The sequence below is a fragment of the Streptomyces sp. MAR4 CNX-425 genome (genome assembly GCF_048656465.1).
Classification (GTDB): domain Bacteria; phylum Actinomycetota; class Actinomycetes; order Streptomycetales; family Streptomycetaceae; genus Streptomyces.
The window spans coordinates 910,224-1,020,753 of sequence record NZ_JBMDLF010000002.1 but is presented as its reverse complement, the minus strand read 5'-3'; the positions used below and the strand labels follow the sequence as shown (position 1 = coordinate 1,020,753).

The 110,530-nt window shown below is 75.2% G+C and carries 94 protein-coding genes (1 of these 94 running past the window's edge); 53 read left to right on the top strand and 41 right to left on the bottom strand.

Going from position 1 to position 110,530, the window contains the following annotated elements; genetic code table 11:
- Window positions 1-60: 60 nt before the first annotated feature.
- Both ACHZ99_RS09610 and ACHZ99_RS09605 read right to left on the bottom strand, forming a co-directional pair.
- Window positions 61-444: an SAV_915 family protein gene (locus ACHZ99_RS09610; RefSeq protein WP_420303986.1), complete on the bottom strand. Its 384-nt coding sequence runs from the start codon at window positions 442-444 to the stop codon at window positions 61-63.
- A gap of 176 nt (window positions 445-620) precedes the next feature.
- Window positions 621-1,790 carry a methyltransferase gene (locus ACHZ99_RS09605; protein ID WP_420303985.1) on the bottom strand — a complete coding sequence of 390 codons (1,170 nt, stop codon included), beginning with the start codon at window positions 1,788-1,790 and terminating at the stop codon, window positions 621-623.
- Window positions 1,791-1,978: 188 nt separating this feature from the next.
- Between ACHZ99_RS09605 and ACHZ99_RS09600 the strand changes: the two genes are divergently transcribed.
- Entirely contained in the window at window positions 1,979-2,329 is a 351-nt protein-coding gene (locus ACHZ99_RS09600) for a VOC family protein (protein ID WP_420303984.1), read from the top strand.
- Between the two features lie 19 nt (window positions 2,330-2,348).
- Here ACHZ99_RS09600 and ACHZ99_RS09595 read toward each other — a convergent pair whose 3' ends face one another.
- Complete coding sequence (locus tag ACHZ99_RS09595) at window positions 2,349-3,200, bottom strand: response regulator transcription factor (protein ID WP_420303983.1); 852 nt, start codon at window positions 3,198-3,200, stop codon at window positions 2,349-2,351.
- Window positions 3,201-3,330: 130 nt separating this feature from the next.
- Here ACHZ99_RS09595 and ACHZ99_RS09590 point away from each other — a divergent pair, with 130 nt between their 5' ends.
- The 3 genes from ACHZ99_RS09590 to ACHZ99_RS09580 are packed head-to-tail and all read left to right on the top strand — an operon-like array spanning window position 3,331 to window position 7,389.
- Window positions 3,331-5,004 carry an AMP-binding protein gene (locus ACHZ99_RS09590; protein ID WP_420303982.1) on the top strand — a complete coding sequence of 558 codons (1,674 nt, stop codon included), beginning with the start codon at window positions 3,331-3,333 and terminating at the stop codon, window positions 5,002-5,004.
- Window positions 5,001-6,617 carry an AMP-binding protein gene (locus ACHZ99_RS09585; protein WP_420303981.1) on the top strand — a complete coding sequence of 539 codons (1,617 nt, stop codon included), beginning with the start codon at window positions 5,001-5,003 and terminating at the stop codon, window positions 6,615-6,617. Before ACHZ99_RS09590 ends, ACHZ99_RS09585 begins: the two co-directional genes overlap by 4 nt.
- A gap of 28 nt (window positions 6,618-6,645) precedes the next feature.
- The gene (locus ACHZ99_RS09580) at window positions 6,646-7,389 is read left to right on the top strand and encodes an MBL fold metallo-hydrolase (protein ID WP_420303980.1); all 744 of its coding nucleotides are present in this window, start codon (window positions 6,646-6,648) and stop codon (window positions 7,387-7,389) included.
- Between the two features lie 9 nt (window positions 7,390-7,398).
- On the opposite strand, the gene ACHZ99_RS09575 is transcribed toward ACHZ99_RS09580, so the two are convergent.
- The 4 genes from ACHZ99_RS09575 to ACHZ99_RS09560 form a co-directional block, all read right to left on the bottom strand.
- Window positions 7,399-8,403: an MsnO8 family LLM class oxidoreductase gene (locus tag ACHZ99_RS09575; RefSeq protein ID WP_420303979.1), complete on the bottom strand. Its 1,005-nt coding sequence runs from the start codon at window positions 8,401-8,403 to the stop codon at window positions 7,399-7,401.
- 24 nt (window positions 8,404-8,427) lie between these two features.
- Entirely contained in the window at window positions 8,428-9,147 is a 720-nt protein-coding gene (locus ACHZ99_RS09570) for a response regulator transcription factor (RefSeq protein WP_420303978.1), read from the bottom strand.
- Window positions 9,148-9,357: 210 nt separating this feature from the next.
- Window positions 9,358-10,899, bottom strand: coding sequence for a sensor histidine kinase (locus ACHZ99_RS09565; protein ID WP_420303977.1), 1,542 nt, complete (start codon window positions 10,897-10,899; stop codon window positions 9,358-9,360).
- A gap of 120 nt (window positions 10,900-11,019) precedes the next feature.
- Window positions 11,020-11,811: a hypothetical protein gene (locus ACHZ99_RS09560; RefSeq protein WP_420303976.1), complete on the bottom strand. Its 792-nt coding sequence runs from the start codon at window positions 11,809-11,811 to the stop codon at window positions 11,020-11,022.
- Window positions 11,812-11,958: 147 nt separating this feature from the next.
- Here ACHZ99_RS09560 and gcl point away from each other — a divergent pair, with 147 nt between their 5' ends.
- Window positions 11,959-13,746: a glyoxylate carboligase gene (gcl, locus tag ACHZ99_RS09555; RefSeq protein WP_420303975.1), complete on the top strand. Its 1,788-nt coding sequence runs from the start codon at window positions 11,959-11,961 to the stop codon at window positions 13,744-13,746.
- 108 nt (window positions 13,747-13,854) lie between these two features.
- On the opposite strand, the gene ACHZ99_RS09550 is transcribed toward gcl, so the two are convergent.
- Window positions 13,855-14,778 carry a 2-hydroxy-3-oxopropionate reductase gene (locus tag ACHZ99_RS09550; protein WP_420303974.1) on the bottom strand — a complete coding sequence of 308 codons (924 nt, stop codon included), beginning with the start codon at window positions 14,776-14,778 and terminating at the stop codon, window positions 13,855-13,857.
- A complete protein-coding gene (locus ACHZ99_RS09545) occupies window positions 14,775-15,635 on the bottom strand; it encodes a TIM barrel protein (RefSeq protein ID WP_420303973.1) in 861 nt (286 codons plus the stop codon). The genes ACHZ99_RS09550 and ACHZ99_RS09545 overlap by 4 nt, the downstream gene beginning before the upstream one ends.
- Window positions 15,636-15,819: 184 nt before the next feature.
- Here ACHZ99_RS09545 and ACHZ99_RS09540 point away from each other — a divergent pair, with 184 nt between their 5' ends.
- From ACHZ99_RS09540 to ACHZ99_RS09530, 3 genes are all read left to right on the top strand, one after another.
- Complete coding sequence (locus ACHZ99_RS09540; protein WP_420303972.1) at window positions 15,820-17,052, top strand: sensor histidine kinase; 1,233 nt, start codon at window positions 15,820-15,822, stop codon at window positions 17,050-17,052.
- A gap of 104 nt (window positions 17,053-17,156) precedes the next feature.
- The gene (locus tag ACHZ99_RS09535; protein WP_420303971.1) at window positions 17,157-18,104 is read left to right on the top strand and encodes a sensor histidine kinase; all 948 of its coding nucleotides are present in this window, start codon (window positions 17,157-17,159) and stop codon (window positions 18,102-18,104) included.
- Window positions 18,101-18,766 carry a response regulator gene (locus ACHZ99_RS09530; protein ID WP_420303970.1) on the top strand — a complete coding sequence of 222 codons (666 nt, stop codon included), beginning with the start codon at window positions 18,101-18,103 and terminating at the stop codon, window positions 18,764-18,766. Before ACHZ99_RS09535 ends, ACHZ99_RS09530 begins: the two co-directional genes overlap by 4 nt.
- Window positions 18,767-18,912: 146 nt before the next feature.
- On the opposite strand, the gene ACHZ99_RS09525 is transcribed toward ACHZ99_RS09530, so the two are convergent.
- Both ACHZ99_RS09525 and ACHZ99_RS09520 read right to left on the bottom strand, forming a co-directional pair.
- Complete coding sequence (locus tag ACHZ99_RS09525) at window positions 18,913-19,581, bottom strand: response regulator (protein WP_420303969.1); 669 nt, start codon at window positions 19,579-19,581, stop codon at window positions 18,913-18,915.
- Between the two features lie 404 nt (window positions 19,582-19,985).
- Window positions 19,986-21,107 (bottom strand): FAD-dependent monooxygenase, encoded by a 1,122-nt coding sequence (locus tag ACHZ99_RS09520; RefSeq protein WP_420303968.1) that lies wholly within the window; start codon window positions 21,105-21,107, stop codon window positions 19,986-19,988.
- A gap of 122 nt (window positions 21,108-21,229) precedes the next feature.
- Between ACHZ99_RS09520 and ACHZ99_RS09515 the strand changes: the two genes are divergently transcribed.
- The 6 genes from ACHZ99_RS09515 to ACHZ99_RS09490 are packed head-to-tail and all read left to right on the top strand — an operon-like array spanning window position 21,230 to window position 25,185.
- Entirely contained in the window at window positions 21,230-21,502 is a 273-nt protein-coding gene (locus ACHZ99_RS09515) for a hypothetical protein (RefSeq protein ID WP_420303967.1), read from the top strand.
- Entirely contained in the window at window positions 21,499-21,891 is a 393-nt protein-coding gene (locus tag ACHZ99_RS09510) for a helix-turn-helix domain-containing protein (RefSeq protein WP_420303966.1), read from the top strand. The genes ACHZ99_RS09515 and ACHZ99_RS09510 overlap by 4 nt, the downstream gene beginning before the upstream one ends.
- A 55-nt stretch (window positions 21,892-21,946) precedes the next feature.
- Window positions 21,947-22,477 carry a 2-oxo-4-hydroxy-4-carboxy-5-ureidoimidazoline decarboxylase gene (uraD, locus tag ACHZ99_RS09505; RefSeq protein ID WP_420303965.1) on the top strand — a complete coding sequence of 177 codons (531 nt, stop codon included), beginning with the start codon at window positions 21,947-21,949 and terminating at the stop codon, window positions 22,475-22,477.
- Window positions 22,474-22,833 (top strand): hydroxyisourate hydrolase, encoded by a 360-nt coding sequence (uraH, locus tag ACHZ99_RS09500; RefSeq protein ID WP_420303964.1) that lies wholly within the window; start codon window positions 22,474-22,476, stop codon window positions 22,831-22,833. Before uraD ends, uraH begins: the two co-directional genes overlap by 4 nt.
- Window positions 22,834-22,836: 3 nt before the next feature.
- A complete protein-coding gene (gene pucL, locus ACHZ99_RS09495; RefSeq protein WP_420303963.1) occupies window positions 22,837-23,766 on the top strand; it encodes a factor-independent urate hydroxylase in 930 nt (309 codons plus the stop codon).
- A 42-nt stretch (window positions 23,767-23,808) separates the two neighbouring features.
- On the top strand, window positions 23,809-25,185 hold the full coding sequence (locus tag ACHZ99_RS09490) for an 8-oxoguanine deaminase (RefSeq protein WP_420303962.1): 1,377 nt from the start codon (window positions 23,809-23,811) through the stop codon (window positions 25,183-25,185).
- A 72-nt stretch (window positions 25,186-25,257) separates the two neighbouring features.
- Here the strand turns inward: ACHZ99_RS09490 and ACHZ99_RS09485 are convergent, their stop codons facing one another.
- The 3 genes from ACHZ99_RS09485 to ACHZ99_RS09475 form a co-directional block, all read right to left on the bottom strand.
- The gene (locus ACHZ99_RS09485) at window positions 25,258-26,031 is read right to left on the bottom strand and encodes an SIS domain-containing protein (protein WP_420303961.1); all 774 of its coding nucleotides are present in this window, start codon (window positions 26,029-26,031) and stop codon (window positions 25,258-25,260) included.
- Between the two features lie 70 nt (window positions 26,032-26,101).
- On the bottom strand, window positions 26,102-27,703 hold the full coding sequence (aceB, locus tag ACHZ99_RS09480; RefSeq protein WP_420303960.1) for a malate synthase A: 1,602 nt from the start codon (window positions 27,701-27,703) through the stop codon (window positions 26,102-26,104).
- Window positions 27,704-27,866: 163 nt separating this feature from the next.
- Window positions 27,867-28,514, bottom strand: a complete 648-nt coding sequence (locus tag ACHZ99_RS09475; protein ID WP_420303959.1) for a nucleotidyltransferase family protein — start codon at window positions 28,512-28,514, stop codon at window positions 27,867-27,869.
- Between the two features lie 123 nt (window positions 28,515-28,637).
- Between ACHZ99_RS09475 and ACHZ99_RS09470 the strand changes: the two genes are divergently transcribed.
- The gene (locus ACHZ99_RS09470) at window positions 28,638-29,072 is read left to right on the top strand and encodes a DUF5955 family protein (RefSeq protein ID WP_420303958.1); all 435 of its coding nucleotides are present in this window, start codon (window positions 28,638-28,640) and stop codon (window positions 29,070-29,072) included.
- A gap of 11 nt (window positions 29,073-29,083) precedes the next feature.
- Here ACHZ99_RS09470 and ACHZ99_RS09465 read toward each other — a convergent pair whose 3' ends face one another.
- Window positions 29,084-29,860 (bottom strand): IclR family transcriptional regulator, encoded by a 777-nt coding sequence (locus tag ACHZ99_RS09465; RefSeq protein ID WP_420303957.1) that lies wholly within the window; start codon window positions 29,858-29,860, stop codon window positions 29,084-29,086.
- Window positions 29,861-30,055: 195 nt separating this feature from the next.
- On the opposite strand from ACHZ99_RS09465, the gene allB reads away from it, so the two are divergent.
- On the top strand, window positions 30,056-31,420 hold the full coding sequence (allB, locus tag ACHZ99_RS09460) for an allantoinase AllB (protein WP_420303956.1): 1,365 nt from the start codon (window positions 30,056-30,058) through the stop codon (window positions 31,418-31,420).
- The gene (gene alc / locus ACHZ99_RS09455) at window positions 31,417-32,502 is read left to right on the top strand and encodes an allantoicase (protein WP_420303955.1); all 1,086 of its coding nucleotides are present in this window, start codon (window positions 31,417-31,419) and stop codon (window positions 32,500-32,502) included. Before allB ends, alc begins: the two co-directional genes overlap by 4 nt.
- Before the next feature lie 209 nt (window positions 32,503-32,711).
- Here the strand turns inward: alc and ACHZ99_RS09450 are convergent, their stop codons facing one another.
- A complete protein-coding gene (locus ACHZ99_RS09450; RefSeq protein WP_420303954.1) occupies window positions 32,712-35,438 on the bottom strand; it encodes a beta-N-acetylglucosaminidase domain-containing protein in 2,727 nt (908 codons plus the stop codon).
- Window positions 35,439-35,677: 239 nt separating this feature from the next.
- Here ACHZ99_RS09450 and ACHZ99_RS09445 point away from each other — a divergent pair, with 239 nt between their 5' ends.
- Window positions 35,678-36,649 (top strand): sugar kinase, encoded by a 972-nt coding sequence (locus ACHZ99_RS09445; protein WP_420303953.1) that lies wholly within the window; start codon window positions 35,678-35,680, stop codon window positions 36,647-36,649.
- Window positions 36,650-36,715: 66 nt separating this feature from the next.
- Window positions 36,716-37,336 (top strand): bifunctional 4-hydroxy-2-oxoglutarate aldolase/2-dehydro-3-deoxy-phosphogluconate aldolase, encoded by a 621-nt coding sequence (locus ACHZ99_RS09440; RefSeq protein ID WP_420303952.1) that lies wholly within the window; start codon window positions 36,716-36,718, stop codon window positions 37,334-37,336.
- 90 nt (window positions 37,337-37,426) lie between these two features.
- On the opposite strand, the gene ACHZ99_RS09435 is transcribed toward ACHZ99_RS09440, so the two are convergent.
- On the bottom strand, window positions 37,427-38,434 hold the full coding sequence (locus ACHZ99_RS09435) for a Gfo/Idh/MocA family protein (RefSeq protein ID WP_420303951.1): 1,008 nt from the start codon (window positions 38,432-38,434) through the stop codon (window positions 37,427-37,429).
- Between the two features lie 95 nt (window positions 38,435-38,529).
- Between ACHZ99_RS09435 and ACHZ99_RS09430 the strand changes: the two genes are divergently transcribed.
- From ACHZ99_RS09430 to ACHZ99_RS09400, 7 genes are all read left to right on the top strand, one after another.
- Complete coding sequence (locus ACHZ99_RS09430) at window positions 38,530-39,297, top strand: GntR family transcriptional regulator (protein ID WP_420303950.1); 768 nt, start codon at window positions 38,530-38,532, stop codon at window positions 39,295-39,297.
- 177 nt (window positions 39,298-39,474) lie between these two features.
- Window positions 39,475-40,470 carry a sugar ABC transporter substrate-binding protein gene (locus tag ACHZ99_RS09425; protein ID WP_420303949.1) on the top strand — a complete coding sequence of 332 codons (996 nt, stop codon included), beginning with the start codon at window positions 39,475-39,477 and terminating at the stop codon, window positions 40,468-40,470.
- 94 nt (window positions 40,471-40,564) lie between these two features.
- Complete coding sequence (locus tag ACHZ99_RS09420) at window positions 40,565-41,611, top strand: ABC transporter permease (protein WP_420303948.1); 1,047 nt, start codon at window positions 40,565-40,567, stop codon at window positions 41,609-41,611.
- Window positions 41,608-42,435 carry an ATP-binding cassette domain-containing protein gene (locus ACHZ99_RS09415; RefSeq protein ID WP_420303947.1) on the top strand — a complete coding sequence of 276 codons (828 nt, stop codon included), beginning with the start codon at window positions 41,608-41,610 and terminating at the stop codon, window positions 42,433-42,435. Before ACHZ99_RS09420 ends, ACHZ99_RS09415 begins: the two co-directional genes overlap by 4 nt.
- A 213-nt stretch (window positions 42,436-42,648) precedes the next feature.
- Window positions 42,649-43,770 carry an ROK family glucokinase gene (locus ACHZ99_RS09410; RefSeq protein ID WP_420303946.1) on the top strand — a complete coding sequence of 374 codons (1,122 nt, stop codon included), beginning with the start codon at window positions 42,649-42,651 and terminating at the stop codon, window positions 43,768-43,770.
- Between the two features lie 65 nt (window positions 43,771-43,835).
- Window positions 43,836-44,378: a hypothetical protein gene (locus ACHZ99_RS09405; protein ID WP_420303945.1), complete on the top strand. Its 543-nt coding sequence runs from the start codon at window positions 43,836-43,838 to the stop codon at window positions 44,376-44,378.
- A gap of 21 nt (window positions 44,379-44,399) precedes the next feature.
- Window positions 44,400-45,044 carry an MBL fold metallo-hydrolase gene (locus ACHZ99_RS09400; protein WP_420303944.1) on the top strand — a complete coding sequence of 215 codons (645 nt, stop codon included), beginning with the start codon at window positions 44,400-44,402 and terminating at the stop codon, window positions 45,042-45,044.
- 90 nt (window positions 45,045-45,134) lie between these two features.
- Here the strand turns inward: ACHZ99_RS09400 and ACHZ99_RS09395 are convergent, their stop codons facing one another.
- Complete coding sequence (locus ACHZ99_RS09395) at window positions 45,135-46,292, bottom strand: ScyD/ScyE family protein (protein ID WP_420303943.1); 1,158 nt, start codon at window positions 46,290-46,292, stop codon at window positions 45,135-45,137.
- 179 nt (window positions 46,293-46,471) lie between these two features.
- Between ACHZ99_RS09395 and ACHZ99_RS09390 the strand changes: the two genes are divergently transcribed.
- Complete coding sequence (locus ACHZ99_RS09390; protein ID WP_420304035.1) at window positions 46,472-47,263, top strand: exodeoxyribonuclease III; 792 nt, start codon at window positions 46,472-46,474, stop codon at window positions 47,261-47,263.
- Window positions 47,264-47,416: 153 nt separating this feature from the next.
- Complete coding sequence (locus ACHZ99_RS09385; protein ID WP_420303942.1) at window positions 47,417-47,863, top strand: DUF6278 family protein; 447 nt, start codon at window positions 47,417-47,419, stop codon at window positions 47,861-47,863.
- 59 nt (window positions 47,864-47,922) lie between these two features.
- Here ACHZ99_RS09385 and ACHZ99_RS09380 read toward each other — a convergent pair whose 3' ends face one another.
- Complete coding sequence (locus ACHZ99_RS09380) at window positions 47,923-48,666, bottom strand: GntR family transcriptional regulator (protein ID WP_420303941.1); 744 nt, start codon at window positions 48,664-48,666, stop codon at window positions 47,923-47,925.
- 102 nt (window positions 48,667-48,768) lie between these two features.
- A complete protein-coding gene (locus ACHZ99_RS09375; RefSeq protein ID WP_420303940.1) occupies window positions 48,769-49,512 on the bottom strand; it encodes a hypothetical protein in 744 nt (247 codons plus the stop codon).
- A 229-nt stretch (window positions 49,513-49,741) separates the two neighbouring features.
- On the opposite strand from ACHZ99_RS09375, the gene ACHZ99_RS09370 reads away from it, so the two are divergent.
- From ACHZ99_RS09370 to ACHZ99_RS09360, 3 genes are all read left to right on the top strand, one after another.
- Window positions 49,742-50,584 carry a nitrilase-related carbon-nitrogen hydrolase gene (locus ACHZ99_RS09370; protein ID WP_420303939.1) on the top strand — a complete coding sequence of 281 codons (843 nt, stop codon included), beginning with the start codon at window positions 49,742-49,744 and terminating at the stop codon, window positions 50,582-50,584.
- A 56-nt stretch (window positions 50,585-50,640) separates the two neighbouring features.
- Window positions 50,641-51,882 (top strand): aspartate aminotransferase family protein, encoded by a 1,242-nt coding sequence (locus ACHZ99_RS09365; RefSeq protein WP_420304034.1) that lies wholly within the window; start codon window positions 50,641-50,643, stop codon window positions 51,880-51,882.
- Window positions 51,883-52,130: 248 nt separating this feature from the next.
- Window positions 52,131-52,706, top strand: coding sequence for a LuxR C-terminal-related transcriptional regulator (locus tag ACHZ99_RS09360; RefSeq protein ID WP_420303938.1), 576 nt, complete (start codon window positions 52,131-52,133; stop codon window positions 52,704-52,706).
- Between the two features lie 82 nt (window positions 52,707-52,788).
- Here the strand turns inward: ACHZ99_RS09360 and ACHZ99_RS09355 are convergent, their stop codons facing one another.
- From ACHZ99_RS09355 to lanKC, 4 genes are all read right to left on the bottom strand, one after another.
- Window positions 52,789-54,726, bottom strand: a complete 1,938-nt coding sequence (locus tag ACHZ99_RS09355; protein ID WP_420303937.1) for an ATP-binding cassette domain-containing protein — start codon at window positions 54,724-54,726, stop codon at window positions 52,789-52,791.
- Entirely contained in the window at window positions 54,719-56,536 is a 1,818-nt protein-coding gene (locus ACHZ99_RS09350; protein ID WP_420303936.1) for an ATP-binding cassette domain-containing protein, read from the bottom strand. The genes ACHZ99_RS09355 and ACHZ99_RS09350 overlap by 8 nt, the downstream gene beginning before the upstream one ends.
- Before the next feature lie 113 nt (window positions 56,537-56,649).
- Window positions 56,650-56,766 (bottom strand): SapB/AmfS family lanthipeptide, encoded by a 117-nt coding sequence (locus ACHZ99_RS09345; protein WP_420303935.1) that lies wholly within the window; start codon window positions 56,764-56,766, stop codon window positions 56,650-56,652.
- 22 nt (window positions 56,767-56,788) lie between these two features.
- Window positions 56,789-59,524, bottom strand: a complete 2,736-nt coding sequence (lanKC, locus tag ACHZ99_RS09340; RefSeq protein ID WP_420303934.1) for a class III lanthionine synthetase LanKC — start codon at window positions 59,522-59,524, stop codon at window positions 56,789-56,791.
- Window positions 59,525-59,802: 278 nt separating this feature from the next.
- Here lanKC and hydA point away from each other — a divergent pair, with 278 nt between their 5' ends.
- The 3 genes from hydA to ACHZ99_RS09325 are packed head-to-tail and all read left to right on the top strand — an operon-like array spanning window position 59,803 to window position 63,827.
- Window positions 59,803-61,203 carry a dihydropyrimidinase gene (gene hydA / locus ACHZ99_RS09335; RefSeq protein ID WP_420303933.1) on the top strand — a complete coding sequence of 467 codons (1,401 nt, stop codon included), beginning with the start codon at window positions 59,803-59,805 and terminating at the stop codon, window positions 61,201-61,203.
- Between the two features lie 25 nt (window positions 61,204-61,228).
- Entirely contained in the window at window positions 61,229-62,248 is a 1,020-nt protein-coding gene (locus tag ACHZ99_RS09330) for a TIGR03842 family LLM class F420-dependent oxidoreductase (protein WP_420303932.1), read from the top strand.
- Window positions 62,249-62,258: 10 nt separating this feature from the next.
- Window positions 62,259-63,827 carry an NCS1 family nucleobase:cation symporter-1 gene (locus tag ACHZ99_RS09325; protein ID WP_420303931.1) on the top strand — a complete coding sequence of 523 codons (1,569 nt, stop codon included), beginning with the start codon at window positions 62,259-62,261 and terminating at the stop codon, window positions 63,825-63,827.
- Here ACHZ99_RS09325 and ACHZ99_RS09320 read toward each other — a convergent pair.
- The 4 genes from ACHZ99_RS09320 to ACHZ99_RS09305 all read right to left on the bottom strand — a co-directional run bounded on the left by ACHZ99_RS09320 (window position 63,790) and on the right by ACHZ99_RS09305 (window position 69,932).
- Window positions 63,790-64,533: an SIR2 family NAD-dependent protein deacylase gene (locus tag ACHZ99_RS09320; protein WP_420303930.1), complete on the bottom strand. Its 744-nt coding sequence runs from the start codon at window positions 64,531-64,533 to the stop codon at window positions 63,790-63,792. The genes ACHZ99_RS09325 and ACHZ99_RS09320 overlap by 38 nt on opposite strands.
- A 126-nt stretch (window positions 64,534-64,659) precedes the next feature.
- Window positions 64,660-65,028 (bottom strand): hypothetical protein, encoded by a 369-nt coding sequence (locus ACHZ99_RS09315; RefSeq protein WP_420303929.1) that lies wholly within the window; start codon window positions 65,026-65,028, stop codon window positions 64,660-64,662.
- A gap of 301 nt (window positions 65,029-65,329) precedes the next feature.
- Complete coding sequence (locus tag ACHZ99_RS09310; protein WP_420303928.1) at window positions 65,330-65,677, bottom strand: MerR family transcriptional regulator; 348 nt, start codon at window positions 65,675-65,677, stop codon at window positions 65,330-65,332.
- Window positions 65,678-66,248: 571 nt separating this feature from the next.
- Window positions 66,249-69,932: a chondroitinase-B domain-containing protein gene (locus ACHZ99_RS09305; RefSeq protein WP_420303927.1), complete on the bottom strand. Its 3,684-nt coding sequence runs from the start codon at window positions 69,930-69,932 to the stop codon at window positions 66,249-66,251.
- 294 nt (window positions 69,933-70,226) lie between these two features.
- Here ACHZ99_RS09305 and ACHZ99_RS09300 point away from each other — a divergent pair, with 294 nt between their 5' ends.
- The 5 genes from ACHZ99_RS09300 (at window position 70,227) to ACHZ99_RS09280 (ending at window position 75,977) form a co-directional block, all read left to right on the top strand.
- Window positions 70,227-71,087 (top strand): inositol monophosphatase family protein, encoded by an 861-nt coding sequence (locus ACHZ99_RS09300; protein WP_420303926.1) that lies wholly within the window; start codon window positions 70,227-70,229, stop codon window positions 71,085-71,087.
- A gap of 46 nt (window positions 71,088-71,133) precedes the next feature.
- Window positions 71,134-72,549, top strand: a complete 1,416-nt coding sequence (locus ACHZ99_RS09295) for a phytoene desaturase family protein (protein ID WP_420303925.1) — start codon at window positions 71,134-71,136, stop codon at window positions 72,547-72,549.
- Between the two features lie 144 nt (window positions 72,550-72,693).
- On the top strand, window positions 72,694-74,193 hold the full coding sequence (locus tag ACHZ99_RS09290; RefSeq protein WP_420303924.1) for an AlkA N-terminal domain-containing protein: 1,500 nt from the start codon (window positions 72,694-72,696) through the stop codon (window positions 74,191-74,193).
- A gap of 5 nt (window positions 74,194-74,198) precedes the next feature.
- Window positions 74,199-74,684, top strand: coding sequence for a methylated-DNA--[protein]-cysteine S-methyltransferase (locus ACHZ99_RS09285; protein WP_420303923.1), 486 nt, complete (start codon window positions 74,199-74,201; stop codon window positions 74,682-74,684).
- Between the two features lie 165 nt (window positions 74,685-74,849).
- Window positions 74,850-75,977 (top strand): glycerate kinase, encoded by a 1,128-nt coding sequence (locus ACHZ99_RS09280; protein WP_420304033.1) that lies wholly within the window; start codon window positions 74,850-74,852, stop codon window positions 75,975-75,977.
- A 38-nt stretch (window positions 75,978-76,015) separates the two neighbouring features.
- Here the strand turns inward: ACHZ99_RS09280 and ACHZ99_RS09275 are convergent, their stop codons facing one another.
- Window positions 76,016-77,209, bottom strand: coding sequence for a PucR family transcriptional regulator (locus tag ACHZ99_RS09275; RefSeq protein ID WP_420303922.1), 1,194 nt, complete (start codon window positions 77,207-77,209; stop codon window positions 76,016-76,018).
- A 143-nt stretch (window positions 77,210-77,352) separates the two neighbouring features.
- Here ACHZ99_RS09275 and ACHZ99_RS09270 point away from each other — a divergent pair, with 143 nt between their 5' ends.
- The 5 genes from ACHZ99_RS09270 to ACHZ99_RS09250 all read left to right on the top strand — a co-directional run bounded on the left by ACHZ99_RS09270 (window position 77,353) and on the right by ACHZ99_RS09250 (window position 82,410).
- Window positions 77,353-78,219, top strand: coding sequence for an ABC transporter ATP-binding protein (locus ACHZ99_RS09270; RefSeq protein WP_420303921.1), 867 nt, complete (start codon window positions 77,353-77,355; stop codon window positions 78,217-78,219).
- Window positions 78,220-78,326: 107 nt separating this feature from the next.
- On the top strand, window positions 78,327-79,124 hold the full coding sequence (locus ACHZ99_RS09265; RefSeq protein ID WP_420304032.1) for an ABC transporter ATP-binding protein: 798 nt from the start codon (window positions 78,327-78,329) through the stop codon (window positions 79,122-79,124).
- Window positions 79,121-80,011, top strand: a complete 891-nt coding sequence (locus ACHZ99_RS09260; RefSeq protein ID WP_420303920.1) for a branched-chain amino acid ABC transporter permease — start codon at window positions 79,121-79,123, stop codon at window positions 80,009-80,011. The genes ACHZ99_RS09265 and ACHZ99_RS09260 overlap by 4 nt, the downstream gene beginning before the upstream one ends.
- The gene (locus tag ACHZ99_RS09255) at window positions 80,004-81,134 is read left to right on the top strand and encodes a branched-chain amino acid ABC transporter permease (RefSeq protein ID WP_420303919.1); all 1,131 of its coding nucleotides are present in this window, start codon (window positions 80,004-80,006) and stop codon (window positions 81,132-81,134) included. Before ACHZ99_RS09260 ends, ACHZ99_RS09255 begins: the two co-directional genes overlap by 8 nt.
- Window positions 81,088-82,410, top strand: a complete 1,323-nt coding sequence (locus ACHZ99_RS09250) for an ABC transporter substrate-binding protein (protein WP_420303918.1) — start codon at window positions 81,088-81,090, stop codon at window positions 82,408-82,410. The genes ACHZ99_RS09255 and ACHZ99_RS09250 overlap by 47 nt, the downstream gene beginning before the upstream one ends.
- 81 nt (window positions 82,411-82,491) lie before the next feature.
- On the opposite strand, the gene ACHZ99_RS09245 is transcribed toward ACHZ99_RS09250, so the two are convergent.
- Complete coding sequence (locus ACHZ99_RS09245; protein ID WP_420303917.1) at window positions 82,492-83,451, bottom strand: LysR family transcriptional regulator; 960 nt, start codon at window positions 83,449-83,451, stop codon at window positions 82,492-82,494.
- 132 nt (window positions 83,452-83,583) lie between these two features.
- Here ACHZ99_RS09245 and ACHZ99_RS09240 point away from each other — a divergent pair, with 132 nt between their 5' ends.
- Window positions 83,584-85,572, top strand: a complete 1,989-nt coding sequence (locus tag ACHZ99_RS09240; RefSeq protein WP_420303916.1) for a M4 family metallopeptidase — start codon at window positions 83,584-83,586, stop codon at window positions 85,570-85,572.
- Window positions 85,573-85,702: 130 nt separating this feature from the next.
- On the opposite strand, the gene pssA is transcribed toward ACHZ99_RS09240, so the two are convergent.
- The 9 genes from pssA to ACHZ99_RS09195 form a co-directional block, all read right to left on the bottom strand.
- A complete protein-coding gene (pssA, locus tag ACHZ99_RS09235) occupies window positions 85,703-86,548 on the bottom strand; it encodes a CDP-diacylglycerol--serine O-phosphatidyltransferase (RefSeq protein WP_420303915.1) in 846 nt (281 codons plus the stop codon).
- Window positions 86,535-87,188 (bottom strand): phosphatidylserine decarboxylase, encoded by a 654-nt coding sequence (locus ACHZ99_RS09230; RefSeq protein ID WP_420303914.1) that lies wholly within the window; start codon window positions 87,186-87,188, stop codon window positions 86,535-86,537. Before ACHZ99_RS09230 ends, pssA begins: the two co-directional genes overlap by 14 nt.
- Before the next feature lie 165 nt (window positions 87,189-87,353).
- Window positions 87,354-88,568: an acyl-CoA dehydrogenase family protein gene (locus tag ACHZ99_RS09225; protein WP_420303913.1), complete on the bottom strand. Its 1,215-nt coding sequence runs from the start codon at window positions 88,566-88,568 to the stop codon at window positions 87,354-87,356.
- Window positions 88,568-89,083, bottom strand: coding sequence for a MaoC family dehydratase (locus ACHZ99_RS09220; protein WP_420303912.1), 516 nt, complete (start codon window positions 89,081-89,083; stop codon window positions 88,568-88,570). The genes ACHZ99_RS09225 and ACHZ99_RS09220 overlap by 1 nt, the downstream gene beginning before the upstream one ends.
- Window position 89,084: 1 nt before the next feature.
- A complete protein-coding gene (locus ACHZ99_RS09215) occupies window positions 89,085-90,056 on the bottom strand; it encodes an HpcH/HpaI aldolase/citrate lyase family protein (protein WP_420303911.1) in 972 nt (323 codons plus the stop codon).
- A 187-nt stretch (window positions 90,057-90,243) separates the two neighbouring features.
- Window positions 90,244-92,259 (bottom strand): protein meaA, encoded by a 2,016-nt coding sequence (locus ACHZ99_RS09210; RefSeq protein ID WP_420303910.1) that lies wholly within the window; start codon window positions 92,257-92,259, stop codon window positions 90,244-90,246.
- Complete coding sequence (gene ccrA / locus ACHZ99_RS09205; protein WP_420303909.1) at window positions 92,259-93,680, bottom strand: crotonyl-CoA carboxylase/reductase; 1,422 nt, start codon at window positions 93,678-93,680, stop codon at window positions 92,259-92,261. The genes ACHZ99_RS09210 and ccrA overlap by 1 nt, the downstream gene beginning before the upstream one ends.
- Before the next feature lie 373 nt (window positions 93,681-94,053).
- Window positions 94,054-94,866: a TetR family transcriptional regulator gene (locus ACHZ99_RS09200; protein ID WP_420303908.1), complete on the bottom strand. Its 813-nt coding sequence runs from the start codon at window positions 94,864-94,866 to the stop codon at window positions 94,054-94,056.
- Between the two features lie 82 nt (window positions 94,867-94,948).
- A complete protein-coding gene (locus ACHZ99_RS09195) occupies window positions 94,949-96,811 on the bottom strand; it encodes a 3-hydroxyacyl-CoA dehydrogenase family protein (protein ID WP_420303907.1) in 1,863 nt (620 codons plus the stop codon).
- Window positions 96,812-97,269: 458 nt separating this feature from the next.
- Here ACHZ99_RS09195 and ACHZ99_RS09190 point away from each other — a divergent pair, with 458 nt between their 5' ends.
- A complete protein-coding gene (locus tag ACHZ99_RS09190; protein ID WP_420303906.1) occupies window positions 97,270-97,881 on the top strand; it encodes a HEAT repeat domain-containing protein in 612 nt (203 codons plus the stop codon).
- A gap of 104 nt (window positions 97,882-97,985) precedes the next feature.
- On the opposite strand, the gene ACHZ99_RS09185 is transcribed toward ACHZ99_RS09190, so the two are convergent.
- A complete protein-coding gene (locus tag ACHZ99_RS09185) occupies window positions 97,986-99,038 on the bottom strand; it encodes an Rv2578c family radical SAM protein (protein WP_420303905.1) in 1,053 nt (350 codons plus the stop codon).
- Window positions 99,039-99,361: 323 nt separating this feature from the next.
- Here ACHZ99_RS09185 and ACHZ99_RS09180 point away from each other — a divergent pair, with 323 nt between their 5' ends.
- The 5 genes from ACHZ99_RS09180 to ACHZ99_RS09160 all read left to right on the top strand — a co-directional run bounded on the left by ACHZ99_RS09180 (window position 99,362) and on the right by ACHZ99_RS09160 (window position 107,920).
- Window positions 99,362-101,884 carry an MFS transporter gene (locus ACHZ99_RS09180; protein ID WP_420304031.1) on the top strand — a complete coding sequence of 841 codons (2,523 nt, stop codon included), beginning with the start codon at window positions 99,362-99,364 and terminating at the stop codon, window positions 101,882-101,884.
- A gap of 145 nt (window positions 101,885-102,029) precedes the next feature.
- A complete protein-coding gene (locus tag ACHZ99_RS09175) occupies window positions 102,030-102,863 on the top strand; it encodes a M55 family metallopeptidase (RefSeq protein ID WP_420303904.1) in 834 nt (277 codons plus the stop codon).
- Window positions 102,856-104,235 carry a M20/M25/M40 family metallo-hydrolase gene (locus ACHZ99_RS09170; protein WP_420303903.1) on the top strand — a complete coding sequence of 460 codons (1,380 nt, stop codon included), beginning with the start codon at window positions 102,856-102,858 and terminating at the stop codon, window positions 104,233-104,235. Before ACHZ99_RS09175 ends, ACHZ99_RS09170 begins: the two co-directional genes overlap by 8 nt.
- A 104-nt stretch (window positions 104,236-104,339) precedes the next feature.
- The gene (locus tag ACHZ99_RS09165; protein ID WP_420303902.1) at window positions 104,340-107,357 is read left to right on the top strand and encodes a prolyl oligopeptidase family serine peptidase; all 3,018 of its coding nucleotides are present in this window, start codon (window positions 104,340-104,342) and stop codon (window positions 107,355-107,357) included.
- Between the two features lie 50 nt (window positions 107,358-107,407).
- Window positions 107,408-107,920: a DinB family protein gene (locus ACHZ99_RS09160; protein ID WP_420304030.1), complete on the top strand. Its 513-nt coding sequence runs from the start codon at window positions 107,408-107,410 to the stop codon at window positions 107,918-107,920.
- Here the strand turns inward: ACHZ99_RS09160 and ACHZ99_RS09155 are convergent.
- Entirely contained in the window at window positions 107,907-108,785 is an 879-nt protein-coding gene (locus tag ACHZ99_RS09155) for a LysR family transcriptional regulator (RefSeq protein ID WP_420303901.1), read from the bottom strand. The two genes, ACHZ99_RS09160 and ACHZ99_RS09155, sit on opposite strands and share 14 nt — an antisense overlap.
- Window positions 108,786-108,858: 73 nt before the next feature.
- Between ACHZ99_RS09155 and ACHZ99_RS09150 the strand changes: the two genes are divergently transcribed.
- Both ACHZ99_RS09150 and ACHZ99_RS09145 read left to right on the top strand, forming a co-directional pair.
- On the top strand, window positions 108,859-110,388 hold the full coding sequence (locus ACHZ99_RS09150; protein ID WP_420303900.1) for a pyridoxal phosphate-dependent decarboxylase family protein: 1,530 nt from the start codon (window positions 108,859-108,861) through the stop codon (window positions 110,386-110,388).
- Window positions 110,389-110,398: 10 nt separating this feature from the next.
- Window positions 110,399-110,530, top strand: the 5' portion of a protein-coding gene (locus ACHZ99_RS09145; protein ID WP_420303899.1) for an endonuclease domain-containing protein. 399 nt of this gene lie beyond the right edge of the window; the window shows 132 of its 531 coding nt (coding positions 1-132); the start codon lies at window positions 110,399-110,401; its stop codon lies off the right edge, out of view.

Here is a 110,530-nt window from a genome sequence, read left to right as displayed (position 1 = left end):
CCCACCATCCCGCATCACCGCAGGTCAAGACACAAACCACTGCTGGAGTACTAGCGGGGCTCAGCGCGCCGCCGGCTCCCGCGCCGTCGGCGCCGCCGGCGGCGTCCGCCGCCGCGGTGGCGGCGGCTCGCCCTCCGCCTGCGGCTCCGGCGCCTCCGCCGCGGGGGCGTACGGCCGGCGGGCGGTCAGCAGCGGGTCCACCGTGATCCGGTCGGCGCCCAGCGGCGCGGTCAGCGCGCGCAGCGCCGGCTCCCCGAGGCGTACCCACTCCTGCTCCGGCCCCAGCGCGCGGCGCAGCGCCGCCTCACTGGTGAACGCCACCGCCGTCCGGGTGCCCAGCGGGGTACGGAACATCCGCAGCCGCATACCCCGGGTGCCGTCGAGCACGGGGACGTACAGCCGGGGCCGGCGTTGCGGGGCGGGGGTGTGTCCGGAGGAGTCCACATGACGACGGTACGGGGCTCCGCCCCGGCCGGCACCCGGATTCCGGCATGCGAGACGGCGCCGCCGGACCCGCCGCGGAGAACGCCTGGTTGGCGCCATCCAGGCACGGGATCGCGAGGTACGGGCCGTCCACATGCCGGACGCCGGGGGTGCGGCCTCCGGGCTGACGGCGCCGCTCAGCCCGCCGCCGTCAGCCGCCACAGCGACGTCACCTCCGCCGCCCGCGCCGCGTGCAGCGGGTCCGACGGGTCCGTCGCCCGGCGGTGCCGGGGCCGGGTGTCGTGCCGGGCGGCGACCCGCAGGCCGCCCGCCTCGATCGCCGCCAGCAGCTCCGCGCGCTCGCGCAGTCCCAGGTGCTCGGCCAGGTCGGACAGGATGAGCCACCCCTCGCCGCCCGGTTCCAGATGCGCGCCGAGGCCCGCGAGGAAGCCGCGGAGCATGCCGCCGCCCGGGTCGTACACGGCGCGCTCCAGCGCGGCGGTCGGCTTCGCGGGCAGCCAGGGCGGGTTGCAGACGACCAGCGGCGCGCGCCCCGGCGGGAACAGGTCCCCGGCCGCCACCTCGACCTGCTCGCCCAGGCCCAGCCGTTCGACGTTGTCGCGGGCGCACGCCAGCGCGCGCGGGTCGGTGTCGACGGCGACGACCCGCTCCACCCCGCGCCGCGCCAGCACCGCGGCGAGCACGCCGGTGCCGGTGCCCACGTCGAACGCCAGCGACTTCGACGGCAGCGGCGCCTCGGCGACGAGGTCCACGTACTCGCCGCGCACCGGCGAGAACACCCCGTAGTGCGGGTGCACGCGGGCGCCCAGCGCGGGTACCTCCACGCCCTTGCGGCGCCACTCGTGCGCCCCCACCGCGCCGAGCAGCTCGCGCAGCGCCACCGCGCCGGGCTCGGCCACCGGCCCGTACGCCCCGGCCACCGCGTCGGCGACGTCGGGCGCCCGGCGCAGCGGCACGGCCGCCCCCCGCGGGCCGGGCGCGAGCGGCACCAGCAGCATGCCGAGGAGGCGCGCCCGGTGGCCCCGGGCCTGCCGGTGCCGGTGGAAGGCGTCCGCCGGGCCGGACTCCCGGCCGCCCGCCGGTGCGGCCGGGCGCCGGCCGCGGCGGGCCGAGCGGCGGTCGATGCGGCGGCCCAGCGCGGCGAGGAGCTGGCGCCCGCCGTGGTAGTCGCCCTGCCAGAGGACGGCCGTGCCCTCGCACACCAGCCGGTACGCGATGTCGGCGCACATCTTGTCGTCCGCGGCGACCACCCGCGGCGGCGGCGGGGTGTCGCCCGCGGTGGTGTACCAGCGGGCGGTTCGCGCGCGCCCGTCCGCGGTCCAGTTCAGCCGGGGATGTTCGACCACGACCCCATTTTCCCGCCCGGCCGCCGCGGCGTCGCCCCCGGGGCCGCCTGTGCTGCCGTGCGCCCCCGACGCGCGCGGGCCGCCGTCCCCGCGCGGAGGTGCGCGGTGTGCCGGGCGTGTGCGCCCCCGCCGCCCCGGGGTGCGCCGCCTGCCCGGCGCTGTCGGCGGCGGCCGGTAGCCTCCGCGGCATGGGCATCAGAAGGGTCGTACCCGACATCAAGGCCGAGTCGTTCGAGGCCAGCCGCGAGTTCTACGGGCGGCTGGGCTTCGAGGAGGTGATGAACCTGGGCTGGGTGATGGCCCTGGCCGCACCCGACAACCCCACCGCGCAGCTGATCTTCATGGACCGGGACGCCTCCGCGCCGGTGGAGCCGGACATGAGCATCGAGGTCGGTGACGTCGACGCGGCGCACGCGGCGATGCGCGCCGCGGGCGCGGACATCGTGCACCCGCTGACCGACGAGGAGTGGGGCGTGCGGCGGTTCTTCGTCCGCGACCCCGACGGGAAGGTGGTCAACGTCGTCGGGCACCTCCGCTGACGTACCGCGGCGCGCGGGGCTACGGCAGCAGTCCCGCCCGGCGCGCGGCGGTCACCGCCTCCAGCCGGGTGTGCGTCCCGAGCTTGCGCATCGCGGAGCGCAGGTAGCTCTTGACCGTCTCCGGCCGCAGCCCCAGCCGCTCGCCCGTGGCCGCGTTCGTCGCGCCCGTCGCCACGCACGCCAGCACGTCCAGCTCGCGCGGTGCCAGCACCGTGCGCTCCGGCCCGGCGGCCGGCGGGGTCACCGTGACGGCCGCCGACGCCAGCCGGTCGCAGAGCGACAGCAGTTCCGCGCGCAGCTCCTCGTCCGCTATCCGCGGCGCCAGCGTCCGCAGGTCCCGGTGGGCCGTGCGGACGTTCTCCCAGGCCGCCGGGTCCGCCGCCCGCTGCGCGGTGGGCGTGGCGACGGCGAGCAGCCGGCGGGCCTCGTCCCGTACGGCGAGGGTCTGCTCCAGGTGCCGGGCCGTCTCCACCGCGGCGGTCAGCGACCGGTCGCCCAGCGGCAGCGAGTCGCGCAGGGCCCCGTAGAGCACGGCGCGCACCCGGCCGCGCACCACCACGGGCACCGCCAGCACCGAGCGCAGCCCCTCGGCGCCCACCGGGCCGTCGTACTCGTGGCTGATGGCGCGGGACGAGGTGTAGTCGGTGACGGCGCAGGGGCGGGAGAAGGCGATGGCCTTGCCGCCCAGGCCGTTGCCCGTGGTCACCCCCAGGCCCTGCAGGGACAGCGTCACCGTCCCGCTCAGCTCGCTGATCCGCAGCTTCCGGCCGCCGTCCGTGAGCAGCCCGCCGAAGGCGACGGGGACTCCGCCGCCCCGGCGCAGCCGGGCCAGCGCGCCGCGCACCTCCGCTGCGTCCGCGGTCTCCGGCATCTCGCTCGCTCCCTGGTGCTGACGGGGATCACCGGCGGGGCCGGTGTCAGGGCACCCCCGTACGGGGGTAGTGAGGCGTACGTCACTCGCAGCACGATGCTAGCGAGCCGCCGCCGTACGAGGAGGACATGTGACGGCACCGAATCCGACCGCGGACTTCCGGTCCGCCCGGGACTTCCTGCTGCGGCACCGGGAGGACTACGCCGCCGCCCGCGCCGGCTTCTCCTGGCCCAGGCCGGAGCGCTTCAACTGGGCGCTCGACTGGTTCGACGCCGTCGCCGAGGGAAACGACCGCACGGCCCTCCACATCGTGGAGGAGGACGGCCGGGAGACGCGGCTGACATTCACTCAAATGAGGGAGCGCTCGAACCGGGTCGCGAACTGGTTGCGCGCCCAGGGCGTGCGCGCCGGCGACCGGATCGTCGTCATGCTCGGCAACCAGGCCGAGCTGTGGGAGACCGCGCTCGCCGCCATGAAGCTGCGCGCCGTCGTCATCCCCGCCACGCCCCTCCTCGGCCCGGCCGACCTCGCCGACCGGATCGGCCGCGGCCGGGCCCGCCACGTCCTCGTACGCGCCGCCGACGAGGCCAAGTTCGCCGACGTGCCCGGCGACTACACCCGCATCTCCGCCGGCGGCAGCTCCGCGGGCTGGCTGCCGTACGAGGACGCCTACGGCGCCTCCGCCGTCTTCGTCCCGGACGGCCCGACCGCCGCCGGCGACACCCTCATGCTCTACTTCACCTCCGGCACCACCGCGCGCCCGAAACTCGTCGAGCACACCCATGTCTCGTACCCGGTCGGCCACCTGGCGACGATGTACTGGATCGGCATCCGCCCCGGCGACGTGCACCTGAACATCTCCTCGCCCGGCTGGGCCAAGCACGCCTGGTCCAACCTCTTCGCGCCCTGGAACGCGGAGGCGACCGTCTTCCTGTACAACTACGCCCGCTTCGACGCCGCCTCCCTGCTGGCCGCCATGGACCGCGCCGGCGTGACAACTTTCTGCGCCCCGCCCACCGTCTGGCGCATGCTCGTCCAGTCCGACCTGAGTACCCTGGCCCGCCCGCCGCGCGAGGCCGTCGCCGCAGGTGAGCCCCTCAACCCGGAGGTCATCGAGGCCGTCCGCCGGGCCTGGAACCTGACCATCCGCGACGGCTTCGGCCAGACCGAGACCGCCGTGCAGATCGCCAACCCCCCGGGGCAGCGCGTCAAGCTGGGCTCCATGGGCCGTCCCACTCCCGGATACGACGTCGTGCTCCTGGACCCCGTCAGCGGCGAACCCGCCGACGAGGGCGAGATCTGCCTCGACCTGACCGCGCGCCCCGTGGGCCTGATGACGGGCTACGAGGGCGACGCGCAGCGCACCGCCGAGGCCATGGCCGGCGGCTACTACCGCACCGGCGACATCGCCGCCCGCGACGCCGAGGGCTACCTCACGTACATCGGCCGCAGCGACGACGTCTTCAAGGCCAGCGACTACAAGATCAGCCCCTTCGAGCTGGAGAGCGCGCTGCTGGAGCACGAGGCCGTCGCCGAGGCCGCCGTGGTGCCCGCGCCCGATCCGCTGCGGCTGGCCGTGCCCAAGGCGTACGTCGTGCTCGCCGCCGGCTGGGAGCCGGGCCCCGCCGCGGCGAAGGAGATCTTCGCGCACTCCCGCGCCGTGCTCGCCCCGTACCAGCGCGTCCGGCGGCTGGAGTTCGCCGACCTGCCCAAGACCGTCTCCGGCAAGATCCGCCGCGTGCAGCTGCGCGAGGCGACCGCCGCCGGATCCGCCGACGAGTACCGCGAGGAGGACCACACGTGACCGCAGAGCCGTCCTACGCCGGGGGCACCGGCACCACCGCGCTGCTGGGGGACACCATCGGCGCCAACCTGGACCGGGCCATCGCCGCCCACCCCGACCGCGAGGCCCTCGTCGACGTGGCGTCCGGCCGGCGCTGGACGTACGCGGAGTTCGGCGCCGCCGTCGACGAGGTGGCGCGCGGGCTGCTCGCCCGCGGCGTCGCCAAGGGCGAGCGCGTCGGCATCTGGGCGGTCAACTGCCCGGAGTGGGTGCTCGTGCAGTACGCCTCGGCCCGCATCGGCGCGGTGATGGTCACCATCAACCCCGCCAACCGGGTGCACGAGCTGGAGTACGTGCTCAACCAGTCCGGCATCTCGCTGCTGGTCGCCTCGCTGGCGCACCGGACCACCGACTACCGGCGGATGGTCGAGCAGGTGCGCGGCAGCTGCCCGGCCCTGCGCAACGTCTTCTACATCGGCGACGCCGGCTGGGGCCGGCTCATCGAGGCCGGCCGCAAGGTGCCCGCGGAGCGGGTCCGCGAGCGCGAGGCGATGCTCTCCTGCGACGACCCGGTCAACATCCAGTACACCTCCGGCACCACCGGCTTCGCCAAGGGCGCGACCCTGTCGCACCACAGCATCCTCAACAACGGCTTCTTCGTCGGCGAGACGCTGAACTACACCGAGCGGGACCGCATCTGCATCCCCGTCCCCTTCTACCACTGCTTCGGCATGGTCATGGGCAACCTCGCGGCCACCAGCCACGGCGCCTGCATGGTCGTCCCCGGCCCCTCCTTCGACGCCGCCGCCACCCTCGCGGCCGTCGAGCAGGAGCGCTGCACCTCGCTGTACGGGGTGCCGACGATGTTCGTCGCCGAGCTGGGCCTGCCGGACTTCGCGCTCTACGACCTGACGTCGCTGCGCACCGGGATCATGGCCGGCTCGCCGTGCCCGGTGGAGGTGATGAAGCGGGTCGTGAACGAGATGCACATGGCGGAGGTGACCATCTGCTACGGCATGACCGAGACCTCCCCCGTCTCCATCCAGACCCGCCCCGACGACGACCTGGAGCGCCGCACCGCCACCGTCGGCCGCGTCCTGCCGCACGTCGAGGTCAAGGTCGTCGACCCGGTCACCGGCGTCACCGCGCCCCGCGGCACCGCCGGCGAGCTGTGCACCCGCGGCTACAGCGTCATGCAGGGCTACTGGGAGCAGCCCGAGCGCACCGCCGAGGTGATCGACGCCGGCCGCTGGATGCACACCGGCGACCTGGCGCGGATGCGCGAGGACGGCTGCGTGGAGATCGTCGGCCGGATCAAGGACATGATCATAAGGGGCGGGGAGAACGTCTACCCGCGCGAGATCGAGGAGTTCCTGCACACCCACCCCAAGATCGCCGACGTGCAGGTGGTGGGCGTGCCGGACGAGAAGTACGGCGAGGAGATCCTCGCCTGCGTGATCCTCAGCGACCCGGGACACGCGCTGTCCCGGCGCGAGCTGGCGCACTACTGCGAGAACCGGCTCGCCCACTACAAGATCCCCCGGCATCTGCGGATCGTGGAGGAGTTCCCGATGACGGTCAGCGGAAAGGTGCGGAAGGTCGAGCTGCGGGAGCAGTTCAGTGCCGCGGAATAGCGGCGGCCAGCGGGTCCTTGGCACCACCATGACGATCTTGCACTACGTCGGCGGGCCCACCGCGCTGCTCCGGCTCGGCGGGGTCCGGCTGCTGACGGACCCGACCTTCGACCCGCCCGGCGCGTACCCGGCCGGCGACGGGCGGCTGGTGAAGACCGCGGGCCCGGCGCTCACCCCGGCCGAACTCGGCCCGGTCGACGCGGTGCTGCTCTCCCACGACCAGCACCCCGACCACCTCGACCGGGCCGGGCGCGAGTGCGCCGCCGCCGCGCCGCTGGTGCTGTCCACGGCGTCGGCCGCGGAGCGGCTGGGCGGGCCGGTGCGGGCGCTGCCGGCGTGGGAGTCGTACACCGTCGGCGGCGGGGGGCGGGTCCGCGTCACCGCCGTGCCCGCGCGGCCCGGGCCGCCCGGCGGCGAGGTCACCGGCTTCGTCCTCACCGGCGAGGACCTGCCCACGGTCTACGTCAGCGGCGACAACGCCTCGCTCGACGTGGTCCGTACGATCGCCGCCCGGCTCGGCCCGGTGGACGTCGCCGTGCTCTTCGCCGGCGCCGCGCGGCTCCCGCTGCCCGGCGCCGCGCACGCCACCCTGACCAGCGAGCACGCCGCCGCGGCGGCGGCCGTGCTGGGGGCGCACGACGTGGTGCCACTGCACTTCGAGCACTGGGGGCACGTCACCCAGGGCGCCGGTTCGCTGGTCGCCGCGTTCGAGGCGGCGGGCCTCGGCCACCGGCTGCGGCTGCCGCGGCCGGGGGAGGCGGTGGAGCTGTAGGACGGGCCGTCAGCGCCGGGCGGGCGCCGGGATCTTCAGCTCCGCCAGCCGCCGGAAGGACTCCAGCCGGGCGTCCTCGTCGGGGGTGTGCAGGGAGACCAGGAGCTCGTCGGCGCCGCTCGCCGCGACCAGTTCCCCGAGGGCCCCGGCGACCTGCGCGCCGGTGCCGGACACCTGCGACTGCCGGGCCTCGTCGAGGTAGCGCGCCTCGCGTTCGGTGAGCGTACGGGCCCGTATCGCCGCCGCCTCCGCCAGCGGCGGGAACTCCCCGCGGGTGCGCGACCACACCGTCGCCCACGCCTCCGGCAGCAGCAGGTCGGCGGCCCCGGCCGGCGAGTCGGCGACGGCGGCGGCGAGCGCCACGATCACGTGCGGCGCCGCCTCCTGCGCCGAGGGCGTGAACGCCGCGCGGTAGCGCTCGACGGCCCGCAGCATCTTCTCCGGCCGCCGGCCCGCGCCGATCACCAGCGGCAGCCCGTGTGCGGCGGCGATGTCGGCGCCGCCGTCGACGGCCAGCACGTACGCCGGGATCCGCAGCCCCTCCGCCGGTACGGCGTGCACCCCCGGATACGCCGGCTGCGCCCCCTCGAACCAGCGCAGCAGCTCCGCCAGCGCCGCCCCGAAGTCCGCCGCCTCGGCCGTGCCGTGGCCGAGCGCGCGGCGGATGCCGTCGGTGAACCCCAGCGAGCGGCCGAGCCCCATGTCGATCCGGTCCGGGAACAGCGAGCCCAGCACCCCGAACTGCTCGGCGACCACCAGCGGCCGGTGGTTGGGCAGCATCACGCCCCCGGTGCCCACCCGGATCCGGGACGTCGCGGCGGCGACGGCCGCGGCCAGCACGGTCGGCGCGGAGCCGGCGACGCCGGGAACGCTGTGGTGCTCGGAGACCCAGAACCGGTGGTAGCCGAACTCCTCGGCCTCCCGCGCGAAGCGGACGGTGCGGCGCAGGGCGGCGGCCGGGTCCTGGCCGTCGTGCCGCAGGGACCGGTCGAGCACGGAGAGCGGGATGTCCATGATCCGTACAACACCGCGGACGGCTCAGGATTCCCCGGACGCCTCGCCGGCGTCGTGGACCAGCAGGGCGATCTGCACGCGGTTGTTGAGGTCCAGCTTGGTGAGGATGCGCGAGACGTGCGTCTTCACGGTGGGCACGCTCATGTACAGCTCGGCGGCGATCTCGGCGTTGGACCGCCCGCGGCCGACGGCCACGGCCACCTCCCGCTCGCGCTCGCCGAGCGCGGCGAGCCGGCGGCGGGCCCGGTCCGCGGCCCGCCCGGGGCCGTCCGGCCCGCCGCCGGGGCCGGAGACCTGGGCGATGAGCTGCCGGATGACCGCGGGCGACAGGGCGGGTTCGCCGGCGGCGACCTTGCGGACGGCCTCGACGATCTCCGCGGGCGGGGTGTCCTTGAGGACGAACCCGGCGGCGCCGGCGCGCAGGGCGCGCAGCACGTGCTCGTCGGTGTGGAACGTCGTCAGCACGAGCACCTCCGGCGGGTCGGGGCGCCGGCGCAGCGCCTCGGTCGCGGCGAGGCCGTCGAGCCGCGGCATGCGGATGTCCATGAGCACGACGTCGGGCGCGTGCGCGGCGACGAGCGCCGGCACCTCGCCGCCGTCGGCGGCCTCGCCGACGACGGCGACGTCGGGGGCCCCGCCGAGCATGAGGCGCAGCCCGGCGCGGACGAGGGGGTCGTCGTCGACGAGAAGGACGGTGACGCGGTCCGCGGGGTCGGCGGTGCGGTCGGAGGTCGGGTCGGACACGCGGCAACCCTAGCCGGGCGGGGCCGGGGGATGGTGCGAGCAGGGGGGAGCCGGGCGGGCAGGTGGAAGCCGCCGCCGTCCGGGCCGCGCCGCTTTCGGGTAGCCCGGTGCACCCTTGCCCTGCGCCGGGGATGAGGCCGCCGCAGCCGCTGCCCCGGCCGCCCGGCGGCTTCGCCGCGGGAGCGGGTGCGCGCGGGGCGCTGACGGGGCCTACTCCGTACCGGGCGGGCGGCCGCAGGGGAGCCAGGCGCGCAGGTGGAAGCCGTCGGCGTCGGCCCCGTGTGTCAGCCATCCGCCGGCCAGCGCGGCGCGTTCGGTGAGACCGATGAGCCCCTGCCCTGCGCCGGGGATGCGTCCCGCGGCGCCGTTGACCGGCCCCGGCTCGGCCTCGCGCACCGGATGACCGGCTTCAACCGGACGGCCGCAGACCGCGCCCACCCCTGGTCCGCCGGCCCCGGTCACGGGGCGGCCGCCGGCGGACGCAACCGGGCCGGTCTCGCGGACCGGGTGCCCGGAACCCGCGGTCCGGCCGCCGGCCGCGCCCGGCCCCGGCCCCCTGGCCTCCGGGACCGTACGGCCGTCCCCGGACGGACCCCGGTCGTGCCCGTCCGCCGGGTGACCGCCCGCCGCGGGCCGGCCGCCCTTCGCACCCGGTCGCCGCGCCGGGTCGCCGCCCGGCAGCGGGTTGCGCACCGACACCGTCAGCCCCGCCTCCGGGCTGCTCGTCAGCGCCACGGCGACCTCCGCGCCCGGCGCGTGTTTGCGCGCGTTCGTCAGGCCCTCCTGCACGATCCGGTACGCCGTACGCCCCGTTGCCGCCGGCACCGCCTCCGGCGCCGCGACGTCCTCGGCGTACGCGATCCGCATCCCCGCCTCTCCCGCCTCCGCCACCAGCCGCCCCACGTCCCCCAGCGTCGGCTGCGGCCGCCCGGCCCCCGCCTCCGCGCCCCCGCCCGCGCCGGAGTCCGCGCCCGCCGGCGCCCGCAGCACGCCGATCACGTCCCGCAGATCCTGCAACGCCTCGTGCGCGCTGTCCCGTATCACCCCCGCCGCGCGGGCGACCTCCGCCGCCGGGGCGCCCGGGTTGAACTCCAGCGCCCCCGCGTGCACGCTCAGCAGCGACAACCGGTGTGCCAGCACGTCGTGCATCTCCCGCGCGATCTCCTCCCGTGCCCGCCGCTGCGCCTGCTCCGCGCGCAGCGCCGCGTCCGCCTCCGCCTGCTCGGCGCGCTCGCGCAGCGAGGCGACGAGCTGGCGCCGGGAGCGCAGGAACAGACCCCACACCATCGCGGCGGCGACCAGCGCGAAGTACGCCACCCCCGCGCCGGTCCGCGGGTCCTCCGGGTCCGGGGCGGACGCGACGAACCCCACCAGCCGGGCGAAGACCAGCGCCGCGATCCAGCCGGTGATACGCGGCGGGCGGTGCGCCGCGACGGTGAAGAGCGCCACCAGCGTCGGGCCGATGTAGAAGTGGCCGAAGGAGTCGGCGGCGAGCATCGCCACCGCGAGCGGCACCGGCCAGCGGCGGCGCAGCAGCAGCGCGAGGCACGCCACGCCGGCGGCCACCGCCTCCGCGAAGAGCACGTTGTCCGAGACGCCGGCGCCGTCCTCGGGCAGCACCGAGTCGGCGGAGACCAGTGAGAAGGCCCCGGCGAAGAGGACGAGTCCGGCGTCGGCGAGCCGGTCCCGCCGGGCCGGGCCGGCGGGGCGGGGCGCGGGAGCGGTGCGGGTCTCCGGGGCGGTGCGGGGCATACCGGCCAATCTACGGCCGCTTGGCCGGTGCGGACCTTCCGCGCGGCGGGGCCGCGACCTTCGTACGACCGCGGCGGCCCGGCCGCATACTTTGGTCGCCCCGCGGCCCGCCGCCGGAGGTCAGCCCGCCTGCGCCGCGCCCCCGCGGGCCAGCTCCTCCGCCGGGTCGTTGACCGGCTGCGGGGTGCCCGTCAGGTCCATCACGTACAGGGGCAGGCGCAGCTCGTCCGCCCGGGCGCGGGCCTCGCGGGTGTAGCCGGCGAGGGCGAAGAAGACGGCGAGGGCCGAGGCGTTGAGGCCGTTGAGCCACACGCACTCGACGTCCCGGAGCGCCATCGGCGTCGTGGTCGGGTCGACGTGGGCGACCACGCCCGCGCCGCGTACGTCGACGCCGGACGCGGGCCGGTCCTCGTTCTTCACCAGGTCCGTGAAGCCCAGCCAGTGCAGGTACCGGGCCGCGGCGGTGACGGCGTCGGCGGTGTTGCGGATCGTCACCGGCCGGAACGCCGGCCGCCGCCCGTCCGCCGGCGGCGGTGAAGGCGCCGGGGCCGGTGAAGGTGCCGGGGGAGGTGGCGTTGCCGGTGGCGGCGGGGAAGCCGGGGACGCCGGGGGTGCCGGGGACGCCGGCCCCGGGCGCGGGCGGCGGACCGGCGCCGCGGCGACCGGGAGCCGTACCACCGCGCCGCAGTCGCACGCCAGCTCCGGCCGCGGCCACTCGTCGCGCCGGTGGCAGACGGGGCAGCGCAGGGTCACCCAGGAGTCCCGCCAGGTGCGGTGCCGCAGCTCGACCGGCACCCCGCCGCGCAGCAGCGGCAGCGTCAGCGGGGCGCCGCAGGCGCAGGGGAACGTGCTCGGGGTGTACGCGTGCTCGCGCCGGCAGGCCGGGCAGCGCACCGGCACGCTCTCGGGCATGGGAAGTGCTCCTGGTTCCTCGGCCGGTGGTCGGTTCCGCACTCCAGCATCCCCCACGAATCCGGCTCTTGACGCCGTCTTGTGACGCTTCTAGATTGCTTCCGTATTCCAGAATACTGATTCCATGATACGGAAAAAGGTGCCGCGATGCCTCGTATGACAGCCGCGCGCGCGGCGGTGGAGATCCTCCGGAAGGAAGGCGTGACGGTCGCCTTCGGCGTCCCCGGAGCGGCGATCAACCCGTTCTACGCGGCCCTCAAGGCCGCCGGCGGCGTCGACCACGTGCTCGCCCGGCACGTCGAGGGCGCCTCGCACATGGCCGAGGGCTACACCCGTGCCGCGCCCGGCAACATCGGCGTGTGCGTCGGCACCTCGGGTCCCGCGGGCACCGACATGATCACCGGGCTGTACTCGGCGGCCGGCGACTCCGTCCCGATCCTCTGCGTCACCGGCCAGGCCCCCACGGCCGTGCTCCACAAGGAGGACTTCCAGGCCGTCGACATCGCGGCGATCGCCGCCCCCGTCGCCAAGAAGGCCACCACCGTCCGGGAGGCCGCGCAGGTGCCCGGCGTCTTCCAGCAGGCGTTCCACCTGATGCGCTCCGGCCGCCCCGGGCCGGTGCTGGTCGACCTGCCCGTCGACGTCCAGCTCGCCGAGATCGAGTTCGACCCGGACACGTACGCGCCGCTGCCCGCCCACCGCCCCGCCGCCACCCGCGCGCAGGCCGAGAAGGCCGTCGCCATGCTGTGCGCGGCCGAGCGCCCGCTGATCGTCGCCGGCGGCGGCGTCCTCGGCGCCGACGCGAGCGATGCGCTGGTGGAGTTCGCGGAGCTGACCGGCACGCCCGTCGTGCCGACCCTGATGGGCTGGGGCGCGCTTCCCGACGACCACCCGCTGCACGCCGGCATGGCCGGGCTGCAGACCGCCCACCGCTACGGCAACGAGAACCTCCTCGCCGCCGACTTCGTCCTCGGCGTCGGCAACCGCTGGGCCAACCGCCACACCGGCTACCGGCTCGACGTCTACACCGCGGGCCGCACCTTCGTGCACGTCGACGTCGAACCCACCCAGATCGGCCGGGTCTTCGCCCCCGACTACGGCATCGCCTCCGACGCCGGCGCCGCGCTCGGCCGCTTCACCGAGGTCGCCCGCGAGCTGCGCGCCGCCGGCCGGCTGCCGGACCGCGCCGCGTGGGCCGCCGCCACCCAGGAGCGCAAGGCGACGATGCAGCGCCGGACGCACTTCGACGACGTGCCGGTGAAGCCGCAGCGGGTCTACGAGGAGATGAACAGGGCCTTCGGCCCGGACACCCGCTACGTCACGGCCATCGGCCTCTCCCAGATCGCCGGCGCCCAGCTGCTGCACGTCTACCGGCCGCGGCACTGGATCAACTGCGGCCAGGCCGGCCCGCTCGGCTGGACCGTGCCCGCCGCCCTCGGCGTCGCCACGGCCGACCCCGAGGCGCTGGTCGTGGGGCTCTCCGGGGACTACGACTTCCAGTTCCTCGTGGAGGAGCTGGCGGTCGGGGCGCAGCACCGCATCCCGTACGTGCACGTGCTCGTCAACAACTCCTACCTGGGCCTGATCCGGCAGGCGCAGCTGGGCCTCGACCTGGACTTCCAGGTCAACCTGGAGTTCGAGAACGTCAACTCGCCGGAGCTGGGCGGCTACGGCGTCGACCACGTCAAGGTCGCCGAGGGCCTGGGCTGCAAGGCGATCCGGGTCACCGAACCGGGCGGGCTGGGCGCGGCGTTCGCGGCGGCGCGGCGGCTGGCGGCGGAGCACCGGGTGCCGGTGGTGGTGGAGGTGATCCTGGAGCGGGTCACCAACATCGCCATGAGCACCACGGCGGACATCGGCGACGTCCGCGAGTGGGAGGAGCAGGCCACCGAGCCGTGGCACGCCCCCACGGCGATCCTGCCGCTGAAGAGCTGACGCGGCCGGGCGGCCGGGCGGCCGGGCCGCCGGTCGCGTACGAGCGGACGGCCCTCGCCCCGGACGGGGGGTGAGGGCCGTCCTTCGCCGTCCGCGTCCGCGTCCGGGTCAGACCTCCCGGCCCGAGAGGCGCTCCACCCCCCGCAGCAGCGCGGAGTGGTCCAGGTCCCCGTCGCCCTGGGCGCGCAGCGCGGCGACGAGCTGCGCGACGAGCGCGCCGGCCGGCAGCGCGGCGCCGACCTCGCGGGCCGCGTCGGTGACGATGCCCAGGTCCTTGTGGTGCAGGTCGACGCGGAAGCCGGGGCGGAAGTCGCGGTCGAGGAAGCTGTCCCGCTTGCGGGCCAGCACGGTGGAGCCGGCCAGGCCGCCGCCGAGCACGTCGAGGGCGGAGGGCAGGTCCACGCCCGACTTCTCCAGGAAGACCACGGCCTCGGCGCACGCCTGGATGTTGACCGCGACGATCAGCTGGTTCGCGGCCTTGACCGTCTGGCCGGCGCCGTGCGGCCCGCAGTGCACGACCGTCCGGCCCAGCGCCTCGAAGACCGGCCGGGCCCGCTCGAAGTCGGCCCGCTCGCCGCCGACCATGATGGACAGCGCCCCCTCGACGGCCCCGGCCTCGCCGCCCGAGACGGGCGCGTCGAGCACCCGGATCCCCCGCTCGGCGGCCTTCCCCGCCAGGTCCACGGAGGTCTGCGGGGTGATCGAGGACATGTCGACGAGCAGCGCGCCGGGCCGGGCGTGCGCCAGGATGCCCCCGGGGCCGTACGCGACGGCCTCGACCTCCGGTGACGCGGGGACCATCGTGATGATCACGTCCGCGCCGGCGACGGCCTCGGCGATGGACCCGGCGGCGGTGCCGCCGGCCTTCGCCAGCCGGTCCAGCTTGTCCTGCCGCCGGGTGTGGCCGGTGACCGGGAAGCCCGCCGCGATCAGGTTCTCGGCCATGGGGGAGCCCATGATGCCGAGGCCGATCCAGGCGATCGACGGGCGGTCGGCCGGGTCGGCCGGGTCGGCCGCGGAGTTCGTGGTCATGGGGTGGTGCCTCTCTCTTCGGACTCGGATCCGGGCCGGCGGGGCAGCCAGCCGAAGGACTCGGCGCTCGGCCGGTCGCCCGGCTTGTACTCCAGCCCCACGTGCCCGTCGTACCCGGCGCGCGCCAGCCGGTCCAGCAGCGCCGCCAGCGGCAGCGTGCCGGTGCCGGGGGCGCCGCGGCCGGGGTCGTCGGCGATCTGGACGTGGCCGGTGCGGCCGGTGTGGGCGTCGATGACCTGCTCCAGGTCCGCGCCGTTCCGGGACAGGTGGTAGAGGTCCATCAGGAGGCGGGCGTTGCCGGTGCCGGAGGCCGCGTCGACCCGCTCCGCGAGCGCGGCCGCGGACGGCGCGTCGAGCAGCGGGTAGTGCGGGGACTCGGCCGCGCCCAGGGCCTCGATGAGCAGGACGGCGCCGGCCCGGTCCGCGGCGCGGGCGGCGAGCGTCAGGTTCGCCAGCGCCAGCCGGTCCTGTTCGGCGGCGGGGACGCCCTCGACGCGGTTGCCGTAGAGGGCGTTGAGCGCGGTGCAGCCGGTGGCGGCGGCGAAGCCGGCGGCGACGTCGAGGTTGGCGCGGAAGCGCTCGGACTCCGTGCCGGGTACGGAGAGCGCGCCGCGGTCGGGCCCGGGCAGCCGGCCGGCGTAGAAGTTGAGCCCGGTCAGCCGGGTGCCGGCGGCGTCCAGCGCGGCGCGCAGGGCGTCGAGTTCCGCCCGGTCGGGGACGGGCGTGCCGGGCCACGGCCACCACAGCTCGACGGCGTCGAAGCCGGCCGCGGCCGCCGCGGCGGGGCGTTCGAGCAGCGGGAGCTCGGTGAAGAGGATCGAGAGGTTCACGGTGTAGCGGTGGTCGCCGAAGCCCATGAGGAGTGCGTATTCCTTCCGTAACTCGGAAGTGTGCTTCTGGATGACGGAAAGGCTGCCGGGTCGATGCGAGCGCTGTCAAGGCCCGGCGATGTCACCGACCGTGCTGCGGCGCCTATCGTGCGTGAGGATGACCTACTCGGGAAGGAGGCGCCCGGCACCCCGTGCCGTCTATGGTCCTCCCGTGCACAGCGACGGAAGCGACTCGGACGCGGCCCGGCGCCACCCGCCGCGGTGGCGCGGCGGGCCGGCGCCGCAGGACCTGCTCGCCGCCGCCGGGTTCGCCGGCCTGGCGGTGCTGGCCGCGCTCGCGCCGCTGCCCGCGCGGGCGGAGCCGCCGGGGTGGCTCGTCGCCCTCGTCGCCGCGGCCACGGCCGTCGCGCCCGCGCTGCGCCGCTTATACCCGCTGCCCGCCCTCGGTACGGGCCTCGCGGTGGCGGTGGCGGCGTGGCCGCTCGGCTGGGGCGCCGCGGGGTTCGCCGCCGTCGCGTACACGCTCTACCCGCTGGCGCTCACCCAGCCGCGCCGGGACGTGGACGCCCGCACGGTGGCCGCCGTGCTGGCCGCCGGGCCGCTGTGCCTGGCCGCCGCCGCGCTGGTCGGCGGCGTCCCCGTCCACCCCGCGGCGCCGGCCGTCGCGGTGCTGCTGCCCGCCTCCGCCTGGCTCGCCGGGCGGGTGGTACGGGACCGGCGGCTGGCCGCCGCCCGGGCCGCGGAGGAGCTGGCGCTGCGCGCGGTCGCCGGCGAACGGCTGCGGGTGGCGCGGGAGTTGCACGACGTCGTGACGCACAGCATCGGGCTGATCGCGGTCAAGGCGTCGGTGGCCAACCACGTGGCGGCCGAGCGGCCCGCCGAGGTCGCCGAGTCGCTGCGGGCCATCGAAACCCTCAGCCGCGAGGCGCTGACGGAGCTGCGCAGCATGCTGCGGCTGCTGCGCGTCGACACCGGCGCCCGCACCGACCCCTGCCCGGGCCCGCAGAGCCTCGGCCCGGCCCCGGGCGTCGCCGGCCTCGGCGCGCTCGTCGAGCGGGTGCGCGCCGCGGGCGTCGCGGTGGAGCTGAGAACCGGCGGGCTCGACGACGTGCCCGCCGGCGTGGGCCTGTCGGTCTACCGCATCGCGCAGGAGTCGCTGACGAACGTGGTCAAGCACGCCGGCGTGGCGCGCTGCCGCGTCACCGTCGAGGCGGACGGCACGGACGTACGGGTCGAGGTGACCGACGACGGCCGCGCCCCGGCCGCCCGGGACGCGGAGCCGGACGGCGGCCACGGCCTCGTCGGCATGCGCGAACGGGCCGCCATGTACGGCGGGGTGCTCGACGCGGGCCCGGCGGCCGGCGGCGGATACCGGGTCGCGGCCCGGCTGCCGTACGAGCCCGCGGCCGGAAACGGGGTCCGGTCGGTCGTGCCGGGCGGCTGAGCCCGGGAACGGACACGCACAGAAGGCGGGGGGGAAGCGATGGTGACCCGGTGGAGACCCATGCCGTAGTAAGGGAGCGCCCCGAGCCGGGCGCTCAGTCGGCGTTGCGGATACTCGCCGCACGCCTCCGCGACGACGTGCGGCCGGCGGAGGCGGCCACGCTCGCCTGCGAACTGGCGGTCGCCCACCTCGGCGCCGCCGGCGCCACCCTGCGCACCGCCGGCCGCGGCGCCGCGGACGGTTGCCGCGTCCGCGCCGGCGAGCCCGCGCCCCCGGCGGTGCGCCGGCCCCTGGTCCACCAGGGCGAGGTCTACGGGGTGTTCAGCTGCCACGCGCCGCCGCGCGGCTGCGGCCTCGACACGTACGTGGACCAACTGGCCCCGATGATCGCCGCGCTGGTGCTCCGCGAGGAGCTGCGCCACCGCGGCGAGGCCGTCGTCGCCGCCCGCGAGGCCGAGCGGCACCGGCTCCGCCGCGACCTGCACGACGGCATCGGCGGCGACCTCGCCAGCATCCGGCTGCGGCTGGAGACCGCGGCGGAGCTGCTCGCGGACGCGCCCGCCGGCCGCCGGCTCGTCGCCGACGCCGCCCGCACGGCCGCCGGCCTGGGCGCCGAGATCCGCTCGGTCATCGACGACCTGCGGCCCCCCGACCTGGCCGAGGCCGGGCTCGCCGGCGCACTCGTCCGGCTCGCCGCCCGCCACGACGGCCCCGGCACGGAGGTACGGGCCCGGGTGCCGCGCCGGCTCCGCGCGCTGCACCCGGCGGTGGAGGTCGCCGCGTACCGCATCGCCGCCGAGGGGCTGACCAACGCGCTGCGGCACGCCGCGGCCCGTACCGTCCTGCTCGGGGTCTGGACCTCGGCCACGGCGCTGCGCCTGGACATCGCCGACGACGGCGCCGGCCGCCCGCCGCGGCGCCCGGTGGGCCTGGGCATCGCGTCCATGGTGCGGCGGGCGGAGGAGGTGGGCGGCACGCTGCGGATCCTGCCGCGCACGGACCTGCCGCACGGGACGCTGGTGCGCGCGGTGCTGCCGGGAGGGCAGGCGTGAGCGCGGTGCGGGTGTACGTGGTCGACGACCACCCGGTGTTCCGGGACGGGGTGCGGGTGGCGCTGGAGCACGTGCCGGACCTGGAGATCGCGGGGGAGTCGGGGGCGGGGGAGGAGGCGCTGACGGCGCTGGCGGAGCCGGACGTGCGGGTCGACGTGGTGCTGATGGACCTGCACCTGCCGGGCTGCTCGGGGGTGGAGGCGACGCGGCAGCTGAACTCCCCGTGCCGGGGCGGCTCGGCGCCGCCGCGGGTGCTGGTGATGTCGGCGTCGGTGGAGGACGACGCGGTGGTCGCGGCGCTGCGCGCCGGGGCGTACGGGTATCTGGACAAGGGGGCGTCGCGGGCGGAGCTGCTGGGCGCGGTGCGGTGCGTGGCGGCGGGGGGCGCGGTGTTCAGCCCGGCGGTGGCGGAGCGGCTGAGCCGCTACTTCTCGGCGCTGCACACGGTCCCGGCGGGACGGGCGTTTCCGCAGCTGACGCAGCGGGAGCGGGAGGTGCTGGACCTGATCGCGCGGAGTTACAACAACCGGCGGATCGCGCGGGAGCTGGTGTTGTCGGAGAAGACCGTGCGGAATCACATCTCGAACATCTTCGCGAAGCTGGGGGTGCAGGACCGGATAGCGGCGATGCTGCGGGCGCGGGAGGCGGGGCTGGGGGAGTGAGCGGCCTGTGGACCGGGCTCCCGTCCGGCGGGGTGGGGGAGGGGGTTGACTTGGGGGTGCAGGACCGGATAGCGGCGATGCTGCGGGCGCGGGAGGCGGGGCTGGGCGAGTGAGCGGCCCGCGGATCCGGCGCCCGCCCCGGCGGGTCAGCGGCGGGCGGGGGTCACCAGGCCGGTCTCGTACGCGGTGATGACCAGCTGGATGCGGTCGCGGGCGTCCAGCTTCGTCAGCAGATGGCTCACGTGCGACTTCACCGTCGGCAGGCTCAGCCCCAGCCGGTCGGCGATCTCCCCGTTCGCCAGCCCCCGCGCCACCAGCACCAGCACCTCCTGCTCCCGCACCGTCACCCGCGTCAGATCCCGCGGCAGGTCCGGCAGCGGCTCCGGCAGCCGCCTGAAGTGCCGGATCAGCCGCTGCGTCACCGACGGCGCCAGCAGCGCCTGCCCGCGGGCCACCACGCGGATCGCGCGCAGCAGCTCCGCCGGCGGGGTGTCCTTGAGCAGGAAGCCGCTCGCGCCGGCGCGCAGCGCCCCGTAGACGTACTCGTCGAGGTCGAACATCGTCACGATCAGCACCCGCACCCCGGCCGTCGCCGGGGACCCGCAGATCCGCCGGGTCGCCTCGATCCCGTCGACCTCCGGCATCCGTACGTCCATCAGCACCACGTCCGGCAGCTCCGCCGCCGCCTGCGCGACCGCCTCCGCCCCGGTCGCCGCCTCGCCCACGACGCTCAGCCCGGGTGCCGTCTCGACCAGCACCCGGAAGCTCCCGCGCAGGAGCGCCTGGTCGTCGGCGACCACGACTCGGATCGACATGTGCACCCGCCCCGTCCCCGGCCCCTCCGGGCGTGACGATACCCGGCGGTGCGTCACCGGCCCGTCACGGGGGGTGCAACTCCGGCCAGGGGTGGGCCCCTTCCCCCGCCACGCGAACCGGGGGAAGGGGCCCGTACGGCCGCGAGTCCCGCGGGCCGCACGCCGTTTCGGACCGGCGTACGGTGCCGCGGCCGGCCGGGGCACGGGCGGGAGCCGGCGTGAGGCCCAGTCACGCCGCTCGCCACCGCCCGTCGCCCGGCGGCCTCTCGCGACCGCGCGGCCCGGTGCCGACCGCCGGGCCGTCTCTCCCGGCGCCCCGCTCCTCCCATGCGGGACGCCGGACCGCCGACACGTCCGCCGTACGGGCGGGACGTGCGCGGCGTGCTTGCGCAGCCTCCGGGTGGTCAGCCCGGCAGGTGCTCCTCGATGTCGTAGACCTGCGCCCAGGTGACGTCCGGCACGGCGGCGGGCCGGAAGGCGTTGGCGCGCGAGCCGAGCTGCACCCGCGCGGTGTGCGGCAGCCGCAGCGCCTCGTACCGGCGCAGCGCCTGGGCCGGGGTGGGGGCGGTGGTCAGGTGGTGGGCCAGGGCCACCGCGTCCTCCAGGCACTGGCTGACGCCCTGGCCGTGGTACGGCAGCATCGGGTGCGCGGCGTCGCCGAGGAGGGTGACGCGGCCGCTGCCCCACCGCTTCAGCGGGGCGTGGTCGTACGGCGTCCAGGACCGTACGGCGCCCGCCGCGGCCGTGATCGCCTTGACGTCAGGCGCCCAGCCGCCGAACTCCGCCGCCAGCGCCGCCGGCCGCCCGCGCCCCGGCGGCTGCCGGGCCCTGCGCCCCCAGGACGGCACCACGGCGACGAAGCCGAGCTGCTCGCCCCGCGACACCGGCGCGCCGACCAGGCGGGACTCGGGGCCCAGCCACACCGTGACCCGGTCGCGGGGCAGCTCCGGGACGTCGTCGGACTGGAGCGCGCCGCTGTAGGCGGTGGTGCCGTGGTAGACCCGGCGCGGCGTGCCGATCAGCCGGGAGCGTACGAGCGAACGCACCCCGTCGGCGCCGACCAGCACGTCCGCCGTCGCGCTGCCGCCGTCCGCGAACTCCAGCTCGACGCCGTCCGCGGACTGCGTGAAGCCGCTCAGCCGGCGGCCCAGCCGGATGCGCTCCTGCGGCAGCCGGGCGAGGAGCAGGTCGTACAGCTCGTCGGTGAGCAGCGTGCAGTACGGGGCGCCGTAGGCGCCCGGGCCCGGTCTGCCGAGCGGCTGCCGCCAGGCCAGCGCGCCGTCGCTCCACTCGCGGAACTCCATCGCGACCGGCTGCACGGCGAGCGCCAGCAGCTGTGCGCCCAGGCCCCAGCGCTGGAGGATGCGGCTGCCGTTGGGCGCGAGGTGCAGCGCCGTCTCGTCCTCCGGCAGCCGGGGGCGCTGCTCGTAGACCGCGACCTCCAGACCCGCCCGGACGAGCGCCGCCGCGGCGGCGAGCCCGCCGAGTCCGGCGCCCGAGACGGCCACCCGCAGGGGTCGTGCCATGTGTCACCTCCCGGAATCACGCGGCTACGCTAGGCAACCCGCTGTCCCGGGCACCTGGGAGCGGCGCCCCGGCGGCGCCCGGCCGGGTCCGGCCGCCCGGCCCGCGTGCGTATGCTGCTCGGATGCGACTCAGGGTGGAGTTCACGACCGAGCCGTTCGATCTGGAGGAGCCGCCGCCGCACGCGGTGGCGGCCCGGGATCTGGTGGAGTCGGCGGGTCTCGACGCCGTGGACGTGGGCCCGTTCGGCAACAGCGCGGAGGGCGGCGCGGAGGTCGTGCTCGACGCCGTGGACGAACTGCTGCGCAGGTCGCTGGCGTCGGGGGCGACCCGCATCTCGCTCCAGGTGAGCGTCGTTCCGGACGCGTCGGCCGGGCCGGGGGAGGGTCCCGCATGACGGCGGAGCCCGCGGACCACCCGTTCGTCGCCGCGGTCCGGCCGCTGGTGGACGCCATGGGCGGGGAGCTGCTCGCGCCGGAGGCGGCGGAGGGCGACGACGTCGTGCTGTCCTGGGAGGGGCGCGAGGTGCTGGCGGTGCGGCTGCCGCATCTGGCGGACTCGCTGGACCACATGCTCGCGGAGCTGGAGCGCCGGCACGGGGTGCCGCTGGCGCGGCTCGACCGCCGGACGAAGCAGCAGGTCGTACGGATACTGGAGACCCGCGGCGCGTTCTCCGTACGGCACGGGGTGGAGACGGTCGCCGGCGCGCTGGGCGTCAGCCGGTTCACCATCTACAACTACCTCAACCGGGAGGCCCGGGGAGGGACGCCGCCCGCGGCCGGCTGAGGCATAAATTCAACAAACTGTTGACGCAGTGCTTCGCGGCTCATAGCTTGCGGCTGTGACTTCCCGCGTTCCGCCGGGCCTGGCCCGGCTCAACTCCGCCGGTGAGCAGGACGCCCGGGCGCTGCTGCGCGAGGTGTGCGCGGCCGCCGGCTGGGTCGCGGCCGTCGCCGCCGGCCGGCCGTACGCGGACGCCGCGCGGCTCTACGCCGCCGCCGACGCCGCCCTCGCCGCGCTCGACGACGCCGGGCTGGCCGAGGCGATGGCGGGGCACCCGCCCATCGGCCGGCCGAAGCCGGGCGACCCCGCCTCGGCGCGCGAGCAGCGCGGCATGGCGGGCGCCCCGGAGGCGCTCCGGGCGGAGGTGCTGGAGCTGAACCTCGCGTACCAGGAGCGCTTCGGGCACGTCTTCCTGATCTGCGCGACCGGCCTCGGCGCCGTGGAGCTGCGGGACGCGTTGCGCGAGCGGATCGGCAACGCGCCGGAGCGGGAACGGCGGCTCGCGCGCGGCGAGCTGGGCAAGATCAACCGTATCCGGCTGACCCGCCTCGTCGAAGCACAGACGCCGAACGAAGGAGCCCGACCATGAGCGCCGGCGCCACGTCCGTCTCCACGCACATCCTGGACACCAGCCTGGGCCGCCCCGCGGCCGGGGTCGCCGTCGAGCTCTCCGTCGGCGGCGGCGACGACGGCAGCGGCGACGGTGCCGTCGGCTGGAGACCCCACGGCACCTCCGCCACCGACGCCGACGGCCGCGTCCGCGACCTCCCGGCGCTGCCGGTGGGCACCACCCGCGCGCGGCTGGTCTTCGCCACCGGCCCGTACCTCGGCGGCGGCGCGTTCTTCCCGGAGGTGGCCGTCGACTTCGCCGTCCGCCCCGGGGAGCACTACCACGTGCCGCTGCTGCTCACCCCGTTCGGCTATTCCGTCTACCGAGGGAGCTAGCAGATGGCAGACCGCCCCCGCGCCGCGGTGCTCGGCCGGAACCAGTACGGCAAGGCCGAGACCCGCGTCCTGAAGGTCACCCGCGAAGGCGCCGTCCACCACGTCCGCGACCTCAACGTCTCCGTCGCCCTCTCCGGCGACATGGACGAGGTCCACTACTCCGGCGCCAACTCCCACGTGCTCCCGACCGACACCACCAAGAACACGGTCTACGCCTTCGCCCGCGAGCACGGCATCGAGTCCCCCGAGGCGTTCGCCGTCCACCTGGCCCGGCACTTCACGGACAGCCAGGAGGCCATCCACCGCGCCCGCGTCCGCGTCGAGGAGTACGCCTGGGAGCGCATCGACGCCCCGCATCCCGCCGGCGCCCGCCACTCCTTCGTACGCCGCGGGCGCGAGACCCGCGTCGCGCAGGTCACCTGCGACGGCGCGGGCTTCGAGGTGGTGAGCGGGCTGAAGGACCTCGTCGTCATGAACACCACCGACTCGGAGTTCTGGGGGTACGCGAAGGACGCGTACACCACCCTCAAGGAGGACTACGACCGCATCCTCGCCACCGAGGTCTCCGCCCGGTGGCGCCACGGCTGGACCGGCGCGGCCGGCGCGGCGCCGCCGGCCTGGGACACGTCGTACGAGCAGGCCGTGACGCACCTGCTCGCCGCCTTCGCCGACACCTACTCGCTCTCGCTCCAGCAGACCCTCTACGCGATGGGCGCGCGGGTCGTGGAACACCGCCCGGAGATCGAGGAGATCCGCTTCTCCCTCCCCAACAAGCACCACTTCCGCGTCGACCTGGAGCCCTTCGGGCTGATGAACGCGGCCTCCGACGGCGCCGTCTACTTCGCCGCGGACCGCCCGTACGGCCTCATCGAGGCGACCGTCCTGCGCGACGGCGCGGACGCCCGGATCCCCGACGACCTGACCCGTCTCTGACCGCCCGGCCCGCGCCGGGAGGTCCGGAAAGCCGAGGAACCCATGGCAGCACGGCGCACCGTCATCGAGAACTGCGCGATCGCCACCGTCGACGCGGACGGCACGGAGTACGCCTCCGGGCACGTCGTCGTCGCGGACGGCCGGATCGAGGCGGTGGGCCCGGGCGCGGCGCCGGCCGCGCCCGGCGGCGCCGCGCGCAGGATCGACGCCACCGGCCACCTGGCCACCCCCGGACTGGTCAACACCCACCACCACTGCTATCAGTGGCTCACCCGCGGCCTCGCCCAGGACGCCAACCTCTTCGACTGGCTCGTCGCCCTCTACCCCGTCTGGGCGCGCATCGACGAGCCGATGTGCCACGCGGCGGCGCAGGGCTCGCTGGCGACGCTCGCCCGCGGCGGCGTCACCACCGCGGCCGACCACCACTACGTCTACCCGCGCGGCGCCGGCGACCTGTCCGGCGCCGTCGTCGGCGCCGCCCGCGAGACGGGCGTCCGTTTCACCCTCGCGCGCGGCTCCATGGACCTCGGCGAGCGGGACGGCGGTCTGCCGCCGGACTTCGCGGTCGAGACGCTGGAGGGTGCGCTGGCGGGCACGGAGGCGGCGATCGACGCGCACCACGACCCCTCGTACGACGCGATGGTGCAGGTCGCGGCGGCACCCTGCTCGCCGTTCTCCATCTCCACCGAACTGCTGCGCGAGGGCGCGGAGCTCGGCCGCCGCAAGGGCGTGCGGCTGCACACGCACGGCAGCGAGACGGTGGAGGAGGAGAAGTTCTGCCACGAGCGGTTCGGCATGGGGCCGACCGCGTACTTCGAGTCCACCGGCTGGCTCGGCGACGACGTGTGGATGGCGCACTGCGTGCACATGTCGGACACGGACATCGCCGCCTTCGGCCGGACCGGCACGGGCGTGGCCCACTGCCCGTCGTCCAACGCCCGCCTGGGCGCGGGCATCGCCCGCGTCCCGGACATGCTGGCGGCGGGGGTCCCGGTGGGCCTGGGCGTCGACGGCGCGGCGTCGAACGAGTCCGGCGAGCTGCACACGGAGCTGCGCAACGCGCTGCTGGTGAACCGGCTGGGCCCGCACCGGGAGAAGGCGCTGACGGCGCGTCAGGCGCTGCGGCTGGGCACGTACGGGGGCGCGCAGGTCCTCGGGCGCGCGGACGCGATCGGCTCGCTGGAGCCGGGCAAGCTGGCGGACCTGGTGCTGTGGCGGCTGGACGGCCTGGGCCACGCGTCGATCGCGGACCCGGTGGCGGCGCTGGTGCTGGGGGCGCCGGCGCCGGTGACGCTGTCGCTGGTGGGCGGGGAGCCGGTGGTGGAGGAGGGCCGGCTGGTGACGGTGGACGAGGAGGCGGTGGCGCGGGCGACGCGGGAGCAGGCCCGGCGGCTGGCACGGCTGGCGGCCGGGGGCTGAGCCCGGCGCCAGGCCGGGGCAGGGACGGGGGCGGGTCTCCCGGCCGGGGGGACGGCCCCGGCCGGGTCCGCCTCACAGCTCCGGGATCCGGCCCCCGTACCGCGTGAAGTTGCGCCGGTTCGCCTCGTCGCCGCCCGGTACGTTCGCGCTCACCCACCGCGGCAGCTCCACCCCCCGCGCCGCCGCCCGCTCGTCCAGCTCCGCCAGCAGCAGCGCCCACACATACGCCCCCAGCACCGTCGACACCGCCGCCGTGCGCGGCTCCTTCGGCGGGTGCACCACGTCGCCCGGCGGCACACACGTGTCCAGCACCACCGTCGCGTGGTCCGCCAGCCGCGTGCTCGACCGCGCCGTCGCGCTCGCCGACGCCGGCATCGACGTCACCGCGACCACCGGCACCCCCCGCGCCATGCACTCCTGCGCGATCTCCACCGGATACGGGTTCCGGCCGCTGGTGGAGAAGACCACCACCACGTCGTCAGGACCCGGCTTCACCCGCTCCACCATCGCCCGCCCCGACCCCGGCCGCCGCTCCGCCGCCGTGCTGGCGGTCGCGCCGTTCAGCGGCAGGATCTCCGGGTCCCACACGGGCCGTACGCAGGCCAGGCCGCCCGCCCGGTAGAACGTCTCGCAGACCATCGCCAGCGAGTGCCCGGCCCCGGCGGCGTACACCAGGCCGCCCGCCGCGACGGCGTCCAGGATCAGCGTGGCCGCGTCCGCGACCGCCGCCCCGGAGGTCCGGTCGAGGTCGTCGAGCAGGCCGCGGAAGCGGCCGGCCACCGCGGCCCGCGCGGCACCGGTGCCGCCGGGCGGCCGGGAGTCGTACTCGGTCGTGTCGTCCGTCATGGCAGCATGCGACCACGTACGGCCCCCGCTCCGCCAGAGGGTCCCCGCGCCCGCCCGGCGCCCCGCCGCCTCAGTCCAGCAGCTCGTACGCGGGCAGCGTCAGGAAGTCCGCGTAGTCCGTGTCCAGTGACACCCGCAGCAGCAGGTCGTGCGCCTGCTGCCAGCGGCCCGCCGCGAACGCCTCCGCCCCGGCCTCCGCGCGGATGCTCGCCAGCTCCTCCGCCGCGATCCGCCGCACCAGCTCCGCCGTCACCCGCTCGCCGTCGTCGAAGACGACCCCCGCGTTGATCCACTGCCAGATCTGGGAGCGGGAGATCTCGGCGGTGGCGGCGTCCTCCATGAGGTTGAAGATGGCCACCGCGCCCAGGCCGCGCAGCCACGCCTCGATGTAGCGGATGCCCACCCGCACGGCGTTGACCAGGCCCGGGTACGTCGGCTTCGCGTCCAGCGAGTCGACGGCGGTCAGGTCGGCGGCGGCCACCGACACGTCCTCGCGCAGCCGGTCCTTCTGGTGCGGCCGGGCGCCGAGCACGGCGTCGAAGGACTCCTGCGCGATCGGCACCAGGTCCGGGTGCGCGACCCAGGAGCCGTCGAAGCCGTCGCGCGCCTCGCGGTCCTTGTCGGCCTTGACCTTCTCGAACGCGACCTTGTTGACCTCGGCGTCGCGCCGGGAGGGGATGAAGGCCGCCATGCCGCCGATCGCGTGCGCGCCGCGCTTGTGGCAGGTGCGGACGAGCAGTTCGGTGTACGCGCGCATGAACGGCGCCGTCATGGTGACGGCGTTGCGGTCGGGCAGGACGAACTTCTCGCCGCCGTCGCGGAAGTTCTTCACGATCGAGAAGAGGTAGTCCCAGCGGCCGGCGTTGAGGCCGGAGGCGTGGTCGCGCAGCTCGTAGAGGATCTCGTCCATCTCGTACGCGGCGGTGATGGTCTCGATCAGGACGGTGGCCCGCACCGTGCCCTGCGGAATGCCGAGGTGGTCCTGGGCGAAGACGAACACGTCGTTCCAGAGGCGCGCTTCGAGGTGCGACTCGGTCTTGGGCAGGTAGAAGTACGGGCCCTTGCCCAGGTCGAGCAGCCGCCGCGCGTTGTGGAAGAAGTACAGCCCGAAGTCGACCAGCGCGCCCGGCATGGGGAGACCCTCGACGGTGAGGTGGCGCTCGTCGAGGTGCCAGCCGCGCGGCCGGGTGACGACCGTGGCCAGTTCGGCGGCCGGCTTCAGGGCGTAGGACTTGCCGGAGGCCGGGTCGGTGAAGTCGATGCGGCGCTCGTAGGCGTCGATCAGGTTGGCCTGCCCGCCGATGACGTTCGCCCAGGTGGGCGCGGAGGCGTCCTCGAAGTCGGCGAGCCAGACCTTCGCGCCGGAGTTGAGGGCGTTGATCGTCATCTTGCGGTCGGTGGGGCCGGTGATCTCCACCCGGCGGTCCTCCAGCGCGGGCGGGGCGGGCGCGACGCGCCAGGAGTCGTCGGCGCGGACGCCGGCGGTCTCGGGGAGGAAGTCGAGGGCGGGGGTGCGCGCGAGGGCGGCGCGGCGCTCCGCGCGGCGGGCGAGCAGCTCGTCGCGGCGCGGGGTGAACCGGCGGTGCAGCTCGGCGAGGAAGTCGAGGGCGGCGGCGGTGAGGACCTCGTCCTGGCGGGGCGCGGGCTCGGCGGCGGCGACGACTGCGGACATGGCTGTCACTCCTTGGCGGCACGGGGTGCCGGGCGCAGCGAACGTGGCGGGGCGGCCGGAAACCGGTTCCGAACCCTTCTGGCCTGTGGAGAATAGTTTCCTTATCTCGGAAGTTCAACGGTCTGTTGATGTCGAGAGGCTTTCGGTACGGGCCCGGTGGCGCTCAGTGCCAGCCGGGCCGCGGCGCGTCGAGCAGCGGCAGGTCCGCGGGGGTGTCCACGTCGTCGGGCGCGGCCACGTCGCCGCACTCCACCAGCGTCAGCGCGCCGCGGCGCGCCGCGTCCGCCAGCACGTCGCGGGCGCCCCGGTCGCCGGCGGCGCGCGCCGCGACCTCCGGCCAGCGGCGGCGGCCCAGCAGCACGGGATGGCCGCGGACGCCGTCGTACGTGGCCGCCGCCAGCTCGGCGCCGCGCTCCCGGTGCGCGGCCGCCAGCCGGGCGACCGCGGCGGGGCCGATCCCCGGCTGGTCGACGAGCAGCACCACCGCCGCGGCGGCCGGCGTCGGCTCCAGCGAGGCCAGCCCGGCGCGCAGCGACGAGCCCATACCGGACTCCCAGCCCGGGTTCGACACCGGTACGCAGCCGGGCAGCCGGGCCCCGGCCCGTACCGCCTCCTCCGCCGCGCCCAGCACCACGTGCACCGGCGCGCACCCCGCCGCGCGCAGCGCCCCGGCCGCCCGCTCCACCAGCGGCCGCCCGCCCGGCCCGGCCGGGAGCAGCGCCTTCGCCCGCCCGCCGAGCCGCCGGCCCCCGCCGGCGGCGAGCAGGAGCCCGGCGACGGGAGAATCGGCGGTGCCGATCTTCCTGTTCATCTGAATTTCCCGTTCCGAGTGGCGTTCTGACGCATTGTTGGCTTTACTGTCTCGGCATCGCCCGGGGGGACGCGGCGTCCTCGGGGCGCCGGCGGCAGCGGGCGGGCAGGGGGAGGACTGCCGATGGGAAACGATCGTAGGGGCCGGAGCACGGTGACGGTGCAGGCCGAGGCGGGCGCGCGCGACGGGCGCGACGCGCGCGCGGGCGAGGCCCGTGAGGCGCGCGCGCCCGGGAGGCCCGCGGAGCACGGGCCCGAGGCGGGCGAGGCGCGCGCCTCCGGGACCCCCGACCCGCGGGTCACGGCGCTCGCGGCGGCCGTGGCCCGGCTGCGCGGCGACCTCGCCGCCCACCCCGCCCACCCCAGCGACCGCGCCCCCGCCGAGGAGGCGCTGACCGAGCTGGCCGCCATGGCGGCGGCCGGCGCGCCGGACGTGGCGCGGCTGCACCGGGCGCTGCTGGTGGTCGCGGGCGCGGTGGGGTCGGTGAGCGCGGTGGCCCCGGCGGTGGCGGAGGTCCGCGACGTGATCGAGCTGTTCGGCAGCGCCCCCCGCCGGTAGCCGGCGGGCCGTCACTCCCTGTCCGTCAGCGCCGCCGAAAGGTCCCGGGCCACCTCCCGCAGCACCGGCACGATCCGCTCCGTCGCCTCCTCCGTCACCCGCCCCGCCGGGCCGGAGATCGACACGGCCGCCGCCGTCGGCGCCTCCGGCACCGCGACCGCGAGGCACCGCACGCCCATCTCCTGCTCGTTGTCGTCCACCGCGTACCCGTCCGCGCGGACGGCGGCCAGCGCCGCCAGAAACGCGTCCGGCGAGGTGATCGTCTTCGCCGTCGCCGCCGGCATCCCGGTGCGGGCCAGCAGGGCCCGTACCGCGTCGTCCGGCAGCTGCGCCAGCAGCGCCTTGCCCACCCCCGTCGAGTGCGGCAGCACCCGCCGGCCGACCTCCGTGAACATCCGCATCGAGTGCCGCGACGGCACCTGCGCGACGTAGACCGCCTCGTCGCCGTCGAGCAGCGCCATGTTCGCCGTCTCGCCCGTCTCCTCCACCAGCCGCGCCAGCTGCGGCCGTGCCCAGATGCCCAGCAGCCGCGACGCGCTCTCGCCGAGCCGGATGAGCCGGGGGCCGAGCGCGTAGCGGCGGTTGGGCTGCTGGCGTACGTACCCGGTGGCGACCAGGGTGCGCATCAGGCGGTGGATGGTCGGCAGCGGCAGGCCGCTGGTGCCGGCCAGCTCGCTCAGCCCCACCTCGCCGCCCGCGTCGGCCATCCGTTCCAGCAGGTCGAAGGCGCGTTCGAGCGACTGGACGCCGCCGGCGGGCGGCCTGGGCTCTGCGGTGCTGCGCGGCACGTGGGTGGTTCCTTCCGTACGGGTGCGACCCGCAGCTTAACGGCCCGGAATCCGGCTTTCAGCATGTGGAAACCCGCGGAACCGGCGGAAACCCCCGGATCGCCCGCCGGGCCGCCCTTGACGTGGGCGGTCACCCGCGGCGACAGTGCAATTCAACAGAACGTTGAAGTTGCGGCCCCGTCGAGAGGAGACCGGATGCCGGACGCCGATCTGGTGCTGCGCTCACGCCGCGTCGTCACCCCCGAAGGGGAGCGGCCCGCCGCCGTCGCGATCGCCGGGGGACGCATCGCCGCCGTGCTGCCGTACGGGACCGCCCCGCCGCCCGGCGCCCGCGCCGAGGACCACGGCGACCACGCGCTGCTGCCCGGGCTCGTGGACACCCACGTCCACGTCAACGACCCCGGCCGCACCGCCTGGGAGGGCTTCGCCACCGCCACCCGCGCCGCCGCCGCCGGCGGCGTCACCACCCTGGTCGACATGCCGCTCAACAGCCTGCCGCCCACCACCACCGCCCGGGCCCTGGCCGTCAAGCAGGCCGTGGCCCGGCCCCGCGCCCACGTCGACGTCGGGTTCTGGGGCGGGGCGGTCCCCGGCAACGCCGCGGACCTCGAACCGCTGTACGCCGCCGGCGTCTTCGGCTTCAAGTGCTTCCTCTCCCCGTCCGGCGTCGAGGAGTTCCCGCCCCTCGCCGGTGCCGAGCTGGAGCGGGCCGCCACCGAGACCGCCCGCCTGGGCGCGCTGCTCCTCGTGCACGCCGAGGACCCCGGCGTGCTCGACGGCGCCCCGCCGCCGCCCGGCCGCGACTACGCCGGCTTCCTCGCCTCCCGCCCGCGCACCGCCGAGAACCGGGCCGTCGAGCGCGTCGTCGCGCTCGCCGCGCGGCACGGCACCCGCGTCCACGTCCTCCACCTCTCCTCCGCCGACGCGCTGCCCGCCCTGGCCGCCGCCCGCCGCGCCGGGCTGCCCGTCACCGCCGAGACCTGCCCGCACTTCCTCACCCTGACCGCGGAGGAGATCCCGGACGGCGCCACCGAGTTCAAGTGCTGCCCGCCCATCCGCGAGGCCGGCAACCGGGACCTGCTGTGGGCCGGCCTCGCCGACGGCACCGTCGACTGCGTGGTCTCCGACCACTCCCCGGCCACCGCCGACCTGAAGACCGGCGACTTCGCGACCGCCTGGGGCGGCATCTCCTCCCTCCAGCTCGGCCTGCCCGCCGTGTGGACCGAGGCGCGCCGCCGCGGCCACGGGCTCGCCGACGTCGCCCGCTGGATGGCCGCCGGCCCCGCCCGGCTCGCCGGGCTCCCCGCCAAGGGCGCCGTCGAGCCCGGCCGCGACGCCGACTTCGCCGTCCTCGACCCGGACGCGGCGTTCACCGTCGACCCGGCGGCGCTCCAGCACCGGAACCCGGTCACGGCGTACGCGGGCCGCAGGCTGTACGGCGTCGTCACGGCCACGTACCTGCGCGGCCGCCGCGTGTACCGGCACGGCGTCCACACCGAACCCCGCGGCCGGCTCCTCGGCCGCACCGACGACCGGCACGAAAGGCGGCAGCAGGCATGACCGCGGAGATCCCCCGCTTCACCGGCGCCGCCGCCCCGTATCGCGGCGGCGACCCCTACGCCGACTACCGCGCCGCCGACCTCCCCTTCGCCGGCCTTCCCGACCTCGCCGACCGGCGCCTCGGCGGCGCGGTCGTCGCCGCGAACGACGAGTTCTTCGCCCCCCGCGAGAACCTGCTGCGGCCGGAGCGCGCCGAGTTCGACCCGGCGGCGTTCGGGCACAAGGGCAAGGTCATGGACGGCTGGGAGACCAGGCGCCGCCGCGGCCCCGGCGCCGCCGCCCCGCACCCGGCCGCGGGCGACCACGACTGGGCGCTGGTACGCCTCGGCGCCCCCGGCGTCGTCCGCGGCGTCGTCGTCGACACCGCCCACTTCCGCGGCAACCACCCGGAGTCCGTGAGCGTCGAGGGCGCGGAGGTCCCGGGCACGCCGTCCCCGCACGCGCTGCTCGCCGCCGGGGTGGAGTGGACCGAGCTGGTGCCCCGCACTGCGGTCGGCGGGCACGCGGCCAACGGCTTCGCGGTGGCCGGCGGGCGGCGCCTCACCCACCTGCGCCTGCGCCAGCACCCGGACGGCGGCATCGCCCGCCTCCGCGTCCACGGCGAGGTCGTCCCGGACCCGGCGTGGCTGGCGGCGCTGGGCACCTTCGACCTGGTCGCGCTGGAGCACGGCGGCCGCGTCGAGGACGCCTCGGACCGCTTCTACTCCCCGCCGCTCAACACCATCCGGCCGGGCCGCTCGCGGCGGATGGACGACGGCTGGGAGACCCGGCGCCGCCGGGACGACGGCCACGACTGGATCCGCTACGCGCTGGCCGGGCGCGGCGAGGTCCGGGCGGTGGAGATCGACACGGCGTATCTGAAGGGCAACGCGGCGGGCTGGGCGGCGGTGTCCGTACGGGACGGGGCGGACGGCGGGTGGACGGAGGTGCTGCCGCGCACGCGGCTGCAGCCGGACACCAACCACCGCTTCGTGCTGCCCGCGCCGGCGGTGGGCACGCACGCGCGTATCGACATCCACCCGGACGGCGGGATAGCGCGGCTGCGCCTGCACGGCAGCCTGGTGCCGGCGCCGCCGGGCTGAGGCCCGGCCCGTGCCGCGGTCGCGGACCTGCGGTTGCGGACCTGCGGTTGCGGACCTGCGGTTGCGGACCTGCGGTTGCGGACCTGCGGTTGCGGACCTGCGGTTGCGGACCTGCGGTCGCGCGTCCGCCCGGGGCGGGGCCCGGCGAACGCGGCGACCCGGCGGCCGACCCGGTTCCGTCTCCGGGCCCGCCGCCGCGCCGCGCGCCCTCAGCCGCCGATCACCCCCACATCCGCGATCTGCGGCACCGCCCCGCCGCCCGACCAGCGCAGCCGGACCTCCGCCACGGCCCCGCCCGGCACCCGCAGTTCCGTGTACGCGCCGGAGAGCCGGCCCGCCGTGCGCAACGGGCCGTGCGGCTCGTGGCGCACCTGCACGGTGGCGTGCGCGTGCGGCGCCGACTGCGGGCGGAGCACGACCAGGGACTGTGCCGCGCGCGGCTCCGCGTAGCGGATGTCCAGCGACTCGCCGGCCCGCGGCGCGCGGGCGGCGCGGTAGACGGAGCCGGTGTCGCCGTCCGCGGCGGCGGCCAGGGCGCTGCCCTCGGCCGCCGGCGGGCCGCCGGTCACCGCCGTCCGTCCGCCGCCGGCGACGGTGAACTCCCGTACCACCAGCCAGTTGCCCTGCGCCGCCGTCGCCCTGGCGCGCACGTACCGCGCCGTCGTGCCCTCCGGCGCCGTCGCCTCGACGTCCGGCGTGCCGGAGAAGGCGGCCAGCTCCGTCCACGTCTCGCCGTCCGCCGAGTACTCCAGCACGCCCTGGTGCAGATAGTCGTCCGGGCTGCCGGACTTGGCCATCGCCAGGGTGACCGTGCCGATCTCCCGCTCGCCGTGCAGGTCCACGCTCACCCACGAGCCGGCGCGCGGCGCGCCGTCGCTCCAGAAGAACGTCGAGTCGTCGCCGTCCGTCATCCGGTCCACGGTGTTGGCCTGGTACGTGCCGAGGTCCGTCGCGCCCCGCGGGCGCTCGGGCAGCCCGAGCGAGCGGTCGTGCGCGGCGGCGGCGTCCGCGACGAACGCGTCGAGCACGCCGTCGCCGACGACGACCGGCACCTCGCGCCCGCCGAGCCCCGTGTAGAGGTGGGACTTCGCCTGCTCCACCAGCTCGGGCAGCCGCTGCCGCAGCCGCCAGGCGCGGTCGCCGTCGCCGTCGCGGGCGGCCTCGGCCATCCGCAGCGCGGTGCGGGCGGCGGTGCCCCAGTCGCGGGTGGCGTCCAGCCAGGGGCCGGACTCCTCGACGAACGCCCGGTCCGGCAGCCGGTCGCGCAGCACGCCGGGCGCGGCCTCCAGCGCGGCCAGCGCGTCGTCGAGGGCGTCGGCGCCGTGCCCGCCGTCCTCGCCGGCGCCGTCCCAGTACGCGGCGATCGCCGCTGACAGCTCCGGCGCCTGCCCGGGGTTGAGCGCCGAGCCGTACGAGGCGTCGGCGAAGGCGCGCAGCGCGGCGGTCGTGCGCGGGTCGCCGCCGGCCAGTTCGGCGAGGGCCCCGGCCCAGGACTCCCGCGGGTCGTACGCGGCGTCGTTCCAGGCGTAGTCGGCGACCGTGTACAGCGCGATCTTCGACGCGGCGGCCTGGTTCATGGGGTTGGCGGTGATCCCGGCCAGCTCGCCCGGCAGGCCCTTCTCCCGGCCGTTGAACGGGCCGAGCAGCAGCCGCTCCGGAGCGTAGTCGTTGACCGGGTAGTTGTCCCAGGTCAGGATCGGGTGGCCGAAGACCTCGCGGGCGTCGCGCGCCTGCGCGACGGTCATCACCGGCGCGACGACGCCGATGCCGGTCCACTCCACCAGCACGTCGTCGTCCAGTTGCTCGGCGAGCGCCTTCTTGTACGGCGACGGGGTGGTGTCGTAGTACTCCGTCGGCACCATCTGCAGCGGCTCGGCGCCCTCGTGGGTGCGGACGAACTCGCGGTTGACGCGGTTGAGCAGATGCGCCTGCGCCGCGCCCGCGGCGCCGCCGCCGGTGCCGAAGCGCTCCTCGTCGGCGGCGCAGTTCCAGTCGGTGTAGCTGATGTCGTCGAGCGGCACGGCGAAGGTCCGTACGCCGATGTCCCACAGCGTCTGGAACTTGTCGTTCAGCGCCCGGACGTCCGCGTCGGAGCTGTAGCAGACCGACAGGCCGGGGGAGAGCGCGTAGGTGAACTCGACGTGGTGCGCGCGGGCGCGCCCGACCAGCTCGGCGATGCGGGCGAGTTCTTCGGCGGGGTACGGCTCGCGCCAGCGCTCGCGCAGGTACGGGTCGTCCTTGGGGGAGTAGACGTAGATGTTCATCTTGTGCTCGCCGTAGAACGACAGCTGGTCCAGCCGGGATTCGTGGGACCAGGGGACGCCGTAGAAGCCCTCGATGGCGCCGCGCCAGCCGGTGCCCGGCCAGTCGCGGACGGCGGTGCCGGCGACGCGGGTGCCGGGGGAGTCGCGGCGGGGGAGGAGCTGGCGCAGGCTCTGGGCGGCGTAGTACGTGCCGGTGGCGTCGGCGCCTGCCAGGACGATGCCGTCGCCGCCGGGGGTGCCGTCGCCGGGCTCGGCGGTGCCGACGGCCAGGACGTAGCCCTCGGCGGGCAGTCCGGCGGGGCCGTCGACGCCGAGCGCGGCGAGGGCGGCGGCGGAGGCGGGGTTGGCGCCGGGTCCGCCGAGGTGGACGGTGAGCCCGCGGCTCTCCGCCGGCGCCGTCTCCGTACGCCGTACGTCCTCGGCCCCCGCGGCACGCAGTGCCGCCTCGGTGACGGCGAGCGCGGGCCCGTCGGGCTCCGGCCCGGTGACGAGGGTGACCGTGGGGGTCACGGTGACGCTGTCGTCGCGCGCCGCCGTCTCGCGCGGGGTGGGGGTGATCTCGCCGGGCCGGGCCGGTGGCGGTGGCGCGCCGGCGGCCGGCGGCGCGGCGAGCGGGCTCAGGACCAGGGCCAGGAGTACGGCGCCGGCGGCGGCCAGGCGGGGGACGGGCATCCGGAACCTCCGGGATCTCGGGGGTGTAGTGCACACGTCACGCAGCGTCGAGCGTCGCCCCGACCCGCCCCGGAGGCAATGGACTTAACCGCGCTCCGCCATGGACTCACGTCCGGCCGCCGCCGCCCCGGGCCGGGCGGCACCGCGTGCCGCCCGGCTCCACCCCGCCGTACCGGCGCGGGCGCCGATCGGGATAACGTGCGGAGAACGACCGTGTCCCCCCGCCCGTGGAGGAACTGATGGCGGAATCCACACCGGAGGTGCTGACCTGCGGCGAGGCCATGCTGCTGATGCTGGCCGAGCCCGGGATGCCGCTGGCGCGCGCCGTGAACTTCCGCCGCTCCATCGGCGGCGCCGAGTCGAACGTCGCCGCCGGGCTCTCCCGGCTCGGCCACCGGGCGCGCTGGTTCGGCCGCGTCGGCGCCGACCCCGCCGGGGAGTCCGTGCTCGCCCAGCTCCGCGCGGACGGCGTGGACGTCTCGTACGCCGACGTCGACCCGGACGCGCCGACCGGCATGCTGCTCCGCGACAGCCACCCGCAGCGCGCCATCGACGTGCAGTACTACCGCGCCGGCTCCGCCGCCTCCCGCCTCGCCCCCGAGCACATCAGCCCGGAGATGGTCGAGGGCGTGCGGGTGCTGCACGTCTCCGGCATCACGCCGATCCTGTCGCCGTCCGCCGCCGAGGCGACGGTCAAGCTCGTCGAACTCGCCCACGCCGCCGGCGCGCTCGTCTCCTTCGACCCCAACGTGCGCCGCAAGCTGGCCGGTCCGCAGCGCTGGGCCGAGGTCGTGGGCCCGCTGCTCGCCGAGGCCGACCTGCTCCTCGCCGGCGACGACGAGCTGGAGATGCTCACCGGCGAACCCGCCGACGAGGCCGCGGCCCGGCTGCTGCGCGGCCGTACCGGCACCGTCGTGCTCAAGCGCGCCGACCACACCGCCACCGCGCTCACCGCCGACGGCGCGCGCGTCGACCAGCCCCCGTACGACGTGCTGCTCGCCGACCCCGTCGGCGCCGGCGACGCCTTCGCCGCCGGGTTCCTGTCCGCCCGGCTGCGGGACCTGCCGCTGGAGCGCGCGCTCGCCGAGGGCGCGTGCGTCGCCGCGCTCGTCATCCAGAGCGTGACCGACACCGACGGGCTGCCGACCGCCGCCGCGCGCGACCGCGCGCTCGCGGCGTTCACCGCCGGGGGCGACTCGGTCCACCGCTGAGACGGCCCCGCCGCACCGGCGCCCTGCCGCGCCGCCCCGCCGAGAGAACCACCGGAGGAAAGCACCGTGTACCGCTGGGAGATCACCCGGGCCGCGCTGGAGCAGCGGGTCGTCGCCATCGTCCGCGGCGACACCTACGACGGCGCCGCCGCCACCGCCGACTCGCTGCTGTCGGCCGGCATCACCAGCCTGGAGGTCTCGCTGACCACCCCCTACGCGCTGGAGCTGGTCGGCTCGCTGCGCCGGGAGGTCGGCACGGAGGCGGTCATCGGCGCCGGTACGGTCCTGGACGCCGCCTCGGCGCGGCTGGCCGTCGACGCCGGCGCCCGCTACCTGGTCGCGCCCAACCTCGACGCCGGCGTCGTCGCCACCGCCCACCGGTACGGCCTCCCGGTCTTCGCCGGCGTCGCCACCCCCACCGAGGCGGTGCGCGCGCTGGAGCTGGGCGTGGACGTGCTGAAGCTCTTCCCCGCCGCCGCGCACGAGCCGGGCTGGGTCAAGGACGTACGGGCCGCGCTGCCGCAGGCGCCGGTCCTGCCCACCGGCGGGATCTCCGTCGCCGAGGCCCCGGCCTGGATCGCCGCCGGCGCGGTGGGCGTCGGGATGGGGTCGGCGCTGTCCGGCGGCGACCGCGAGGAGGTCGCCAAGCGCGCGGCCGACCTGCTGGCCCGCCTGGCGGCGGCCTGACCCGGCCGCCCCGCCGGCCCGCCCCGCCGCCCGCCCGAGCCGCCGACCGCCCGAGCCGCCCCGCCGCGGCACGGCCGGGCGGCCCGCGCCCTACGGCGCCGCCGCGATCTCCGCCACCGTCACCGGCCGGCGCTCCCGGCGGGAGCGCTCGCACGCCTCCACCACGTGCAGCGCCGCCAGCGCCTGCGCCCCGTCGCACGGGTTGGGCAGCTCGCCGCGCACCACCCGGACGAACGCCGCCAGCTCCGCCTCGTACGCCGGCGCGAACCGCTCCAGGAAGCCCTGCCACGGCTTGCCGCCCCGCGGCGGCACGCCCGGCTCGACGGAGGTGAGCGGCGTCCGCTCGTCCAGGCCCACCGCGATCTGGTCGCGCTCGCCGGCCAGCTCCATCCGCACGTCGTAGCCCGCCCCGTTCACCCGGGTCGCCGTCGCGGTGGCCAGCGTGCCGTCGTCCAGGGTGAGCAGCGCCGCCGCGGTGTCGACGTCGTCCGCCTCGCGGAACATCGCCGGACCGGCGTCGGAGCCCGCCGCGTACACCTCGGTGACCTCCCGGCCCGTCACCCACCGCAGCGCGTCGACGTCGTGGATGACGCAGTCCCGGTACAGCCCGCCGGACAGCGGCAGGTACGCCGCGGGCGGCGGCGCCGGGTCGGAGGTGGCGGTCCGTACCGTGTGCAGCCGCCCCAGGCGCCCGCCGCGCACCGCCTCCCGCGCCGCCACGTACCCCGCGTCGAAGCGGCGCATGAAGCCCATCTGCAGCTCGATCCCGGCCGCTGCCACCTCCGCCAGCGCGGCCCTGGTGCCCGCCAGGTCGAGCGCGACGGGCTTCTCGCAGAACACCGGCAGCCCGGCCCGCGCCGCCGCGCCCAGCAGCTCCGCGTGCGCGGCGGTGGCCGCGGCGATCACCACGGCGTCCACCCCCGCGGCCAGCGCGTCGGCCGGCGTGGCGACGGCCTCCGCGCCGGTGTCCGCCGCGACCTCCGCGGCCCGCCGCGGGTCCGCGTCGGTCACGACGAGCGAGGTCACGTCCGGGTGCCGCCGCAGCGCGGCCGCGTGGAAGGCGCCGATCCTGCCGGTGCCGAGGAGTCCGATGCGCATGGCCACAAAATCTCCCGTGGCCAGCGGCATTGTCAATTGTCAGGACAACCGGACGTGAAGGGTTCCGGTGGCCCGGCCCGGCGGTTACCCTGCGGATGGCTTCTGAGCGCGGCGCAGGCCCCGTCCCCGCCCTCCGGCTCGGTGTGGACCGCAGCAGCCCGGTCCCGCTGTACTTCCAGCTGTCGCAGCAGCTGGAGGCGGCGATCGAGCGGGGGGCGCTGACCCCCGGCAGCCTGCTCGGCAACGAGATCGAGCTGGCGGCCCGGCTCGGCCTGTCCCGGCCCACCGTGCGGCAGGCCATCCAGTCGCTCGTCGACAAGGGGCTGCTCGTCCGCCGCCGCGGCATCGGCACCCAGGTCGTCCACAGCCAGGTGCGCCGGCCGCTCGGCCTGACCAGCCTGTACGACGACCTGGAGGCCGCCGGCCAGCGCCCCGCCACCCGGGTGCTGGGGGTGGCGGAGGTGCCGGCCACCGCGGACGTCGCCGCCGCCCTCGGCGTCGCCGAGGGCACGGAGGTCGTCCGGCTGGAGCGGCTGCGGCTCACCCACGGGGAGCCGGTGGCGGTGCTCTGCAACCACCTGCCCGCCGAGCTGGTCCGGCTGCGCGCCGACGAGCTGGAGGCGACCGGCCTGTACCGGCTGCTGCGCCGCGCCGGCATCGCGCTGCACAGCGCCCGCCAGCGGGTCGGCGCCCGGCCGGCGACGGCGGCGGAGGCGGAGCGGCTGGGCGAGGAGGAGGGGGCGGCGGTGCTGACGATGGAACGGTTCACGTACGACGACACGGGGCGCGGGGTGGAGTTCGGTTCGCACCTGTACCGGGCCTCGCGCTACAGCTTCGAGTTTCAGCTGCTCGACCGCGGCTGACCGCCGGGGGCACCCCGTGGGCCCCCCACCGGGTGACTCGCGGGTAGCCACGGGTCAGAATGATCGGACAAGGCATTGACTCGGTCCCCGCCCCCGGCTAGAACACCTCCAGCCGCCACGCGGGCGGCCGGGGACGACCTGGGAAGAGAGGCGGGTATCCAGATGGCACGCAGCCGTATGGCCCGTAGCACGCGTGTGTTCGCGGCGGTGGCGCTGGCCGCCCTGCTGTCCGGAGCCGCGGCCTGCAGTGACTCCGGCGGCAAGGACGCCGAGGAGAACGACGGCGACGGTGGCGGCGGGGGCGTGAACACGCCGCGCATGGAGATAGCGATGGTGACCCACTCCGCGCCCGGCGACACCTTCTGGGACATCGTCCAGAGCGGCGCCGAGCAGGCCGCCGCCAAGGACAACGTCGAGTTCCTCTACGCCAACAGCGAGAAGGACGACGAGCAGGCCCGGCTGGTCCAGACGTTCGTCGACAAGAAGGTCGACGGGATCATCGTCACGCTCGCCAAGCCGGAGGCGATGAAGAGCGCCGTCCAGGCCGCGGTGGACGCCGGCATCCCGGTGGTGACGATCAACTCCGGCGCCGAGTTCTCCAAGGAGTACGGGGCCCTCAGCCACATCGGCCAGGAGGAGACCGTCGCCGGCGAGGCGGTCGGCGAGGAGCTGAACGAGCGCGGCCGCGAGAAGGCGGTCTGCGTCATCCACGAGCAGGGCAACGTCGGCCTGGAGCAGCGCTGCGCGGGCGTGAAGGAGACCTTCTCGGGCTCGGTGCGGAACCTCACCGTCGACGGCGCGAGCAAGCCCAACGTGCTCTCCGGGATCCAGGCGGAGCTGGAGGCGGACGGCAGCGTCGACTCGGTCGTCACCCTCAACGCGGACGTCGCCGCCGCGGCCGTCGAGGCCAAGGACGCCGCCGGCAGCGACGCCGAGGTCGCGACCTTCGACCTGAACAAGGACGTGGCCGCGCTGCTGGAGAGCAGGAAGCTGACCTTCGCCGTCGACCAGCAGCCCTACCTCCAGGGCTACCTGGCGGTCGACGAGCTGTGGCTGTACGAGACGAACGGCAACGTCATCGGCGGCGGCCAGACCGTGCTGACCGGGCCGGCCATCGTCACCGAGGAGGACGCCCCCGAGCTGAAGAAGTTCACGGAGCGCGGCACCCGGTGAGCCCCCGGTACGCCCCCGCCCGGCGGCACCAGGCGCCGGGCGGGGCGGCGGCAGCAGACAGTCAACGAACGACCAGCACGAATCGGGGGCCCCGATGACCACCACCCTTCCGGGGGACGCCAAGGCGCCGGACGAACGCCTGCTGCACGCCTCCCCGCTGCACCGGCTCCTCGGCCGTCCCGAGCTGGGCTCGGTGATCGGCGCCGTCGCCGTCTTCGTCTTCTTCGCCCTCATCGCGGACAGCTTCCTGTCCAGCCTCGACACCGTCCTGTACGCCGCCTCCACCATCGGCATCATGGCGGTGCCGGTGGCGCTGCTGATGATCGGCGGCGAGTTCGACCTGTCGGCGGGCGTGCTGGTCACGTCCGCGGCGCTGACGTCGACGATGTTCGCGTACGAGATGACCGCCAACGTCTGGGTGGGCGTCTTCGTCTCCCTGCTGGTCACCCTCGCCATCGGCTTCTTCAACGGGTTCATGCTGATCCGCACCGGGCTGCCCAGCTTCATCATCACGCTGGGCACGTACCTGATGCTGTGGGGCGCCAACATCGGCCTCACCAAGCGGATCCAGGGCACGGTCTCCACGAACGCCATCGACGACATGCAGGGCTTCGAGTCGGCGCGGGTGCTCTTCGCCTCGTCCCTCGACATCGGCTCGTTCAAGCTGCGGGTGACGATCCTGTGGTGGCTCGCGCTGGTCGCGGTGGCGACCTGGATCCTGCTGCGCACCCGCTGGGGCAACTGGATCTTCGCGGTCGGCGGCGGCAAGGACGCGGCCCGCGCGGTCGGCGTCCCCGTGCACCGCACCAAGATCGGGCTCTACCTCGGCGTCGCGGTGGCGGCCTGGATCTCCGGGATGCACCTGCTGTTCTCGTTCTCCGGCGTCGTGCAGTCCGCCGAGGGCCGCGGCCTGGAGCTGCACTACATCGCCGCGGCCGTGATCGGCGGCTGCCTGCTGACCGGCGGCTACGGCTCGGCGGTCGGCGCCGCGGTCGGGGCGCTGATCTTCGGCATGGCCAAGCAGGGCATCGTCTACGCGCAGTGGGACTCGGACTGGTTCTGGTTCTTCCTCGGCGCGATGCTGCTGCTGGCCACGATCCTCAACTCCTGGGTACGCAAGCGCGCGGAGGCGGCCAGATGACGGCGGAGACCACGAAGGCCCGGAAGGAGCCGGCGACGGCCGGCCGGCCCCTGGTGGAGCTGGCGGAGGTCAGCAAGTACTACGGCAACATCCGCGCGCTCGAAGGCGTCTCCCTCCAGGTGCACGCCGGCGAGATCACCTGCGTCCTCGGCGACAACGGCGCGGGCAAGTCCACCCTGATCAAGATCATCTCGGGGCTGCACCAGCACGACGCCGGCAGCTTCCGCATCGACGGCCGGGACTCCCGGCTCACCAACCCGCGCGAGGCGCTGGACCGGGGCATCGCCACCGTCTACCAGGACCTCGCCGTGGTGCCGCTGATGCCCGTGTGGCGCAACTTCTTCCTCGGCTCCGAGCCGACGCTGGGCCGCGGCCCGCTGCGCCGCCTGGACGTGCCGAGGATGCGCGCCACCACGCACGCCGAGCTGCTGCGCATGGGCATCGACCTGCGGGACGTGGACCAGCCCATCGGCACCCTGTCCGGCGGCGAGCGGCAGTCGGTGGCGATCGCGCGGGCGATCTACTTCGGCGCCAAGGTGCTGGTCCTGGACGAGCCCACGGCGGCGCTGGGCGTCAAGCAGTCCGGCGTGGTGCTGAAGTACGTCGCCGCCGCCCGCGACCAGGGCCTCGGCGTGGTGCTGATCACCCACAACCCGCACCACGCCTACCTCGTCGGCGACCGGTTCATCCTGCTCAAGCGCGGGGCCATGGCCGGCAGCCACGCCCGCGCCGACATCGACCTGGACGAGCTGACCCGGCAGATGGCCGGCGGCAGCGAGCTGGAGCAGCTCAGCCATGAGCTGCGGCGGGACCGCGCGGGCTGACCCGCGGCGCGCCGGCGGCGCACCCCCGGCGGGCCCGGGGGTGCGCCCCGCCGCCCCGGCGCCCCCGCCGCTGCCCCACTCCGCCGTGCGGGGGAGGGGGCCGGTGAGGCAGAATCGGCACACGTCAGCGACTCCCGACAGGGGAAGGGGTCACCCCTTGCGACCAGCCGCACCCACCGAGCCGAGTCCCCGGCCCGGGCGAGGGGACCGCCCGTGAGCGCCGCCGAGAGGACACCGCACCGGGGCACCGCCCGCGCCACCGTGCTGCGCAGCGTGAGCCACCGCGAGCGGCGCTCGCACCTGACCGCGCCCCGGGTGCCCACCGTCGGCATCGACATCGGCGGCACCAAGGTCGCCGCCGGCGTCGTCGACGCCGACGGGCACATCCTGGAGCGCGCGACCACCGAGACGCCCGACAAGTCCAAGAGCCCGAAGGTCGTCGAGGACGTGATCGCCGAGCTGGTCCTCGACCTCTCCGAGCGCCACGACGTGCACGCCGTCGGCATCGGCGCCGCCGGCTGGATCGACGCCGACCGCAGCCGGGTGCTCTTCGCCCCGCACCTGTCCTGGCGCAACGAGCCGCTGCGCGACGCGCTCTCCGAGCGCCTCCGGGTCCCGGTGATGGTCGACAACGACGCCAACGCCGCCGCCTGGGCCGAGTGGCGCTTCGGCGCCGGCCGCGGCGAGGACTACCTCGTCATGATCACCCTCGGCACCGGCATCGGCGGCGCCATCCTGGAGGACGGCCAGGTCAAGCGCGGCAAGTACGGGGTGGCCGGGGAGTTCGGCCACATGCAGGTGGTGCCCGGCGGGCACCGCTGCCCGTGCGGCAACCGCGGCTGCTGGGAGCAGTACAGCTCCGGCAACGCGCTGGTCCGCGAGGCCCGCGAGCTGGCCGCCGCCGAGTCCCCGGTCGCGTACGGGATCATCGACCGCGTCCAGGGCAACATCGGCGACATCACGGGCCCGCTCATCACCGAGCTGGCCCGCGAGGGCGACGCGATGTGCACCGAGCTGCTCCAGGACATCGGCCAGTGGCTCGGCGTCGGCATCGCCAACCTCGCCGCGGCACTCGACCCCTCCTGCTTCGTCGTCGGCGGCGGCGTCAGCGCCGCCGACGACCTGCTCATCAAGCCCGCCCGGGACGCCTTCGGCCGCAGCCTCACCGGCCGCGGCTACCGCCCCGAGGCCCGGATAGTACGGGCCCGCCTCGGCAACGACGCCGGCCTGGTCGGCGCCGCCGACCTGGCCCGGCTGGTGGCCCGCAGGTTCCGCCGGACAAACCGCCGGCGCGTCGAGCGCTACGAGCGATTCGCACAGGTGGTCGGTAAGTGACCCTTCAAGACTCCGGTGAGCGCCCCGCGTACGGGGACGAGCCCGACGCGGCACACAATGGGTACATGGCCCCACGTCCACCGCGCCGCCTGAACCGCTCCTGGAAGGCGTACCTCGCCATCCCCCTGCTCGTCGGCATCCCGCTGGTCTACGGCTGGTTCTCCACCCAGGTGAGCCGCGACAGCGGCCGCGACAAGGCCGAGCGCGCCGCCTACGACGACATGGAGCCCGGCTGGCCGCCGCGGCTGCTGCGCCGCATCTACCAGGTGCCCGTCCCCGGCGGCGCCGCGGACATCCGCTACTACGAGGAGAACTCGCTGCACGCCAGCGCCCTGTACGTCGACTTCACCGGCCCGAAGCAGTCGGTGAACGAGTACCTGGAGACCACCTTCTCGCGCACCGACGTCACGTCCCTGCCCCGGCTGCGGGACGGCTTCAACCCCATCACCCCCGGGCAGGCGGAGACCGTCGACTGGGACTTCACCAAGGGGGACTGGCACGGGCTGCGGCTCAAGCAGGGCGGCTCGCTGCCGGACGTGTCCATCGCCGTCAACAAGGCGAACCCCGAGAAGCTCGTGGTGCGTACGGTGTCCACCACGCGGTACTGACGAGGAGTTGTCACCGACATCATGGAGTTGACGAAGAAGGGCCACTCCTGCGTCCGGCTCGTCAAGGACGGGGCGGTGCTGGTCGTCGACCCCGGCGGGTTCAGCGAGGAGGACGCGGCGGTCGGCGCGGACGTCCTGCTCGTCACCCACGAGCACCCCGACCACTTCGACGAGGGCCGGCTGCGCGCCGCCCTCGACGCCAACCCCGCGGCGCGGCTGTGGACGCTGCGCAGCGTCGCGGAGCGGGTCTCCGCGGCGTTCCCCGGGCGGGTGCACACCGTCGGCGAAGGCGACGTGTTCACCGCCGCCGGCTTCGAGGTGGAGGTGCACGGACAGCTGCACGCCGTGATCCACCCGGACATCCCGCGCGTCACCAACGTCGGCTACGTCGTCGACGGCGCCGTCTTCCACCCGGGCGACGCCCTGACCGTCCCGGACCGGGCCGTCGAGACGCTGCTGCTGCCGGTCATGGCGCCGTGGAACAAGCTCTCCGAGGTCATCGACTACGTCCGCGAGGTCGCCCCGCGGCGCGCGGTCGACGTCCACAACGGGCTGCTTTCCGACCTCGCGCCGCTGGTCTACGACCGCATGCTGGGCCCGGCCGGGCCGGGCGTCGGCGGTGCCGAGCACATCCGGCTCGACCCGGGGGCGAGCCTCACGCTGTAGGGCGTCTTTGCCCTCCGCGGGCCGGGCGGCGGCGCGACCGCCCCGGCCCGCGCGGGGCCGGGGCGGGGCACCCGCCCCGGCCGCCGCCCGTCAGCGGGTGATCTCCACGAGCTCACCGTCCGTGCCGACGGTGCGGTTGGTGACGTACAGCTCGTCGTCCGGGCCGACGGCCAGGCCGTTCGCCATCATCAGCCGGTCCCCGGTGGCGATCTCGACGGCCTCGCCGGTGTCCGTGTCCACCTCGTGCAGCGCGCCCGGCTCCGGTACGCCGTCCGCGCCGAAGCCGGTCGTCAGCGACAGCGCGACCAGGTCGCCGGAGGAGTCCAGACCCAGGTCGCTCACCGCGGTCAGCCCCTCGGCGAGCACGTGCGGGCGGTGGCCCGGCTCGATCTCCCAGATCCGCGCCGCGCCCGGGCGCAGGCCGCCCATGTCGGAGACGTAGACCGTGCCGTCGGGCGCGCGGACCACGCCGCCGGGCACCGCCTCGGTCCGCTCGCCGCCGGCCGTGCCGCCGGGGAAGACCGCCTCGGTGGTGATCTCGCCCGAACGGGAGACGCCGAGGAGGTCGTTGCCCGCCGAGTCGGTCACCAGGTAGCCGCCGCGGCCGGTCTCCGCCAGCCGGGACGCGTTGCTCTGCACCGAGGTCGGCTCGGCCTCGGTGGACTCGTGGCCGAGCACCCAGTCCGGGTCCATCCGCGTCTCGTACGCCACCAGGTCGGCGTACGTACGGCCGCGGGGGGCCCGGTGCAGGGTGCCGAGCCGGGCGGCGTCCCGGCCCAGGCCGGCGCGGAACTCCACGTCCGTGCCGCCGCCGTTGAGGACGACGTAGCCGAACCGGCCCGGCGCCACGTCCACCGGCCCGGTGACGACCGTCTGCCGGGTGTCGTCCATGGTCACCGCGGCGGACGGCAGCCCGGTGACGACCCGGCCCGCCCGCCCGCCGGCGACCCGGTAGACCGCCCCCGTCCGGCCGACGCACGGGGTCCCGCCGCCGGGCTCGCAGCCCGGCCGGCCCTCCCCGGCCTCGGCGACCAGCACGCCGCCCCACCGGTCGACGGCCACGCCGCGCGGGTTCTTCAGCCCCGTGGCCACCGTCCGGATCCGGACCTCGCTCTCCCGGGACTCGCCCGCGCCCGCCGCCGGCAGCGCCGACGCCCCGCCGACGAACCCCGTCACCAGGGCGGTGAGGCCGCCCATCAGCCCGGTGGCCCGGGTCGCCCTCTTCAGTTTTGTCTTCGTGCCCGGCATCTCTCTCCTTGCGCGAATGTCGTGACCTGCGCCCGCGGGAGCGCTGCTCAAGTGTTCCAGGCGCGCGCTCCTCCGGGCGCGGAACGGGGGGATCCCCCGGGCGGCCGGGGCCGTCCGGCGGGCGGCACGGGCTCCCCGGGACCGCTGTCAGTGGTGCGGGGTAGGTTGTCGGCATGGCTGTGCGCATCGCTACGTGGAACGTGAACGGGATCAATCCCCGGCTGCCCCGCATCCTGCAGTGGCTTGAGGAGACCGCGCCGGACGTGGTGTGTTTCCAGGAGCTGAAGTGCACGGCGGAGGCGTTCCCCGGCGCCGCCCTGGCCGACCTGGGGTACGAGGCGGCCATCCGCGCCGACGGCCGGTGGAACGGGGTCGCGGTGGTCTCCAGGACCGGCCTCGCCGACGTCACCGAGGACCTGCCCGACCAGCCCCGGTACGAGGACGCGACCGAGCCCCGCGCGCTGGGCGCGACCTGCGGCCCCGTGCGCGTCTGGTCGCTGTACGTGCCCAACGGCCGCGACGTCGGCCACGCGCACTACGCGTACAAGCTGCGCTGGCTGGAGGCCCTGCGCGCGATGGCCGCGGAAGAGGCCCCCGGCGAGCGCCCCTTCGCCCTCCTCGGCGACTACAACGTCGCGCCCAAGGACGAGGACGTCTGGGACATCTCCCTCTTCGACGGGCACACGCACGTCAGCGAGGCCGAGCGCGCCGCGCTCGTCGAGCTGCAGAAGTCCGCCGGCCTCGCCGAGGTCTACCCGCGCGCGCTGAAGTACGACATCCCCTTCACCTTCTGGGACTACCGCCAGCTCGGCTTCCAGAAGAACAAGGGCATGCGCATCGACCACATCTACGGGAACGCGCCGTTCACCGCCGCCGTCCAGGACTCCTACGTCGACCGGGAGGCGCGGCGCCCGGGCAAGGACAAGAACCCGTCCGACCACGCCCCCGTCGTCGCCGACCTCGACCTCTGACGGCACCGCCGTCCGGTCGCCGTCGCCCCGGGCGCGGTGAAGCCGGCGGGACACGGGCGTACGGTCCGGATGTCCCGCCGGGAAACACCTGGTGAGCGAATCGGACCCGCGCGCCTGTGGTGCTGCCGCCTGCCCGGATGCGAGGCTGGGGAGATGAACATCTCCTTCCTCGACAACTGGCGCCGACGGCACGGCTCCGCGCGTGAGCCGCAGACGTCCGACGAGGCGCCGATGGTCGACCAGGAAGGCGTGACCGAGCTGCTCAGCGAGTGCGAACTGCTGCGCGTCCAGGCGGAGTCGGCGGGCGTGGAGCTGGACGACACCCCGCGGTCGCTGGAGGAGCTGGACCAGCTGCTGCCGGGCTGGCGCGACGACCCGGAGATCACGCCCTGGCTGGGCAGCGACGCGGGGCTGTACCTGGGCACGGTGGTCGTGCGCACGATCCCGGGCGCGGAGTGGGTGATCGACGGCGGGGACGGCGCCCCGGTGGTGCGGCTGTCGTCGGGGCGGGAGATGGACGTCCTGGAGATCGGCGCCGGGTGGGCGGCGAACGGCGCGCCGGAGCTGTCGCAGATGTACGGCGAGGTGGCGGAGGGCTGAGCCCGCACGGCACCGCGCCGGGCGCGTCGTCGCCGCCGCCGCTGCCGCCGCTGTCGCCGCTACGTGAACGTGATGTCGTACTCCAGCCGCCAGCGGTCGGCCCGTACCACCGCCTCGGAGGTCTCCACCGCCCGGCCGCGCTCGTCGTAGTGCGTCCGCTCGACCGTCGTCACGCACTGCCCCGGCGCGCAGCCCAGCGCCTCCGCCTCCGCCGTCGTCGCCGATCGCGAGCCGACCAGCTCCGCGGCCCGCACCACCCGGATCCCGAGCGCCGCGAACCGCCCGCGCACGCCGCGCCGGGCGTACGGCCCGCGTTCGGGGAAGACCACGTCGGTGCCCTCGGTGAGCGCCAGCGGCTCCCAGCTGACGGCCAGCTGCACCGGCTTGCGGTCGGCCAGGTACTCGTACTGGGTGCACATCACCCGGTCGCCCGCCGGGATGCCGAGCCGCCGCGCGGGCTCGCGCGGCGCGGGCGCGGGCGCGGAGACCGCCTCCCAGGTCAGCGGCACGCCGTCGGGGACGAGCCGGGCGGCGAAGGGGGAGTCGACCGCGCCCGTGCTGCGCAGCAGGCTGCCCACGGGGCTGCGGTCGGCGACGAACACGCCGCGGCCGAACTGCCCCTGGGCGTAGCCGGCGGCCTTCAGCACCCGCACGGCCCGGTCCACGGTCTGGTCGCTCGCCGCGTACGCGCGCTTGAGCTGGGAGCGCGACGGGATCTGCGCCCCCACGGACAGCTCGCCGCCGTCGATCCGCTCCCGCAGGTCGTCGGCGATGCGCTGGTACACCGGCCTGGCGTCGCCCATACCGGGGCTCCTCTCCCGCAGCTCGCCCGACAGGCTAGGTACTCAGGGGGAGTGTGCGTACCTAGGTCGCGGGACGGGAACAGGGACGGGGACGGGCGGGGGTCACGACTTGCCGTGTTTGCCCGCCGGCTGGGCGAGCGGGGTCTGCGCCTGCTTGGTCACGTCCCCGACGAGTTCCACCACATCCGGTCCGTACGACTGCGAGTTGACGACCTTCAGCAGCAGGACGAAGGAGCCGGAGCCGTACTTCCGGTTCAGCCGGCTCTCGTTCTTCACCAGGTAGCGCATGGCCGCCTGGTTGGTGATGGAGCGCTGCCCGCAGGAGAGGAACACCGGCCTGGCGTCCTGGCCGGCGGCCAGCCGGGCGAGGAGGACGTGCTCGGTCACCCCGTTGTCCAGCCGGTAGCGCTCGGTGCCGACGGCGAAGGCGCCGCGGTCGGGGCCCGGCTCCGGGTCGGTGTTGATCCGTACGCCCGGCAGCAACGACTGCATGTGTGCGGCCATGCGGCGGTTGGATATCGGCGTGCCGACGCAGAACTCGGTGCGGTCGCCGAACGCCTGGTGCGCGGTGTCCTGCGCGACGACCTGCGCGTGCGCGCCGCAGGACTTGATCACCGCGGACAGCTCCAGCAGGGCGAGCGCGTCGTGCTTGGCCACGCTCCAGTCCCCGCCGCCGGCGTCCCGGTTCACCACCACCAGGGCCTCCGAGTTGCGGGGCAGCCCGAAGAAGCGCTCCCGGCGCCGGTGGCGGCGCCCGCCGAGGGCGCCGCGCGCGTACCACCCGAGCGCGGCGCCGACCACGAGGCCGGCGGCGGCCGAGACGAGGACGAGGATCGGTTCGCTCATGACGGGGCATGCTAGCGGTCGTCCGCATCGTTGTTCGAGGCCGCGTTCCCTCCGACGTGCGTTTGCCGCGGCAAACCCCCGGGCGGCCGCGGTGCGGCACCGGCCGGACCGCGCCCGCCGCCGTTCGGTGCGCCGCTCTTGCCAGCGCCACCGCCGCGACTTACGTTCAGACATCTGCCCCGGCTTCTACGTGCGTAGAGCCTCCGGCGTCCCGTCTGAGGAGCAGGCCATGGCCAACGTTGTACGCGCCGCACTCGTCCAGGCGACGTGGACCGGCGACACCGAGTCGATGATCGCGAAGCACGAGGAGCACGCGCGCACCGCCGCCGCCCGCGGCGCGGCGATCATCGGCTTCCAGGAGGTCTTCAACGCCCCCTACTTCTGCCAGGTGCAGGAGCCCGAGCACTACCGCTGGGCCGAGCCGGTGCCCGACGGCCCCACCGTCGTGCGCATGCAGGCGCTCGCCCGCGAGACCGGCATGGTCGTGGTCGTCCCCGTCTTCGAGGTCGAGCAGGAGGGCTTCTACTACAACACCGCCGTCGTCATCGACAACGACGGCACGGTGCTCGGCACGTACCGCAAGCACCACATCCCGCAGGTCAAGGGCTTCTGGGAGAAGTACTACTTCAAGCCCGGCAACGCCGGCTGGCCCGTCTTCGACACTGCCGTCGGGAAGGTCGGCGTCTACATCTGCTACGACCGGCACTTCCCCGAGGGCTGGCGCGCCCTCGGCCTCGGCGGCGCCCAGCTCGTCTACAACCCCTCGGCCACCTCCCGCGGCCTGTCGGCCTACCTGTGGCAGCTGGAGCAGCCCGCCGCCGCCGTCGCCAACGAGTACTTCATCGCCGCCATCAACCGCGTCGGCGTCGAGGAGTACGGCGACAACGACTTCTACGGCACGAGCTACTTCGTCGACCCGCGCGGCCAGTTCGTCGGCGACGTGGCGAGCGACAAGGAGGAGGAACTGGTGGTGCGCGACCTCGACTTCGGCATGATCGAGGAGGTCCGCCAGCAGTGGGCCTTCTACCGCGACCGCCGCCCGGACGCGTACGACAGCCTGGTGCAGCCGTGAGCGCGGGGACCGGCGGCGGCGCGCACCGCGACCTCCTCGCCCGGCACCGGGCCGTCATGCCCGACTGGCTCGCGCTCTACTACGCCGAGCCGATCGAGATCACCCACGGCGAGGGCCGGCACGTCTGGGACGCCGAGGGCAACCGCTACCTCGACTTCTTCGGCGGCATCCTCACCACCATGACCGCGCACGCCCTGCCGGAGGTCACCAAGGCGGTCGCTGAGCAGGCCGGCCGCATCCTGCACACCTCCACCCTCTACCTCAACCGCCCCATGGTGGACCTGGCCGAGCGCATCGCCCAGCTGTCCGGCATCCCCGACGCGCGGGTCTTCTTCACCACTTCCGGCACCGAGGCCACCGACACGGCGCTGCTGCTGGCCAGCACGTACCGCGGCTCCAACCAGGTGCTCGCCATGCGCAACAGCTACCACGGCCGCTCCTTCACCGCCGTCGGCATCACCGGGAACCGCGCCTGGTCGCCCACCAGCCTCTCCCCGCTCCAGACCCTCTACGTCCACGGCGGCGTCCGCGGCAGCGGCCCCTTCGCCCACCTCGACGACGCCGCGTTCATCGACGCCTGCGTCGCCGACCTGCGCGACATGCTGTCCCAGACCCGCGGCGTCGCCGCCCTCATCGCCGAGCCGATCCAGGGCGTCGGCGGCTTCACCTCCCCGCCCGACGGCCTCTACGCCGCGTTCCGCGAGGTGCTCGCCGAGGAGGGCATCCTGTGGATCACCGACGAGGTGCAGTCCGGCTGGGGCCGCACCGGCGACCACTTCTGGGGCTGGCAGGCACACGCCGAGAACGGCCCGCCGGACATGCTCACCTTCGCCAAGGGAATCGGCAACGGCGCCTCCATCGGCGGCGTCGTCGCCCGCGCCGAGATCATGAACTGCCTGGACGCCAACTCCCTGTCCACCTTCGGCGGCAGCCCCGTCACCATGGCCGCCGGGCTGGCCAACCTCGGTCACCTCCTGGAGCACGACCTCCAGGGCAACGCCCGCCGCGTCGGCGGCCTGCTCATCGAGCGGCTGCGCGCCGCCACCGCCGGCCTCGCCTCGGTCCGCGAGGTACGCGGCCGGGGCCTGATGATCGGCGTCGAGCTGGCCACGCCGGGCCACGCCGCCGCCATGCTGGAGCACGCCCGCGCGGGCGGCCTGCTCGTCGGCCGCGGCAGGTTCGGCGAGACGCTGCGCATCGCGCCGCCGCTGTCCTTGACCGTCGCGGAAGCGGAGGAGGGGGCGGCCGTCCTCGAACGGGCCCTGCGCGCCGCCGACGCCGGAACGGACGGCGGCTGACGGGAGAGCCGGTCGTACCAGGGGGCGGCCACGCACCGCCGGTGGCCGCCCCCTTGCCGCCCACGGGGCCGACGGGGCGCTGTCAAGAGCCCGGAGGGGGGCGCGCGGCGGCTGTTCGCCGGGGTGTGCGCCGGGCACGCACCACGATGTCCGGAACTGCGCGCGCAGACAAGCGGTGTCCCCGTGTATGCATGAGCGGACCGACCGTGACCCCGTCGGCCTCGTTTCCTGGTGGCGTGGGGGGCTCCGTGATCCGCGTGCTTCTGATACACGACACGATGCTCATCAGATCGGCGCTGGCCGCCCTGCTGGGAGGAGAACAGGACTTCGACGTACTCGCGACGGCCTGGCAGCACGCGCACGGACCGGCGGCCGACTGGCCGGCGCAGGTGTGCGTGGTGGACGGCGACGGCGCGTGGTCCGGGCTTCCGGGCACCGCCGCGGAAAGGATGGTGATCCTCACCGAGGCGGGGCGGCCGGGGCTGCTGCGGCGCGCCTCGCAGGCGGATGTGCGGGGCTTCGTCAGCAAGGATTCGGCCCCGGAGCGGATGATCGCCGCCGTCCGGCGGGTCGCGACGGGTGAGCGGTACGTCGACGATGCGCTGGCCTGCGACTTCCTGCGGGCCGCGGACATGCCGCTGACGAGCAGGGAGCTGGCCGTGCTGGCCGCCGCGGCGGAGGGCGCGCCCGTCGCCGAGATCGCGGCCGCCCTGCACCTGGCCGGCGGCACGGTGCGCAACTACCTCGCCGCGGTGATCCGCAAGACGGGCGCGCGCAACCGGGTCGACGCGATCCGCATCGCCGGCAGCGCGGGCTGGCTCTGACGGGCCCCGTCCGTCCGGGCCGCGGGGCCGGGGCGGACGGGACCCGGCGGCCGGGCCCCGGGGCCCCGGGGTGCCGCTCGGGTCAGGCCCCGGGGTGCGCCGGTACGGGCCGGTGGCCGGCGGTCGCGCCGCCGGTGTCCGCACCGGTCAGCTCGCGGTAGAACGGCGAGCGCGCCAGCAGTTCGCCGTGCGTGCCCGCCAGCGCGGAGCGGCCGTCCAGCACCAGCACCCGGTCCGCCCGCGCGGCCGACGCGACGCGGTGCGCGACGACCACCAGCGTGCCGGGCCGCCGCGCGAACGCCCGCTCGGCGCGGGCCTCCGCGGCCGGGTCGAGGTGGCACGTCGCCTCGTCGAGCAGCGCGAGCCGGGGCGGCGCGACGTGCGCGCGGGCGAGCGCGAGGAGCTGCCGCTCGCCGGCCGACAGCTCCGCGGGCCGCAGCCGCGCGTCCAGCCCGCCGAGCCGCGCCACGAGCGGCTCCGCGCCGACCGCGCGCACGGAGCGGTGGAGTTCCGCGTCGCGGACGGGGGAGGGGCACAGATAGGTGAGGTTGTCGCGGAGGGTGCCGCCGAACACGTACGCCTCCTGCGGCAGCAGCAGGGGCCGCCCGGCCCGGCGCACCACGCCCGCCCCGGGCGTCACGAGCCCGGCCGCCAGGCTCGCCAGCGTCGACTTCCCGATGCCGCTGGGCCCGACGACGGCCAGATGCTCCCCGTCCCGTACGACGAGATCGAGCCCGCGGATGACGGCCTCGGAGCGGGCCCCGTAGCGGAACGACACCCCCCGCAGCTCCAGCACGACACCGGCGCCGCCCGGGGGTCCGGCTGCCGCGGGGGAGGGGGCGGGGCCGGGGGCTGGGGTGGCGTCCGGCCGTGTCGTCCGGGCGCTACGGGGCCCGGGGCCCCCGGTCGTGCCGACCGCCGGCGGCCGCGCGGCGTCGCGGTCGTCCGGGCCGTGCGCGCCCCCGTCACCCCGGTCGCCGCCGTCGCCGCCGTCGCCCCCGCCGCCCCGGTCCGCCGGGTGCGGGGGGCCCGAGGCGTACAGCCTGCCCGCCACCACCGTCAGCCGCGCGCCCGTGCCGCCGAGGCCGAAGACCAGCGACTGGAGCGCCGGAAGCAGCGCCTGCGTCAGATACGCCAGCGCACCCACCAGCGCGCCCGCGGTCACCCCCCGCGACAGCAGCCACGGCGCGGCCAGCAGCAGCGCGACCACCGGCAGCCGGCCGCCGACGCCCACGGCGACGTCCCGCGCCGTGCCCCACCGCGCCAGCGCCGTCGAGGCGCGCAGCTCGGCGTCGACCCCGGCCCGGACGGCGGCGCCCGCCCGCCGTTCGCCGCCGCAGGCGACGACGTCGCGCAGCCCGTCCACGACCGCGCCCAGCCCGGCGGCCAGCGCCTCGTCGGCGGCGAGGAAGTCCCGCTGGCAGCGGGCCAGCGGCCGCAGCGAGAAGCCGAAGACCGCCAGCCCCGCCGCCAGCGGCGGCAGCACCACGAGCAGCAGCGGCGGCGCCAGGGTCAGCAGCCCCAGCAGCGCCGCGGCGGCCGTGACGACGAAGGACCGCGTCACCATCACCAGCCCCGCGAAGCCGTCGCGGGCGATCTCCACCTGGTGCGTCAGCCGCGACACCGCCGTCGGCCCCTCGGCCCGCGCCCGGGCCGCCGCGCGTGCCAGCGACCCCGTGACGACCCGCCGCACGAGGATGTCCCGCAGGTCCTCGGTGAGCCGGGCCACCGCCCCGTACACCCGCAGCGTCCCGAAGGCGCCGACCGCGACGCCCACCGCCGCGACGGCGAGCCAGCCGAGGCCCACCCCGGGGCGGTCGGCCAGGAACCCCCGGTCGACGGCCCGCGCGAGGGCGTGCCCGAGCAGAAAGGTCTGCGTCGCCTCGACCGCGGACCATCCGGCCACCGCCGCGACGGCCCGCCGCCGCCGGCGCAGGAACCGCAGCCCGGCGGGCACCAGCACCCGCAGCCCGGGCGCGGGGTCCGCACCGGCCGGTGCGGCGGCGGTGCGGTCACGCATCGGCGGGCTCCTCCTGCCACAGGGCGCGGTAGGCGGGCTCGGCGCACAGCTCCGCGTGCGGCCGCAGGGCGCGGACCCGGCCGCCGTCCAGCCACGCGACGAGGTCGGCGCGCGCCGCGGTGGCCGCCCGGTGCGCGACGACCAGCCGGCTCTGCCGTACGGCACCCGGAGCGGTCCCACCGGTCCCACCCCCCTCGGCACCGCCCTCCCCGCCGCCCCCGGCCCCCGGGCCGCCGGCGCCGTCCGCGCCCGCCTGCGCCAGCAGCGCCCGCTCGATGCGGAGTTCGGTGGCGGTGTCGAGGCCGGAGAGCGCGTCATCCATGATCAGCAGCCGCGCGTCGCGGGCGAAGGCGCGGGCCAGGCCCAGGCGTTGCAGCTCGCCCCCGGACAGCGGCACGTCCGCGGCGGGGGTGGCGTAGCCGGCGGGCAGGGCCCGTACGAACGCGTCCGCGTCGGCGGCCTGCGCCGCCGCGACCGCGCGGTCGGCCGCGACCGGGGTGCGGGCGTCGGCGTACGCGAGGGCGTCGGCCACCGTGCCGCCGAGCAGCGCCGGGCGCGCGAACGCGTACGCCACCGCCGCCCGCAGCTCCGTGCGCGCCAGGGCGGCCAGCGGTACGCCGTCGAGGCGGACGTGGCCCGCGTCCGGGTCGGTGAGCCGCCCCGCCACCGCGGCGAGCAGCGACTTTCCGGCCCCGGAACGACCCACCACCGCGACCGTCGCGCCCGCGGGCACCGTCAGGTCCAGCCCGCGCAGCACGGCCCGTCCCCCGCGCCGCACCGTGACCCCGCGCAGCTCCAGCCGGCCGCCGGCGCCCGGCGCCGGGGCGGCGTCCGGCCCGTACGGGATCGGGGGCAGCCGCAGCACCGGTGTCAGCCGGCGCGCCGCCGCCCGGCTGCGTACGAGGGTGTTGACGTGGCCCACGAGGACGCCGATGCCGCCGGCGAGCATCGCGTACCGGCCCGCCGCCAGCAGCTCGCCCACGCTCAGCCGGCCCGCCCCCAGCCGCAGCCCGGCCACCGCGACGACGGCGAGTTGCAGCAGCGGCACGACGACGGCCGCCTGCGCGGTGGCGCGGCCCTGCACGCGCCACATCCGGTGGCCGTGCCGGCTCAGCTCCGGCAACGGGCCCAGCGCGCGGCTGCGTTCGCGGCCGACGGTGCCCGCGGCGGCGATCGTCCGCGCGCCGGCCAGCGCCTCGGCCAGCCGTGCGGCGATGGCGGCCTGCGCCTCCTGGTAGCGGGCCACGCAGTCGCCCGCGCTGCGGACGAACGCGCGCAGCAGGAGCACGAGGACGGGCGTGCCGACGCCGAGGACGACGGCGAGCCAGGGGTCGATGACGGCCAGCGCGACGAACGCGCCGACCGGGGTGAGGAGCGCGCCGAGCGCGGAGGCGGCGGCGGCCGGGGCGGCGCCGGCGTGGGCGGCGTTGCCGGTGGCGCGGGTGACGAGGTCGCCGGTGGCCACCTCGGCGGCGTGCCGCGGCTCGGTGGCGAGCGCGGCGCCGAGCAGACGGCGGCGCAGCCAGGCGGTGGTGCGGGCGGTGGTGACGCCGTTGAGCACGGTCTCGGCGGCGTCGAGGAGGATGACCGCCGCGGTCAGCGCGGCGCACAGGGCGAGCGCGCGGGAGGCGCCGGGCGAGTCGGTGAGCAGCCGGTCCAGGGCGACGCCGAGCATCGCGGGCAGGGCCAGGGCCGCGCCCGCGGCGGCGGTGGTGACCAGGCAGAGCGCGGCGGCGTACGCACCGCTGTGCCGCCCGGCCCGTACCAGCAGCCGCCGCGTCCCGCCCGCCGGTTCTCCATCCTGCCCCATGCCTCTCCGTTCCGCCGCCCCGCCGTCCGGCCCCTCCCGTCGTCAGCCCTCTGCGCCGGGAGCCCGCGGCCCCGGGCGCCGTCGTGGGCGCCCGGGGCCTCTGTGCGGGACGGTCAGAGGCAGAGCAGCACGCTGTGGGAGCTGTGCTTGCCGCACAGCAGGCTCAGGCTGCTGTCGCCGCCGCCGGACTGCTCGGCTGCCTCAAGGGCCTGCAGGTCGAGAAGCGCCATGATCTCTCCTTGGTGGGCTCGGTTACTTCGGGTACTTGCCGGATGGTGCAGGTGCTCCGGCCCCGTCGTGGGGCCGGTCCGCCTGGCGTCCGCGCCGGTGCGCGGGCGGCAGGAAGGGCAGGCCGGCGCCGCTCCCGGGCTGCGCCGCGGCGAGCGCGAGCAGGCAGCCGGCGGTTCCGGTGGCCAGGTCCATGGACAGCCGCATCATCTGGTCGCCGGGAAAGGCGAGCCCGCCGCCGTACGGCAGGGCGTACCAGGAGAGCGCGGCGGCCTGGGCGGCGAGGTCCCCGGGGCGTACGCCGGGGGTCGCGGTGCGGGCGAGGTGCAGCAGCATCCCGGCCCGCCCCTGGAACAGGCCGGGTTGGGCGTAGTAGCGCATACGGGCCGCGGGCAGCACCGCGGTGCGCGCCTCGGCGAAGTCCGCGTCGTCGCGGTGCGCGAGGTAGTCGTCGAGGACGGTCGCGATGCCCGCGCTGCCGTCGCCGAGGTACGGCATGGTGCGGTGGCCCTCGTCGACGACGAGGCCGCCGGTGCGGTCGACCCGGCAGCGGTCGAGGTCGCGGCGGAGCGCGCGGGCGGCGGCGTCCAGCAGGGCGGGGTCGCCGGTGCGCTCGTGGAGCCGCAGGAAGAACAGCGCCGGGCCGGTCCAGCCGTGCAGCAGACCGGCGCGCTCGCCGCCCCGGCCCGGCCGCGGGCCGGCAGGGCCCCCGGCCGGCCCGGCGTCCGCCGCGGCGAGCCGCTCGGCCAGCAGCGTCGCGGCGCGCCGGGCGTGGTCGTGCAGGGACGGCTCGCCGCAGGCGGTCGCGAGGTGGTCGAGGACCAGCCCGGCGCCGGCGAGCCCGCCGTGCAGGTGTGCGGCGAGGCCGTGCCAGTTCTCGGCGAGCACCCGCGCGGTGAGGTCGAGGGCCCGCTTGCCGTGCCCGAGCCGCTCCAGGACGTACGCCACGCCGAGCAGCCCGTCGTACAGCCCGAACGGGGTGCCGCGCGGGGGCGCCGCGGTCTGCCGCAGCAGCCACTCCTCCCCGGCCTCGCTGTGCGGCGCGCCGGCCTCGGCCAGCGCGTACAGCACGCCCGCGGCGCCGAAGGAGAGCCCGAGGCCGCCGCCGTCGCCGAACTGGGCGACGTCGCCGGGGAAGACGCGGTCGTCGCGCCCGGGGGTCGCGGACGCGGCCAGCGCCCGGGCCATGGCCGCGCGGCTGCGCGGCCAGTCGTCAGGCTCGGTCGGCAGCAGCGGCCCGGCGGCCCCCGCGCCGGGTCTCGCGCCGGGTCCCGCCGCCGCCGCGGCGGGCCGGGACGCCCCGGCGCCGGCGGTCCCCGCGGCCGGTCCGCCGGCGATCTCCTCGACCGCCTCCCGCAGGAACTCCTCCGGCAGCTCGGGGAACTGCTCCGCCGCGATCCGGGCCAGGTGCGCCGCCTTGCGCCGGTCGACGGCCAGCAGCGTCGTCATCGGCAGGAACAGCGCGATCCGCAGGCAGGCCAGCGCGTAGCGGTCGATCGCGAAGCCCTCGCGGCCGGCCGGCGCGACGTACCCGGGGTGCGCCACGATCTGCCGCGGCCCCGCGTCCACCGGCGCCGCCGCCTCGAAGTCGACCAGCGCCACCGCGGGGTCGTCCTCGTCGGGCGCGACCATGATGTTGAACATGTGCAGGTCGTTGAAGACCAGCCCCCGCCCGTGCACCGTGGCGACGGCCCGCTCCACCGCCCCGTGCACCCGCACCGCCCAGCGGGTGTACGACGCCACCTCGGCCGGGTCCGGCCGGTCGGCCAGCAGCGGGTGCCGCTCCGCGAAGAAGGAGTTGAGGGTCCGCCCGGGCAGGAAGTCCATGACCAGGAAGCGGTGCCCGCCCAGCTCGAACCAGTCGCGGACGCCCGGCGCGACGCCCAGCCCGATCAGCCGCTCCAGCGCGGACTTCTCCCGCTCCAGCCGGGCCACCGCGTCGGCGCCGTCGGCGGCGAGCCCGGCGTGCGGCCGGGCCTCCTTGAGCACGACCTGCGCGCCGTCGCGCAGGTCGGTGCCCGCGTAGACGCCGCCGCCGTTGGAGAAGTGCAGGGCGCGCTCGATGCGGTACGGCAGGCCGGTGGTCGTCGTGGCGTTGCGCGCGGCGAGTTCGGGTGCGAGGAATCCGGGCAGCGTCACCCAGTCGGGCACGGTGAACGCCGGGTCCTTGCGGTCGGGGATCAGCGTGCCGTCCGGCCCCTCGACCGCCGGCACCAGCGCGCCGTCGGCGCCGACGCAGTAGCGCGGCGCGAAGCCGCCGTAGCGCACGTGCAGCGGCCCGTTCCGCCAGCGCAGGTCGGTGAGGATGTACGGGCCCTCCTCCGCGGCGAGCTGCTCGCCCAGCTCCCGCAGTACGGCGTGCAGCATCTCGTCGTCGCCGGGGTAGATCGTGGCGAACTTTCCGCTGATCGTGCGGCTGGCGTACTTCGAGTTGCGGAGATAGAGGAGTTGCTTTCCCGGTACGAACTTGAAGGGAATTCCGCGCGGCACGCAGTAATCCCAGACACGCGTGCCGACCCGGTCGGCGTTGTCGAGGCGGGCCGAGACGTGGATCTTCCACCCCTGCTCCGGCCAGGCGCGATCCTCCAGCGGCTGCAACTGGCGCCAGTCGCCGGACCACGCGTCGATCCACCCCTCGGGGGTTTCGCGGCGGGCGACGGGAAAATACCCGGCCCTGGTTTCGGCGGCGCCGGTCAGTCGGTCCGGAGTTTCGTAGAAATACTCGTCGGCCAGGCAGAACGCCTCGTATCGCTTGTCCATTTCCCCCCAAGGCCGTCTCTTCGGCTGCGCTCAGGAAGGATGGCAGCCGGACGGGCGCCGGCAGTAGTCACCGCTGTCATGAACAGGGCGTGAAGTACGCACCGGTACGGCGTGCGGTGCGCACGATCGGCGCGTACGGCCCTCGCCACGCGGCCCCGAAGGGTGGCTGCCGCGGTATTGCCGCGCGCGGTGCCATGCTTCTACCGTCTTCGCACGCAGCTCGACTCTACGGGTGTAGACCCCTGGTGACGTCGCGTCACCGGAAGGGAGCAGAGGCCGTGAGCCGTACAGTCATCGCCGGCGGGCTGGTCGTCACCGCCGCCGACGAGATCCACGCCGACGTGCTCGTCGAGGACGGCCGCGTCGCCGCCCTCGCCGCGCACGGCAGCGACGCCGCCGCCGGCTGGCGCGCCGGCGCCGCCGTCATCGACGCCACCGGCAAGTACGTCATCCCGGGCGGGGTGGACGCCCACACCCACATGGAGCTGCCCTTCGGCGGCACGTTCGCCTCGGACACGTTCGAGACCGGCACCCGCGCCGCCGCCTGGGGCGGCACCACCACCATCGTCGACTTCGCCGTCCAGAAGCAGGGGCAGGCGCTGCGCGCGGGCCTGGACGCCTGGCACGCGAAGGCCGACGCGCAGTGCGCCGTCGACTACGCCTTCCACATGATCCTCTCCGATGTCAACGAGCACACCCTCAAGGAGATGGACGGCCTGGTCGAGGAGGGCGTCACCTCCTTCAAGATGTTCATGGCCTACCCCGGCGTCTTCTACAGCGACGACGGCCAGATCCTCCGCGCCATGCAGCGCGCCGCCGGCAACGGCGGGCTGATCATGATGCACGCCGAGAACGGCATCGCCATCGACGTCCTCGTCGAACAGGCCCTCAAGTCCGGCAAGACCGACCCGCGGTACCACGGCGAGGTGCGCAAGGTGCTGCTGGAGGCCGAGGCCACGCACCGCGCCATCCAGCTCGCCCGGGTCGCCGGCAGCCCCCTGTACGTCGTGCACGTCTCCGCCGAGGAGGCCGTCGCCGAACTGGCGCAGGCCCGCGACGCCGGCCTGCCCGTCTTCGGCGAGACCTGCCCGCAGTACCTCTTCCTGTCCACCGACAACCTCGCCGAGCCCGACTTCGAGGGCGCCAAGTACGTCTGCTCCACGCCCCTGCGCCCCCGCGAGCACCAGGCCGCCCTCTGGCGCGGCCTGCGCACCGACGACCTCCAGGTCGTCTCCACCGACCACTGCCCCTTCTGCTTCACGGACCAGAAGGAACTGGGCCGCGGCGACTTCTCCAAGATCCCCAACGGCCTGCCGGGCGTGGAGAACCGCATGGACCTCCTCCACCAGGCCGTCCTCGACGGCCACCTCACCCGCCGCCGCTGGATCGACATCGCCTGCGCCACCCCCGCGCGCATGTTCGGCCTCTACCCCCGCAAGGGCACCCTCGCCCCGGGCTCCGACGCCGACATCGTCATCTACGACCCCGAGGCCCGCCAGACGCTCTCCGCCGCCACCCACCACATGAACGTCGACTACTCGGCGTACGAGGGCAAGGAGATCACCGGCCGGGTCGAGACCGTGCTCTCCCGCGGCGAGACCGTCCTCGACGGCCGGGAGTTCACCGGCCGCGCGGGACACGGCCAGTACATTCCGCGCGGCACCTGCCAGTTCCTGTAGAGACCGTTCCTCAAAGGGGGCCGAAATGGATTTCGGACTCGTGCTGCAGACCGACCCGCCCGCCTCCGCCGTCGTCGGCCTGATGCGCCGCGCCGAGCGCAACGGCTTCCGCTACGGCTGGACGTTCGACTCCACCGTCCTGTGGCAGGAGCCGTACGTCATCTACAGCCGCATCCTGGAGCACACCGACCGGCTCACCGTCGGCCCCATGGTCACCAACCCCGGCACCCGCGCCTGGGAGGTCACCGCCTCCGCCTTCGCCACCCTCAACGAGATGTACGGCAACCGCACCGTCTGCGGCATCGGCCGCGGCGACTCCGCCATGCGCGTCGCCGGCCGCCCGCCGAACACCCTGGCCCGCCTCGGCGACGCCATCCGCGTCATCCGCGACCTCGCCGAGGGCCGCGAGGCCGTCGTCGACCGCGAGGCCGGCACCACGCTGACGCTGCCGTGGGTCGAGAACGGCCGCCTGCCGGTGTGGATGGCGGCGTACGGGCCGAAGGCGCTGGCCCTCGCCGGGCAGGTCGCCGACGGCTTCATCCTCCAACTGTCCGACGTGTACCTCACCGAGTTCATGGTCAAGGCCGTCCGCACCGCCGCCGCCCAGGCCGGCCGCGACCCGGACGACCTGACGGTCTGCGTCGCCGCCCCCGCGTACGTCACGGACGGCACCCCCGAGGCGCTGGCGCACGCGCGCGAGCAGTGCCGCTGGTTCGGCGGCATGGTCGGCAACCACGTCGCCGACCTCGTCGACCGCTACGGCGAGCACTCCGACGTCGTCCCCGAGGCGCTCACGGCGTACGTCAAGCAGCGCCAGGGCTACGACTACTCCCACCACGGCCGCGCCGGGAACCCCTCCACCGACTTCGTCCCCGACGACATCGTGGACCGCTTCTGCATCCTGGGCCCGGTCGAGGCACACGTGGAGAAGCTGCGCCGGCTGCGGGAGCTGGGCGTGCACCAGTTCGCGATCTACGCGATGCACGACGCGAAGGAGTCCACCGTCGACGCGTACGGGAGACACGTCATCCCGGCGCTGGCCTGAGGGAGAACCCATGGTCCACGACGCCGCAGCATCCCCGTACCCCCCGCCTCCGGCCGCCGGCGACAGGGTGGAGCTCTCCCCCGCCGACGACCTCACCGGCAGCCCCTACGCCAACGGCGACCTGGTCCCCGTCCCCGCCGCGCAGCGCACCTGGACCACGTACAACTTCGCCGCCCTCTGGGTCGGCATGGCGGTCAACGTACCCACCTGGACCCTCGCCGCCGGGCTCATCGCGCTGGGCATGGACTGGAAGCAGGCCGTCCTCACCATCGCCCTGGCCAACGTCATCGTGCTGCTCCCGATGCTGCTGACCGGCCACGCGGGCCCCAAGTACGGCATCCCGTTCCCCGTCCTCGCCCGCTCCTCCTTCGGCGTGGTCGGCGCCAACCTCCCGGCGCTGCTGCGCGGCGTCGTCGCCTGCGCCTGGTTCGGCATCCAGACCTGGATCGGCGGCCAGGCGATCTACTTCCTGGCCGGGAAGATATTCGGAGCCGGCAGCTGGTGGGCCGAGGCCGGTTCGTGGGGCGGCTACCCGTGGCCGCAGTGGCTCTGCTTCGTCCTCTTCTGGCTCATCGAGGTCGGCGTCATCCTCTTCGGCATGGAGGGGGTGAAGAAGCTGGAGACCTGGGCCGCCCCGCTCATGCTCGCGGGTGCGGTCGCCCTGCTCATATGGATCGCCGACCAGGCCGGCGGCCTCGGCCCGCTGCTCGACGAGCCGTCGCAGCTCGGCTGGGGCGTCGACTTCTGGGAGAAGTTCTTCCCCGCCCTCATGGGCATGATCGGCTTCTGGTCGACGCTCTCGCTGAACATCCCGGACTTCACCCGCTTCGGCGCCGGCCAGCGCGCCCAGATCTGGGGCCAGTCCCTCGGACTGCCCACCACGATGGCCGCGTTCGCGCTGCTGTCCGTGCTCGTCACCTCGGGCTCCCAGGCGGTCTACGGCAAGCCCATCTGGGAACCGGCGGAGCTGGCCGCCCGGATGGACACCGAACTGGGCATCGCCTTCGCCCTGTTCGTCATCCTCCTCGCCACGCTGACGACGAACGTCGCGGCGAACCTCGTCAGCCCCGCGTACGACCTGTCCAACCTGGCGCCCCGGGCCATCACCTTCCGCACCGGATCGCTGATCGCCTGCACCGCGGGCATGCTGATGTTCCCGTGGGAGCTGATCGCCAACCCGGACATCTACATCTTCGTCTGGCTCGGCACCTACGGCGGCCTCCTCGGCGCGGTCGCCGGCGTGCTCATCGCCGACTACTGGCTCGTCCGCCGCACGGTGCTGGACCTGCCGGGCCTGTACCGCCGCGGCGGCGCGTACTGGTACGCGGGCGGCTGGAACTGGCGCGGCGTCGTCGCCTTCGCGGCCGGCGGCCTGCTGGCCGTCGGCGGCTCCCACACGGACGCGGGCGCGTCCGGCCCGTACCCGGAGGACGGGCTGATCCCGTTCCTCAAGCCGCTCGCCGACTACGGCTGGGCGGTGGGCCTGGGCACGTCGCTGATCCTGTACACCCTGCTGATGTCGGGGTCGCGGGACAAGGCGGTCACAGCCGGGCCAGCAGGGGCGGCAGCGCCTCGCTGATCGGCTCGCGGACCACCTCGGCGGCGAGGTGGTCGTACGGCGTGGGCTCGGCGTTGACGACGACCAGCCGGGCCCCCGCCGCCGCGGCCCGCCCCGCCAGCGACGCCGCCGGCTGCACCTGGAGGCTGCTGCCGACGGCGAGGAACACCTCCGCCGCCTCGGCCACCGCCACCGCCGTGGCCAGCACCTCGGGGTCGAGCGGCTGCCCGAACATCACCGTCGCCGACTTCAGGATCCCGCCGCACTCCCGGCACGCCGGATCCGCCTCCCCGGCCGCCACGCGCGCCAGCGTCTCGTCCATCGGCCCGCGCCACGGGCAGGCGGTGCACACCGCGGTACGGGACGAGCCGTGCAGCTCCAGCACCTTGCGCTCGGGCATCCCCGCGAGCTGGTGCAGCCCGTCGACGTTCTGCGTGACCACCCGCACCGGCGTGCCGGAGCGGGCCAGCTCGGCGACGGCGGTGTGCGCGGCGTTGGGCCGGGCGCCGCGGGCGGCGCCGTCGCGGCGCATGAGCCAGGACCGGCGCCGGATCTCGGGGTCGGCCATGTAGTACTCGTACGTGACGAGCTTCTGCGCCTCCGGATCCCGCCGCCAGACCCCGTTCGGCCCGCGGTAGTCGGGAATACCGGAGTCGGTGGAGATCCCGGCCCCGCTGAGCACCGCCACCAGCGGCCGCCGCCCGTCACCCGCCGTCGTCGTGGACATGCGCCCAGGGTAGGGCGGAGGCCCCTGGAAGAGGGAAGGCGGCCTCATCCTCATCGAGGACGCACGCCCCCGGATCCTGCGGACGCGGCGTGCCCCGCGCTCCAGCCCCCTGGAGCACGGACGTGCTCAGCGTGCTGGGACAGGCACGGTGAATCGGACCTCGGTGGAACCGAGTGTTTCGGTCACCTCCCAGCAGCCGGTCCCGGGGAAGTCGACGACCGTCGGCCACCACCGCCGGCCGCCGTCCGCGGTGGCATATCCACCGGTACCGCCGCGCCCGCTGCCGGATCGGTCCAGTCGTTCGACGTCGACGCGCGGAGCGCCCTTCCGGTCGGTCACCCGCCCCTGAGCGTCGAGCGTGATTGACGCGTACTTCGTGCGGTACCCCTCTGCGCGTTCACCCGGGTGATCCAGCAGGTCGGGTCTGGCCACCCACAGGTCGTCGGCGCCGTACCATTTGCCCTGCTTGTCGAAGTCACGCACGGCGGCCGGCACGGAGCCGGAGGGGACCGGTGCGGTGCGGGGGCAGTCCGCCTGCGTCGTGCCGGAAGCGTGCGGCCGACTGGCCGATGGGGAGGGCGAATCCGGCTGGGGTGAGGCCGACGTCGAGCATCCGACGACCAGCAGCACCAACGGGCCCGCCCAGGATGCCGCTCCTCGTGCCATCCGCCTTCGCATGCGCCTCAGTCTTCCACGGCCGTGAACTCCCCGCGCCCCGCTCCGGCATGGGGTTGAGGAGGCGGCCGGTGGTGCGGATCGTCGAGCAGCGGATCCTGCGCGGCGGCCGCCGGCCGGGTCAGGTGGGTGTCTGCGGCTGCGGATCGTCGCCGTCCTGGGCGCGCAGCCGGTCGTTGATGCGCTGGGCTTCTTCGAGCTGGTCTTCGAGGATGATGATGCGGCAGGCCGCTTCGATGGCGGTGCCGTTGTCGACGAGCTCCCGGGCGCGGGCGGCGATGCGCAGCTGGTAGCGGGAGTAGCGGCGGTGGCCGCCTTCGGAGCGCAGGGGGGTGATCAGCCGTTGTTCGCCGAGGGCGCGGAGGAAGGCGGGGGTGGTGCCGAGCATCTCGGCGGCCCGGCCCATGGTGTAGGCGGGGTAGTCGTCGTCATCGAGGGGGATGACGGGTCGGGCGTCGGCAGGGGGCATATACCTCTTCTTTCTACGGCACGTCGGGGGGCCCGGATGCCGTCCTGGCACCCGGGCCCCGAGCGTTCAACACCATCTACCGGCTGACTGCGCCGGCCTCTGTGTCCGCAGGTGCCCTCGAACGGGCGGACTGCGGGGATCGCGGATGCGTGACCGGGGACCACCTTCCAATCCGGGGCCTGCGGTACCCGGGCGGACGTCGTCCTCGCCCGGGCGATCCTGATGGCGTCTGCTCCTTCTTCCTTCGGTTTCTCGGTCGTACTGCTGGTCCTGCTATGCACGGCAGTTCATGTCTCCGTGCCCTCTTTGACTTCCTGGCTACGAGAGAAACGTTAGCACTGCGACGGTTCGATGTCTACTGCGGCCACGACAGATTTTCTTCGCGGCCGGCGTACGGACTTCTGCCCCGGTTGCCTCCGTAAGGGTGGTCTCGCGGATGGTGGATCCAAGAGGGCGTCGAGATCGTTCACGTGCGTCTCCCCGGGGATCCCCTGCGCCCGGGGAGGGCTGCCCGGCGCGAGACGGGAACGACCGGTGGCGGGCCGGGCCGCCACCGGTCGTTCCGCGCGTCCTACGTGGCGCTGGGACCGACGTCGGCCGCGGTCAGCGGGGCTCGCGTGACGGCCGACGACGACCGCTCGTCGGCTCCGACGTCGACGACGCCGGTGCGGGCCTGGCCGTCCATGTCGTCGGTGACGAACCCGTAGCCGCCGGTGCCGCCGTCGATCGCCGGGCTTCCGGCGCCGATCCGGTGCAGCGGCCCGTCGGGGGACAGCAGCGGATCGACGGTACGGACGGCGTCGGAGGGCTCGTCGACGCCGACGGTGGCCGATCCGGTCGGCCACGCGATGTTGCCGGCGTAGGTCATGTCCTCCGGCGTCATGAGTTCGTTGATCAGCTTGCCCTGGTCTCCGGTGACCACGTTGTCGGCGATGACCGAGTCGACCGGCGCGAGGTCGTAGTTGGCGCCGATCTCGATGTTCGACACGTTGTCCACGAAGGTGTTGTTCACGACGACCGCCCGGTAGACGCGCCAGTGCGCGTTCAGCGCGCCCGAGTCGTCCACGTCGCCGCCGTCGATCTGGAGCGCGGCGTCGTAGCCGGAGCCCGTCAGGCCCTCGAAGTAGTTGTTGTAGATCTTGTGGTCCTGGCCGTAGATCCGGATTCCTCCGGTTCCCTCCTTGCCCTCGCCGAGGAAGTGGTTGCCGTAGAAGGAGCCGCGGTTCCCGTGCCGCTGCGACAGCACGCCCTGCGAGGTGCGGAACGTGTTGTAGCGGACGATGTTGTCGTTGCTCTTCACGGAGACGATCTCCGGATCGCCGTCGCAGTTCTCGAAGAGGTTCGACTCCACGACGGTGAATCCGCTCGACTGCGAGATTGCGCTCTGGCCGATCCGGACGGCCTCCATCTCGTTGTCCGCGCGGGGGCCGATGTCGCGGAAGTGGTTGTGGTCGATGCGGTCGTGTTGCGACTGCTGGGTCTCGGACCCGTCGATGGTGATGAAGTTGCCCCGCTCGTGCTTCTCCTCGAACAGGTTGTGGTCGATCCGGTTGTGGTGGCTGTTCTCACCCTGGATGATCACCCACTTCAGCGAGGACTCCTCGGTGAGCCGGAAGTGGTTGCGGGTCAGCCGCACGTGGTTCGAGCCGGTGACCTTCAACGTGTCGCTGTTCGTCCACTTCAGACCCTCGAAGGTGACGTACGAGGAGTCGGCCACCTCCAACTGCCCGTCGTCGATCACCGCCTGGCCGCGGTTCTCCGCGACGACGGTGATGGGCTGGTCGGCCGTCCCGTTCCTGCCGGACATCTCGCCGATCGAGTACTGACCGTCCGCGAGCACGATGCGGTCACCGGCGCGCGCGTCCCCCAGCGCGTCCTGCAACTGGTCCGAGTCCGCGACCGGGACGGTGCGGCCCGGGCCCGGGTCCGGATCCCCGCCGCCCCCGCCGTCGGCGCCGTAGACCGCCGTCTCGGTGATGCTGGTCCAGTCGTTGCTGGTGTTGCCGTGGCCGACGACGCGCAGATAGCGGGCGGAGACGTCGGCGAAGTCGTAGTTCTCGGGCTGGAGTGTGGTGCCGCTGCTGTTCCTGCCCGTCAGGACCGGTGTCCACGACGACCCGTCGTCGGACACCTCGACGTCGAACGAGCTGGTTCTGGTGTTTCCCTGGTGCCAGGCCAGGGAGGTGGAGCCGATGGTCTGGGCCGAGCCGAGGTCGTAGCGGATCCAGACGCCGTCGCCTTCGGCGGACCACCGGGTGCTCAGGTCGCCGTCGAGGGTGTTGGCGGCCACGTTGCCGTCGTCGGTGCTGGCCACGACGTCCGTCACCGGCACCGGGGTCCCCGGAGTGCCGCCGCCGTCGTCGGGGGTGACGGGATACGTCCGGACCCAGTCGACTTCGAAGACCGCCGGGCGCAGACCGCTGTCGCCGGTGAAGTTGTCGAGCTGGATGACGAGGTTGCCCAGCGGCATGGACTGGATGTTCCCGCGCTCGGAGTTCGCGCCGTCCGCCAGCCGGAACCACTCCTCACCGTCGACGTAGCCGACCAGCGCGTCCGGCGTCCATTCGAACGCGAAGTTGTGCCACTGCGTCATGTCCACGGGGCAGAGCTCGCGGTGCACCTTCTCGTCCGTGGGGCTCTGCGGGTAGTGCAGCCACGCCCCGAGGCACTGCGCGTCGGGGTTGGTGTACTCGACCCAGTCGTACTCCCCGTTCTCCAGCCGGTCGCCGGCGGTGGGCCAGATCAGGTGCAGGGGATGGTAGAGGCCGCCCTCCGATCCGGTGTTCCGCGAGCGCGACCGGATCTCCCAGCGGCCGTACTGGGTGTCGAGGTTCTGCCTGATCCATCCCGTGTCGCCGTTCTCCTCGCCGCGCATGGTGAGGATCCCGTCCGCGACGGTGCTGTTCTTCCCGCACCGGCGGCCGTTTCCGGCGTGCCCTTCCCAGCACTGGGCCGTGCCGCCGACGCTGCCCGAGGGCACGTCCCACTTCGCGGGGTCCACCGGGCCGGTGTAGTCGAACTCGTCGGAGATCGGCATCGGGTCGCCCCAGCCGTACCGCTCGGCCGCCTGGGCCGGGTCTTCGGTGTCCTGGCCGTCGTCGTGGGTGACGTTCAGTCCGTAGATCTCCACCTGGCCGTAGTTGTCGTCGCTGCACGGCGACGAGCGTTCGCAGTTGGCCTGGGTGTACGCGCCCGCCTTGAAGTAGGCGCCGGAGAAGTCCTCCGAGAGCGTGGTCTGCAGCTCGCCGTTGTAGTACGCCTTGATCTCGCCGTCGCTGACCACGAACTTCGCCTGGAACCTCGTGCCCAGCTCGTAGTTCTCGTCCACCAGCTTGTAGTTGCTGTCGTCAGGACTGGTGACGTAGAGCTTCTCGCCCTCCAGGCGGAAGACCGAGACGTCGTCGTCGGAGTCGTGGATCTGCCCGGCGACGACCTCCGGCTTGTCCTCGGGGAGATCCGTGATGGCCTGGTCGATCACCATCGTGTGCCTGCCGGACGTCGACGACCAGCTCGCCTTGGTCTGCCCCGAGTCCGTCATCTCGCGCAGTTCCGAGCGGGGGTAGCTGGAGCCGCTGGTGGTGACGCCGTTGACGGCGGCGCGGAACCGGACGGCGTCGCAGTTCTCCGTCGTGGTGAACCACGGGTCGATCGAGAACGAGTCGAGTTCCGGCTGTTCGACGTTGGTCGGCGACTCCTCGTCGCCGATCGGCAGCCCGATGTACCAGTTCGTCAGGTCCAGCACGTCGGCCGGGTAGTTACAGGAGGGGCCGCTGCCGTCGGCCCCGTAGATCGCTGTCTCGGTGATGCTGGTCCAGTCGTTGCCGGTGTTGCCGTGGCCGACGATGCGCAGGTAGCGGGCGGAGGTGTCGGCGAAGTCGTAGTTCTCCGGTTGGAGCGTGGTGCCGCTGCTCCGCTTGCTTGTCAGGACGGGTGTCCACGTTGATCCGTCGTCGGACACCTCGACGTCGAAGGTGCTCTGCCTGGTGTCTCCCTTGTGCCAGGCGAGGGAGGTCGAGCCGATGGTCTGTGCCGAGCCGAGGTCGTAGCGGATCCACACCCCGTCGCCTTCGGCGGACCAGCGGGTGCTCAGATCGTTGTCCAGGGTGTTGGCGGCCACGTTGCCGTCGTCGGCGCTGGCCAGAACGTCCGCGATCGGTAGCCGGGAACCCGGCTCTGCCGACGCGACGGGGTTGTAGACAGCCGAGAGTCCCAGGGCTAACAAGCCCACCAGGAACGCACGATACAGTTGTCTCACAGGGCCTCACTGTGGTTGAAAGCACCAGGTCAGCCACGGTGCAGCGACCTGATACTGGACGGTTGCGGGAGAATGTCGCGAGGTCGTGCAGGGCGATGGTGCGTGCCGGACCGCGGCCGCGTCGGTGGGGTGCGTTCCGGCAGCGTGGTGCCACCGCGACCCGGCCGGGCTCCGGCAGGCGACAACGCTGTCACAGGCAGGTGGGGACCGGTCCCCGGCACCGCGCGGAGGCCGCCGGGCGAGCGCGTCCGCGCCGGTTCCGCGTCCGGTGCCCCCGCGTGGTTCGATGGACATATGATCGACGACTTCGTGGCCTCCGCCGACGCCCTCGACCGGGTCGAGGACGCCCTGCGCAAGGCGGCGGCCGAGGAGGTCATGCCGCGGTTCCGGCGGCTCGGCGCGGACGAGATCATCCAGAAGGACGGGCCGCACGACCTGGTCACCGTCGCCGACCAGGCGGCCGAGGCGCATCTGGAGCGCTCGCTGACGGCGCTGCTGCCCGGGTCCGCCCTCGTCGGCGAGGAGGGCGTGCACGCGGACCCCGGGCGGCTGGCGGTGCTGCGGGGGGACGGGCCCGTGTGGGTGGTGGACCCCGTCGACGGGACCCGGCAGTTCGTGCGGGGCGAGCCCGGGTTCTGCATGCTCGTCGCGCTCGCGCACCGCGGCGAGGTGCTGGCCTCCTGGACGTACCTGCCGGCCAAGGACCTCATGGCCGTCGCCCGGCGCGGCGCCGGCGCGCACGTCGTCGGCGGCGAGGAGCTGCGCGCCGGTGTGCCCGAGCCCGGGCAGGAGCTGGTGGTCGGCATCTCCCACCACGACTTCACCACCGACGCCGAGAAGCGCGCCCTGGCCCGCCTCGACGTACCCGGGGTACGGGCCCGGCCCTGCGGGTCCGCCGGCCACGACTACCTCTCCGTGGCCCGGGGCGAGATCGACGCGGTGGCGTTCTCCTGGGAGAAGCCCTGGGACCACGCCGCGGGCCTGCTTCTCGTCGCCGAGGCGGGCGGCGCGAGCGGGACCGTCGCGGGGGAGCCGTTCCGGGTGGCCGGCGGCAACGCCCTTCCCTTCACCGCGGCGCGGGACGCCGAAACGGCGCGTCATATCCTTGCCCTGCTGGCCGGACCAGGCCGGGGCGTACCCGGGGCGGTCCCCTGACGCGGGCCGTCAACCCCGGGCAGCGACGACGGGAGTGGCGAGGCGGATGACGACGCTGGTCGACGTGGTGGTCGTGGGCGCGGGGCCGAACGGGCTGACCGCCGCCGTCGAACTCGCCCGACGGGGTTTCACGACCGAGGTCTTCGAGGCCCGCGACACCATCGGCGGCGGGGCGAGCACCGCCGAGCTGACCCTGCCGGGCTTCCGGCACGACCCCTGCTCCGCCGCCCACCCCTTCGGGGCGGGCTCCCCGGTGTTCAACGAACTCCCGCTGGCCGAGTACGGCCTTCAGTGGGTGCACGGCGAACTGCCCATGGCGCACCCCTTCCCCGACGGCACCGCGGCCGTGCTCTCCCGCTCCGTGGGTGAGACGGCGATGTCGCTCGGCAGCTCCGACGCCGGTGTCTACCGGCGGCTCGTCGAGCCGTTCCTCGGCAAGTGGGAGACGCTGTCCCGGGACTTCTTCACCGCCTCGCTGCGGTCCGTGCCCCGCGACCCCGTCACCCTCCTGCGCCTCGGCCAGTGCGCCATGCCCGCGTCGCTGCTCAACCGCCGCTTCCAGGGCGCGCACGCCCGCGGCCTGATCGCCGGCCTCGCCGCCCACTCCATCGCCCCGCTGCGCACGCCGGTGACCGCGGCCATGGCGCTGGCCTTCGCCCTCGCCGGCCACGCCGTCGGCTGGCCGGTGGCCCGCGGCGGTTCCCAGGCGATCTCCGACGCGCTCGCCGGGTATCTGCGCGCGCTGGGCGGCGAGATCCACACCGGGATCGAGGTGAAGCGGCTCGACGAACTGCCGCCCGCGCGCGCGTACGTCTTCGACACCTCCCCGACCGCGCTGGCGCGCATCGCCGGGCTCGGCGGCGCGTACGACGGCTTCCGCTACGGGCCCTCCGTCTTCAAGATCGACTACGCCCTGGACGGGCCCGTGCCCTGGACCTCGCCGGCGGCGCGGCGCGCCACGACGGTGCACGTCGGACCGACGGAGGGCGAGATCGGCGCGGCGCTCGACGCCGCCGTGCACGGGGTCGAGCCCGCCGTGCCGTTCCTCATCGCCTGCCAGCCCACGATCGCCGACCCCACGCGGGCGCCGGCCGGCAAGCACACCTTCTGGGTCTACGGGCACGTGCCCAACAGCTGGGAGGGCGACGCCACCGACGCCATCGAACGGCAGCTGGAGCGCTTCGCGCCCGGCTTCCGCGACCTGGTGCTGGCCCGCGCCACCGCGGGACCGCCCACGCTCGCCGCGCGCAACGCCAACTACGTCGGCGGCGACATCGCCGGCGGCGCCTTCTCCGGCACCCAGACGCTGCTGCGCCCGCGGCTCGCCCGGGTGCCGTGGGCGACGGTCCACCCGCGGGTGTTCCTGTGCTCGTCGTCGACGTACCCGGGGCCGGGGGTGCACGGGATGGGCGGCCACAACGCGGCCCGGGCGGTGTTCCGTACGCTGACGCGGTCCCGCTGACGGCGGGCCGGTCCCCGGCTTCCGGGGCCCGCGCCAGGCGGTCCCCGGGGCGGGTCGCGGGCGGGTCGCGGGACGCCAGCGCAGCCGCATCGTGATGTCGGATTCTCGCTAGCATTCGACCCCGCGGTGCCCGACGCTGGAGTCATGTTCACCGACACGGAGCGCTGCGTACGGGCCGTCCAGTCCAAGGACGCCCGCTTCGACGGCTGGTTCTTCACCGGGGTCCTGACCACCGGCATCTACTGCCGGCCCAGCTGCCCCGTCGTCCCGCCCAAGCCGCAGAACATGCGGTTCTACCCCAGCGCGGCCGCCGCCCAGCAGGCCGGCTTCCGCGCCTGCAAGCGGTGCCGCCCCGACACCAGCCCCGGCTCCCCGGAGTGGAACCACCGGGCCGACCTCACCGCCCGCGCCATGCGGCTCATCGCCGACGGCGTCGTCGACCGCGACGGCGTCGCCGGTCTCGCCGCCCGGCTCGGCTACAGCACCCGGCAGGTCGAACGCCAGCTCCGCGCCGAACTCGGCGCCGGCCCCCTCGCGCTCGCCCGGGCCCAGCGCGCGCAGACCGCGCGCGTGCTCATCGAGACGTCGCCGCTGCCGATGGGCGACGTCGCCTTCGCCGCCGGCTTCTCCTCCATCCGCACCTTCAACGACACCGTCCAGGAGGTCTTCGCGCTCGCCCCCACCGAACTGCGCCGCCGCGCCGCCCGCGGCCGCGCCGGCAGGGACAGTACGGGCAGCACCGCCCCCGGCGTGATCTCCCTCCGGCTGCCCTTCCGGCAGCCGCTGACCCCCGACAACCTCTTCGGCCACCTCGCCGCCACCGCGGTGCCCGGCGTGGAGGAGTGGCGCGGCGGCGCGTACCGGCGCACGCTGCGGCTGCCGTACGGGCACGGCATCGCCTCGCTCACGCCCCGCCCGGACCACGTCGCGACCCGGCTCGCCCTCACCGACCAGCGGGACCTGGCCATCGCCATCACCCGCTGCCGCCGGCTGCTCGACCTCGACGCCGACCCCGTCGCCGTCGACGAACAGCTCGCCCGCGACCCCCAGCTCGCCGAGCTGATCGCCAAGGCGCCCGGCCGGCGGGTGCCGCGCACCACGGACGGCGCCGAGTTCGCCGTACGGGCCGTCCTCGGCCAGCAGGTCTCCACCGCCGCGGCGCGCACGCACGCGGGCCGGCTGGTGACCTCGTACGGCACGGAGGTCGAGGACGCCGAAGGCGGCCTCACCCACCTCTTCCCCGAACCCGGGGCCCTCGCCGGGCTCGACCCCGAGGCGCTGGCCATGCCGCGCAGCCGGCGCACCACCCTCACCGCGCTCGTCGCCGCCCTCGCCGCCGGCGACCTCGACCTCGGCGGCGGCAGCGACTGGGAACAGGCCCGCCACCGGCTCGCCGAGCTGCCCGGCATCGGCCCCTGGACCGTCGAGGTCGTCGCCATGCGCGCGCTCGGCGACCCCGACGCCTTCCCGGCCACCGACCTCGGCGTCCGCAAGGCCGCCGCCGGTCTCGGGCTGCCCGGCAGCCCCGCGGCGCTCGTCCGCCACTCGGCCGCCTGGCGGCCCTGGCGCGCGTACGCCGTGCAGTACCTCTGGGCGGCGCCGCCCGCCGGCGACCACCCGATCAACCTGATGCCCACGGAGTGAAGGACATGCGCACACACACCACCGTCGACAGCCCCGTAGGGCCCCTCACCCTCGTCGCCGAGGGCGACGACCTCACCGGGCTCTACATGACCGACCAGCGCCACCGCCCCGCCGACGAGACCTTCGGCACCCCCGCCGACCCCGCCGACCCGCCGTTCGCGGCGGCGACCGCGCAGCTCACGGCGTACTTCGCGGGCGAGCGCACCGACTTCGACCTGCCGCTGCGGCTGGCCGGCACGCCGTTCCAGCGGCGGGTGTGGGAGCAGCTGCGGCAGATCCCGTACGGCGAGACCATCTCCTACGGAGAACTCGCCGAGCGCGTCGGCAACCCGGCCGCCTCCCGCGCCGTCGGCATGGCCAACGGCCGCAACCCCGTCGGGATCATCGTCCCCTGCCACCGCGTCGTCGGCGCCAACGGCAGCCTCACCGGCTACGGCGGCGGCATCGACCGCAAGAAGCAGCTGCTCGTGCTGGAGCGGGGCGACGGCTGAGGCGCGAGCCGCGGCAGCGGTCGTGGCAGTGGCCGTACGGGCCCGGGGCCGGCGCCTCCGCCGGCCCCGGGCCCGTACGCGATCCGGCGGCTTGAGGATAGGGTCGCAGCGGCGTGACCAGGACCGACCGACCAGAGCGAGGGGTGGCAAGTGACGCACGGAACGGTGACCCGGGTGCTGATCGCGGCCGACAAGTTCAAGGGCTCCCTGACCGCGGAGCAGGTCGCCCGGCGGGTGGCCGCGGGCCTGCACCGGGTCGCGCCGGACCTCGCCGTCGAGGCGCTGCCCGTCGCCGACGGCGGCGACGGCACCGTCGCCGCCGCCCTGGCCGCCGGTTTCGCACGCCGCGAGGCGCGGGTCACCGGGCCGCTCGGCGAACCGGTCACGGCGGCGTACGCGCTGCGCGACGGCACGGCGGTCGTCGAGATGGCCGAGGCGTCCGGGCTGCAACTGCTGCCCCCCGGCCGCTTCGCGCCGCGCACCGCCACCACGTACGGCAGCGGCGAACTCCTCCGCGCGGCGCTCGACGCCGGGGCGCGCACCGTCGTCTTCGGCGTCGGCGGCAGCGCGACCACGGACGGCGGCGCCGGCATGCTCACGGCGCTCGGCGCCGACCTCCGCGACGCGGCGGGGGAGCCGGTCGGGCCGGGAGGCGGGCCGCTGGCGGACCTGGCGCGGGCCGACCTGAGCGGCGTCGACCCGCGGTTCGCCGACGTCGAGCTGATCCTCGCCAGCGACGTCGACAACCCGCTGACCGGCCCGACCGGGGCGCCGGCGGTCTACGGGCCGCAGAAGGGCGCGAGCGCCGCGGACGTCGAGGCGCTGGACGCGGCGCTCGCGCACTACGTGCGGGTGCTGGAGCAGGCCGTCGGCCCGCGGGCGGCCCGGCTGGCCCGGCAGCCGGGCGCGGGCGCCGCGGGCGGCATCGGCTACGGGGCGCTCCTCGGGCTCGGCGCGGTCTTCCGGCCCGGGATCGAGGTGCTGCTCGACGTCCTCGGCTTCGCGGCCGCCCTCGCGCGGGCGGACCTCGTGATCACGGGGGAGGGGTCGCTGGACCGGCAGACGCTGCACGGCAAGGCCCCGGCGGGCGTCGCGGCGGCGGCGCGGGCGGCGGGGAAGCCGGTGGTGGCGGTGTGCGGAGGGCTGTCGATCGACGAGGCCGCGCTGCGGGGCGCGGGGATCGAGCGGGCGTACGCGCTGGCGGCGCTGGAGCCGGACGTGGAGCGGTCGATGGCGAACGCGGGCGCGCTGCTGGAGTCGGTGGCGGAGTCGCTGGCCCGCGACTTCCTCTGACCGCGCCCCTCTGACCGAGCCCGCCCGCCCCCGCCCGCCTAGCCGCGCCAGTACGCCTCCAGCGCCAGCATCAGCTCGATGAGGTCGCGCGGGTGCGACAGCGAGCGCGACGTCAGCTGCTCCAGCCGCCGCAGGCGGTTGAAGACCGTGTTGCGGTGGCAGTACAGCCGCGTCGCCGTGCGGCCCGCGGAGCCGCCGCAGGAGAGCCACGCCTCCAGCGTCTCCAGCAGCGTCGCCCGGTCCGGCGCCTCCAGGCGGAGCAGCTCGCCGAAGACCTCGGAGACGAGCAGCCCCGCCAGCTCCGGGCGGCTGACCACCAGGGCCGCCGGGAGGCGCTCGGCCAGGCGGACGATGGAGTCCGCGCCGCCCGGGCCCACCGTGCTGAGGGCCAGCTCCGCCTGGCGGCGGGCGTGGCCGAGCTTCGCCAGGCCGCCGACGACGGGGCTGATGCCGCCGGGGCCGGGGCAGCGCGCCCGCAGGGCGTGCTGCAGATCCGCCGGGGTGGCGGCGGCGCCGAGGGCGACGACGGCCAGCTCCACGTCCGTACGCATCCGCCATAAGAACCGCATGCCGCCGGGCTCCACCGGCACGCCCGGGCCGGGGTGCTCCGAGCGCAGCACCACCACCGCGTAGCGCCCCGCCTCCGGCAGGTCCAGCGCCGCCGCCGCGCGCTGCACCAGGGCCGGGTCCGCGTCGCGGTCGCCCGCGTCGAGCAGGGCGTCCAGCAGCGCCTGCCCGCGGCCGTCCGTGCGGCGCTGGAGCTCCCGCTCCGTGGCGCGGTAGGCGTCGGTCAGCGTCGCCGTCTGCCGGTCCACCCCCGACCACATCTGCGTCGCGGTGCGCAGCAGCACCGGCAGCGAACCCGGGTCGTCGTCGGCGACGACGTCGAGCATCTCGTCCCAGACCAGGTACGCCGCCTGCCGGTACGCCTGGTGCAGCAGCTCCAGCGGCAGCCCCTGCTCCGCCCGGCGGCGGCCCAGCTCCCGCGCGTACGCGAGGTCGCGGCGGGGCGCGGAGCGGGAGGCGGCGATGGCCTCGATGCCGTAGCGCAGGGCCACGCAGATCTGCTCCCAGTGCTCGTCGCGCGGCACGGCCAGGTCGTAGTGCGGCGAGTTCTCCGCCAGTTCGTCGAGCAGCCGGTCGGCGAGCAGCGGCACGCGGTCCGTCAGGGCCTGCGAGGCACTGGCGAGCACCGCCCAGTCATGGTCCGAACGCGCTCTGCGGGCAGCCATCCGCTCACGATGGCAGCGCGTTGTGCCGGTGCACAACGGATCGGCGTACGCGGTGGTCATCGGCAGCGATTCCGCCGTCCGACGTGGACGGCGGCGGGCGGCGGTGCTGTCGTGAACGCCTATTCCACGGGAGAGGAGAGCCGATGACGGCTGCGTCCCTTCGGGTCGAGGGCGTGACGGCCGGCTACGGGCCGGTGCGGGCGCTGGTCGACGTATCGGTCGACGTGCCGGACGGCGCCGTGGTCGCGGTGCTGGGCGGCAACGGCGCCGGCAAGTCCACGCTGCTGCGGGCCGTCTCGCGCACGCTGGCCTTCCACGGCGGCGCGCTGCGCGGCGGGTCGGTGTCGTTCGGCGGGCGGCGGCTCGACGGCCTCGCGGCGGCGGAGCTGGTCGCGGCCGGGGTGGTGCAGGTGCCCGAGGGGCGCCAGGTGTTCGCGCGGATGACCGTGGCGGACAACCTGCGCGCCGGGGCGCTCGGCGCCCGCGGGGGCGCGCGGGGCCGCGCCCGCGGCGGGGAGCGGGACCGGGCGTGGGGCGGAGCGCGGGCCCGGGCGCACCGCCGGGCCGCGGCGCTCGACCGGGTGCACGGGCTCTTTCCCGTGCTGCGCCGGCGGGCGCAGCAGCGCGCGGGGCTGCTGTCGGGCGGCGAGCAGCAGATGCTGGCGCTCGGCCGGGCGCTGATGGCCGAGCCGCGGCTGCTGCTGCTCGACGAGCCGACGCTCGGGCTGGCGCCGATGGCGGCGGCCCGGATCGCGGACACCGTCCGGGAGATCAACGCGCAGGGCACCTCGGTGCTGCTGGTCGAGCAGAACGCGGCGGTCGCCCTGAAGCTGGCGTCGTCGGCGTACGTGCTGGAGACCGGGCGGGTGGCCCTCGCCGGCCCGGCGGCGGAGCTGGCGGTGTCGGACGAGGTGCGGCGGCGGTACCTGGGCGTGGTGGACGAGACCGCGGCGCGGGACGCGGAGCCGGTGAGTACGTCCGTACCCCGGCTGGGGAGGTGGCCGGCGTGAGGGGCACCCCCCGATCGCGCAGGCCACCGCCGGAGCCGCCGTCCGGGCCCGGCGGGCCCGCGGCGGAGCCTGCGGGCCCGGTTCCGGCGGCGCCCGGCGTCCCCGAACTGCGCGTGACCGGGCTGACCGTGCGGTTCGCCGGGCTCACCGCGCTGGACGACGTGTCGTTCACCGTGCGGTCCGGCAGCGTGCACGCCGTCATCGGGCCCAACGGCGCCGGCAAGTCCACCTGCTTCAACGTGCTCTCCGGCGTCTACCGGGCGACCTGTGGCAGCGTCCGGCTCGGCGGGCACGAGCTGACCGGCCTCCCCCCGCACCGCATCGCCGGTCTCGGCGTGGCCCGCACCTTCCAGAACCTCGCCCTGCCCCCGTACGCCACGGTCTCCGACACCCTCATGCTCGGCCGGCACCGGCTGACGAGGGCCGGGTTCCTCGCCGCCGGGCTGCGGCTGCCGTCCGCCGCCCGCGAGGAGGCGCGGCACGCCGCACGGGTGCGGGAGATCGCCGCGTTCACCGGCCTGGAGCCGTACCTCGACCACCCGGCCGGGACGCTGCCGTACGGGCTGCGGAAGCTCGTCGAGCTGGGCCGGGCCCTGTGCACCGAGCCGCGGCTGCTGCTGCTCGACGAGCCGGTGGCCGGCATGACGCCGGTGGCGCGGCGGCGCACCGCCGCGCTGGTCGCGGGGATCCGCGACAGCCTCGGCATCTCGATCGTCCTGGTGGAACACGACATGGGGGTGGTCATGCGGCTCGCCGACGAGGTGACCGTGCTCGACTTCGGCCGCCGCATCGCCGGCGGCGCACCCGAGGCGGTGCAGCGCGACCCCGAGGTGGTGCGCGCGTACCTCGGCGAGGCGGCCCCGGAGGACGGCGCCGCGCCCGCGGCGGGGAGGGGGCACCGGTGACCACGTTCGTCGAGCTGCTCATCGGCGGGCTCTCCACGGGCTCGGTCTACGCCCTCATCGCCCTCGGCTTCGTCGTCATCTTCAAGGCCACCGAGGTCGTCAACTTCGCCCACGCCTCCCTCCTCCTCGCCGGCGGCTACCTCGCCGCCCGGCTCAGCGGGCCCATCGGCTTCTGGCCGGCCCTCGCCGCCGGCATCGCCGGCGCCGCCACCGTCGGCGCACTGGTGGAGTTCCTGGTCATCCGCCGCTACCGCGGCGGTGACCACAGCGTCCTCGCCATCGCCACCATCGGCGTCGACATCGTCCTGCTCACCGAGTTCACCCGGCTCATCGGCACCGACGTGCTGACCCTCGGCGACCCGTGGGGCGACGCGGTCCTGACCTTCGGCTCGGTGACCGTGCCGCAGACCCGCATCGCCGCGCTGGCCGCCGCGGCCCTGCTCATCACGGCCTTCCTGCTCGCCTTCCGCTACACCTCCTGGGGCGTGGCGATGCGGGCCGCCGCCGAGAACCGCGAGGCCGCGGCGCTGATGGGCGTACGGCTCGGGCGCGTGTCGCTGTCCGCCTGGGCGGTGGCCGGCGCGCTGGCCGCCGTCGCCGCGCTGTTCCTCACCGTCTTCCCCACCCCGGGGCTGGAGCGCAGCACGTCCTTCGCCGCGTTCAAGGCGTTCCCGGCCGCGATCATCGGCGGCCTCGACTCCACCGGGGGCGCGCTGGCCGGCGGGCTGATCGTCGGCGTCACCGAGGCGATGGCCACCGGCTACCAGGCGGAGCTGTCGTTCCTCGGCCGCGGCCTCGGCGACGTGGCCCCGTACCTGGTGATGCTGCTCGTCCTGCTGGCGCGGCCCGCCGGGCTCTTCGGGACGAGGGAGCTGACCCGTGTCTGAGCCGCTCACCGCCCCGCGCCGCGCCCTGCGCCGGTACGCCCGGCCCGCCGCGGCCGGCGCCGGCCTGCTCGTGGCGTTGGCGCTGCCGTTCTACCTCGACCGGTTCTGGCTCCAGGCCGGGCTGTTCGCCATGGCCGCCGCCATCGGCGCCATCGGGCTCAACCTGCTCACCGGCGCCACCGGGCAGCTCTCCCTCGGGCACGCCTTCTTCCTCGCCGTCGGCGCGTACGGCTACTGCGCGCTTGCCGGCGGCGACGAGGACGGGCTCACCGGCCTCGGGCTGCCCACCACGGTCGCGGCGGCCGGCGCGGTGCTGCTCGCGGGGCTCGCCGGCGGGCTGCTGAGCCCGATCGCGGGGCGGCTCAGCGGCGCGTACCTCGGCATCGCCACGCTCGCGCTGATCTTCATCGGCCAGCACCTGCTGTTCAACGCCGACGACCTGACCGGCGGCTACAACGGCCGCGCCGTGCCGCCGCTGGAGCTGTTCGGCTACCGCTTCGACGACAGCGAGGACGTGCTGCTCAACGTGCCGTTCGGGGCCGCCGAGAAGCTCTGGTACGTGGGCCTCGCGCTGCTCGTCGCCGGCGCGCTGTTCGCCCGCGGCGTGCTGCGCGGCCGGCCCGGGCGGGCGATGAACGCGCTGCGCGACCACCGGATCGCCGCGGGCGTCATGGGCGTGCCGGTGGCGCGGCTGCGCGCCGGGGTGTTCGTGCTGTCGTCCATGTACGCCGGGCTGGCCGGGGTGCTGATCGCGCTGGTCTTCCAGCGCACGGTGCCGGAGTACTTCGGCTTCGTGCTCTCCCTGGAGTACCTGGCGATGATCGTGGTCGGCGGGCTCGGCTCGGTCGCCGGCGCGGTGCTGGGCGCCGCCTTCGTCTCCCTGCTGCCGCAGGTCTTCATGCGCTACAGCGAGTCGCTGCCCCTGGTCTCCGCCACCGGCGACGGCGGCGTCGCTCCCGGAGAGGCGTCCCGCTACCTGTACGGGGCCGCCGTCGTCGCGGTCGTGCTCTTCCTGCCCGGCGGCCTGGCCCGGCTCGCTCCCCGCCGCAGAACCCCCGAGAAGGAGGAACCCTCTGATGCTGAAGACGCCGTACAGACACAGACACCAGCACACCCTGCGTAGACAACGGCCGCGGCTGGCCGCGGTCGCCGCGATCGCGGCGGCCCTGGCGCTCGCCGCGGCGGGTTGCAGCGGCAAGGCGGCCGACGACGACGCGGCCGAGGGCGACGGCGGCGGATCGGGGCTGCGCGTCGGCGACGGGGTGACGGCGACCACCGTCCCGCTCGGCGTGCTCACCGACATGACGGGCGTGTACGCCACCCTCGGCAAGAGCGTGACGCAGGCGCAGCAGCTGTACTTCGAGCGGTTCAACGCGGACGGCGGCGTCTGCGGCCGCACGGTGGAGCTGACCGTGCGGGACCACGGCTACGACCCGCAGAAGGCCGTCTCCGCGTACACCGAGCTGGAGCCGGAGGTGCTGGGCTTCCCGCAGTTCATCGGCTCGCCGTACGTCGCCGCGGTCAAGGACCGCATCGACGGCCGGGACAAGGGGCTGGTCATCCCGCAGGCGTGGTCGGCCACGCTGCTGGGGAGCGAGAACATCCGGCAGATCGGCGCCACGTACGACGTGGAGATGATCAACGCCGTGGACTTCCTGGTCCGGGAGGGGGCCGTCGGGAAGGGCGACAGGATCGGCCACGTGTACTTCGAGGGCGACTACGGCGAGAACGCGCTGGCCGGCTCCGAGTACGCGGCCGAGGCGGCCGGGCTCACCGTCGTGGGCAAGAAGATCAAGGCGACCGACCAGGACATGACCGCCCAGGTCACCTCGCTCGCGAAGGCGGAGGTCTCGGCGGTCCTGATGAGCGCGGGGCCGCGGCAGTCCGCGTCGCTGGCGGGTGTGGCGGCGGCTTCCGGGCTCGACGTGCCGATCGTGGGCTCCAACCCGACGTTCGCCCCCCAGCTGCTGGAGACCGCCGCCGGGCCCGCGCTGCTGAAGAACTTCCACGTCTCCACCTCCACCCTGCCCATCGGCTCGTCGGAGCCGGGGCCCGCGGAGCTGGCGGCGGCGTACGAGAAGGAGTACCCGGGCGAGCTGCTCGACACCGGCGTCATCGCCGGCTGGTCCGCGGCCGACCTGTTCGGCGAGGCGCTGAAGCGGGCCTGCAAGGCGAAGAACCTGAGCCGCGAGGGAATCACGGAGGCGCTGCTGTCCATCGACTCGATGGACAGCGGCTTCGGCGTCACCCACGACTTCTCCGACCCGGCCGAGCCGTCGACCCGGGAGAGCTTCATCCTGCGGCCGGACGCCGACGCCAAGGGCGGGATGGTCGTGGCCGAGGAGGCGTTCACGGCGGCCGCGGCGGCCGACTACGGCGTGGCGGGCGCGGAGGGCTGAGCGCCGGGCGCCGGCCCCGGCCCGCGGGGTGCGCGCCGGGCCCGGCGCCCGCACGGTCCGCCGCGGGTCCGGAGCCGGCGCTCACCCCGGCTCCGGGTGCACCTCCGGGTGCGCCGCCCACCACGCCCCGTACGGCGGGTTGTTCGCCAGCCCCGCCGCGTACGCCCGCGCCGCCGCCCGGTACAGCTTCCCCGCCAGCTCCGCGGGCACCGCGCGCCGCTGCCACGCCAGCGTCAGCCGGCCCCTGATCGGGTCCCCCGCCAGCGGCCGCAGCACCACCCCCGGCGTCGCCGGCGCCGTCGGCTGGAAGACCGCCACCGCCCGGCCCGCCGCTATCAGCCGGCGGTTGAGCGCCGTGTCGCCGATGCGGTAGCGCAGCAGCGGCGTGAAACCCGCGCTCGCGCACGCCGACTGGAGGGCCTCCGGGCCGCCGTCGTCCTGGCTCGTCATCGCCATCCACCGCTCGCCCGCCAGCTCCGCCAGGTCCACCCGCTCCCGGCCCGCGAGCCGGTGCCGCTCCGAGAGGGCGATCCAGAACGGCTCCCCGGCCACCAGCGTGCGCGCCGTGACGCCCTCCGGCAGCGGCGTGCGGTGGTCGTTGACCTCGCCGTAGAGGACGGCGTCGTAGTGGCCGGAGCCCAGCAGCCGGGTGAGCGCCGTGACGGAGTCCTCGCTGTCGACCGTGGCCTGCCGGTCCGGCAGCAGCTCGTCCAGCTCCTGCATCAGCGCGCCGAGCATGACGAGCACGATGCTCCCCAGCCGCAGCGGCCCCGTCGCCATCGTGGCCCGGGTGCCGGCGGAGAGGGCTTCCATCTCGCCGAGCACCCGGTGCGCCTTGGACAGCACGAAGTCGCCGAGCGGGGTGGGCAGGACGCCCTGCGGGGTGCGGGTGAACAGCTCGCCGCCCGCCACCCGCTCGATGCGGCGCAACTGCGCGGACAGCGCCGGCTGGGAGACGCCGAGGAGGCGGGCGGCGGCCGTGAGGCTGCCGGCCTCGGCGATCCGGCAGACAGCCTGCAGGTGCCGCAACTCCAGCTCCATTCCAGCAGCGTATAACCCGGGTATGAGGGCCGGTGGGATATCCCCGAACCGCCATGTGCATGCGGATACTCGCGTCACCCGGTTTCCCAGAGGGGAGCAACTGACGTGAAGTCCACAAGACTTGGCGCGGTCGTGGCGGCATTCGCCCTGACCGCCGGCCTGACCGGTGCCCTCACCGGCACCACCAGCGCCGCTCCACCGCACGAGCGGCAGCCGAGCGGCAAGGCACGCGCGCTGGCCGCCGCCGACCGCGCCGCGGACAGCGGGCTCGACGGGCTGCGCCACAGCCCGGGCGAGGAGCTCGTCCGCACCGGGGTGACCCCCTGGGACGGCGGGCTCTACTACGCCGCGTACGAACGCACCTACCTCGGGCTGCCCGTCACCGGCGGCGACGCCGTCGTCCTCGCCGACAGCCGCGGGCGCGTCCTCGACGTCGCCGCCGCGCCCGCGCCCGAGCTGTCGCTGTCCCCGCGCGCCCGGATCCCCGCGGCCGCCGCCGAGCGGACCGCCGCTCGGCGGGTCGCCCACCCGGAGAAGACCACCGCGCCCGAGCTGGGCGTGCTGCTCCGCGGCGGCGAGGCCGGCACGGGCGTGCTGACCTGGCAGTCCACCGTCACCGGCAGCACCGCCGCCGGCGCCCCCACCGTGCGCGAGGTCTACGTCGACGCCCGCACCGGCAAGGTCGTCGAGACCCGCGAACAGGTCCGCGACGCCGCCGGGCAGGGCTACCACAACGGCACCGTCGAGATCGACACCGCCGCGGGCGCCATGACCGACCCGGCCCGCGGCGGCTTCCAGTGCGGCGGCCAGAACGGCGCCCCCTACCGGGGCTCCCCGCCCTGGGGCAACGGCGGCGCCAACGACCTGGAGTCCGCCTGCGTCGACATCATGTTCGCGGCCCAGCAAGAGTTCGACATGCTCAACGAATGGGTCGGCTACAACGGCCAGAACGGCCGCGGCGGCATGGTCCCCGCCCGCGCCGGCCTCCGCGTCGTCAACGCCTACTACGACGGCACCAAGACCACCTACGGCCACAACCAGCCCGGCACCAACCAGCTCACGTCCATCGACGTCGTCGCGCACGAGTACGGGCACGAGATCTTCGACCGCACCCCCGGCGGCAGCGGCTCGGGCAGCGAGACCGGCGGCATGAACGAGTCCACCGGCGACATCTTCGGCGCCATCACCGAGGCGTACATCGACAGCCCGGCCGACCCGCCCGACTACACCGTCGGCGAGAAGGCCCGCTTCTACGGCGACAGCCGCCCCATCCGCAACATGTACAACCCGTCGCTGGTCGGCAACCACCCCAACTGCTACACCCAGCTCAGCCCCGGCACCGAGGTGCACGCCGCGGCCGGCCCGCAGAACCACTGGTTCTACCTGCTCGCCGAGGGCTCCGACCCCGGCGGCGGCAAGCCGGGCAGCCCGATCTGCTCCGGCGGGCCCTCCTCCGTCACCGGCGTCGGCATCCAGAAGGCCGCGAAGATCTTCATGGGCGGGCTGCTGATGAAGACCTCCGGCTGGAACCACCGGGCCGCCCGCGCCGCGACCGTCACCGTCGCCAAGACCACCTACGGCGCCACCGAGTGCGAGGCCGTCAAGTCCGCCTGGAGCGCGATCGCCGTGCCCGCCCGCCCCGGCGAGACCGACTGCGGCGGCAGCCAGACGCCCGGCTTCTCCCTCACGCTCTCGCCGGACTCCGGCGGCGTCGAGTCGGGCGGCGGCACCACCACCGCCACCGTGAACACCACCACGACCGGCGGCGAGCCGCAGGACGTCGCGCTCACCGCCGCCGGCGCCCCCGACGGCGTCGCGGTGTCCTTCTCGCCGGCCACGGTGACCTCCGGCGGGTCCTCGGCCATGACGGTCGACGTCGGCGCCGGGACCGCCGACGGCACGTACCCGATCACGGTGACCGGCACCGGCAGCGTCACCCACACCGTGACGTACACCCTGACCGTCGGCTCGGACAGCGGCGGCACCTGGGCGGCCTGGACCTCCTACCAGGCCGGCGACACCGTCACGTACGGCGGCGCGACCTACCGCTGTCTGCAGGCCCACACGGCCCTGCCCGGCTGGGAGCCGCCGAACGTGCCCGCGCTCTGGCAGCCCGTCTGACCCCGATTCCAGAGCGGGCGGGCCGGAGAAGGCCGTCGGGTCCGGGGGAGCGGTTTCCCCCGGACCCGACGGTGCGGTCGTTCTCGTACGGTACGGGCCCGGAACCCCGGGCCCGCGGCCGCGCCCGGGCTCAGCCCTGCGCGGCGGCGCGGGCCTCGCGGCGGCCGACGCGGAAGGTGTTCACCCGGCGGGCGGTGGCGAACAGCGGGATCGTGGCGGCGGTCACTATCTGCAGCGCGCAGCCCGTCTGGAGCAGCAGCTGCCCGTTCGGCGCGTCGAAGGCCCACGCGCCCAGGCAGGTCATGCTGATGAAGATCCACACGAGCGTGGCCACCGCCAGCCGGCCGCGCGGCTTGGGGTACTCCACCCGGCTCACCATCAGCCAGGCGACTCCCACGATCGCCAGCAGCGTCGGCACGAACGGCAGCTCCAGCAGCACCACCGAGATCACCGTCAGCGCGCCGAAGGGGCTCGGCATGCCCTGGAAGACCCCGTCACGCACCGTCACGCAGGAGAACCGGGCGAGCCGCAGCACCACCGCCAGCACCACCGCGACCGCGGCGACCGTGGAGACCCGCTGGTGGGCGTCGTCGGCGACCATGCCGTAGACCAGCACGAAGTACGCGGGCGCCAGCCCGAAGCTGATCAGGTCGGAGAGGTTGTCCAGCTCCGCGCCCATCGCCGAGCTGCGCAGCTTGCGCGCCACCAGGCCGTCGAAGAGGTCGAAGACCGAGGCGAGCAGCATCAGGATCACGGCGGTGGCGGCGCTCTGCCGGGCTATGCCGCCGGTGCTCTCGCCCATCAGGTGCGGGACGAGCACGCCGGTGGTGGTGAAGTAGACGGCGAGGAAGCCGCAGGTGGCGTTCGCCAGCGTGAGGGTGTCGGCGATGGACAGCCGCGTGGACAGCGGCATGTCGTCGTCCTCGTCGACCTCGGGGACCCAGCCGGCCTTCGTCTCCGGATCAATCACGGTCAAGGCGCGTCACCCCCGCCGTGGTGGCCTGGCCGACGTCCACGCCGGCGGCGACGCCCTGCGGAAGGTACACGTCGACGCGGGAGCCGAAGCGGATCAGCCCGACCCGCTCGCCCTGCTCGACCTTGGTGCCGCGGGTCACGTACGGCACGATGCGGCGCGCGACCGCGCCGGCGATCTGGACCATCTCGACGTCGCCGAGCTCGGTGTCCAGGTGCCACACGACGCGTTCGTTGTTCTCGCTCTCCTTGTTGAACGCCGGGACGTAACCGCCGGGGACGTGCTCCACGGAGCTGACGGTGCCGGCCAGCGGAGCCCGGTTCACGTGCACGTTCAGCGGGCTCATGAAGATCGCGACGCGGGTGCGGCCGTCGGGCCACGGCATGATGCTCTGCACCACGCCGTCGGCGGGGGAGATGACCCGGCCCGCGGCGATCTCACGGTCGGGGTCGCGGAAGAACCACAGCATGCCTGCCGCCAGCGCGGCGGGGGGTACGGCGGCCAGCCGGTCGGGCCAGCGCCCGCTGCGGCGGGCGCGGGCGGCGGTGACGGCGGCGGTGGCCAAGGTCGGCAGGAGCCACGGCGATGCTCCGCGCGCCAGGCGGACCCGGCGGCGCGGAACGTTATCTGGGCTGTGGGGCATGTTTGACCTTCGTAGCGGGAGGGGGCCGCGGCGATGGGGGACGGCGGCTTGTCGGGGATGCTATCGGTTGCCACCGGCAACTCGGCAAGCCGAAGCGAGCTTTAGTGCGCCGGGGTGCCGTGGCCGGCTGCCACGCCACCCGCCGCCTGCCCCTGAGGCAGTCCTTCAACCCCGGGGCCCGTACTCCTCCAGCAGCCGCCGACCGATGATCATTTTCTGGATCTCGGCGGTCCCTTCGCCAATGAGAAGCATCGGCGCCTCCCGGTAGAGGCGCTCGATCTCGTACTCCTTGGAGAAGCCGTAGCCGCCGTGGATGCGGAACGCGTCTTCCACGACTTCCTTGCAGTACTCCGAAGCGAGATATTTGGCCATCCCCGCCTCTAGGTCGTTACGTTCTCCGGTGTCCTTTTTGCGTGCCGCTCGCACCATCATCGCATGGGCGGCCTCGACCTTGGTAGCCATCTCGGCCAGTTTGAACTGGATCGCCTGGTGGCGGGCGATCGGACGGCCGAATGTCTGCCGCTGCTGGGCGTAGTCGACGCCCAGCTCGAAGGCGCGCTGGGCGACGCCGCAGCCGCGCGCGGCGACGTTCACGCGGCCCACCTCGACGCCGTCCATCATCTGGTAGAAGCCCCGGCCGGCCCCGTCCGGGCCGCCGAGCACCCGGTCGGCCGGGACGTGCAGCCCCTCCATGATCAGCTCGGTGGTGTCGACGCCCTTGTAGCCCATCTTGTCGATCTTGCCGGGGATGGTCAGCCCCGGCTTCACCGTGCCGAACCCCGGCTCCTTCTCCACCAGGAACGTCGTCATCGACCGGTGCGCCGGCGCGTCCGCCCCCCGCCCCTCGTCCGTCCGGCAGAGCACCGCGACCAGGCTCGACGTCCCGCCGTTGGTCAGCCACATCTTCTGGCCGGTGAGCAGGTAGCCGCCGTCCCCGTCCCGTACGCCCCTGGACGTGATCGCCGCCACGTCCGAGCCGAGCCCGGGCTCCGACATCGAGAACGCCCCGCGCACCTCGCCGGCGGCCATCCGGGGCAGGAAGTGCTCCCGCTGCTCGGGGGTGCCGTGCTGCTTGATCATGTACGCCACGATGAAGTGCGTGTTGATGATCCCCGACACGCTCATCCAGCCGCGGGCGATCTCCTCCACGCACAGCGCGTACGTGAGCAGCGACTCGCCGAGACCGCCGTACTCCTCCGGGATCATCAGGCCGAAAACACCCAGGTCCCGCAGGCCCTCGACGATCTGCGCGGGATACTCGTCCCGGTGCTCCAGCTCGGTGGCGACCGGCAGGATCTCCTTGTCGACGAAGCCGCGGACCGTGGCGACGATCTCGCGCTGGAGCTCCGTCAGCCCCTCCGTCTGCGCCAGCCGCCCCATCACGCCGCCCCGCCGCGCTCGGCCGGCTCCGGGCGGCCGGGCTGCTCGCCGCGCTCGCGCACGTACGCCGCCGTGGGCACCAGCACCTTGCGCCGGAAGACGCAGACCAGGGTGCCGTCCTGGTTGTGGCCGCGGGTCTCGACGGACACGATGCCGCGGTCGTCCTTCGACGTCGACGGCCACTTGTCCAGCACGGTCGTCTCGCCGTAGACCGTGTCGCCGTGGAAGGTGGGCGCCACGTGCTTCAGCGACTCGACCTCCAGGTTGGCGATCGCCTTGCCGGAGACGTCCGGCACCGACATGCCGAGCAGCAGGGAGTACACGTAGTTGCCGACGACGACGTTGCGGCCGAAGTCGGTGGCCCCGCCCGCGTAGTGCGCGTCGAGGTGCAGCGGGTGGTGGTTCATGGTCAGCAGGCAGAAGAGGTGGTCGTCGTACTCGGTGACGGTCTTGCCCGGCCAGTGCTTGTACACCGCGCCCGGCTCGAACTCCTCGTAGGTGCGTCCGAACTGCATGTCAGCCCTCCGGCGGGGTGAAGGCGGTGGTGCGGGTCAGGCCGGCGGCGCGGCCCTTGCCCGAGACGACGAGGGCCATCTTGCGGCTCGCCTCGTCGATCATCTCGTCGCCGAGCATCGCGGAGCCCTTCCGGCCGCCCTCCTCGGAGGTGAAGTACTCGTACGCGTCGAGGATCAGCTCGGCGTGGTCGTAGTCCTCCTGCGACGGCGAGAAGACCTCGTTGGCGGCCTCGACCTGCCCGGGGTGCAGCACCCACTTGCCGTCGAGCCCGAGGGCCGCGGCGCGGCCGGCGACCTCGCGGAAGCCGTCGACGTTGCGGATCTGGAGGTACGGGCCGTCGATGGCCTGCAGGTCGTTGCTGCGGGCGGCCATGAGGAGGCGCATGAGGATGTAGTGGTAGGCGTCGGCCGGGTAGCCGGGCGGCTGTTCGCCGACGACCAGGGACTTCATGTTGATCGACGCCATGAAGTCGGCGGGGCCGAACACGACGGTCTCCAGCCGCGGCGAGGCGGCGGCGATGTCGTCGACGTTCACCAGCCCCTTCGCGTTCTCGATCTGCGCCTCGATGCCGATGCGGCCCACCTCGAAGCCCATCGTCTTCTCGATCTGGGTGAGCAGCAGGTCGAGGGCCCTGATCTGGTCGGCGTCCTGGACCTTCGGCAGCATGAGGCAGTCGAGGTTCGGGCCCGCGCCTTCGACGACGGTGATGACGTCGCGGTACGTCCAGTGCGTCGTCCAGTCGTTGACCCGTACCACCCGGGTCTTGCCGCGCCAGTCGCCCTCGTTGAGGAACTTGACGACGGTGTGCCGGGCGTCCGGCTTCGCCAGGGGCGCGCAGGCGTCCTCCAGGTCCAGGAACACCTGGTCGGCCGGGAGCCCCTGGGCCTTCTCCAGGAACCGAGGGTTGGATCCCGGGACGGCGAGGCAGGAACGCCGCGGCCGCAGGCGGTCGGGTCGGGCGTGGGGGCTCATGCGGGGACCTCCAGGGGGTCGGGCTTGTTCGCGGGCGCCGCTGCGCGGAGCGCCTCCGGGTTCGCCGCGGGTGCGCACGCGTCCGCCGCGTCCGCGGGCGCGTGGCCGGGTACGCCGGTCATTCTTCCGGGCCGGGGGTGCGCTCCCGGCCCGGCGCGGCGGCGGCGTCGCCGGCGGGGGGCGGGGCTCATGCGGGGACCTCCAGCGGACCGAGCTTGTTCGCGAGCCGGATCTCGTCGACGATACGGCCGATGATCTGCGTGATCCCGAAGTCCTTCGGGGTGAACACCGCGGCCACCCCCGCCGCGCGCAGCGCCTCGGCGTCCGCGGCCGGGATGATGCCGCCGACGACGACCGGCACGTCGTCGGCGCCCGCGCGGCGCAGCCGGCCCAGGACGTCCGGGACCAGCTCGGCGTGGGAGCCGGAGAGGATGGACAGGCCGACGCAGTGCACGTCCTCGGCGACCGCGGCGGTGGCGATCTGCTCGGGCGTCAGCCGGATGCCCTGGTAGACCACCTCGAAGCCGGCGTCCCTGGCGCGTACGGCGATCTGCTCCGCGCCGTTGCTGTGGCCGTCCAGGCCCGGCTTGCCGACGAGCAGCCGCAGCCGGCCGGTGTCCAGCTCCGCGGCGGTGCGCGCGGCCCGGTCCCGTACGGCGGCGAGGGCCGCGTCGCCGCCGGGGGCCGCCGCCGGCGCCGCGACCGGCGCGCCGGCGACGCCCGTGGGGGCGCGGAACTCGCCGAAGACGTCGCGCAGCGCCCAGGCCCACTCGCCGGTGGTGACGCCGGCCCGGGCGCACTCCAGCGACGCGGGCATCAGGTTGGCCGTGCCCGCCGCGGCGGCCTTCAGCGCCGACAGCGCCCGCTGGGCGCGGGGCTCGTCGCGGGCCAGCCGCCACTCGTGCGCCGCGGAGACGACGCGCGCCTCCACGTCCGCGTCGACCGTCATGATCGCGGCGTCCAGGTCGGCGGTGAGCGGGCTGGGCTCGGTCTCCGTGTGGCAGTTGACGCCGACGATCTTCTCCTCGCCCGACTCGATACGGGCCCGCCGCTCCGCGTGCGAGGCCACCAGCTGTCCCTTGAGGTAGCCGGACTCCACCGCCGCGACGACCCCGCCCAGCCGCTCGATGTGCGCCATCTCCGCGGTCGCGCCCTCGACCAGCGCGGCCACCCGCGCCTCGACCACGTGGCTGCCGTCGAAGAGGTCGGGGTACTCCAGCAGGTCGCTCTCGTACGCCAGGACCTGCTGGATCCGCAGGCTCCACTGCTGGTCCCACGGCCGCGGCAGGCCCAGCGCCTCGTTCCACGCGGGCAGCTGCACGGCGCGGGCGCGGGCGTCCTTCGACAGCGTCACGGCCAGCATCTCCAGCACGATGCGCTGGACGTTGTTCTCCGGCTGCGCCTCGGTCAGGCCGAGGGAGTTGACCTGCACGCCGTAGCGGAAGCGGCGCTGCCGGGGGTCCTCGATGCCGTAGCGCTCGCGCGTGACGGTGTCCCAGATGCGGGTGAACGCCCGCATCTTGCACATCTCCTCGACGAACCGGACCCCGGCGTTGACGAAGAAGGAGATCCGGGCGACGACGTCGCCCATTTTCTCCTCCGGCACCTGGCCGGAGTCGCGCACCGCGTCCAGGACGGCGGTCGCGGTGGCCAGGGCGTACGCGATCTCCTGCACCGGCGTCGCGCCGGCCTCCTGCAGGTGGTAGCTGCAGATGTTGATCGGGTTCCACTTCGGCATCGTCCCGACGGTGTACGCGATGGTGTCGGTGGTCAGCCGCAGCGAGGGCCCGGGCGGGAAGACGTACGTGCCGCGGGAGAGGTACTCCTTGACGATGTCGTTCTGCGTGGTGCCCGCCAGCGCCCCCGGGTCGGCCCCCTGCTCCTCGGCGACCACCTGGTAGAGCGCCAGCAGCCACATCGCGGTGGCGTTGATGGTCATGGAGGTGTTGGTGCGCTCCAGCGGGATGCCCGCGAAGAGGCGGCGCATGTCGCCCAGGTGCGAGACGGGCACGCCGACGCGGCCGACCTCGCCGCGGGCGAGCACGTGGTCGGGGTCGTAGCCGGTCTGGGTGGGCAGGTCGAAGGCGACGGACAGGCCGGTCTGGCCCTTGGCCAGGTTCCGCCGGTACAGCGCGTTGGACGCCTCGGCAGTGGAGTGGCCGGCGTAGGTGCGCATCAGCCAGGGCCGGTCCCTGTCCGCCATCAGACGTTCCCGGCGTGCTCGACGGCACGCGCGGGCGCGCCCGCGCCGGCGCGTTCCGCGGGCGGGGCGGGCGCCTCGGCGGTGCGGAAGAGCTGGATCGCGTCGAGGTGCTCCGCGCGCTTCTCCTCGTCCCGTACGCCCAGGCCCTCGGCGGGGGCGAGGCACAGCACGCCGACCTTGCCCTGGTGCAGGTTCCGGTGCACGTCGTACGCCGCCTGGCCGGTCTGCTCCAGCGGGTAGCTCTTCGACAGGGTGGGGTGGATCTTCCCCTTGTCGATGAGCCGGTTGGCCTCCCACGCCTCGCGGTAGTTGGCGAAGTGCGAGCCGATGATCCGCTTCAGCGACATCCACAGGTAGCGGTTGTCGTACTCGTGCACGAAGCCGGAGGTGGAGGCGCAGGTGACGATGGTGCCGCCGCGGCGGGTGACGTAGACGGAGGCGCCGAAGGTCTCCCGGCCGGGGTGCTCGAAGACGATGTCGACGTCCTCGCCGCCGGTCAGCTCGCGGATGCGCTTGCCGAAGCGCTTCCACTCCCGCGGGTCCTGCTCGTGCTCGTCCCGCCAGAAGCGGTAGTCCTCGCCGCGGCGGTCGATGATCGCCTCGGCGCCCAGGCGGCGGCAGATCTCCGCCTTCTCCGGGCTGGAGACCACGCAGATCGGGTTGGCGCCGCCGGCGAGCGCGAACTGCGTCGCGTACGAGCCGAGTCCGCCGCTCGCGCCCCAGATGAGGACGTTGTCGCCCTGCTTCATGCCGGCGCCGTTGCGGGAGACGAGCTGGCGGTACGCGGTGGAGTTGACCAGGCCGGGCGCCGCGGCCTCCTCCCAGGACAGGTGGTCCGGCTTGGGCATCAGCTGGTTGGACTTCACCAGCGCGATCTCCGCCAGCCCGCCGAAGTTGGTCTCGAAGCCCCAGATGCGCTGCTCGGGGTCGAGCATCGTGTCGTCGTGGCCGTCGGCGCTCTCCAGCTCCACCGACAGGCAGTGCGCGACCACCTCGTCGCCCGGGTGCCAGGCGACGACGCCGGGGCCGGTGCGCAGCACGACGCCGGCGAGGTCGGAGCCGATGACGTGGTACGGCAGGTCGTGGCGCCGGGCGAGGGGGGAGAGGCGGCCGTAGCGCTCCAGGAAGGCGAAGGTGGACACCGGCTCGAAGAGGGACGTCCACACCGAGTTGTAGTTCACGGAGCTGGCCATGACCGCCACCAGGGCCTCGCCGGGGCCGAGTTCCGGCACCGGCACCTCGTCCAGGTGCAGCGACCTGCGCGGGTCCTTCTCGCGGTTGGTGAGGCCGTCGAACATCTGCGCCTCGTCCTTGTGCACCGTCACCGCCCGGTAGGACCCGGGCAGGGGGAGGGAGGCGAAGTCGGCGGCCGTGCTGTCGGGTGCCTCGATCGCGGCGAGTATCTCGTGCGTCTCGTTCATGGTGCTGCCTCCGGCGAAGGGCGTCCGGGAACGCTTGAGGGACGTCGGGGGTGAGAGCTGTGCGTGCGGTTCGGCTCCGGCGGCGGGCCGGTGTGCGCGGTACGGCGGTGCGCGGCGCGGTGGCGCCGGGAGCGCCTGTGACGAGGCGCCTTCCGGGTGCGCGGGCCGGGGGCCCGCTGGGACAGCCGGCGCGTGCTCTGCCGTCGCGCGCCGGTCACCCGGATACCTCGTACCGTATGGCACGGCGTGCCAGTCCGCAAGACACTCGGTGCCAGAAATTCGTCTCAGATGTCCGCGGCGGTGCACGGATGAGCGCGGAAAGGCTCCCCGGCCGGGCGCGGCCGGGGAGCCCGTGACGGGGTGAAACCCCAGGTCAGCTCTTGTTCAGCGCCTTCTCGATGGTGCGCATGACCTCGCTCAGCGGCGCGTCCGTCCGGGCGACCGCCACGAGCACGTCCGAGCCACCGCCGCCGGCCGTGACGACCGCCGGCGGGCCCGCCGTGCCCGCCTGCGCGCCGCCGCCCGGGCCCCCCGGCCCGTGCGGCAGGCCGACGCCGCCGAACCGGGCCCGTACCACCGCGAACGCCCGGTCGAGCTGGCCCTCCACGTCGCCCTCCGCGCCCGCGCGCAGCCAGCGGCGCAGCACGTGGTTGTGCGCGGTGACCACGGCCGAGGCCGCGACCTCGGCGAGCAGCGGGTCGTCGTCGCCGTCCTGCTGGGCGCCCTCGTCGAAGTGGCCCAGCAGATAGCGGGTGAAGAGCCGCTCGTAGCGGGAGACCGAGGCGATCTCGCGCTCGCGCAGCGTCGGCACCTCCCGGGTGAGCCGGTAGCGCTCGACGGAGACCGCGGGCTGCGCCGCGTACATCCGCATGACCTCCCGGATGCCGCGGCAGACGGTGTCCAGCGGGTACTCGTGCGGCGGCGCGGCGTCCAGGACGGCCTTCACCCGGTCCAGGGTGTCGTCGTGGTCCGGGAAGATCGCCTCCTCCTTGGAGCGGAAGTGGCGGAAGAAGGTGCGGCGGGCGACGCCCGCCGCGGCGGCGATCTCGTCGACCGTCGTCGCCTCGTAGCCCTTGGTGGCGAACAGTTCCATCGCCGCGGCCGCGATGTCGCGGCGCATCTTCAGGCGTTGGCTGCCGGAACCTGAGCTGGAGCTGGAACGGGCGGGCTTCGCTGGCTGGGACATGTAAGGAACGTACTCCATGCGTGGCCCCCGCCCGGCGGCGAAGCCGCGCCGGGGGCCGCCGGGACGGGGGTGACCGGTGCGCTCAGCGCCGGGCGGCGTACTCGCGGAAGCCGCGGCCCGTCTTGCGGCCCAGGCAGCCCGCGGCGACCAGGTGCTCCAGCAGCGGCGCCGGAGCCAGGCCCGGGTCGCGGAACTCGCGGTGCAGCACCCGCTCGATGGCCAGCGAGACGTCCAGGCCGACGACGTCCAGCAGCTCGAACGGGCCCATGGGGTAGCCGCCGCCGAGCTTCATCGCGGCGTCGATGTCGTCGAGCGAGGCGTAGTGCTCCTGGACCATCTTGACCGCGTTGTTCAGGTACGGGAACAGCAGCGCGTTGACGATGAACCCGGCCCGGTCGCCGCAGTCCACCGCGTGCTTGCCGAGCCGGGCGCAGACCTCCCGGACGGTCGCGTGGGCGCCGTCCCCGGTCCGGACCGTGCGCACCACCTCGACGAGCCTCATCACCTGGGCGGGGTTGAAGAAGTGCATCCCGACGACGTCCTCGGGGCGCGAGGTCGCGGCGGCGCAGGCGACGACGGGCAGCGAGGAGGTGGTGGTGGCCAGCACGGCGCCCGGGCGGGCGACCTTGTCGAGGGCGGCGAACAACTGCCGCTTGACCGCCAGGTCCTCGGCGACGGCCTCCACGATCAGGTCGGCGCCGGCCAGCGCGTCGAGGGAGCCGGCGGGGGAGACCCGGGCCAGCGCGGCGTCGCGGCCGGCGGGGGAGAGCCGGCCCTTGCCGACGGACCGGTCCAGCGAGGCGGCGACCCGGGCCTTCGCCGCCGCGGCCTTCTCCTCGCTCCGGGCGGCGAGCACGACCTCGTACCCCGCCCGCGCGCACACCTCCGCGATGCCGCTCGCCATCGTGCCGGAGCCCGCGACGCCCACCGCCCCGACCGGCCGCGGCGTCGCCCCCCGCGCCGCGCCGGCGTCCGGCGCGGCGGCGTCGGGGACGACGGTGCCGCTGCCGGGGGCGTCGTAGGTGTAGAAGCCGCGGCCCGCCTTGCGGCCGGTCAGCCCCGCGGCGGTGAGCTGGCCGAGAACGGGCGCGGGGGCGTGGAGGCGGTCCTGCGAGGCGGCGTACATGGCCTCCAGCACCGTACGGGCGGTGTCGACGCCGATCAGGTCGAGCAGCTCCAGCGGGCCCATGGGCAGGCCGCAGCCGAGCTTCATCGCCGCGTCGATGTCCTCGCGGGTGGCGTACCGCGACTCGTACATCGCCGCCGCCTGGTTGAGATAGCCGAAGAGCAGCCCGTCGGCGATGAACCCCGGCCGGTCGCCCACCGCGACGGGCTCCTTGCCCAGCTCCCGCACCAGCGCGGTGACCCGCGCGACCGCGGGCGGCTCGGTGAGGACGGAGGAGACCACCTCGACCAGCCGCATCGCCTGCACGGGAGCGAAGAAGTGCAGCCCGAGCACGCGCTCGGGGCGGGCGGAGGAGGCGGCGAGCCGGGTGACGGACAGCGCGTTGGTGCCGGTGGCGATGACCGCGTCCGGGCGCACGACGCGGTCGAGTTCGGCGATGACCTGCTGCTTGATCTCGTACGACTCGGGCACCGCCTCGACGACCAGGTCCGCCGCCGCGGCGGCGCGCAGGTCGGGGAAGGTACGCAGCCGGGCCAGCACCCCGGTGCGCTCGCCCTCGGTGAGCCGGCCGCGGGCCACGGCGCGGTCCGTGGCGCGCTCCAGCGCGGCGGCGCAGGCGGTGGCGGCGGCCTCGCTGACGTCGATGCCGACGACCTCGCGGCCGGCGCGGGCCAGCACCTCGCACAGGCCGGTGCCCATGGTGCCGAGGCCGACGACGGCCACGGTGGGGAAGGGGGCCGGGGCAGGCCCGGCGACTCCGGGGGACTCGGGGGAGCCGGGGGACTCGGGGACGGGGCTGCGGTCCTTGCTGCGGTCCATCGCGGGACTCCAGATCGTGACGCGGGAGACGAGGGTCGGGGCCGGCCCGCGCGGGGCGGCGGGGCGCCGCGCACGGCGGCCGGGCCGGGGCCGGGCGGCCCACGGCGGGAACCGCGCGGCGGCGGGGCACGCCGGGGCGGGGCGCGCGGAGGCGGACTCCGCGGCCGGCCCTGTCCCGGGGCCGGGCGTCCCCGCCACGGGCACCCAGGCGCCCGTCGCGCGTGCTGTCAGTTGCCGAACCGACGTCAGCTCTCGGCGGCTGCGTCACCAGACCGCCCGAGCAGGGGTGCTGCTCGTCCCCCGAGCTTAACTCGTGAGTAACCATGGGCGCCAGGGGGAGATTCGGGGAATGTACCCACCAGCCGGGGCACACATGGAGTGAACCCGATCGACGAGGCCGTCGCCGGCCGGTGACGGCACACGTACCCTGAGTGCCCGCGAGGGCAGGGGGGCGAGGCATGGACCAGGAGTATCTGGCGCTCACCGAACGGATCCGCGGCCGGCTGGAGGGCCCGCCGGCGCGGGCGCGGTTCGACCGCATGACCGCGCTCGCCCGGCAGCGGACGACCACCGCCCACGACGAGCTGGCCCGGGTGCTGGAGCAGCCCGGGGAGCCGCTGTGGGCCCGGGAGCTGGCGGCCTTCGTGCTGGGGTCCGCGGGCGACCGGCGGGCGTTCGAGACGCTGGTGCTGCTGCTCAACTACCGCGATCCGGTACGGGCTGAGAGCGCGGCGTGCGCCCTGGCCCGGCTCGGCGACCCGCGCACCGCGCGGGCGGCGGCGGCGCTGGCGACGAACCCGCTGCGCACCGCCTACGCGCTGCACGCCATCCGGCTGCTCGTCCGGCTGCGCGCGCCGGAGTCGGCGCCGGCGCTGATCAGCACGCTGCAACGGCTGGTGCGCGAGCCGCAGCACCACTGGCCGATCGCCACCGCCTGCGTCGAGGGGCTGGGCGAGCTGGGCGACCCGGGCGCGATCCCGGCGCTGTCGGAGGCGCTGGGCTTTCCGCAGCTGTGGCGCGCGGCCACGGCCGCCATCACCCGCATCGGCCCGCGCACGACGTCGCAGTGAGGCGGCGGCCCCGGCGGCGCGGCGCGGACCGCGGGCCCGGCGGGGCGGGGCAGGCGGGCGCGGCGGTGCGGGCCGGCGCCCGGGCGTACGGCCGTGAACGGGGCTCAGAGCAGGGTCAGCTGTGTGTTCTCCGGGCCGTCCGGATCGGCGCCGGGCTCCGGCGCCGGCTCGATGCGGCGCGCGACGCCGGGCGCGGACGGGCCTATGCCCAGCTCGGTCGCGTACTCGTGGACCTGGCGGGTGATCCGGCGCTGGTACCACTTGGGCGCGTACGACCCGCCCGCGTACATCGTGCGGTACCGCCGGACCAGGTGCGGGTGGTGCCGCTCCAGCCAGGCCGTGAACCACTCCCGCGCGCCCGGCCGCAGGTGCAGCACCAGCGGCGTCACGGACGTCGCGCCCGCCCGCGCCACCGCCCGTACCGTGGCGCGCAGCTGCTCCGGGGAGTCGCTGAGGAACGGGATCACCGGGGCCATCAGCACCCCGCAGCCGATGCCGTGCTCCGCGAGGGTGCGGACCACCTCCAGCCGGCGGCGCGGCGCGGGCGTGCCCGGCTCGACGGTCCGCCACAGCTCCTCGTCGAGGAAGCCCACGGAGACCGCGACGCCGACGTTCGTGACCTCGGCCGACTGCTTGAGCAGCGGCAGGTCGCGGAGGATGAGCGTGCCCTTGGTGAGGATCGAGTACGGGTTGGCGGAGTCGCGCAGGGCGGCGAGGATGCCGGGCATCAGCCGGTACCGCCCCTCGGCGCGCTGGTAGCAGTCCACGTTGGTGCCCATGGCGATGTGCTCGCCGCGCCAGCGGCGGCCCGCCAGCTCGCGGCGCAGCAGCTCGGGGGCGTTGACCTTCACCACGATCTGCGAGTCGAAGCCGCGGCCCGTGTCCAGGTCGAGGTAGTCGTGGGTCTTTCTCGCGAAGCAGTACACGCAGGCGTGACTGCATCCCCGGTACGGGTTCACGGTCCAGTCGAAGGCCATCCGCGAGGCGCCCGGCACCCGGTTGACAAGGGAGCGCGCCCGCACCTCGTGGAACGTGATCCCCCGGAACTCCGGGGTGTCGAACGTGCGGGTGACGACCGCCGCCGTGCCGAAGAGCGCGGGCGGCGCGCCCCCCGCACCGCCGTCGGCGGCCTCGTCGGTCAGATTCTCCCAGCGCATCGGTACCTCCCGTGGATCTGCCGCCGACAATAGAACACGCGTTCCCTTCCCGTCGAGTCCCCCGATCGGGTGGTCCCGCCCGGTGCCGGCACCGGGCGGGACCACCCGGCGCCTCTCACCGGTTCGAGTGGTTTCCTCCCGCGCCCGTACGCGCCCTCCCGCGCCCCCGGCTCCGCCGGTCCGGCGCGAAAGCCCCTGATGAGCGGCCGATCGGCGCCCTGGGCAACCGAGTTGGCCCGCCCCACCGCGGCCGTACGGGGGAAGTGAGCGCGTTTGCCCCCGGATCTTGCGCGGTGCGAGAAATGGTCCGGCGCAGGCGGACGATGGGGAGCTGGCAGGTGGGGACGACCCTGGTGAACGACGAGCCGGTCACCGTGCCCGCGGGCGGTCCGGGGGCGGTGCCTTCGGAACCGGCCCGGCCGGCGCGCCCCCCGGGGCGCGGGCGGAAGGCGGCGCGGGCCGGCGAGGGCGGGCCGCCCGCCGGGCCCGGCGCGGCCGGCGGCGACGGCGGCGCGCTGAGCCCCCGGCGCGTACGGCTGGTCTTCGTGGCCCTGATGCTCGCCCTGCTCCTCGCCGCGCTGGAGCAGATGATCGTCGCCACCGCCCTGCCGAAGATCGTCGGCGAGCTGCACGGCCTGGACCGGATGTCCTGGGCGATCACCGCCTACCTGCTCACCGCCACCGTCGGGCTGCCGATCTACGGCAAGCTCGGCGACCTCTTCGGCCGCAAGGGCGTCTTCCAGTTCGCCATCGTCGTGTTCGTCGTCGGCTCCGCGCTGGCCGGCGCCGCCCGCAGCATGGACCAGCTGATCGCGTTCCGCGCGATTCAGGGCATGGGCGCCGGCGGCCTCATGATCGGCGTGCAGGCGATCATCGCCGACATCGTCCCGCCCCGCGAACGCGGCCGTTACATGGGCCTGATCGGCGCCGCCTTCGGCCTGGCCTCCGTCGCCGGACCGCTGCTCGGCGGGTTCTTCACCGACGAGCTGTCCTGGCGCTGGTGCTTCTACTTCAACGTGCCCTTCGGCCTGGCCACGCTGCTGGTGACCAGCCTGGTGCTGAAGCTGCCGAAACCCACCGCCCGGCCCCGTCTCGACGTCCTCGGCGCGCTGCTCCTCGCCGCCTCCTCCACCTGCCTGGTGCTGCTCACCAGCTGGGGCGGCCTGGAGTACGCCTGGACCTCCGACGTCATCCTCGGGCTCGCCGCCGGCGCCGTCGGCGCCGCCGTGCTGCTGCTCGTCATCGAGTACGTCGCCGTCGAACCCGTGCTGCCGCTGCGGCTGTTCCGCGACAGCGTCTTCAACGTCACCTCCGTCGTCGGTGTGGTGATCGGGGTCGCGCTCTTCGGCGCGGCCAGCTACCTGCCGACCTTCCTGCAGATGGTCGACGGCGCCACCGCCACCGAGTCGGGGCTGCTGATGCTGCCGATGATGGGCGGCGTCGTCGTCGCCTCCATCGTCTCCGGCCAGCTCATCAGCCGTACCGGCCGCTACCGCCGCTACCCGGTGCTCGGCTGCGCGCTGGCCGCCGTCGGCATGTGGCTGCTCTCCCGCCTCGACGAGGACACCTCGCAGCTGTCGTACAGCGTGTGGATGGCCGTCCTCGGCGTCGGCACCGGCCTCGTCCTGCCCGTGCTCATCCTCGCCGTGCAGAACGCGGTACGCCCCGCGGACCTGGGCGTCGCCACCAGCGCGCACAACTACTTCCGGCAGATGGGCGGTTCGGTCGGCGCGGCCGTCTTCGGCACCGTCTTCTTCGACCGGCTCGCCGGCGAGCTGGCCGGCACCCTGCCCCCGGCACCCCCGGGCACCGAGCTGCCGGACGCGGAGTCGATCACCCCGGAGGCCGTCCACGCGCTCGACGCCGAGCTGCGCGACGGCTACGTCCGCGCCTACGCCGAGGCCATGCCGGGCATCTTCCTCTACCTGGTGCCCGTGCTCCTCCTCGGCCTCCTGTTCGCCTTCCTCCTGAAGGAGAGACCACTGGTGTCCCAGAACCTTCCGGGGCCGGGCCCCGCCGCGGACGAGTACCCTGCGGGCGGCCCCGCGGTGCCCGCGGCCCGCGCCGCCGCACCCGCGGGCGGCGGCGCCGGCGTGCCCGTGTGCGGCAGCGTGCAGCACCAGGACGGCACCACCGTGCCGCGCGCGGCCCTCACGCTCATCGACGGCACCGGCCGCCAGGTCGGGCGCGACGCCAGCCGCGAGGACGGCCGGTACGTGCTGCCCACGCCGGGCTCCGGCTCGTACGTCCTGGTGGCCGCGGCCGGCGGGCACCAGCCGCAGGCCGTCACCGTCACCGTCGGGGACCGGCCGGTCGAGCTGGACCTCGTGCTGGGCGGCGCCGGCCGCGTCTGCGGCACCGTCGCGGCGGCCGACGGGACGACGCTGGGGAACGTCGTGGTGACGCTCGCCGACGCGCGCGGGGAGGTCGTCGCGTCCGCGCGCAGCGCCCACGACGGCGCGTACGCCATCGGCGAGCTGGTCGCCGGCGAGTACACCCTCGCGGCCACCGCCCCCGGCTTCCGGCCCGCCGCGCTGCCGGTCTCCGTGCAGCCGGCGCGCGAGACCCGGCAGGACATCGAGCTGGCCGGCGGGGCGGTGCTGCGCGGCACGGTCCGGGCGTACGGCGGCCGGCCGGTGGAGGACGCCCGGGTGACGCTGCTGGACGCGGCCGGCAACGTCGTCGACACCGGCACCACGGGCCCGGACGGCGCGTTCCGCTTCGTCGACCTGTCCGCGGGCGAGTACACCGTCATCGCCGCCGGGTACCCGCCGGTGGCCACGGTGCTGCGCGTCGAGGGCGGCGGGCGCACGGAGCGGGACCTCCAGCTGGGGCACGGCGACTAGGTGCCGCCGCCCGGGCGGCGTAGAGCCGGAAACGACCTCGAAGTGGCTGGTCGCAAGCGGTTCCGGGGCAGTTGATGTGGTCTAGACCTCTGTACGTATCCACAGGGGTTTCACCGCTTCTTCCGACCGCGTACCGTGGCTCGGCATGAAGGTCTTGATCAGCGCCGACATGGAGGGGGCCACCGGCGTCACGTGGCCCGCCGACGTGCTTCCCGGCGGCCCGCAGTGGGAGCGCTGCCGGCCCATGTTCACATCCGACGTCAACGCCGCCATCGAGGGCTTCTTCGCCGGCGGCGCGGACGAGGTGCTGGTCAACGAGGCGCACTGGACCATGCGCAACCTGCTGCTGGAGCGGCTCGACGACCGGGCCCAGATGCTCACCGGGCGGCACAAGTCGCTGTCCATGGTCGAGGGCGTCCAGCGCGGCGACGTCGACGGCATCGCCTTCGTCGGCTACCACACGGGCGCGGGCGCCGAGGGCGTCCTCGCGCACACCTACCTGGCGAACTCGATCACCGGCGTCTGGCTCAACGGCGTACGGGCCAGCGAGGGCCTGCTCAACGCGCACGTGGTCGCCGAGTTCGGGGTCCCCGTCGTGCTCGTCACCGGCGACGACAAGACCGTCGAGGACGCCAAGGGGTACGCGCCCGCGGCCCCCGGCGTCGCCGTCAAGGACTACGTCTCGCGGTACGCCGCGGTGTGCCGCACCCCGGCCCGTACCGCCGCCGACATCCGGGCGGCGGCCACCGAGGCCGCGGCGCTCGCGGTGCGGACCGAGCCGGTGCGCGGCGGGCCGTTCACGGTGGAGCTGGAGTTCGACGCGGAGCACCTGGCGGGCGCCGCCACGGTCGTGCCGGGCGTGGCGCCGGCCGGCGAGCGGCGCGTGGCGTACACGACCGAGACCATGTACGACGGCATCCGCTGCTTCAAGGCGGTCACCACGCTCGTCTCGGCCGCCGTGGAGGAGCAGTATGGCTGACCCGACCGCCACCGCCCCGGCCACCGCCCCGGCCGCCCCGGGCGGCGGCCCCGACGACGCGGCGCTGGACGAGGTGGTGCGCCTCACCTCCGACCTGATCCGCATCGACACCACCAACCACGGCGGCGGCGACGGCGTCGAGCGCCAGGCCGCGGAGTACGTCGCCGAGCGCCTCGCCGACGCCGGCATCGAGCCCACCCTGCTGGAGAAGGCCCCCGACCGGACGAACGTGGTGGCCCGCATCGAGGGCACCGACCGCGGCGCCGACGCGCTGCTCGTCCACGGCCACCTCGACGTGGTGCCCGCCGAGCCCGCCGACTGGAGCGTGCACCCGTTCTCCGGCGAGGTGCGCGACGGCGTGGTCTGGGGCCGCGGCGCCATCGACATGAAGAACATGGACGCGATGGTCCTCTCGGTCGTACGGGCCTGGGCGCGCGCCGGCGTCCGCCCCCGCCGCGACATCGTCCTCGCCTTCACCGCCGACGAGGAGGCCAGCGCCGAGTACGGCTCCGGCTTCCTCGCCGAGGAGCACGCCGCGCTCTTCGACGGCTGCACCGAGGGCATCAGCGAGTCCGGGGCCTTCACCTTCCACGCCGGCGACGGCCTCCGCCTGTACCCGGTCGCGGCCGGCGAGCGCGGCACGGCCTGGCTGCGGCTGACCGCCCGCGGCCGCGCCGGCCACGGCTCCAAGGCCAACGCCGACAACGCCGTGTCGCGCCTCGCCGCCGCCGTCGGCCGGATCGGCGAGCACCGCTGGCCCGTCCGGCTCACCCCGACCGTCCGCGCGGCCCTCGTCGAGACCGCCGCGGTCCACGGCGTCGAGGTCGCGCCCGAGCAGCTGGACGACCCCGGCTTCGACGTCGACGCGCTGCTCGCCGGGCTCGGCCCGGCCGCCGCCCTGATCGCGCCCACCGTGCGCAACAGCTCCAACCCCACGGTCCTTGAGGCGGGCTACAAGGTGAACGTCATCCCGGGCAGCGCCACCGCCCAGGTCGACGGCCGGATGGTGGCCGGCGGCGAGGAGGAGTTCGCGCGCACGCTCGACGAGCTGACGGGACCGCACGTCGACTGGGAGTTCAGCCACCGCGAGGTGCCGCTGACCGCCCCCGTCGACGCCCCGGTCTACGCCGCCATGCGCGCCTCCCTCCAGCGCTTCGACCCCGACGCGCACGTCGTGCCGTACTGCATGTCCGGCGGCACCGACGCCAAGCAGTTCTCCCGCCTCGGCGTCGTCGGCTACGGCTTCTCGCCGCTGAAGCTCCCCGCCGGCTTCGACTACCAGCAGCTGTTCCACGGCGTCGACGAGCGGGTCCCGGTGGACGCGCTGCACTTCGGCGTGCGCGTGCTGGACGACTTCCTCAGGAGGGCCTGACGGCACACCCCGCCCCGACCCCGCGCGGAAGCGGGCAACGACCAGCGAGCCCGCCGGTGCGCCCGCCGGCCCCCGACCACCAGCCGAAAGAGACGACGCCGCCCGTGACCACCGCCCCGTACGGCACCTGGCCCTCCCCCCTCACCGCCGCCCTCGCCGCGAGCCACGACGGCCGCCCGGAGTATCTGGACGCCGTCGGCGACGAGGTGTGGTGGACCGCCCCGCGGCCGCGGGAGGCCGGGCGGCGGGCGCTGGTACGGCTGCGGCCGGACGGCGCCGAGGAGTCGGTGCTGCCGCCGCCGTGGAACGTGCGCAGCCGGGTCATCGAGTACGGCGGCCGCCCCTGGGCGGGCGTGCCGCGCCCCGCCGGCGGCCCGCTGATCGTCTTCGTCCACTTCGCCGACCAGCGGCTGTACGCGTACGAGCCCGACGGCGGCGGTGACCCCCGCCCGCTCACGCCCCTGTCCGCGACCGGGCCCGACGGCGGCGGCGGGCTGCGCTGGTGCGACCCCGTCCTGCTGCCCGAGCGCGGCGAGGTGTGGTGCGTGCTGGAGGAGTTCACCGGCCCGGCCCCCACCGACGTGCGCCGCGTGCTCGCCGCCGTGCCGCTGGACGGCTCGGCCGCCGCCGACCGGGCCGCGGTGCGCGAGCTGACCGACGACCGGCACCGCTTCGTCACCGGCCCGCGCCTCTCGCCGGACGGCCGGCAGGCCGCCTGGATCGCCTGGGACCACCCGCGGATGCCCTGGGACGGCACGGAGCTGCGCGTCGCCGACGTCACCGGCGACGGCCGGCTGGCCGGCGTCACCACGGTGCTCGGCGCCCAGACCGGCTCCGAGGCGGAGTCCGTCGCGCAGGCCGAGTGGCTGCCGGACGGCACGCTCGTCGCCGCGACCGACCGCAGCGGCTGGTGGAACCTGCACCGGGTCGACCCCGCCACGGCCGTGACGAGCGCGCTGTGCCCGCTGCCCGAGGAGTTCGCCGGCGCGCTGTGGAAGGTCGGGCTGCGCTGGTTCGCCGTCCTCGGCAGCGGCCTCGTCGCCACCCTGCACGGCACCGGCGGCGCCCGCCTCGGCGTCCTCGACCCCGCCACCGGCGAGCTGGCCGACGTGCCGGGCCCCTGGTCGAGCTGGTCCGCGGCCCTCGCCGTCGCCGGCGAGCGGGTCTTCGGCCTGGCCGCGAGCCCCGTCACCGGGTCGGAGGTCGTCGAGCTGGACACGGCCACCGGCCACGCCCGCGTCGCCGGCAACGCCCACGCGGACGCCGTCGACCCGGCGTATCTGCCGGAGCCCGTCTCCCGTACGTTCACCGGACCCGGCGGCCGGGAGGTGCACGCCCACGTCTACCCGCCGCGGCACCCGGAGCTCACCGGCCCCGAGGACGAGCTGCCGCCGTACGTGATCTGGGCGCACGGCGGCCCCACCGGGCACGTACCGCTCGTGCTCGACCTGGAGATCGCCTACTTCACCTCCCGCGGCATCGGCGTCGCCGAGGTCAACTACGGCGGCTCCACCGGCTACGGCCGCGCCTACCGCGAGCGGCTGCGCGAGCAGTGGGGCGTGGTGGACGTCGAGGACTGCGCGGCCGTCGCCCGCGCGCTCGCCGACGAGGGCACCGCCGACCCCGCCCGGCTGGCGATCCGCGGCGGCAGCGCCGGCGGCTGGACGACCGCCGCGTCCCTCACCTCGCCGCTCGCCGACGGGCTGTACGCGTGCGGCACGGTCATCTACCCCATCCTCGACCTGGCCGGCTGGGCCACGGACGAGACGCACGACTTCGAGTCGCGCTACCTGGAGTCGCTGGTCGGCCCGCTCGCCGAGGTGCCCGAGCGGTACCACGACCGCTCCCCGGTCCACCACGCGGACCGGATCACCGCGCCGTTCCTGCTGCTCCAGGGGCTTGACGACGTGATCTGCCCGCCCGTGCAGTGCGAACGGTTCCTGGAGGCGGTCGCCGGCCGGGGCGTGCCGCACGCGTACCTCACCTTCGAGGGCGAGGGCCACGGCTTCCGGCGCGCCGACACGCTGACCCGGGCGCTGGAGGCCGAGCTGTCGCTGTACGCGCAGACGTTCGGCTTCGCGGCGCCGGACGTGCCCGTCGTCGACCTGGGCGCGCCCGTGGCCCCGGCGGCGGCCGGCACCGCCGCCCCGGCCGGCGCCGCCGGGGCCGCCGTCCACTCCGGTGCCGCCGCCTCCGCCGTCGCGCTCACCCGCCCCCGCCGGCTGCGCGCCGGCGACCGGGTCGCCGTCGTCGCCCCCAGCGGCGGGTTCCCGCGCAAGGAGCTGGACACCGGCGTGGACGTGCTGCGCGGCTGGGGCCTCGACGTCGTCGTGTACCCCAGTGCCTACGGCGCGCACGACCGGCTGTCCTACCTCGCCGCCGACGACGCCGCCCGCGCCCGCGACTTCGAGCGCGCCTGGTGCGACCCGGAGGTCGCCGCCGTCTTCTCCGGCCGCGGCGGCTACGGCGCCCATCGCATGCTCGACCACGTCGACTGGGCCGCGCTGCGCGCCGCCGGACCGAAGGTCTACGTCGGCTTCAGCGACGCCACCGCCCTGCACGAGGCCGTCGCCACCCGCCTCGGCGTGGCCACCCTGCACGGCCCGATGCCCGCCTGGCCCCCCTTCGCCGGCGACGACGCCACCCGCGAGCACCTGCGCCGCACGCTCTTCGAGCCGGCCGCCGTGCAGCGGCTGACCAGCCCCGGCGCCCGCGCCCTCGTCCCCGGCCGGGCCCGCGGCGTGACCCTCGGCGGCTGCGTCAGCCTGCTGGCCGCCGGCCTCGGCGGCCCCGGCGCCCGCGCCGGCGCCGCCGGCGGCCTCCTGCTGATCGAGGACGTCGAGGAGGAGGACTACCGCCTCGACCGCATCCTCACCCAGCTCCGCCGCACCGGCTGGCTGACCGGCGTCGCCGGCGTCGTCTGCGGCACCTGGGCGGACTGCGGCCCGTACGAGGACGTCCGCGCCGTGCTCGCCGACCGGCTCGGCGACCTCGGCGTGCCGGTGCTGGAGGGGCTGGACTTCGGCCACGGCGTCCCCGCTCTCACCGTGCCGCTCGGCGTCCCCGCCGTCCTCGACGCGGACGCCGGCACCCTGACCCTCGACACCCCGGGACTCGCATGAAACGCCTCGCCCGCAGAGTCGCTTCCGCGCCGCCGCCCGGCCGGCCGCGGATGCCGGTCGACGACCCCGCGCCGGGCGCCCGCACGGACCCGCGCGAGCTGCTGGACACCTACCTCGACCACTACCGCGCCGAGGTGCTGCGCAAGCTGGACGGCCTGGCCGAGGAGGAGCTGCGCTCCAGCCGGGTGGCCTCCGGCTGGACGCCGCTGGAGCTGCTGGTCCACCTCACGTGGGTGGAGCGCCGCTGGTTCGAGTGGGGCTTCGCCGCGCGCCCGCTGCCGGACCCGTGGGGCGACCGCGGCCCGGACGACCGCTGGACGGTCCCGGCCGGCGTTCCCACCGCCGAGCTGAAGGACGCGTTCCGCACGGCCTGCGCCCGCTCCCGGGAGATCGTCGCCGGCGTCCCGCTGGACCGCGCGGCCGCCGTCGGCGGACGCTTCGCGACCGCCGCCGAGGCCCCGTCGCTGGCGCTGATCCTCTTCCACATGCTCCAGGAGTACGCGCGCCACGTCGGCCATCTCGACATCGCCCGGGAGCTGGCCGACGGCGTCACCGGCGAGTGACCAGGAGCGCCGCGCGCAGCGCCCGTACGGGGGCGGTGCCGGCGTCCTCCGCCCGGTGGGCCAGGGCGAGGGTCAGCTCCCAGCGCGGCAGGTCGGCGACGGGCAGTTCGACCAGCGCGCCCGCGGCCAGGTCCGGTCCGACCGTCGAGCGGGTCAGCACCCCGACGTGGCTGCCGCGGCGCGCCAGGCCCGCGACGGTCTCGGCGGGCGAGACGGGGTAGAGCCGGGTGGCCGGCACGGGCGCCGTGCGCAGCAGGTCGAGGAAGCGCGCCGCGCCGTCGCCCCAGGTCGTACAGGCCACCGGGTGCGCCGCCAGGTCCCGGATCCGCAGCGGGCCGCCGGTGTCCAGCGCGTGCCCCGGGCGCGCGACGCACACCACCGGGTCGGTGAGGAACGGCTCCACGGCCAGCGTGTGCGGGTAGGGGCCCGGCACCACGAACCCGACGTCGACGGTGTGGTCGTCCAGGCCGCGCACCACCTCCTCGCTGTGCGCGTCCGTGCAGGAGACCTCCACGTCCAGCGGCGCGAGCGCGTCGAGCACCCGCGGCACCACGCCGGGCGCGAACGTGGCGTGCAGGGCGACCCGCACCCGCGGCCGGCCGCGCTCGGCCCGTACCGCCGCGACCGCCTCCTCGGCGAGCGCCAGGCACCGCTCCGCGTACGGCAGCAGCCGCTCGCCGGCCGCGGTGAGCCGCACGCCCCGGCCGCCGCGCACGAACACCGGGCGGCCGAGGTCGCGTTCGAGCCGGGCCATCCGCTCGCTGACGGCCGGCTGGCTCAGCCGCAGCCGCGCCGCGCCCCGGCCGAAGCTGCCCGCCGCGGCCACCGACCGGAACACCCGCAGATCCTCCAACGAGACAGCCATAGCAAAACCCTATGGCAGACCATCGGAAAGTGGCCCCTTCCCCGCTGCCCGGCCGGTTGTGATGATCGGCCCCATGCACGTGTCCATGGACGACGACGACCTCACCGCGGCGGCGCTCGCCGCCGAACACCTGCGCCTCGGCGCCGCCGCGACGCGCCTCGTCGCCGACTACGCCGCCCGCCTCGACACGCTCCCCGTCTGCTCCGCCGCCACCGCGGCCGACCTGTGCCGGCGCTTCGCCGGGCCGCTGCCGGAACGCGGGGCGGACCCGGTGGAGCTGCTCGACGCGCTCGCCCGCGACGCCGTCGCCGACGCCACGCACATCTCCAGCCCCCGCTACTTCGGGCTGTTCAACCCGGCGCCGCTACCGGTCGCCGTCTGGACCGACGCGCTGTGCTCCGCGCTCAACCAGAACGCCGCCGCCTGGCGGCAGTCGCCGACCGCGACCGCGCTGGAGGAGCAGGTGCTGCGCTGGCTGTGCGACCTGCTCGGCTACGGCGACGGCGCGTCCGGCACGCTCACCAGCGGCGGGTCCGAGGCGAACCTGATCGCGCTGAAGTGCGCGCGGGACGCCGCGGCCGGCGCCGCCGCCACCGCCGGGCTCGGCGGTGCGCCCCTGCGCGTGTACGCGTCGGAGCAGGCCCACTTCTCGCTGGTCAAGGGCGTGGACGTGCTCGGGGTCGGCCGGGACAACCTGCGCCGCGTCGGCACCGACGCGCGCTTCCGCGTCCGGGTCGCCGAGCTGCGCGCCGCCGTCGAGCGGGACCTCGCCGCGGGCCTGCGGCCGGCCTGTGTCGTCGGGGTCGCGGGCACCACGTCCACCGGGGCCGTCGACCCGCTGGAGGACCTCGCCGAGGTGGCGGCGGAGTACGGGCTGTGGTTCCACGTCGACGCGGCGTACGGCGGCGCGCTGGCCTTCTCACCGGAGCACCGCGGGCTGCTGCGGGGCGTGGCGCGGGCGGACTCGGCGACGCTGGACCCGCACAAGTGGATGTTCGTGCCGTTCTCCTGCGGCGCGCTGCTGACCTGCGACGGCGCGCGGGTGCTGCGGGACGCGTTCGACACCTCGCCGGAGTACCTCGACGACCGGCGGGGCCACGACCGGCGGGACGACGACGGGCCGGTGGCGGAGGGCGGCCCCGGCGACGGCCCGACCGACTTCTTCCGCCTCGGCCAGCTCGGCACCCGGCGCGCCAACGCCTTCAAGCTGTGGGCCGCGCTCGCCGGCCTCGGCCGGGACGGCTACCGGCGGATCGTCGAGCGGCAGGTGGACCTGACCCGGTACCTCGCCGCGGAACTCGCCGCCGCGGACGACTTCGAGCCGGTCGGCGACGTGCAGACCGCGGTGTGCTGCGTGCGCTACCTCCCGCGCGCCGTGCGCGGGGCGCCGGCCGGCACGCTCGACGCGTTGCAGCGCGCGCTCCAGCAGCGCGTCGAGCGCGGCGGGCAGGCGTGGGTGGCGACCACCGTGCTGGACGGCCGGCGGGCGCTGCGGATCAACGTCAACGGGTTCCTCACCCGCCGCGCGCACGTGGCCGAACTGGTCGCGCTGCTGCGGGCACAGGGGCCGCGGGCGGCGGCCGATGTCGGTGCCGGGCCGTAGCGTTGCGCCCATGAGCAGCATGCCGCCGCCGCACCGCGAGGTCCCCGCCTGTCACGAGTGGACGCCGCCCGGCGCGCCTGCCGCGGCGCCTGCCGCCGGGCCGGGCGGGGCGCTCGCGGCGATACGGGGCTGGCAGGCCGGG

Excerpts from the sequence above, each read along its gene's own strand:
- ACHZ99_RS09600 (WP_420303984.1), top strand. The coding sequence starts at position 1,979 with ATGGGCATCAGAAGGGTCGTACCCGACATCAAGGCCGAGTCGTTCGAG.
- ACHZ99_RS09595 (WP_420303983.1), bottom strand. The coding sequence starts at position 3,200 with ATGCCGGAGACCGCGGACGCAGCGGAGGTGCGCGGCGCGCTGGCCCGG.
- ACHZ99_RS09580 (WP_420303980.1), top strand. The coding sequence starts at position 6,646 with ATGACGATCTTGCACTACGTCGGCGGGCCCACCGCGCTGCTCCGGCTC.
- ACHZ99_RS09575 (WP_420303979.1), bottom strand. The coding sequence starts at position 8,403 with ATGGACATCCCGCTCTCCGTGCTCGACCGGTCCCTGCGGCACGACGGC.
- ACHZ99_RS09565 (WP_420303977.1), bottom strand. The coding sequence starts at position 10,899 with ATGCCCCGCACCGCCCCGGAGACCCGCACCGCTCCCGCGCCCCGCCCC.
- ACHZ99_RS09560 (WP_420303976.1), bottom strand. The coding sequence starts at position 11,811 with ATGCCCGAGAGCGTGCCGGTGCGCTGCCCGGCCTGCCGGCGCGAGCAC.
- gcl (WP_420303975.1), top strand. The coding sequence starts at position 11,959 with ATGCCTCGTATGACAGCCGCGCGCGCGGCGGTGGAGATCCTCCGGAAG.
- ACHZ99_RS09550 (WP_420303974.1), bottom strand. The coding sequence starts at position 14,778 with ATGACCACGAACTCCGCGGCCGACCCGGCCGACCCGGCCGACCGCCCG.
- ACHZ99_RS09545 (WP_420303973.1), bottom strand. The coding sequence starts at position 15,635 with ATGGGCTTCGGCGACCACCGCTACACCGTGAACCTCTCGATCCTCTTC.
- ACHZ99_RS09525 (WP_420303969.1), bottom strand. The coding sequence starts at position 19,581 with ATGTCGATCCGAGTCGTGGTCGCCGACGACCAGGCGCTCCTGCGCGGG.
- ACHZ99_RS09520 (WP_420303968.1), bottom strand. The coding sequence starts at position 21,107 with ATGGCACGACCCCTGCGGGTGGCCGTCTCGGGCGCCGGACTCGGCGGG.
- ACHZ99_RS09515 (WP_420303967.1), top strand. The coding sequence starts at position 21,230 with ATGCGACTCAGGGTGGAGTTCACGACCGAGCCGTTCGATCTGGAGGAG.
- ACHZ99_RS09510 (WP_420303966.1), top strand. The coding sequence starts at position 21,499 with ATGACGGCGGAGCCCGCGGACCACCCGTTCGTCGCCGCGGTCCGGCCG.
- uraH (WP_420303964.1), top strand. The coding sequence starts at position 22,474 with ATGAGCGCCGGCGCCACGTCCGTCTCCACGCACATCCTGGACACCAGC.
- pucL (WP_420303963.1), top strand. The coding sequence starts at position 22,837 with ATGGCAGACCGCCCCCGCGCCGCGGTGCTCGGCCGGAACCAGTACGGC.
- ACHZ99_RS09490 (WP_420303962.1), top strand. The coding sequence starts at position 23,809 with ATGGCAGCACGGCGCACCGTCATCGAGAACTGCGCGATCGCCACCGTC.
- ACHZ99_RS09485 (WP_420303961.1), bottom strand. The coding sequence starts at position 26,031 with ATGACGGACGACACGACCGAGTACGACTCCCGGCCGCCCGGCGGCACC.
- aceB (WP_420303960.1), bottom strand. The coding sequence starts at position 27,703 with ATGTCCGCAGTCGTCGCCGCCGCCGAGCCCGCGCCCCGCCAGGACGAG.
- ACHZ99_RS09475 (WP_420303959.1), bottom strand. The coding sequence starts at position 28,514 with ATGAACAGGAAGATCGGCACCGCCGATTCTCCCGTCGCCGGGCTCCTG.
- ACHZ99_RS09470 (WP_420303958.1), top strand. The coding sequence starts at position 28,638 with ATGGGAAACGATCGTAGGGGCCGGAGCACGGTGACGGTGCAGGCCGAG.
- allB (WP_420303956.1), top strand. The coding sequence starts at position 30,056 with ATGCCGGACGCCGATCTGGTGCTGCGCTCACGCCGCGTCGTCACCCCC.
- alc (WP_420303955.1), top strand. The coding sequence starts at position 31,417 with ATGACCGCGGAGATCCCCCGCTTCACCGGCGCCGCCGCCCCGTATCGC.
- ACHZ99_RS09450 (WP_420303954.1), bottom strand. The coding sequence starts at position 35,438 with ATGCCCGTCCCCCGCCTGGCCGCCGCCGGCGCCGTACTCCTGGCCCTG.
- ACHZ99_RS09445 (WP_420303953.1), top strand. The coding sequence starts at position 35,678 with ATGGCGGAATCCACACCGGAGGTGCTGACCTGCGGCGAGGCCATGCTG.
- ACHZ99_RS09435 (WP_420303951.1), bottom strand. The coding sequence starts at position 38,434 with ATGCGCATCGGACTCCTCGGCACCGGCAGGATCGGCGCCTTCCACGCG.
- ACHZ99_RS09430 (WP_420303950.1), top strand. The coding sequence starts at position 38,530 with ATGGCTTCTGAGCGCGGCGCAGGCCCCGTCCCCGCCCTCCGGCTCGGT.
- ACHZ99_RS09425 (WP_420303949.1), top strand. The coding sequence starts at position 39,475 with ATGGCCCGTAGCACGCGTGTGTTCGCGGCGGTGGCGCTGGCCGCCCTG.
- ACHZ99_RS09420 (WP_420303948.1), top strand. The coding sequence starts at position 40,565 with ATGACCACCACCCTTCCGGGGGACGCCAAGGCGCCGGACGAACGCCTG.
- ACHZ99_RS09415 (WP_420303947.1), top strand. The coding sequence starts at position 41,608 with ATGACGGCGGAGACCACGAAGGCCCGGAAGGAGCCGGCGACGGCCGGC.
- ACHZ99_RS09405 (WP_420303945.1), top strand. The coding sequence starts at position 43,836 with ATGGCCCCACGTCCACCGCGCCGCCTGAACCGCTCCTGGAAGGCGTAC.
- ACHZ99_RS09400 (WP_420303944.1), top strand. The coding sequence starts at position 44,400 with ATGGAGTTGACGAAGAAGGGCCACTCCTGCGTCCGGCTCGTCAAGGAC.
- ACHZ99_RS09395 (WP_420303943.1), bottom strand. The coding sequence starts at position 46,292 with ATGCCGGGCACGAAGACAAAACTGAAGAGGGCGACCCGGGCCACCGGG.
- ACHZ99_RS09385 (WP_420303942.1), top strand. The coding sequence starts at position 47,417 with ATGAACATCTCCTTCCTCGACAACTGGCGCCGACGGCACGGCTCCGCG.
- ACHZ99_RS09380 (WP_420303941.1), bottom strand. The coding sequence starts at position 48,666 with ATGGGCGACGCCAGGCCGGTGTACCAGCGCATCGCCGACGACCTGCGG.
- ACHZ99_RS09375 (WP_420303940.1), bottom strand. The coding sequence starts at position 49,512 with ATGAGCGAACCGATCCTCGTCCTCGTCTCGGCCGCCGCCGGCCTCGTG.
- ACHZ99_RS09370 (WP_420303939.1), top strand. The coding sequence starts at position 49,742 with ATGGCCAACGTTGTACGCGCCGCACTCGTCCAGGCGACGTGGACCGGC.
- ACHZ99_RS09365 (WP_420304034.1), top strand. The coding sequence starts at position 50,641 with ATGCCCGACTGGCTCGCGCTCTACTACGCCGAGCCGATCGAGATCACC.
- ACHZ99_RS09355 (WP_420303937.1), bottom strand. The coding sequence starts at position 54,726 with ATGCGTGACCGCACCGCCGCCGCACCGGCCGGTGCGGACCCCGCGCCC.
- ACHZ99_RS09350 (WP_420303936.1), bottom strand. The coding sequence starts at position 56,536 with ATGGGGCAGGATGGAGAACCGGCGGGCGGGACGCGGCGGCTGCTGGTA.
- ACHZ99_RS09345 (WP_420303935.1), bottom strand. The coding sequence starts at position 56,766 with ATGGCGCTTCTCGACCTGCAGGCCCTTGAGGCAGCCGAGCAGTCCGGC.
- lanKC (WP_420303934.1), bottom strand. The coding sequence starts at position 59,524 with ATGGACAAGCGATACGAGGCGTTCTGCCTGGCCGACGAGTATTTCTAC.
- ACHZ99_RS09330 (WP_420303932.1), top strand. The coding sequence starts at position 61,229 with ATGGATTTCGGACTCGTGCTGCAGACCGACCCGCCCGCCTCCGCCGTC.
- ACHZ99_RS09325 (WP_420303931.1), top strand. The coding sequence starts at position 62,259 with ATGGTCCACGACGCCGCAGCATCCCCGTACCCCCCGCCTCCGGCCGCC.
- ACHZ99_RS09320 (WP_420303930.1), bottom strand. The coding sequence starts at position 64,533 with ATGTCCACGACGACGGCGGGTGACGGGCGGCGGCCGCTGGTGGCGGTG.
- ACHZ99_RS09310 (WP_420303928.1), bottom strand. The coding sequence starts at position 65,677 with ATGCCCCCTGCCGACGCCCGACCCGTCATCCCCCTCGATGACGACGAC.
- ACHZ99_RS09300 (WP_420303926.1), top strand. The coding sequence starts at position 70,227 with ATGATCGACGACTTCGTGGCCTCCGCCGACGCCCTCGACCGGGTCGAG.
- ACHZ99_RS09295 (WP_420303925.1), top strand. The coding sequence starts at position 71,134 with ATGACGACGCTGGTCGACGTGGTGGTCGTGGGCGCGGGGCCGAACGGG.
- ACHZ99_RS09290 (WP_420303924.1), top strand. The coding sequence starts at position 72,694 with ATGTTCACCGACACGGAGCGCTGCGTACGGGCCGTCCAGTCCAAGGAC.
- ACHZ99_RS09285 (WP_420303923.1), top strand. The coding sequence starts at position 74,199 with ATGCGCACACACACCACCGTCGACAGCCCCGTAGGGCCCCTCACCCTC.
- ACHZ99_RS09275 (WP_420303922.1), bottom strand. The coding sequence starts at position 77,209 with ATGGCTGCCCGCAGAGCGCGTTCGGACCATGACTGGGCGGTGCTCGCC.
- ACHZ99_RS09270 (WP_420303921.1), top strand. The coding sequence starts at position 77,353 with ATGACGGCTGCGTCCCTTCGGGTCGAGGGCGTGACGGCCGGCTACGGG.
- ACHZ99_RS09250 (WP_420303918.1), top strand. The coding sequence starts at position 81,088 with ATGCTGAAGACGCCGTACAGACACAGACACCAGCACACCCTGCGTAGA.
- ACHZ99_RS09245 (WP_420303917.1), bottom strand. The coding sequence starts at position 83,451 with ATGGAGCTGGAGTTGCGGCACCTGCAGGCTGTCTGCCGGATCGCCGAG.
- ACHZ99_RS09230 (WP_420303914.1), bottom strand. The coding sequence starts at position 87,188 with ATGCCCCACAGCCCAGATAACGTTCCGCGCCGCCGGGTCCGCCTGGCG.
- ACHZ99_RS09225 (WP_420303913.1), bottom strand. The coding sequence starts at position 88,568 with ATGGGGCGGCTGGCGCAGACGGAGGGGCTGACGGAGCTCCAGCGCGAG.
- ACHZ99_RS09220 (WP_420303912.1), bottom strand. The coding sequence starts at position 89,083 with ATGCAGTTCGGACGCACCTACGAGGAGTTCGAGCCGGGCGCGGTGTAC.
- ACHZ99_RS09215 (WP_420303911.1), bottom strand. The coding sequence starts at position 90,056 with ATGAGCCCCCACGCCCGACCCGACCGCCTGCGGCCGCGGCGTTCCTGC.
- ACHZ99_RS09210 (WP_420303910.1), bottom strand. The coding sequence starts at position 92,259 with ATGGCGGACAGGGACCGGCCCTGGCTGATGCGCACCTACGCCGGCCAC.
- ccrA (WP_420303909.1), bottom strand. The coding sequence starts at position 93,680 with ATGAACGAGACGCACGAGATACTCGCCGCGATCGAGGCACCCGACAGC.
- ACHZ99_RS09200 (WP_420303908.1), bottom strand. The coding sequence starts at position 94,866 with ATGTCCCAGCCAGCGAAGCCCGCCCGTTCCAGCTCCAGCTCAGGTTCC.
- ACHZ99_RS09195 (WP_420303907.1), bottom strand. The coding sequence starts at position 96,811 with ATGGACCGCAGCAAGGACCGCAGCCCCGTCCCCGAGTCCCCCGGCTCC.
- ACHZ99_RS09190 (WP_420303906.1), top strand. The coding sequence starts at position 97,270 with ATGGACCAGGAGTATCTGGCGCTCACCGAACGGATCCGCGGCCGGCTG.
- ACHZ99_RS09185 (WP_420303905.1), bottom strand. The coding sequence starts at position 99,038 with ATGCGCTGGGAGAATCTGACCGACGAGGCCGCCGACGGCGGTGCGGGG.
- ACHZ99_RS09180 (WP_420304031.1), top strand. The coding sequence starts at position 99,362 with ATGGGGAGCTGGCAGGTGGGGACGACCCTGGTGAACGACGAGCCGGTC.
- ACHZ99_RS09175 (WP_420303904.1), top strand. The coding sequence starts at position 102,030 with ATGAAGGTCTTGATCAGCGCCGACATGGAGGGGGCCACCGGCGTCACG.
- ACHZ99_RS09170 (WP_420303903.1), top strand. The coding sequence starts at position 102,856 with ATGGCTGACCCGACCGCCACCGCCCCGGCCACCGCCCCGGCCGCCCCG.
- ACHZ99_RS09160 (WP_420304030.1), top strand. The coding sequence starts at position 107,408 with ATGCCGGTCGACGACCCCGCGCCGGGCGCCCGCACGGACCCGCGCGAG.
- ACHZ99_RS09155 (WP_420303901.1), bottom strand. The coding sequence starts at position 108,785 with ATGGCTGTCTCGTTGGAGGATCTGCGGGTGTTCCGGTCGGTGGCCGCG.
- ACHZ99_RS09150 (WP_420303900.1), top strand. The coding sequence starts at position 108,859 with ATGCACGTGTCCATGGACGACGACGACCTCACCGCGGCGGCGCTCGCC.